The following is a 115,343-nucleotide window of genomic DNA, read 5'->3' as shown; positions in this document are numbered from 1 at the left end:
CCCTTAGAATTCATCCGAATTCTGGCAGATTAATAAATTTACATTAATTTTCAGGTAAATTAGGTAGGGTCTGCTGTATAGCCCTTTCGGGCATCCAAGAAACGCGTAGCGTTAGCTGTAAAAGTCTTCTAGTGGGGGTAGGGGCTTCTCATGATTAAATAATGGTCTGGTTATTTACGCAGTGCTGTACTAGTGAATCTCCCCTTCTACTTTTTTCTAATTCTTGTAGAAGATAATAAAAATAATTTTTTATGGAGAAAATTAGCTGTATTATGACTATTATGTTAAAAGTAAAATAAAATACTCTGATATTTGGCTTTTTTTGTGGAATATCTCTCCCATTTACGATAATTCCAGGGTTATACTTTGTATACTTTGGTTATTTATTATATAGTGTAGGGTAGTTTTTCTGTAGTGTTGCCGATCCAATAACTAGCCCGAACTTACTAAACTACATAAGAGTGAAAAATTTCTGTAACTTCACCTACAGATATCGCCATAGAATCAATGTCTGTGTTCTCAATATTATATCGCCACCGTGTTCCATTACTGATATTGAGTCTGTGGTTAACCACCGTACTATTACTCAATGATTATTCTGCGTATAGTCAGCTAAATGCTGGATATCAAACAAACAATATCCACAATACATTCAACGAACTAGTGAGGGTAAAGACCACGCCATCTACAGTTACAGAAAAAGTCCAAAAGACTATCTTAGCAAATGGTCTGACTGTTCTAACTAAGGAAGTACATACTGCCCCAGTAGTAACAGTGCAGGTTTGGTATAAAATTGGTTCTCGTAATGAAGAAAGAGGACTAAACGGCATTGCTCACCAGTTGGAGCATATGATGTTCAAGGGTACTAGTAGCCGCCCTATTCAGTTTGGACGACTGTTTAGTGCTTTGGGCAGCGACTCTAATGCTTTTACTAGCTTCGATCAAACAGCTTACTATGGAACAGTGGAAAGGGACAAGCTCAAAGCCTTATTGGTTTTGGAAGCTGATAGAATGCAGAATGCTTTGATTGATAGGGAAAAACTAGATAGTGAAAAGCGGGTAGTGATTTCTGAGTTACAAGGCTACGAAAATAGCTCAGAATATCGCCTAAATCGGGCAGTTATGCAAGCTGTATACCCCAATCATCCCTATGGTTTGCCAGTGGGTGGAAACAAAAGAGACGTAGAAAAGTTTACACCTGAGCAGATTCAGAACTATTATCGAAATTTTTATCATCCGAAAAATGCAGTTGTGGTGATTGTTGGAGATTTTCGGACTCAGCCAACAATAGCGGCAGCGAAAGAAATATTTGAAAAAATTCCCTCACTTCAGCTAAATTATCCCAGTAATACACCAAAAATAGCAATTAAGTCTGAAAATATAGAATCTCATCGCCCCATTATCCTCGAAGAACCAGGAGCAGCAGCATTATTAAAGGCTGTATATCCCTTGCCAGGTGTGACTCATCCGGATGTAGTGGTGTTGGATGTGATGGATTACATTTTGTCAGAGGGGAGAAACTCCCGGCTGTATCGAGCATTGATTGAATCAGGTTTAGCCAGCGATATTTCGGCTTCAGTCACAAGTTTACTGGAAGCAGGCTGGTATCAAATTGATGTTACAGCATCTACTAATCAAAAGCTATCACAAATAGATACAGCATTGCAAAATGCGATCGCTAAATTAATCAAAAAGGGAGTGACTGAAGAAGAAGTCACCCGTGCTAAAGCACAGTTAGCAGCAGGAATTGTTCTCGGTAATCGAGATATTACGAATCAAGCGATGCAACTAGGTAACGATGAGATAATTACAGGTGATTATCGCTTCATTGATACTTATTTGAGCGCTATCAACCAAGTAACAGTCCAAGATGTGCAACGAGTTGCCAATATTTATCTTCAGCCCCAAACCTTAAAAGTAGGGTATTTCCAACCAACTCAAGCCCCAATCAATACAAAAAGTATAGGACTTACGCATTGACAGGAAAGCTAGTTTATGTATTCAAGCGGCACAACTAGCATTCAAGTTATCCAAAACATATTCACGAATAACTTTTGTGAATAGATTCCTTTGTACTTCATACCAATTGTCAATGATGTTTTCAGAACGCATTTTCTCTAAACGAACAAATGCTTGAAGTGAGCAGAATATATGTGTTTTGATTGCGTGGCTATCTCTAACCATAAACCTACAAATGCCACATAGCTGTTTTACTGCTCTATGGAAACTTTCAATACCCCAATGTGTGTCATGAATAGTGATAAATTCAGTTCTAGTTATTTGTTGTAAGACTTCTTTCTGATTCTCGTCATCAGGCTGATAAAATATGTAGTGTCTAGAGTCTTCTTTCTTAAACACTTTCCTAAACAACTTTACAAATCCAAATTCTCTTAAATGAGTTATCAAACCTTCATCGTAAATCTCTAAAGTACTTACCTGACAGTACTTTCCAGGCTCATTTGATACTGTTCTATTTTTTTCAACTCCGAATAAAAAACCTAATTTCTGGTTTCTCAAAAATTTCAGATTTTCTACTCCTGAGTACCAACTATCCCCTGTGACTATTCGCGGCTTTAATCCCCAATCAGTCACTTCTATTAGCATCTCTTGGAAATAATCATTTTTGGTTTTTCCCTCCTTCTTATCGTATATCCTGTAATTTATGGGAACACAATTGCCTCGAATATCGCTGTAATAAAGTGTTATTAAATTTAAACCTTTAATCGTTTTATGATATTTACCAGACCAAAAATATCCAATTAATTCTGCGTATTTTGGGTTGCTGTACAGCTTTTCTATTACTGTATCATCAACACTTAAAATCCCTCCTTCTATATTGATTATCTCTTTTACTATGTCAAATAAATCTTTTGGCTCGTATCTTTCTCTCAGCAAAAACCTATTCACACTATCATGTGAAACATCTCCCAAGATTTCTGCCAATCGACTGCACCCTCCATGCTTTGGCTCCGATAGCAAGAACAGGGTGTAATGTTCCAAATTACATTGTGCTGTCGAGGGTTTGCTGATTTCTCTAATTGTCCGATACCTTGAAAGTAGACGACACCGTTTTCCAATGCATTATTTTACCATCCCGTCAATGCGTAAGTCCTAAAGTAGTACAAAAATAAATTCAATCCAAAATATTGAAAACTTTTCCTCCGGGAGCTTGAATCCAGCAGAGGTGAAAAAATACTTACCAGCAATCGATAGTAATTCAGATTCAGCAGTCCGAACCCTACCACAACAAATCACTTTAGCCAATGGGATGCGAGTTTTACTATTAAGCGATCGCAGTACTCCAACAGTAACCCTTAGTGCTCACTTTAAAGCTGGTTCAGAATATGACCCCGAATATAAAGCAGGATTAGCATCGATGGTAGCCGACAGCTTAATGAGCGGCACCAAAACCAAAGATGTTTTAACATTAGCTAAAGCTTTAGAAGACAAAGGTGCCCATTTAGACTTTGAAATTACCCGTGAAGGGGTACGGGCGCAGGGAAGTAGTCTCGCGTCAGATATGCCTATATTATTAAATACTTTATCTGATGCAGTCAGGAATCCAACCTTTCCCCAGAAAGAAATAGAATTGACTCGGCAGCAGACTTTAAGCGGATTACAGCAAGATCTTGACGACCCAGATGAGGTAGCAAGAAGAACCTTCGTGCAATCAGTTTATCCGAAAACTCATCCATTGCATATTCTCCCCACACCCGCAAGTATTAAACGAGTCACCCGTGCTGATATTGTGAGCTTCAAAGCCAAACACTATCGTCCCGATACAACCATCCTCGTCCTAGTGGGAGACTTCAATTCTGCTCAAGTGCGATCGCTAATTGAAACCGAATTCGGTAATTGGCAAGTTTCAGGAGAACCCCCAGCAGTCCATTACCCAGCAGTAGCAATCCCCCAAAGTCTAATCAACATCAACTCAGTTTTGCCAGGAAAAGCCCAGGCAATTACCTACATGGGTAGTGCAGCCATCAATCGCCAAGATCCCCGTTATTATTCTGCATTAGTCCTGAATCAAATTTTGGGTGGTGACACCCTATCAAGTCGTTTAGGAGCAGAAGTTAGAGACCGTCAAGGGTTAACATACGGAATCTACAGTAATTTTTTAGCGGGTAAAAATTCCGGAACATTTTTAATCGAAATGCAAACCAACCCGGAAGACGTAAGCAAGGCGATTGCTAGTACACGTAAACTGCTGGGAGAAATCCACCGAACAGGTGTCACCAGACAAGAACTTGAAACAGCTAAACGTACAGCCATCAGCAACTACATAGTATCTCTAATCAACCCCGAAGAACTAACTCACCGCATCCTGATGAATGAAGTCTACGGACTAGATGACGACGAACTTAGGTCATTCACCGCCAAAATTCAGTCTGTAACTCTAGAACAAGTAAATCAAGCTGCAAAAGAGCTACTTCATCCCGATCAAATTGTCGTTGCGACAGCAGGTCCTGTGGTTGTTGCCGGACAACGCTAATTCCAGATCGATCTGTAAACCAACAAAATAAGTTAACTTAGGTATAGATGATATTCTTGTTCAACTAAAGAACCCGGATTTTGATTAATATCCGACTTGTGACAATAAAAAAGCTACAGAAAAATAATTAATTATTAGCTTCCCATGAACATCCTCAGTAATTTGCTATCTCAACCAGCCCAACCCACAACCTCCAAACGTCAACGTCGGGGAATTGAAATCAAATCCCCCCGTGAAATTGATATCATGCGCCAATCGGCGAAAATTGTTGCAACCGTACTTAAAGAAATTACTGAGTATGTACAGCCAGGAATGACTACAGCAGATTTGGATGCCTATGCAGAGAAACGTATCCGAGAAATGGGTGCAACACCTAGCTTCAAAGGTTATCACGGTTTTAAAGGCTCCATTTGTTCCAGTATCAATAATGAAGTAGTTCACGGTATCCCCAGTAATAAAAAAGTGATTCGTACTGGAGATGTCCTCAAAGTTGATACTGGTGCATTCTTCCAAGGCTTTCATGGTGATTCCTGCATTACCATTGCCGTTGGTGAAGTCACCCCCGAAGCTGCAAAATTGATTCGTGTTGCCGAAGAAGCCCTATATAAGGGAATAGAACAGGTCAAAGCCGGAAATTACCTGCTAGATTTAGCCGGGGCAATTGAAGACCATGTAAAGGCAAATGGCTTTAGTATTGTGGAAGAATTTACCGGACATGGTGTTGGTCGTAACCTCCACGAAGAACCCTCAGTATTCAACTTTCGCACCCGCGAAATGCCCAATGTCAAGCTTAGAGCAGGCATGACCCTAGCGATTGAACCAATATTAAATGAAGGTTCTAAGCATACCCGCACACTTTCCGATCGCTGGACAGCCGTCACCGTAGATAATTCCCTTTCTGCTCAGTTTGAGCATACGGTGCTTGTAACCGAAACCGGATATGAGATCCTAACGGATCGGACAAAAGTGTAGGGGGTCTAATTCCCCTGCAAGTAGCCCTCTGACAAAGTTAAGTGGAAGCAAAGCCTCCACTTACTTTACGCTATTTTGTGTCGGGGTAACACCTTTGGGAAGTCCCATGACCCCGCAAAGGTGCCTTCTGAAATCCCTGTTACAAAATAGACTTATTACCTATTAGCTGTAGGCATTTTTATTAGGACATTTATCTATATTCCTCTTCCCTTTTAGACAAATTTAGATAAATATGTCCTAACCGAGATGTCCACTGCCATATCACTCATTACTTGTTTTTTAGCTGAAACAGCAAGAAGCCTCTCACCTACCCGCCTACGGTGTACACACAAGTCTTTTAGAGTTGCCTCCCAGGCTTTTCGATCCCCCAACCCCCTTAAAAAGGGGGCAGAATACCTCTCAAAGTCCCCCTTAAAAAGGGGGATTTAGGGGGATCTACGACGATTTTGATTTTGTACAGAGATGTGTGTACACCGTAGCCTACCCGCAAGGGAGGTGATGAGATGAATTGCGTAGCGTAGCGTGCCGTAGGCTTGTGAGATGACGACAGTTCTGTGGACAAATTCTTCCGCAGGAAGAACAGGGGACAGAACATGGAGGAAACGAGCAAAGTATTTCATAATTTGGTATAGTAAACTTGGTTCACTTCACCCGTATTGGTGTCTGATAAGCCTCTGCCCAGTAGCATTGCGACTATTGGTAAGCGACTCCGTTGCACAGCATTGAAGTAAGTAGGCACATCTTGATTAATACAAATATCCATTGGGCTGTCCCATAGCGCGAATAAGCCAGCACTCATCCGGGGCAGTAAAATTTGTAGGGTACAAGGTAAGAAATTGTATAGTCTGCGGAGGGGCTTCTCGTGGACTTAAAACAAAGCTCAGTCAATGTCTTCATAGAAGAGTCGCTGAGAAGCCTACACTGTATGCTTGCATCAGTGTAGGAGTATGTCACCCAAAGGGATTGGGAGTTGTAACAGCGATAACTCCAGCGATAGCAGAAGCTGCCAAAGAGACGAAAGCTGTATTAAATAACCACCAAGCGGCACCAGCAACTGTTTTTTGGGTTTCCGCTGCTTGTTCCTTAGCTTGTTTTTTAATTGCTTTTAAGCGTTTTTGGGTTTCTTTCTGGATGCGTTCAGCACGATGGATGACACTATCACGAGCAGCTTCCATACGGTTGACAATTTGCTCTGCTTGCTCATTGGAAATATCAGGACGGGAACTGATGATGGCAACCAGCGTATCACGGTCAAATTCACCTAAGCGATCGCGTAATGCATCAAACCCTGCTTCTGGGTCATCAAATAGTTTACTAAAGTCCTGTTGAATTCCTTCATAGTTAAGTTCAGGACGTTCCAGGGAGTTGAGATAACTACGAACTTGCTCGAAGCTACCATCAATTACAGATTGCATTTTTTGCTGAATCTGTTGGAATTGTTCCACAATCGAGTTGCGAGTTGATTCGATTTGATCGACAATGCGGTTTGCTTCTTCTTCGGAAATATCTTCCCGTTGAGATAACAAAGCGACAATTGTGGAACGATCGAAATTACCCACACGTTCTGTTAAAGAACTAATTCCAGCACGGGGAGAAGACAACAATAGTTGTAAATCTCGCTTGATTCCTTCGGGGTTGAGTTCTTCTTTGTTGGTGTTTTGCAGGTATGATGCAAGATTTTGTTGAAAATCTCGAACTTTCTCGGTTGTGCGTTTTGCTAAACGTCTTGGTGCTTTAACGATTTTGCCAATTGCTGCTTCAACATTGTCGATGTTGCGGTTGATTTGTTCTTCACTCAAATCTCCCCTTTGAGTTAAGAGTTTTACCAAGGTTTCCCTATCGACTTGGGAAAGACGATCTTTAAGTGCTGATGCTCCAGATTGAGGATCATCTAGTAACTTTTGTAGATCCTGTTGAATACCTTCTGGGTTGAGTTCATCCAAATTGGTATCACGGAGGTATTGCGCTATACTGCTTGTGGTTTTTTCGTATTGTTCCTTGGTTTTGTCTACAATTTCTTGTGGTGCTTGTAGGACTTTATCCCGTACAGAAAGCAAATTATCAATGACCTTATTTACCTGTTCTTCGCTCAAGTCTTGACGCTGACTGAGTAGTTTTACTAGGGTCTCTCGGTCAAATTGGGATAGTCTTCCACGTAAAGCTGATAATCCAGCTTCGGGATCTTCTAGTAATTTGCTAAAGTCCCTTTGAATTCCCTCTGGATTCAACTCATCTAGGTTCGTATTCCGCAAATAGTCCTCTACACCTTGACGAACTTCAGCAGCTTTAGCTTTTGCCTTTTCTTGTAATTCCTGCGCTTGATTGAGAATGCGATCGCGGTTCTCCTCAAGTTGACTGACAATATTGTTAGCTTCTTCAGAACTTATATCTTCACGCTGTTCCAGCAACTTCACCAAGGTATCACGGTCGAACCCTTGAAAGCGAGAATTCAACTGTTCTAAAGCAGCTTCTGGATTTTCCAACAATTTACCAAAGTCACGCTTAATTCCTTCAGGGTTAAGTTCATTTTTACCAGTTGAGCGTAAATAATCCTCAATTTTGGTGCGGAAATCTTGAGATTGATTAGTATCAACTTGTTGCTGTACAGTTGCTAAAACCTCCGTTCTGATGGTTTCCATCTGCTGGGAAATTTCAGCGATTCTAGCTTTATCAAAATCACCACGTTGTTGTAGTAACTGGGTAAAATATTCTTGATTTAGTTCTTGCAAATGCTTACTTACAGTTGCTGGATTCGCGTCAATATCAAAAATTAGTTCTTGAAATTCATCAGCGATTGTAATTCTATTTAAATGCCAGGGTAAGCTGTTAGCAATATATTCTTCAATATCTGCTTTAACTGTATTATTTATCGAATCAGATAAGGTTCTATTTACAGAATCACTAACTTTGCCTACTTGATCTTTAGCTTGTTCTTTTAGATGTTGCAGTTGCTGAGAAATGGCATCTGTATCCAGATTTTCAACTTTACCTTTCAATTTTTGCAGTTGATTAGTAACTTTATTAACATCGATATCAGATATATTAATCTTTTTCAAAACGACTGGTAAAGCAGCACCAACGCCAACATCAATAGCTTGTTTTACAAACCCATTTCCTCTACTAGTTCCAGTTCCTGATGCGACTAACTCCTGTAGTTTGTTCGTTAATTTTTCTGAGTTTAACTCTTCAGGACTAGCTTGATTGATCAAACTGATTACTTGCTCAGTTGGATTGCCTTTACCACTAGAAAACTGTTTCCAAGCTGCTTCTAATTGCTCGGCGATTTTATCCACATCTTCCGGAGAGAAATCTGTACGACTACTAACTAAATCAACAAATGTTTGCCGATTGACATTTTTGAGTAAATTACCATCAGCAACAGATGTTAAGTCTACATCCTTGAGCAACTTATCAAATTGATTCCGAATTTCGTTAACATCAAAGGAAGGTAATTTTAAACTAGAAACTGAACTCTGTAGCGAATTTTTAATACTTTCGGGGTCTAAACCAGAAGTTAGTTCTCGACGGACAGTTGCGGTGATTTCTTCAACTGTTGAAACCATCTGTTGTTTCGCTGCATTTGCACCCAAAGCAGTAGTCGCTGTCCCCATTAATCCTTGCACACCACTACTAACAGTGTTGACAAAAGAGCCAATTAATGAACCGACTGCACTTGAACCTAGCCAAACAATTAGAGTGAAGTAACTCGACCAGATGACAACACCAATGATACCCCCTAACAAGGCACTTTCAATTAGGCTTAGTTTGACTGCTAAAAAAGAAGCAGCGAATAAGGCAATTGTGGAAGTTATCAATGCCCAAAAACCGATTTTAGATTCAGCTTGACGGATTGTCTCACCCAAACCCTCGTTAGAGTCATCATCTGAACCTGAACCAATACTTAAAGATGAAATACCTACAGCTAGGGAAAAATTTGTTAACAGAAGTTGAAAAGCAAAAGCCATCAATATCCCAGCTAACAATGCTACTAGGAATTTTGGTCCAGAAAATATCAATGATGCAGTTTCAGGACTAACAATATTATCTGTGACTGGAATTTGCGTTATTCCCAATAGAATGAGTGGATTTTCTAGCATAATTTGTGCCTGAATTTATGAGTATTTGTAAGCAATAGAAAATTATTGCTTTGAGCAAATTAGTTTTATCTACCCTTCAAGGATAAAAAATTAGCCATATGCCACCATCTTTCTTGGGAAAGACTTGCTTGATTCCTTCGATATAGATTTAAGGATAAATTAATGCCTAGAAGATACTTTATAAAGTAAAGCTTAGTTTTGTAGTCTGTTGAAATTACCATAGTTCAATAAAAAAATCCCAACTTTTACAAAAAGCTGGGAATTAAAATAATTCGCAGTCCGCAATACCCGCTATCACGGGAACCTATACCCCTGCGGTATATTTACAACGGAAAACCAGTAGTGATATGTTTTATGCGATCGCGCGAAACAACCTACGCTCAACAATGCACAAGTTACCTGACAACTGATAAATAACTACAAACTACTACTTAAACCAACTCTAAATGTTAATCCTGGACTGTAAGTACGATTTACGCGTTCATATTTCTCACCTAATATATTGTCTAGGTGAAATGTCAGTCCCAAATTTCTACTTACAGGGACACGAGTACTTAAATCTAGGTTAAAGAAAGATGGTGAGAAATCCGTATTCTTATCACCAGGATTCAAAAAGAAAGCCCTACGTCCCCCACTATAGTATGTTGCAAACAAATTAGCTTGCCAACCATTTTTCTCATAACCGATACCTGCTTGAGCCACAGAATAGGGAATCATACCTAATTGCAACCCTTTCTCTACACCTGTTTTGATTTGAGCATCTGTATAGGTATAGTTAAAAAAAGTTTTCCAAGCGGGAGAAATTTTTAACTGTAATGCTGCTTCTAAACCGTTGGTATCAACTAAACCAATATTTTGCCATTTTCCCCTAAGAATTCCTAAACGATTATCTAAACTACTACCAAAATATGTAAACTGCCCGGTAAAGTTTTTGGATAAGTTCAAGTCAATTCCTGCTGTCCAAGAAGAACCTGTTTCTGGTTTCAAGTCCGGATTTTGCAACCAACCATGTACAGTATCATATGTATACAACTGGTCTAATCCGGGGTTGCGTTGTCCACCTGTCCAACTACCTCTAAATGCTACCTTTGGTGTAACTCCATATCGCAAACCAACACTAGGATTAAGATAGCTACTAAACTGACTATCAAAGCTTTGTCTTAATCCTAAATCTATTTGTAATTGTTTGCTAATATCCCAAGTATTAACTGCAAATAATGCAGTGTTGCTGAGATTTCTATTTTCATCTTGATTTAGAGAAATTCTGCTGGGAACTGTACTCTCAACTTCACTACCCAAATTAGTATTTTTAAAATCTAAACCCCAACGTAACTTATTAGTTGGTGCTGTTTTTAATTCATGATCTATTCTCGCTGAAAATATTTGTGTATCTAAGATACCTGTACGATAAAATTCCCTACCTCCTGAGACAGTAGGACCATAGGTACTGAAGTAATCTTGGGTATAACCAATTGTCGTAGTTAAATTAGAATTATCCCCAGTTCCTAATTTTGCTTTCCAAGATAATCCCAAATTCAAACCGTCATGATCAAGTCTATCTTTTTGTAGTGGAAAACCAAAATAAATTAAGCCTCTACGACTGCTGATTTTGCCCACATCCAAATTTAAACTATTTCGAGAATTCAAATCAAAGGCAATATTCCCATAATAACTACTGGCAGCAGTATCAGCATTGAATAAATAACCGTCAGCACCACGGTTAATAGATGCTTGGGGAACTTTATAGCGATTATCGATGAAGTTTCTTTCAAATCCAAAGCTATATTTTACCGAATTAGCTGCACCACTATAGCTAAACTGTTGATTATTAAAGTTGAGAGATCCAAATTCAACAGCACTATTTAATTTGGGCTTTAAACTACCTTCTTTAGTAATGATATTAACGACACCACCAAATCCAGAACCATATAGAATATTCGATGCACCACTGGATAATTCAATTCTTTCAATAGACTCCACCGGGATACCATTTAAATCAGTCCCACCATGGTAGGTATTGACATTGCTACCTAGGGGTCTACCATTAATTAGAAATGTCGATTGATTAATTGATTGCCCTCGATAATATGTTCCAGTGTGAATGTCAGCAGCATACCCAGCATCATTAATGGCAAATCCTGGAGTCCTTTTTAAAACATCAGCGACATTATTTGCACCTTGTTTTTGAATTTCCTCCTTTTCTATGACATAAACTGGTGTTGATTCGGGAACAATATCTTTTTCTCCGATGACATCCAGATCAATATCTGCATCTTTTTCTGATGATTCTTGATTATTGCCACCTTCTGAAGGTGATTGTGTTAATAGTTCAGCTTTGGTTTCTGCAAGATTAATATCACTAATGTTAGGAATTTGAGATTTTTCTTCTCGATTGAGTTGGGCAATCGCAGGTTGATAAATAGATGTCAACAGAAAATTGAGCAAGATAAATTTGAACACAAGTAAGCTTGTTTTCATGCTGTTATTTCAGTATTTATTGGTAGAAATCTGTAAACTGAGGGATAGTTAATGAATGTATTTATTCATCGAACGATTCAGATTTTATGATAAATCTGATACAAATTCATTAATGATATGTAGATAAAAATATGACAAAATGTCCTATTATGATGAAGTTATGATTTGAATGATTAATGCATAAAAACAATAAAGATTCTATTATTTTGTAGGTGAAAATAGCTTTTTTACAGAAAATGTGCAATTTACATAGCAGAATCTGCGGTAAAGTGCTGTAATTTATCAAATACTAAAAACCCCAATCTACTTAAATGAGTTTAAATAAATCGGGGTTTTCTAAAAGGGTAAATTTTGGAAGATATCGGATTAACCCAACCACTGTCCACCGCGAAAACGCCAACGAACAAATAGTATCCGCATTAAACTTTGTGAAGTAATAAAAACCGCTAGCCAAACAGCAGCGTAATGAAATAATACTAAACCAGGACTGATATTTTCTTTAGGTATCGGAATAGGCAGAAAACCAAATATCTTAACACCACAAAGAATAAAAATAAACTCCCAAATTCCGGCTAATAGCTGATAAGCTGCGGGCCAATCTCGATCCCAGCGATATTTTTGGATTTTGTCGTAGAGAACATCCCAAATTAAACCAAAACTTGCCACATAGGCTAATATCCAAAAGAAAATATTGCCTGGAGAACCACCAACTATCCCAAAAACAAAGGGTAAAGAGACAGTAACACCTACAGTAAGAAGTAATAATATACGAGTTTGCCAACGACCGAGTAAAGTTGGGGTCATAGATTCTGAGGTTCGATTGTAAATAAATTATTAGCAAAGAAGGTTTCTATGTTCTTCTTTTAATAATTAATAATGCCTATAGTTTCCGAAAAAAATTGTTATTTCCCGCAAATGTTCACTTTATTTAACTTGATCGACATATTTTTTCAAAGCTTCCCAGCGTAGCACCTCTTCCAACAGAGTTTGGTATCCTAGGGCATTAGGATGTAGCCCGTCAGCGCTAATGCGATCGCATATCCAGTTTAAGTCATGTTCCATCCACCGCTGGAAAACATCTAAATAGGGTATTTGCCTTTCCTGACAAGCGATACGGGTAGCTTCTTTATAGAGATATTGATCACGATGGTTATAATGCAGGCAATCTAAAAACGGCATCTTCGCTTCATTCACGGGTACCATCCCCACAAACAACACCGGACATAATTGCAGCGCTAAATCCAGTAATGAAATAATTTCGGCGTTAAACCGCTCAAATTCAGTGTAATTCTTGCCATCAAGCCGACCAACCCGTGATGAATCATTCACACCCACCGATAAAATAATTAAATCAGGGACACGGTTACGTAATTCACCACGATGACGAAACTCGACTTCTAAACGTTGGGCTACTTGCATCGTGCGATCGCCTCGCACTCCCAAGTTATATAATACGTGTCCTCTGCTATCTGGCAACAACCACTGACGACGTAATCTTTCTACCCAACCACCACCATCAGGATCACCAAACCCATAAATCAAACTATCTCCCAAGGCAACAATCTTCAAAGGTTGAGTTTGTTTAAGCTTTGGTACCTCAGATACCTGCATCGCTGCATGTGTTAAAAATGTTGTCATATTAAACAGAATATCTTTATATTTCGACAAAAATCTATATACTTATATACTATTTTCCTATATTGGGGTGAGAAAATAGATATTTGGATGAAAATATATCAAAGAACAATCAAGGCGAAAAATGGAAACATTAGAAAATTACCAGTTGATTCTTGAGGCTGGTAAAACCACAACCGAAACGGCTTTACAATTGTTTGACACTCTTGAGGCTGTAAGTTTAGACTTTATGATCGGTCGCTGGCAAGGCTCTGGAATTGATACAAATCACCCAATGGATGGTTTATTAGAGACATCTAATTGGTATGGGAAAGAATTTATCGATCCTGAGAATGTACACCCTTTGTTATTTTTGGATTCTCAGGGAAACATTTTTAAGGTTGCACCCAATCCCACGGCAATGAACTGGGTTTTGAAGTTGCCAATACTCAAAAATGACTCTCTCAAACCTTTGCTGATGCTGACTAATTCCTTCCTAAAAACCGAAAAAAGTCAAGCCAGACTGCGAATGATGGAATATCGAGGTAAGGTTAGTGCCACTATGGTATACGATTACCTACCAATTAATGACTCTTTTCGCAAAGTAGATGAAAACACTGTGTTCGGAATTATGGATTTTAAAAACTTACCCCAGCCTTTCTTTTTTGTTCTCAGACGATGCTCTTGAAATTACTAGTCTAAGGGGAAAGGTTGAGGATTCCCAAAATGTTTAATAAATAAGCGGCTCGGTTGTCAATCGAGCCGTTGGTAATGTCATTAAGTAATGTGAGGTGATTGCATTTTCATTATTGCGGGAAGTACTATCAATAGTCATGTACAGTGGAATACATTCGTGAAAAAAGGGAACAGTGAACAGGGAAGCTTGCTGATAACTGATTTAACAAGGTGGTTTATTGAATACCCATTTCCACCACTGTCCAAATGATCTAAGCATTCGCATTTTTTTTACACCAGGTGCCCTAGCCGCCGCCAGTCCATCCACAGCTACTAAACAAGCATATTGCAGCCCTAGGAAACTATCAACGGCAGCGTAAGGACCACCAAAAGTAATAGCCCCAGCAGCATAAGCTTTACCTTTATCATTACGCATTTCTGTCAATTCAAAGTTATTGGCGACTGCCAAACGTCCGATGGAATTGAGGGGCAAACCGTAATGTCTAACTAAATCATCCAACAGCGGATTAGTTGAAACCTTAGCATCTAATCCAGTGGCATCAACGATAAAATCTGCATCCAGGATCATTTGTCCAAAACCCTTTTCTTCAATGTGGGTGATGGTTCTGCCTTGGGAATCTCGTTCCACCTGCTTGACTTCACCAAATTGGATGCTGTACCATCCTTCCTTTAAAGCCTGTTCGGTGATTTTTTGCCAATCTTGGCGATCTGCGGTGGTGGTTCCTCCCCAGTCAGCAAGTAAGCGTTGACGTTCATCGGGGCTAGCTGATTCTAGCATTCCCCGAAGTTCACCGCCCCAACAAGCTTTGGGCCAGTTGAAAGGTTGAAATTCGTAGTGATTTTTGACTACCCGTTGAGCCTTACCAAATTTGTTGCCCTGGGGTTTAGGCGATCGCATTAAATGCAGAACGGTAATATTTGGGTTCTTTTTCCGAGCTTCGTACAATCTCTGCACAATCCGTGAGGCTACAATTCCCCTTCCCCGAATCAATATTTTACCACCCCGTCGTTCCAATTGCTCATACACATGGTCATGCCCTTCATAAGCATTTACAACTGAGGTTTTATCGTTATATTTTTCTCGATATGCTTGCAAATCATCTAAAAACTTAATTGCCGGATAACCAGTAGCTATATGCAAATATCGGGCAACTATAAAAGCATGATCTCCCTGTCCTTTGGAGTAAGCAACGCAATAGCGACCATCATCAGTTTTGCGAATCCCCCTTACTCTCCCATAACGGTAAATTCTATCCCACTCGATCCGCTGCGCTTCCCGATCGATGGAGTCAAATACATTTCCCGCACGGGGGGTATAGGTTTCTGCGAAGGTTGGTTCACTAAATACTTGCCACAAATAGCGAAATGCCTGATTAAAATCACCTTTGCCAAAATCATGCCAAGCTTCACGCAAAGCATAACTTGGATAACCCCAAATATTATCAGGGCAGGAGTCAGAATTGGAGCGCAATCTCTCGTGTAAAGGAATTTGGGAATTTAAACAAAGCCGTTTATACCGAGCATATGGTGCTGCTTCTAAACCTAGTGCGATAATTTTATCAGTTTTTACACCGCTGATTCTCAGTAAATCCACCCAAATAAAACTACCTAAACCCGCTCCCACAGCGAGAAAATCACACTCATTTACAGGTAATCCGGTGGCATGGAGGGAGTTTACTCCAACCTGGACATTATTAAATATTGGTGGGGGAAAGGCATTCCCTAAAGGGGTTGCAGGTTGTGCTGCCCGCCAATTTGGGTCGGGGAGATTGGTATGGGGGTTAAATTGAATTGTTGAATCAGAATTCGATCTAGCAATAGGAGGATTGGCAACTCCAGGAACAGCAACATTAAAAGTTACAGTAATTATATAGGGACCAATTTGAATATTATCCCCACTTGTTAATACTGTTTGTAGTTGTTCTTGACCATTGACAAAAACCCGATTTACACTGTTTTGATCGACTACAACTAATTGCTCACCTTGCCATTCAATTAAGGCATGATAGCGAGAAACTTCGCTACTATTTAATAACATTCTGGCGACACGCTGCCCATTTTTTTCCGCAGGCATCCTGGCAAATTCTCGTCCAAAGGTAATTGGAGGAGCTAATTGTGGTTCTCTTCTTTCGCCTGTTGTTGGGTCTTCCCAACTCAATTTTATTTCGGTATTATTGTTCATTACTGATTAATTAAGAGTCAAAAATTAGAGAATTAAAAGTTAATAAAAAAACAGAAATTATATATGTAAATTTAAAGATGCCGAAAAGCAACTTTGGTTGTTATTTGATATCTCCTGTTATAATTTTCAGTTTTTGGGAGAAACTAAAACGCTAACAGCCGCAGCTAAGGAAGTTCCGCACCAAGGACAACCAACATCTAAATACTTGGGTGGGGATATTCGGTGACAATTAGGACATTCTAGTCCGTAGTTTCCCTGAAGGTTGAGTGGCTGACGAGGTTGCTGTTGAGGAGGTTGCTGTTGATGATGGCGATGAGGTTGCTGTTGAGGAGATGCCAAAACAGTTGCAGCCACATTACTTTCTTCGGGAACAGATATCACCAGAAGTTGCACTTGTCCCAAAAAAATAACACTGCCTGCATGTAGTTGAAGTTCTCCATGAACTAGTCGCTGTCCGTCTATAAGGGGAGGGTTTTGCGATCGCAAGTTCCGCACCATGAAGCTATGCTGTTGCAAGTTAAAAAATATTTCAATATGTAAACCGGATACAGTAGGATGGCTCAGAACAATATCACATCTAACTGGATCCCTACCAATACGAACGGTACCGAGATTTTTAGCTGATTGATTCTCGTAGATTGTCTGAGTATAGTTTTTACCATCATCATGCCACTGTAAAGTTAGTGCATTCATCTTTCTGACTCGCTAACTCCTACGTAAAATAACTTCAATTCGGTTCTATGTGATTCCTAACACGATTACGCAAATGCTTACAACTATTTTCAAGAATTTAGAACAAACTTAAAGAACCAAGCCAGGACTAAGCTAAATAATGCCTACTTTACCTTGAAGAAGCTAATTTGTCTGCAATGCGTGTAGTTTCTGGTAGTCGGTACTTAGTAGTGCAGTTTAAAGTGTATTCAATGGCAGTAGCTAAACTGATTCGATGACCAGGAGAAACATAAACTGGTTTCACACCACTGCGTGTTCGTAAGACTGCACCAATAGTTTCACCTTTATCTGTCAAAGGTTGCCAACTCCCTTTAGTATCAGCCAAAGCATCATGTTGACCAATAAACCAAGATTTAGCTACACCAATAGTCGGTATATCCACGAGTAAACCTAAATGGCAAGCAATGCCAAATCTTCGAGGATGTGCCGTCCCTTGACCATCACACAAAATCATATCTGGTGTAGTTTTAATCTTTTGTAAAGCATCTAACAGCGCTGGAATTTCCCGAAACGACAGAAAACCAGGAATATAGGGAAATTCGGTGGGACGATAAGCAATACTAGTTTCCACCAGTTGTAAATCTGGAAAACTCAGCACAGCTACCGCAGCGCGGCTAACTTTACCATCCTCTGTAAAACCCATATCCACCCCCGCCACATATTGAATCGGTTCGATAAACTGATCTTGGTTAATGACTAGGTTTCTGAGGTTTTGTTGAACTGCTTTTGCTTCTTGGGTAGTTAATGACCAACTGTGAAGTTGATTAATATTCATAATTTATTTAGGTGTGGTTTATATTTCAACGTAACTAGATCAGGAACAATAATGACGAGTGGCGTAAATTATGGGTATGGGGATAGAAACAGGGTGTACCTCCGCATCTGCTTCGCAGTTGGTTTGCTATCGATGACACTATGGGGATGTATGCCGAACTTTTCGAGAGTGGGATGGAAAACCTATAGTAATTCCCGTTATGAGTTTGAATTTCTTTACCCAGAAAATTGGCAATCTCTCTCTGTACCCGAAAATAATGATGGTATCGGTTTTATTTCACCACAACACCCGGAAGTTGAAATTCGAGGATGGGCTGGAAGTTTTTTAGCATCTGAGTTGCAAGGAGGTAAACAAAACTTAAAACAAGCCATTAAGCCGAATTTCCAGACCAAACAGGGAATTAAAGGGACACTACTGGTGGAAGTCACATCACAAAGAATTTTAATGACTCTGACCTTGAGCCAAGGACAAATAAAATATTATTGGCAAGGACGTTGCAATAGCCAAAATTTTGCCAAATATTATCGTTTGTTTTATTACATAGCCCAAGAATATAAAGTTAAAAGTCCTGAGTCGTGATCGATATTTAATTTCACGTAAATCAATATTGAGAAAGCTATTTAGAGGATAAAAACTGTGATTTGAATTTTGCCACTCAGTGTTAGATTTAATGCTTTGTGACTCAAAATTAGGACTCCGGTATTTATAAACATTCCTTAATTTGTGCTTAACTATCTACAAAAGTTCTCCACAATCTGGCTAAATAGTGGTTTAGAGGGGACACAAACCTGGTAGATTTAGCTATCAGCGAGTAAAAACAGGTAAAAATGAAAGTCCTGGTTATTGGTGGCGATGGCTATTGCGGTTGGGCAACCGCTCTATACCTCTCTAATCGAGGTTACGAAGTAGCAATTTTAGACAGTTTGGTGCGTCGGCACTGGGATAATGAATTGGGTGTTGCAACCCTGACTCCCATCGCCTCGATTCAGCAACGCCTCCAGCGCTGGAAAGATTTAACTGGTAAGACTATCGACCTTTTTATTGGCGATATTAACAATTACGAGTTTCTGAAAGCAGCGCTGAACAAGTTTGAACCAACATCAATTATCCATTTCGGTGAACAACGTTCGGCACCGTTTTCGATGATTGACCGCGAACATGCGGTATTGACGCAGGTCAATAATGTTGTGGGGACGCTGAATCTACTTTATGCGATGAAGGAGGATTTCCCGGATTGCCATCTGGTGAAGTTGGGAACAATGGGCGAATATGGTACGCCAAACATTGATATTGAGGAAGGATATATCACCATCGAACACAACGGACGTAAAGATACTTTACCGTATCCGAAACAGCCCGGTTCGATGTATCACCTCAGTAAGGTTCATGACAGCCATAATATTCACTTTGCCTGTAAAATGTGGGGCTTGCGGGCTACAGATTTGAATCAGGGCATTGTTTATGGGGTGTTGACCGAAGAAACCGGAATGGATGAGATGTTAATTAATCGTCTCGACTATGATGGTGTGTTTGGCACGGCATTAAATCGTTTTTGTATTCAAGCAGCGGTGGGACATCCTTTGACTGTTTATGGTAAAGGTGGACAAACAAGAGGTTTCTTGGATATTCGAGATACTGTACGTTGTATTGAAATAGCGATCGCTAACCCAGCCGAAGCCGGGGAATTTCGTGTATTTAACCAATTTACCGAACTCTTTAGCATCGGTGATTTGGCGGGAATGGTGAAAAAAGCTGGTAACGCTATCGGCTTAAATGTAGACATCAACAATTTGGAAAATCCTCGGATTGAAAAAGAAGAACATTATTTCAATGCCAAAAATACCAAGTTGTTAGATTTAGGTTTACAACCTCACTATTTATCTGATTCTTTACTTGATTCGCTGTTGAACTTCGCTGTGAAGTATCAAAGCCGCATCGATGGTAAAGAAATTCTGCCAAAGGTCACTTGGCATCGCTAAAAAAACAAGGAGTTGAGAGTGGGAAAATCCGCGTTTTCCCATTCCTCTCCATCCCAACTTTGATTTTCAGGATATGACGGAAAACCTGAATCTAATTGGCAACTAATAACTGAATACAGCCTCCACTACAACTAGCGATTTTTTTTGAGCATACTTCGGCTAAAACTAATAGCTGATAACTAATAACTGATAACTGATAACTGATTTATGAGAATTGCTCTTTTTACAGAAACCTTTTTGCCCAAGGTAGATGGAATTGTGACCCGTTTAAGCCACACCGTCGATCACCTTCAACGTCAAGGAAACCAGGTATTAGTTGTTTGTCCTGAAGGTGGAATGACCGAGTATAAAGGAGCAAAAATCTATGGTGTGTCAGGTTTTCCACTACCACTGTATCCAGAATTAAAGTTAGCTTTACCCCGTCCTTCCATTGGTGAAGCTTTAGAGCGGTTTCGACCTGATATTATCCATGTAGTTAACCCAGCAGTCTTAGGTGTATCGGGGATAATTCATGCCAAGTTACACCATGTTCCCCTCATCGCTTCATATCACACACATCTACCACAATATCTACAACATTACGGTTTAGCCGCTTTAGAAGGCTTGCTTTGGGAATTACTCAAAACAGCACATAACCAAGCTGCATTGAATTTGTGTACCTCCACAGCAATGTGCAATGAATTAACAGCACATGGAATTGAACGAGTAGATTTGTGGCAACGGGGGGTAGATACCGAAACATTCCATCCCAGTAGGGTTAGTTTGGAAATGCGATCGCGTCTTTCCCAAAACCACCCTGATAACCCATTATTACTTTATGTTGGGCGACTCTCAGCAGAAAAGGAAATTGAACGCATCAAGCCTATTCTCACAGCAATTCCCAACGCCAGATTAGCATTAGTAGGCGATGGACCCCACCGCCAAGCTTTAGAAAAACACTTTGCAGGTACCAACACATTTTTTGTCGGTTATCTCAAAGGGGTGGAATTAGGTTCGGCATTTGCCAGTGTTGATGCATTTATTTTCCCATCCCGCACCGAAACCCTGGGATTGGTACTTTTAGAAGCAATGGCAGCAGGGTGTCCAGTGGTAGCGGCAAATTCCGGAGGAATTCCCGATATTGTCACTGATGGAGTCAATGGTTATTTATTTGACCCGCAAGCTGACGATGCAGGTGCTATAGCTGCCACACTACGACTCTTAGCAGAAACCGAAGAACGAGAAGCCATCCGCCAAAATGCTCGAAATGAAGCGGAACGTTGGGGATGGGCAGCAGCTACCCGTCAATTACACAGTTATTATCAGCAAGTTATCTACTCGCAATCCACAAAAGTTGCAGCGTGAAATCAGTTAATAGTTATTCAAGTTTCACTCGGGGATTTAAGCCGACCTGTACTAGTAGTCTGTCAAAATAAAATTGACAGACTATTAGTACAGCATAGTGAAAATGAAAAAAACGATTCTGAAAATTGTCAACCGTAATCAAAGCTCAAATCGATGTTTACATTACAAAATTAATTCTTGGCTTATTTGCCGACAAAAAAAACAACGTCAAAATAATACTTTCAGACTAGGCAATAATAAAAGTTATACGCCTCCCGTGAGTATCAGAATATAGCATCCTGAAACTACCGTCAATCCGTAGATCAATTTTTCTATATGTTAAAATTTCCTGACATCTTAACATATTAAACTTTAGTTATTTAAATCTTAATTGAGCCAAAACATTTTCTAAACTTATACAAATACCCAAAAGTGCGATATTTCACTAGATTAAGTGACATCTCACCTAAACATGAATCGGAGTGTTTAGATTTTAAGCGATCGCAATTAATATGTAGCAATTGCTGCATATGCTACTAAAATTGGTTAGGGATTTCAGTAGAAAGATTTAGTCGTGCCCATAAATTCAGTATTGGAATGGGACACATTCAACTCTAAATCCCAAATCTTAAACATATATAGAATCCCTAACCCAAAAACACCCATGACACTTCCCAACGCTGGTAGCGTCTTGGCTACATTAACTGAACTCACACAAGTAAACCTGGCTAATCCCCTACTGCACCGAGTTCAAGACATTTCTGTGAATGAATTTGCTTGCTTACTCGATTTTATTACTGCCGAATTTGAGCAATTTCTACGGGCAATTGATTTACTCAATAACGAAGCCCTAGAAACCATGCTAGAAAAGGTACTGGAAGCAATCACATCGAAAATTGGTCAAATACTCCAAGCAGAACACACAACGATTTTTTTGGTTGATAATGATAAGGGACAACTCTGGTCAAAAGTCCCTCAAGATCATGTCCATAAAAATTTAGAAATTCGCACACCCATGACGGTGGGAATACCAGGTCACGTCGCCAGCACAGGGACATGTTTAAACATAGCAGAAATATCAACTCATCCTTTATTTAGCCCAGAATTAGAACGGCAAATGGGCTACAAAATTCATAATATTTTATGTATGCCTGTGATGAGTAGTAAAAATCAGGTTGTTGCCGTTGTTCAGTTGGCAAATAAAACAGGTGATACAGCTTTTAGTAGCGAAGATGAAGATAGATTTCGTGACTTTGCAACAGCAATTGGCATAATTTTAGAAAGCTGTCAATCTTTTTATGTGGCAGCGCGAAATCAGCGAGGTGTTACTGCACTTTTGCGGGCAACCCAAACTCTGGGGCAAAGTTTGGATTTAGAAGTAACTTTGCAAATTGTAATGGAACAAGCCAGAATTTTGATGCAAGCTGATCGTAGTACGCTATTTTTGCATCGTAAAGAGATGAACGAATTATGGACAAAAGTAGCGGCAGCAGATGACGAAACTGTGATGGAAATCAGCATTCCTTCTAATAAGGGAATTGTTGGTTATGTGGCTTCCACTGGAGAAGCTTTGAATATAAATGATGCTTACAAAGATCCACGTTTTGACCCGACAACTGACCAAAAAACCGGATACTTTACACGAAACATTTTGTGTTTACCTGTGTTTAATTCAGCAAATGAATTAATTGGAGTCACACAGTTAATTAATAAGCAAAAGGGAAGTTTTACGGCTTCCGATGAAGAATTTATGCGAGCCTTTAATATCCAAGCTGGAATTGCTTTGGAAAATGCTCGTTTATTTGAAAGTGTTCTACTGGAAAAGCAGTATCAAAAAGATATTTTACAAAGCCTTTCTGATGCAGTAATCTCCACCAACATGGAAGGCAAAATTGTCACAATTAATGATGCTGCTTTAGAACTATTAGGCTGTAACCTATGCGAAGGCATAGGTAAAAGTAATAAACTATTTTGGGAGCATCATATCCTCAACCGTTTTGTTTGGGATATAGTGCCAATCGAAAACTTACAAATGCGCTTACAAGATAGTTTAAAAACCGGAGCTAAACATTATGTTCCTGAACAAAATTTAACTGTAGGAATATACCGAATTCCAGATATTTCTAGCCAGGATAAAGACTCTATAAGTCAGAATTATCACTCGATTTTAGCAGTCCGCAAATCCACTCCGGAAACACTTGGCGATTCTCCTACCCTGCGGGAAGCTAACGCAACGGAGACACTTCGTGAACGCACTACTCCCCAAGTCTTTATTCCTTGGAATCAACCACTCACCCCCCAGTCTCAGCTACTGAGTGCTAACCAGATCCAGCAAATTGAACGTAGCATCAATCTCACTGTCAACCCCCTAACTAACCCAGAAGGAGGTGTACGGGGGGGACTGGTGGTATTGGAAGATATCAGCCGCGAAAAACGCATGAAAACCACCATGTATCGCTATCTCACTCCCCATGTTGCCGAACAGGTGATGGAATTGGGGGAGGATGCATTAATGGTGGGGGAACGAAAAGATGTCACCATTCTATTTTCCGATATTCGCGGATACACGACACTTACGGAAAATCTTGGTGCTGCTGAAGTGGTTTCGCTGCTAAATCAATATTTTGAAACGATGGTGGAAGCAGTTTTCAACCACGAAGGTACCCTAGATAAATTTATTGGTGATGCACTAATGGCTGTATTTGGGGCACCTTTACCGCTTACGGAAAACCACGCTTGGAAATCTGTCCAAGCAGCTTTAGAAATGCGAAAACGTCTCGAAGAATTTAATCAACGCCGTATCATTGAGCAACAACCTTCGATTAATATTGGTATTGGTTTAAGTTCTGGGGAAGTGGTTTCTGGGAATATTGGTTCCCATAAGCGGATGGACTATACAGTTATTGGGGATGGGGTAAATTTGAGTTCTCGCCTAGAAGGTATAACTAAAGAATATGGTTGTGATATTATTTTAAGCGAATTTACTTACAATTTGTGCAGCGATCGCATTTGGGCAAGACAGCTAGATAAAATCCGCGTCAAAGGGAAACACCAAGCTGTGAATATCTATGAATTAATTAGCGATCGCACTACACCACCAGATGCCAATACCCAAGAATTTATTTCACATTATCATGCTGGGAGGGATGCTTACTCATCACGGGATTTTGCCACGGCAATTGATTGTTTTGAAGCCGCAAGGAAAATTCGTCCTCAAGACTACGCTGTAAAAATTCACATCGAACGCGCCGCAAACTACTTACATAAACCCCCATTTGCCTCTTGGGATGGAGTATGGACAACAAGTCAGAAATAATGACAAATGTAGGAAATAGGGAACTGTATCAATACTTACTTATTAAAATTGCAACGCAATGTTCTAACTCGCTGCCGATGGGTTATTCTGGGCTATCCCCCTCACTCTGGAATAAATTCTCGCCAACTTTAAGTTGCTTTCTTGCTTGTTTCAATTGCTTCCACAAGCTTTTGATTTGCTCATAAGCATCTTCGGGAGACAGCTTGCCAGAAGTTTCTAGATTACAAATAAAACTTATTTTCTGAGCAAACTCTTGGAGATTGGCGTTAAAAACCAAATTTTCTGGCTTAACTTGACCGTAGTAACGACTACGAGGATAAAGAAAATCGTCCTTTTCCATTTTTCTTTTGTCCACTGATTAAATTTATCCTCCCATCATTAAAAATCCGGTCTTCTGGTAAGTAACAATTGATAATTATTATCACCTATTATACTGAATATATACATTCTCGCCAAAAAGACAAATATAATTGTATTAGTATATACTTATTTTGCCTCAACGAACTTAACTAACACAACCGCAAAAAAACTGATATTTAAAATAGGGAATTGAATTATCAATTTATCTAATACTGTAACTTCAAATACAGAATTAGATAAGTATCATACCAAGAGTGGGTCAAACCTTATCAGTTAAGATTCAATAGTATAAAGGTTGATAAGTTAAAGATAAAATAATTAAGCTAAAAGCTCAAAAACCAATTCTCCACTATGTCTGTGAATAAAAAGTTATACGAAGGTAAAGCCAAAGTTATCTACTCTACGGAAGATCCTGATATTCTACTGGCTGATTTTAAAGACGATGCAACTGCCTTCAACGCTCAAAAAAAGGGAACCATCACCGGAAAAGGAGTTATTAATTGCATTATTTCTGCCAAATTATTTGCAGAATTAGAAAAAGTTGGTGTAAAAACACACTATATAAACAGTGTATCGCCAAATCAAATGCTAGTGCGAGCAGTAAAAATAGTACCCCTAGAGGTAGTAGTCAGGAATATTGCAGCAGGCAGTCTATGTCAGCAAACAGGATTAGCACTTGGCACAGTTTTAAAAGTTCCCCTAGTAGACTTTTACTATAAAAAGGACGAATTAGGCGACCCGCTCTTAACAAGCGATCGCATTACACTCCTAGAACTAGCCACACCGGAACAAGTGGAAGCAATTACTCATCTAGCATTGCAAATCAACCAATTTCTCATTGGGTTTTTTCGGCAATGTGACATAACTTTGGTGGACTTTAAGCTAGAGTTTGGCATGGACTCGCAACAACAGATACTACTAGCAGATGAGATTAGCCCAGATACCTGCCGTTTGTGGGACATTTCCACTCAAGACGATTCCAATCGCCGCGTATTGGATAAAGATCGCTTTCGTAAAGACTTAGGCAACGTGGAAGATGCCTACCAAGAGGTTTTACAACGGGTGTTAAAAGCGGTGGAAAATCAGCAATAGTCGGAAGATAGTAGTCAACTACTTCAAAGCCAGCAGCAAAGAAAGAAAACTGAATCTGACAGCTTTAAGAGCAAGTTTCCACCATGCTGCGCTATTGTTAATAGTCTAATAGCGAGGACAAACAAATCCAAAAACAGCCTTGACTCTTGACTATTGACCAAAGACTATTAGCTAATGACTAAATAACTACTTTGTGACGGTGTGTGGACGTGAAGAGGAATTTAAATAAAATGCGCTTATCTCCGGTTTTGGCGACAATGGTGGCAATTACAGCCCCCCTAGGCAGTTCGTTGAGTGTAAATGCTCAAACTTCTCAAGAACAGATAAATCCTGAAGTCACCACTTCAGTAATAGATCAGCCACAGGAAAAAGTGACAGCACCTGTCACTGATTCAGGATTGGAAAAAACATCACAGCAAATTATTGTTCCGACAGTAAATCAAGCTGATAGTCTCAAAACACCCGTAGTAGTACCAAGCAATTGGGAAAAAACGGCAAATAAACTAAACCAAGCCGCTTTACTCAAGCCATCTGTATCCATTTCCCCCCTCAACACCACAAACAAACCCAATCAATCCTTATTAAAAAAATTGGGAACCGTGGTTACAGTTACAGGGCAAACACCCACTACAGGGACTCAACAAAAACCCATTATCAGTCAAACTCCTGCCCCTGTTCCTCTCCCAGAACCAGTTCCGGAAAATCCACCAGCAATAGAACAACAACCAAATACTGTACCCGCGCCAAATAGCCCTACAGGGCAACCAACCCAGCCAGATATAAATTTTGGACAACCAAATCAAGCAGCCCCAGAAAATAACGCCGCAGAACCTCGCGTTTTAGTTTCTGAAGTGGTAGTTAAGCCCCAATCAGGACAACTAGCACCAGAATTAGAACAGGAAGTTTACCGAGTTATCCGTACCCAAGCAGGGAGAACCACCACAAAATCCCAACTTCAGGAAGACATCAACGCTATTTTTGCCACAGGCTTCTTTTCCAACGTTCAAGCCACACCCGAAGATACACCTTTAGGAGTACGAGTCAGCTTTGTTGTGGCAGCCAACCCAGTTTTAACCAAAGTTCAAATTCAAGCCAACCCAGGTAGTGATATCCCTTCAGTTCTACCTGCCAAAGAGGTTGATGAAATATTTAAATCTCAATATGGTAGAATCCTCAACCTAAAAGAATTACAAGAAGGCATCAAACAACTAACCAAACGTTATCAAGACCAAGGTTATGTCCTAGCAAACATCATTGGTGCCCCACAAGTTAGCGAAAACGGCGTTGTCAACCTGCAAATTGCCGAAGGTGTAGTGGAAAATATTCGCGTCCGTTTCCGCAATAAAGATGGGCAAGAAACCAACGAGAAAGGCGATCCAATTCGCGGACGCACACGCAATTATATTATTACTCGTGAATTAGAACTCAAACCTGGAAAAACCTTTAATAGGAACATCATCCAACGGGACTTACAGCGAGTATTCGGCTTGGGATTATTTGAAGATGTCAACGTCTCACTTGATCCGGCAAGTGACCCCAGCAAAGTTGACGTTGTGGTTAACGTAGTTGAACGTAACAGCGGTTCCATCGCCGCAGGTGCAGGTATCAGTTCCTCCAGCGGGTTATTTGGTACCATTAGCTACCAAGAGCAAAACCTGGGTGGCAGAAACCAGAAATTAGGTACAGAATTTCAAGTTGGTACTAGGGAACTACTCTTTGATGTCCGGTTTACAGATCCCTGGATTGCTGGAGATCCCTACCGCACTTCTTACACCGTCAATGCCTTCCGCAGAAGATCAATTTCCCTAATTTTTGACGGCAAAGACGACAACATCGAAACATTCGATCCCAGCAGACCAGACGAAGACGGAGATAGACCCCGCGTCACCCGTACAGGTGGTGGAGTCACCTTTACTCGCCCCCTTTCCAAAGACCCCTTCAAAAGCTCAGAATGGGTAGCCTCAGCAGGATTACAGTACCAAAGAGTATCAACCTTAGATTCTGATGGTGATGTTCGCAAAGTAGGTAGAGTCAACAAAGATCCCAACAAAGAAGTTGATTTGAGCGCTTCGGGAGAAGGTAAAGACGATTTATTATTAGTACAACTTGGCGCATCACGCGATCGCCGAAATAATTCTCTCCAACCCACAAAAGGATCTTTCCTCCGTATCGGTGTTGATCAATCTGTTCCCGTCGGCTTAGGAAATATCTTTTTAACCCGTGTCCGTGGTAGCTACAGCCAATATTTCCCCGTCAAATTTACCAACTTTACCAAAGGACCCCAATCCCTAGCCTTTAACGTTCAAGCCGGAACAATTCTCGGAGACTTACCACCATATGAAGCATTTTCCATCGGTGGTAGTAACTCTGTACGCGGCTACGAAGAAGGTGCATTGGGAAGTGGACGCAGTTACGTTCAAGCATCAGTAGAATACCGCTTCCCTGTATTCTCGGTTGTCAGTGGGGCATTATTCTTCGACGTTGGTAGCGACCTAGGAACCAGCACCCGACCTGCCGACGTACTCAATAAAAGTGGCACAGGTTATGGCTACGGTTTAGGTGTACGGGTACAATCTCCCCTCGGACCAATCCGCATCGACTACGGCATTAGCGATGAAGGTGATAGCCGCATCAACTTCGGTATTGGGGAAAGATTCTAAAATATAGCTGTAGCCATTTTATTAGGACATTTACCTGTTCCCTTTTAGATAAATATCTATGTCCTAGCCGAGATGTCCACTGCTATATCAGCCAAGTTTCAAATTTGACAAATCAATAAAAACATGCATCAGCATACCATCGCCGCTGAAGTCATCCAAAGGGGAATTGGACTTCATAGCGGTAATATTACCCAGATTCGCATCTTACCCGCAGCCCCAGGCAGCGGACGCTATTTCGTCCGAGTTGATTTACCAAATGCTCCAATTATCCCCGCCCAAGTGGCTGCGGTGAACCAAACCTTACTTTCTACACAATTGGGAAAAGAAGAGGCTTGCGTCCGCACTGTAGAGCATTTGCTGGCGACTTTAGCAGTGATGGGTGTGGATAATGCCCGCATTGAAATTGATGGGGCAGAAATTCCCCTGCTAGATGGTTCAGCAAAACTCTGGGTAGAAAGTATTCAATCTGTTGGGCTATTAGCACAAACCACAGACAAATTACCCCATATTCCAGTTATTCAGGAACCAATTTGGGTTCGCCAAGATGATGCCTTTGTTTGTGCAATGCCCGCAAACGAAACCCGCTTTAGCTACGGCATCGACTTCGATCTGCCAGCAATTGGTAATCAATGGTACAGTTTCTCGCTAGGTAGCCCATCAGAAAGAACTTGTGAAACATTCATCAGCGAAATTGCCCCAGCCCGAACATTTGGGTTGCAGCATCAAATCGAACACTTACAGCGATCTGGGTTAATTAAAGGTGGTAGTTTAGATAATGCACTCGTTTGTGGATCAGCAGGATGGCTAAACCCACCCCTGAGGTATGCAAATGAGCCAGTACGTCATAAAATTTTGGATCTAGTAGGAGATTTGAGTTTATTGGGAGTTTTTCCCCAAACTCATTTTTTAGCTTACAAAGCTAGTCACAACCTACATGTTCAATTAGCTCAAAAGATTTTAGATTTTGGATTATTTGACTAGTGCAGCCATCTGGAAGTCAAAAAGTCAAAAAACATGACTTTAGTCATTAGTTAATTTGTTGACAATTTGAACTACTAGCATCCTCAAATCAACAATCCCAAATAAAGAATCACAAATAACAAATCCAAATTTCACAGAGTGCCGATGTCAACTGTCACCGAAGTTAATACCGCGAAAGTGTCCGAATCTGAAAGTAACTCTTTGCAGCCAACCGAAGTGAAAAAGACCTTCAACATTGAAGAAATTCAAAAGCTGCTACCACACCGCTATCCCTTTGCCCTGGTGGATAAAATTATTGATTTCGTCCCAGGAAAAAGCGCAACTGGCATTAAGAACGTTACCTTTAATGAACCTCACTTCCAGGGGCATTTTCCCGGAAAACCGATTATGCCCGGTGTACTAATTGTAGAAGCTATGGCACAAGTAGGAGGCGTTGTAATGACGCAAGTTCCACAATTAGAAGGTGGAATGTTTCTATTTGCGGGTATAGATAAAGTTCGTTTTCGCCGCCAAGTTGTTCCAGGTGATCAGTTAATTATGACCGTGGAACTGTTATGGGTGAAACAACGTCGATTCGGTAAGATGCAAGGTCGCGCCGAGGTCGATGGTCAACTCGCTTGTGAAGGCGAATTAATGTTTTCACTAGTAGTCTGAAATATTTACTAATAGGTTTGGGTACTAATACCGGGTACCCTAACTATAACTTGGGAAAATATACCAGTAAAATGGATTCATCTCAAGAATATTGTAAAATCTGTAAAATTTCTCAATTTTCACACTGCCCTCACACGCTGTGTTGTTAACCCGACACTTTTGGCTACTGATTAAATAGACAGATGAAAAAAATCAATTTTGGTTAGGGAAAAGGATTCAGAAGACAAGATCATCTGATTTCTAACTCCTGCTACCCGAATTACTATTTTTTGCCAGATGTTTACCGAATAAAACTTAGCACTAGACTCTTCTGGAGATGCACCCTTGAAGACGCTTATTCATCCAACAGCTGTAATTCATCCCAACGCGGAACTCCATCCAACAGTGCAAGTCGGAGCCTATGCTGTGATAGGAGGGCATGTAAAAGTAGGTTCAGAAACTGTGATTGGTGCCCATGTGGTACTGGATGGTTTAACCGAAATTGGTTCAAGAAACCGAATTTTTCCTGGTGCCGTAATTGGTACTGAACCTCAAGACCTCAAATATGCGGGGGAACTGAGTTGGGTCAAAATCGGTAACGATAATTCAATTCGGGAGTATGTCACCATCAACCGTGCTACCGGGGCAGGTGAAGCTACCGAAATTGGCGACGGGAACTTATTAATGGCATATGTTCACGTCGGTCATAACTGTATATTAGAAGACTCCGTAATTATTGCTAACTCTGTGGCGTTAGCAGGTCATGTGCATATTGAAGCAAAAGCTAGATTGAGTGGGGTTTTGGGAGTTCACCAATTTGTCCACATCGGCAGACATGCCATGGTGGGAGGAATGACCAGAATTGACCGAGATGTGCCTCCATTTATGACAGTGGAAGGCAATCCATCACGGATAAGGGCATTAAATTTAATCGGACTTAAACGGGCTGGTTTTACAAATGCTCAATTACAAACTCTCAAAAAAGCTTTTCGTTTTCTTTATCGTTCAGAATTAACTTTTAAAGACGCTTTAGAAAATTTAGAACTCTTGGGAGATACTGAAGAACTGCTACACCTACGTCGCTTCTTGTTATTATCGCAAATGCCAGGAAGACGGGGATTAATTCCAGGTAGAGGTGGTAAAGCTACCAGCAAAAATGACGAGTCTGTTTAATTTTGAATTGTGGATTTTGGAGCTAATTTAAAATCCACAATTCAGCTAAACTTAGCCTCAATAGTATGAATAATTATAGTTTTGAACCAAGTGAAAGAGTTATTTGTGCTCCAAACAAAATTTGCTTGTGAAAGCCTATTGGGTTTCAATAAAGTTAAAAGTGGTGTAAAGTCTAAAGTTAAAAATCCCAATGCGGATATTTATTAGTACAGGTGAAGTTTCTGGTGATTTACAGGGTTCATTGTTAGTGACGGCGCTGAAACGTCAAGCTGCAATAGCCAACAGGGAGTTAGAGATTGTAGCCTTAGGTGGTGAACAAATGGCAGTAGCAGGGGCAACTCTGTTGGGTAATACTGCGGGAATTGGTTCTTTGGGACTCTTGGAGGTGTTGCCCTATGTGGTGCCAACATACAAGTTGCAACACCAAGCTTTTGCTTTTTTGAAACAAAATCCACCAGATGCAGTGGTACTGATTGATTATATGGGACCTAATTTAGCGATCGCTAAATTCATCCGTCGCCATTTACCTGAAACCCCAATATTTTATTACATTGCCCCCCAAGCTTGGGCAGCTTCACTAAAAATCATCACCAGTCAAACTACAAGAGAAGTTGTCAAAGTTAGTGATAAATTACTGGCAATATTCCCCGAAGAAGCTAGATATTACCGCGAACATGGGGCAAACGTGACTTGGGTGGGGCATCCATTGATTGATAGAATCAGCGAATTCCCAACCAGAGAGGCAGCGCGGGCTAATTTGGGCATTGGAGAAGGTGATATTTGTGTAGCATTGTTACCTGCTTCTCGGCAACAGGAATTAAATTTTTTATTACCAACTATTTTCGCCACAGCCAAAGAAATCCAACTAAAATTACCCCAGGTACATTTTTGGATACCATTATCACTGGACAAATTCCGGGATGCGATCGCGCAATCGATCCAAGCATATAATCTCAATGCCACAATTGTCTCCGGTCAAAATAAAGATGTCCTTGCAGCCGCCGATTTAGCAATTACCAAATGTGGCACAGTCAACTTAGAATTAGCATTACTCAACGTTCCCCAAGTTGTTTTATACAAGCTGAGTAAGTTATCCTACTGGATAGCCCAAAACATTCTGCAATTATCATTGCCCTTTGCTTCCCCACCCAACTTGGTAATGATGCAACCCATCGTCCCAGAATTTATCCAAGAAACAGCCACCCCCGAAAATCTCACCCAAGCAGCGATGGAGTTACTCTTAAATCCTGAACGCAAACAAAAAATTCAGGCAGATTATCGAGAAATGCGCCAAGCATTAGGGGAAAATGGAGTATGCGATCGCGCAGCAAAAGAAATTCTTACCTCTAAATGAAAAGGAACTGTTTCTAAGTCATGTGAAACTGCAAGAAATCCTCATTTTCAAGATAAGTGTGGATACTGTATCACCCACCAGCAATAACTTTTCCCTGTTCCCTGATAACTGTTTACTGATTCCTTTGCTAAATCACACATCTTCAAGCTCAAATCGTCCCGTTGCCATTGATTTATTCGCTGGTGCAGGTGGTTTTTCATTGGGAATGGAACAGGCTGGATTTGATATTTTAGTGGCAGTTGAGTATGATCCAATACATGCTTCAACCCATGCCTTCAACTTTCCCCTCACAGAAACCCTTTGTTCTGATATTGCCGACGTTACAGGGAAGATGATTCTTCAAGCAGCAGATAAAAGTTGGCGAAAATATCATCAACATGACTCGAAAGCTTGCCAAAAATGGAATAAAAAAATAGATTTAGTGTTCGGTGGACCACCTTGCCAGGGGTTTTCACTGATGGGGAAACGTGATTTAGAAGACATCCGCAACAATTTGATATTTCACTTCTGCCGACTAGTATTAGAACTGCGTCCCAAGTACTTCGTCATGGAAAACGTTCCAGGAATTACCACCGGGAAATATAAAAAAACCCTATTGCAGCTAGAGAACGCATTTGAAAATGCTGGTTACAACGTGCGGCAAACAGTTCTTAATGCTGCTGATTTTAGCGTACCTCAAAAACGGCAGCGATTATTTTTAGTTGGCAGCAGCAACCCCCAAGGCTTTGATATTCCCTTCCCCATCAAAGCTTCTCCACTACAAACCACAGTCCGTGATGCAATTTCGGATTTACCCGACATTGACACTATTCCCCAACTTATTAATAGTGACGAAGTACTATTGACAGAAAGTCAACTCCAAATCATCAATCAAAAAACCACACCCTACATTCAATTTCTCCGCTGCAATTTCCCCCTCCCAAACCTCACAACCTTCCAATACCCCCGTTATTGGAACCCCCAAATCTTAACCAGTTCCATGCAAACTCAGCACGAAGAAAGCTCAAAAACTCGCTTTCTCGAAACACCCCAGGGAGAACTAGACCCCATCAGCCGTTTACGTCGTCTTAAACTAGATGGTTTTTCCCACACATTACGTGCAGGTACCGACAAACAACGAGGTAGACACACATCACCCCGTCCCATTCATCCTACATTTCCCAGAGTCATCACAGTTAGAGAAGCTGCCAGATTACACTCCTTCCCCGATTGGTTTCGCTTCCATCAAACCAAATGGCACGGTTTTCGCCAGGTTGGTAATGCTGTACCCCCACTTTTAGCCCGTACCATCGGCGAAAGGATTATTACAGCTTTAAATATTCAGCCATCCCATCCTCAAACAATTTTAGATTTGGGTGATACCCAGTTACTCAGATTTGTTCCCACCACAGCACAGAAATATTGGGATAATCGGAAATAATGGTATTGTGTAATCAAAACTAACAAATTTTCAACTACTATAAATATCAAAATTAAAATGCTGAGTTGCGTTATCTTCCGAGAAGTAAGCTACACTCCATCCAACCTACGTTAAAGTGTCAATGATTATATTTTTATCTGTTCAAAGTTATTAAATAATTATGTGATTTGATGAAAATTGATTTTTAAATATTAGGTTTTTAATAATTTAATAATTACAGGTTTAATGATTGTGCAGAAAGTTTACTTTAGCTGCTCTTTTTCCTTTTTTGCTAGTTTATTATTTTCTCTACCTGTATCTGCCGCTAACCCTGAGCATGTAAAACAGTTATTGAATACAAATAGTTGTCCTAGTTGCGATTTATCGAATGCAGATTTGTATGGAGCTAAACTTTCAAAGGCAAATCTTCAAGGAGCAAATCTTCAAGGAGCTATACTTAATTATGCACTGCTAGGTCGTGCTAATCTCGAAGGAGCAAACTTATCAAATGCTGATTTGTCTGGAACTTTTCTTGGAGAAGCTAATCTTGAGAAAGCAAATCTTCAAGGGGCAAAACTTAGTCAAGCATTTTTATATAAAGCAAATCTCGAAGGAGCAAACTTATCAAATGCATATTTGTCCGGAACTGCACTTACAAGAGCAAATCTTCGGGGAGCTAACTTACGGAAAAGTGTTATTTTCGTGTCTATTTTATCAGAAGCAGACCTTCAAGATGCTAATCTTATGGAAGCAAAACTTTTATCTTCTAATTTGGAAAGAGCAAATTTAGCAAGAGCAAATTTAACCAAAGCACAACTTCACAATGCTATTCTTCAAGATGCCAACTTGACACAAGCTAAATTAGTAAAAGCGGAATTAAATCAAGCTTCATTAGCAAGAGCCAATCTTCTAAATGCTGATTTAACTGGAGCCATTTTACAACAAGCTACCTTATATTTAGCCAATATAAATGGGGCTATTTTTAAGGAAGCTTTTTTATATGGCACGATGATGCCAGATGGTAAATTTAATATGACAGGCAAACAATAATTTATTGTAGTAAATTGTAGATTGGGTGGAGACGCATGATATCCCTCTAGCACATTTTTTCTCATAGGGTGTGTGACACTTAAATCAATTTAAAACGAAAAATAAGGCTTTTGGTGTCACGCACCAACCTTCCCATTGTGACAATCGCGTAAGTAATGTAATCTTAATTCACGTCGTAACCCAACATAACTGACGCTTGAAAACTAATTATTACTCAATCTACCAAATTTTAGCCATTTGCAACGCAAAACCTGGTAGTTCTGGATCGCAAATCACCTGTTCGGGTTGATTTAAAACGGCAACCGAACCATCCGCTCGATAACAATACACCGTCTGACTTTGCCTGTCGATTAATAATCCCAAGCTCGCACCATTTTCGATATATTCCTGCATTTTTGTCTGCAAACTTTTGAGCGTGTCGCTAGTCGATCGCAATTCCACCACAAAATCGGGGCATATCGGTGCAAACGAGGCTTTTTGCTTCTCGGTAAGAGCATTCCAGCGATCGAGTTTAATCCAGGATGCATCGGGAGCGCGCATTGCTCCATTCGGTAGTGTAAACCCTGCACTAGAATCGAAGCCTTCACCAGTACCGTCCCCCTCTGCCCAAATTCCCAGTTGTACAGCAACTTTAAAATTACGATTTCCAGTGTCCGAAAAAGCTGGAGGCATAACAATTACTTCACCATTAGCATTCCGTTCGATCCGCAGATTGGCATTGCGATGACAAAATTCATGAAATTGCTCGTCACTCATCTGCGGTAATGTCATGAGAGAGGAGATATCTACCGTCATCGACATCGGTTCGGTTTGAATCTGTAGATTAGTCATATCGCTCCAATCTCATTATTGCCATGCTATCAATTATATTCTAGGCATCTACTCAAAGTATGTAGGGTTTGCTGATTACTATTGCCTAAGTTCTACAGTCGCACGAAGCTTGCGCGATATAAATCCCTCACCTGTGGCACAAATAATGATATATCTAACCATAATCGTAAGTATTTTACATCTTCAGAGGTTAGCTGATGAAAAGAATAGAATTTTTACTTGCAAACCTTTTTTTATCTAGCTTAGTAACACTTACCAGTACAATAGGTGAAGCACAAATTACTCCGGATAACACGTTAGGAAAAGAATCTTCACAAATTGATTCTAACGTTGTAATCAATGGTTTGAATGCAGATAAAATCAGCGGTGGTGCAACTAGAGAAAGCAATCTTTTCCATAGTTTTAGTCAGTTTAATATCAATGATGGACAAAGAGTCTATTTTACCAATCCTTCTGGAGTTATAAATATACTGACGCGAGTTACAGGTAAAGATCCATCAAATATCTTTGGGACATTAGGCGTTGATGGGGCTGCCAATTTATTTTTAATTAATCCCAATGGCATATTATTTGGCAAAAATGCCAGTTTAGACATTCAAGGTTCCTTTGTTGGAACAACTGCAAACGGACTAAAGTTTGGCAATCAGGGAGTATTTAACGCGACAAATCCCGAAGCCCCACCATTATTGACAATCAACCCTTCTGTATTGTGGTTTAATCAACTCAATCAGAGTGCAGCGATTCAGAATAATTCTACAGCCTCATCAGGAAAAGACCCAACAAATTCATTTGATACTTTCGGCTTACGAGTAGCAGATGGTAAAAGTTTGTTGTTAGTTGGTGGAGATGTCAATATTAGTGGTGGTGGATTAGTTGCTTTTGGCGGCAATATTGATATTGCTGGAGTCAAAGGTAATGGAATTGTAGAACTGAATCGAAATGGCGAGAGTTTGAGCTTTAAAATTCCCAGTGAATTAGAAAGAGCAAATATCTCTTTAACAGATGAAGCAGGATTAATAGTGACTGCTGGAGGTGGTGGAAATATTAATATTGTCGGCAAAGATATTAATATCAACAATAGTTCCATCCAAGCTGGCATTTTAGGTGGTTTGGGGTCTGTGAATACTCAAGCTGGTGATATTAAACTTGATGCTCAAGGTGTTGCAACAATTGACAATAATAGCCGAATTTTTAACTACCTCGATTCTGGGGCGATAGGAAATGCTGGAAATATCACCATAAATGCTCAACGTTTGAATGTTAACGATGGTTCACAGATTGGAACTCTTCATTTTGGTAATGGAAACACAGGCAATATAATAGTTAATGCTTCTGAATCTGTAGAATTAAATGGAGGGAATGGGGGATTTTTTGCTCAATTAAATAGGAACGGAAAAGGAACGGCAGGTAATATATCTATTGATACTGGAACTTTGAATATTCGCAATGGCGCACAAATTAATAGCATTACTTTAGCCAATGGAAATGCTGGAAAAATAGAAATTACAGCCCGTGATACTGTTTCTCTCTCGGGAAAAGGCTTTAGCCGAATTGTTAATAATGTTGGCTCTGGTGCAGTAGGTAATACTGGAGGCATATATATCAAAACTGGTTCGTTATTTGCCAGCGATGAAGCCCGAATTTTATCCAGTGTCGCAGGAACAGGAAATTCTGGAAGGATATTCATTGAAGCCAGTGCCAAAGTTTCTTTAACAGGAGTAGGGGATCTAAATCTTGGTAGAAATAACTTTGATGCTTCGGGAACCATCTTCGCTAGCAGTGTTAATTTTGGTGGTGTCGGTGATAGTGGTGGTGTTGTAATTAAAACTGGCACTTTGACATTAGATAGTTCCCAGATCAATGCCAGTACAGCCGGAACAGGTAATTCAGGTAGCATCGTCATTGAAGCACGAGACACAGTAGAGTTACTCAAAGGCTCTGATATGTTTACTGAAGTCACTTGTGCCTGTGAACCGAATGGTGGGGGTGTTGGTGGAATCGGAAATGGAGGAGATATCCGAATTACAACAGGTTCGTTGCTACTAGATATTGGTGCTAATTTACGTGCTGATACTGAAGCTCGTGGCAATGGAGGCAATATTATTATTGATGCGCGAGATAGTGTTACATTCAAAAGTGATATCAGGGACTATAGTGGTGGGGCTTTTACCCAAGTTGAACCAGAAGCGGTTGGAAAAGGGGGCAATATCACCATTAAAACTGGAAACTTATCTATTTCTGGATATCAAGAAATTAATACCAGAACTCAGGGACAAGGTGATGCGGGCAACATATTTATAGATGCTAATACCATCTCCCTGACAGGATCTAATGTTCGGATTATTAGTAGTGCTAGTAAAAGCGGAAGATTGCCAAATACCTTTGGTAATGGGGGCAATATTGATATCAAGGCTGGATCTTTATCTCTAAACGAGGGTGCAAACATATTAGCTGGTTCAGAATTTAGTCGAGCGGCTGCGGGAAACATTAAAATTGATGCTAATCGAATCACCCTGAAAAATCAAAGTTCAATTAAATCTGAATCCGTTGCTGATGCTGATGGTGGGAATATCAATTTCAAGTTAGATGATTTTTTGCTGTTACGTAACAACAGCAAAATTTCCACCAATGCTGGTACAGAAAAAGCAGGGGGGAATGGTGGAAACATCAATATTGATGCACCATTCATAGTTGCTGTACCCAAGGAAGATAGTGACATCACAGCAAATGCGTTTACAGGTAATGGTGGTAATGTCAATATTCAAGCTGAAAATATCTTTGGTATTGAAGCACGTCCCAAGCCAACAAATCAAAGTGATATAACAGCTAGTTCGGAACTTGGAGTACAGGGACAAGTTTCGATCCGTCAACCCGATGTTGACCCTACCAAAGGTATTATTGAATTACCCAAGGGTTTACAAGATCAAAGTGATCAACTTGGGCAACTATGCGGTCTGGGTAGAAAGCCTTTAGGGAGATTTGTCATTACTGGGAAGCAAGGTACTTTACCAACCAATCCCCTAAATTTAATGCAGGGTGGTAGTGATTTTATGCCTCTGGCGACTTTAGGTGCCAGTAATTTAACTGATAGAGTTAATCCAATTGCAGATAATTTGATGGTTCAAAAGCATGTACCTGATAGAATTGTTGAGGCTCAAGCTCTGGCGAGGGGTGCCGATGGAGAATTATATTTAGTTGCAGATGCATCTAATGTTACACCGCTTTCTCGTCATGGGGTGCCAGCTTGTGCTGATGTTGGTAAGTAGCCTCTAGTCACCAGCGAATATGCACAAAATTAACTGCTTGATTTTTTATGCGATCGCTATCGCCTCACTAATTGTATTATTTAAAATTGTCACCGCCCATGGTGAAAGTCGCTTGAAATATCCCCACTACTTACAGGTAAATTTGAGAATCAACAAATGAATTGTTGACTAACCTTCAGGAAAATATTCCTGCTAAAATTCTCTGTAAAAAAACTATCCCTACTCCCATCCCAGCAAAAATCAGATCCGTAAATAGTTTGAAGGGGAAATGACTATTAACTGGAGTTTAGACTAACAGTGAATAAATTTCCCCGTACCAGCTTTGCATTTTGTGTAACATTACAAAAATAAAACCTATAGTCCACCAAAATTAGGGGAAGGTAACTAAATTACGTGACATTGACTACATGGATGTATACTAAATAACGATTTCCAGTTGAATTTATTCAATGGCTGTTATCTAACTGTCTAAATAGAAACAAATGAACGCAAAATTTAGTCAAAAACAACTTCACCGTTGGTGGAAACTTATTTTCAGTATGAGTTTATTCACCATTACAACTATCTTGGCTCTCCAAAGTGCTAGCATAGCCAATTTAGCCAATATTCAACTAGAAGAATGGCAATTTTTTCCTGAATATAACCAACTAGAATTTACCCTTTCAAGTCCTAGTCAACCAAAATATTTTTACCTTTCCCAACCACCGCGCTTAGTTGTAGATTTGCCCAACACCAAACTAGGTAGACTTTCTACCCAACAAAACTACTCTGGTACAATTCAAAGAGTCCGTCTTTCTCAACTCAATGCAAATGTAACCCGCATTGTCATGGACTTAGCACCAGGAACAAACTTTGATCCAAAATTAGTGCAATTCCAACAAGTTCCCTGGCAAAAACCCAACCATTGGGCATTACGAATCTTTCCTGGTAATTACTCTGCCCCAATAAATCCATACCCTAACAACTTTCCCCAATCCCCAGCTAATTATCCACAACAGTTACCTAACAATAACCCACTACCAATTTCCTCGCCCCAATTTCCAGCTAATAACTTACCGCAACTTCCACCCAATAATCAACCACCCATTTACTCACCTCAACTTCCAACTAACAATCAACCACCCATTTACTCACCTCAACCTCCGACTAATAATCAACCACCCATTTACTCCCCTCAATTTCCAACTAATAACCAACCACCAATTTATCCACCTCAACCAAATAATAACTACCCACAAATCCCTAATTCAAATAACAACCTTCCTCCCTACTCTGTCCCCAATTCTTACGGGAATCAACAACCCACCGTAACTGTTCCCCCACTCACACCCAACAATTCCCCAGGATTACCTGGAAATAACCAACTCCCACCAGCTAATTTTCCTAACCCATCAGGTGGTTTTATCAATGCACCACCCCCAAGTTTTCCAGCTAATAATAACCCTGTAAATAATTCCAACTCTGGAGTCATTGAGTGGGGACAAACTATTCCAAATCAGCGTTAGGTTTGAGATAAATAAACCTCGTCCATCATCAAAGGTGGAGTTTTGTCATTGTATAGCTTGCGTCTTCGTAAGGTAGACGTTGAGTCGCAAAGCGGCTACTTACAGAAATCGCTAACGCGCTTACCCGCAGGGTAGAAATTCCAGGTTCTCAAAATAGACGAGGTTTAGTTGAATTTTAACCGTTTTAAGTAAATAGCGATATCACTGAAAACCTCTATAGCCTCATGCATGACTATAACCTTAACAGTCCAAGAACTGACTAATTGGAACATCCAAACCAATGAGGTATTTTTGGTTTCGGGAATATTATGGCTAGATGCAGACGAAGCGAGACTTTATAATTGGCAAGATGATCAATCGATACCCATACGAGATTCCGAAGCTTGTTCAATATTGCGATCGCATCTTGCGAAAGAGTACCTTGGTGGCGTACTATTGCAAGCTTGGGTGCAAAATGGTGATATTGGTTTAGAACTTCATCATATTTATTGGGTCATTCCCTGTGAACCTGAAAATGATGCTCGATGTCTATACAAATGGGGAGAAAAAATTCCTATTCGCCCTGTTCCAGATAAGTATGATTATTCCCGATAGCTGTGGGCAAACTGCAACTACTATTCAATTTTTTCCAATTGGGAGGTGCAAACAAATAACAACAACCTTCTTGCCAAGAATCAGCACCAATTACATCTTTAATGATTTTGATCCATTCATATAAAGCTATTTTAAATGGATTGTTTGACTTAATTGGATAAGTTAACCCATAAATTACTGGAATCTCTACTTTCTCCTCGGCATAAGTTCCAAACAAACGGTCAAAGATAATTAAAACACCTCCGTAATTGCGATCAATATATTCTGAATTAGCAGCATGATGAACTCGATGATGTGATGGAGTATTAAAAATTAACTCCAAGAAACCCAATTTTGGAATTAACTCTGTATGAATCCAAAATTGATAAGTTAAATTTAGCGCCATTCCCGTGACAATTGCTAATGGTTCAAAACCCAGCCAAGCAAGCGGAACAAAAAATAAAGAACTACCAGATATTCCCCCTGTCCAACCTAATCGGTAAGCTGCGGAAAAATTAAACTTTTCAGGTGAATGATGCACAGAATGACTAGCCCAAAACCAACGAATTCGATGAGATGCGCGATGGTACCAGTAGTAGGCAAACTCTAAGCAAATAAACAATAAAAATACATTCCACCAGGAATCTATAGAAATAGTTGAAATGCGATGATGCCAAGCAAATATCATCAAAGCACTAGTTGGAATCATTTGACTAGCATGGTGTCCAATTGCAACACTCAGGGAAACTAAACTTTCTTGCCAAGGATATTTTTGCTTTTTCCATCCAACAATCAGGAATGCTTCAGTTAAAATCAAAATCAAGAATAAAGGCAAAAATTTTAAAGCTATATTGCTGAAATTCATAACTTAAATATGATGTTGAAACGATGAGTAAATTAGTTGTTTAATTTTCACAAAGCCAGATTTTGCTCGAATATGAAATGGTGCGTTACGCTCCGCTTACACACCCTACTTTTGGACTTTATTTTATCCCTCCCTTAGACGAGCGTGGGGTTATAGAAAATCTAGGAAATTCGATACTTGTGCTGTGCGTACACCGTAGCTTAGTAGGGGAGGGACGATTTTTGCACAGCACAAATCAGGAAGATGTTTCGTCGAATTCACATTAGCGTGGACGAGTAAAAGTGCGTGAACTAGTGGGAGATGTCACTGTAGTTGCACCATTTTGAGTACTAGTACTGTAGGTTTGATCGTTGACAGTTGTGGTATTTTGACCGCTATAACCAGAAGTCTGATTGTAATTAGCACTACCAGTAGTGCTTCCTGTATAGGTGGTACCACTTTGAGTTGTTACTGAACCACTACCGTTGTAATTAGCACTTCCTTGACCATTGGTTTTGAACTTGAATTGTCCGTTAGCGTTACCACCGTTAACACCTGTAGCTGTTCCATTCCCACTTCCGGTATAACCACCTTGGGAATTTGGTAATACAATTACATTTCCACTTGCTGTACTACCCTTGGGACTAACTACTTCCTTTGCAGCAGCAGGGAGGGAAGTTGTAACGAGAACTAATCCGAGTAAAGAAAGACTGAGTAAAGATTTCATAATTTTGACCTTTGTGTGTAGTTAATTTACTTAATTGAGTGAAAAAGAGTCAGTTTATTGAGCTTGTTGTTGCAACGACCAAAAATTTTGCATAATTTGCCGTTGTTGCTGTGCTGTTAGGGTTTTCCGAATTTGGCTTTTGGTTGATTGAAAGATACCTCGTAACTGCTTTTGTTGTTGAGTGGAAAGGTTGAGGGAAGATAAAGTTACTCTCACTGGTTTTCCCTCCTGTAATCCTGCTTGAAATTGAATTTTTTGTTCCTCGGTGAGAACAGCTTGGATTTTAGGAAAAGTATCCTGGGTTAATTGTTGGAGTTGTGTTGTTTGTGTTTGAGTCAGTTCAATTCCTGATAAAACTGGGAATAATTGTGTTAATTGTGAAGTTTCTGCTTGAGCAACTGTACTTGTGAAAGGAGTTGCTAAAACTATTGCCCCTGTCAAGATTGAAACCAGCTTGTTATTCATCTTCTGTTGTTCCTTTCGGCTGTGTTCGATGTTTACAGAATAAGCTGGGATACACTTCTAGGACATGAGGCATTAGTCCTCAATTACCTTGGGACTTTAGTCCCTACTAATAGTGGTGTTGAATAAGCTATCTTGATTTAGTTGTCAGCAAGCTTTGAAATGATTCCTTTAATTCAAAATCGCAAGTATCCTCTGCGCTTTCTACTATATCTAGAGTGCATTTTGGTGAGTATTGTCGTTTCTAGTGAAGTTTTTGCTTCTTTATTCGACTTTGCTTCACGATTACCAAGAATACCGCTGCTGAATATATTCTGTTTGGTGATATTTGCAGTTATGGGTTTGAAGTTACCAATTAATAGGCGATTAAATCAAGTTTTATATACGAGTCTAGAATTTGGCTTATTAATATTGGCTTCAATGCTGGGAGGAGTTCTTTTAGTTCCTCTACTTTATACTGTTATCGTAATTCGTAACTGTTTGATATTTACAGGAGAAATTTGCACAGTTATTAATGGTTTAGCTGTGATTTTATCTTTGTTAACACAAGTATATCGACTTCAAATTGCAGAGATAATTAATCCTTTCGCAATCCGCGAACAATTAGGAGTTTTATTAGTAATTTCTACATTGATTTTAGGTTTAGGCACAATTTTTATTCAGATGGCTGTAAATGCTTTGCTCCAAGAATCTCAAAGTCGCCAAGAGCTTAGTGTTGCCAATGCCCAACTACGAGAATATGCCATGAAAGTTGAAGAATTAGCAACCGTCCAAGAACGTAACCGAATTGCCCGCGAAATTCATGATTCTGTAGGACATGCTTTAACTATTTTAAACTTACATTTAGAAGCAGCTTTAAAACTTTGGCAATCTGATCCTGCGGAAGCTACAGAGTTTCTCAGAGATGCAAAAAAACTAGGTTCCAATGCTCTCCAAGAAGTGCGACAATCGATTACAACTTTGCGAGTGAATCCAATCGCCGAACTATCACTTGCAGATGCTATTTTTTCTTTAGCAGAAGATTTTCGGCGTTCCAATAATATTTCACCAAAATTAGAAATAGAGCTACTACAACCAGTTAAAAATGAGATTCAAGTAGCTATTTACAGAATTGTTCAAGAAGCTCTCACTAATATTTGCAAACATGCAGAAGCAACCGAAGTCACTATCCAAATTACCCAAAATCTAGCTATAAATGAATTGCGGTTGATTGTCAGTGATAATGGTAAAGGTTTTGACTTAGAACAAAATACAACAGGTTTTGGCTTGGAGAGTATGCGCGAAAGACTTACATCTTTAACTCTAAAAGGTAATTTCCAAGTCGTCACTGCACCAAATACAGGATGTCAAGTAATCGCAGATTTCCCTTTTTCCTAGTTGCTTATGATTCGTTTATTACTGGTTGATGATGAAAGTTTAATTCGTCGGGGACTGAAAGCTTTACTCAAGCTGGAAGCTGATTTAGAAGTGGTGGGAGAAGCTGAAAATGGACAAGTTGCTTTGACTTTAATTGCATCTTTGCAGCCGGATGTGGTACTGATGGATGTGAGAATGCCAGTGATGGATGGTATGGCAGCAACCAAGGAGATTGCAGCGCGGTTTCCCACGACAAAAGTCTTGATTTTGACTACCTTTGCCGAACAACATTATATTGCTCAAACTTTACGCTACGGTGCTGTTGGATACCTACTGAAGGATACTCCATCTGAGGAATTAGCCCAATCTATCCGTGCAGCTAATAAAGGCTACATTCAATTGGGACCGGGACTTGTTAACGTCATGGGTCAAATTCCAGATACAGCAGGCTCTCCACCTCCAGGATGGGAGGAATTAACACCGAGAGAAATTGAAATACTAGAATTAATTGTTGCAGGTGCTAGTAACCGCGAAATTGGCGAAGCTTTATTTATTACAGAAAAAACCGTTAAAAACCATGTCACCCGAATTTTAAATCGTTTAGACTTACGCGATCGCACTCAAGCTGCAATCGTTGCAAATCGGTTTTTAGGTGCATTACGAAAACCATAATACACCTAATAAAACATCCTAAAATCTTTCTGTTTCCTGCTGTGGTGCCACTGCACCCGGTTGATTCAAGAACAAATTCTGAGCCGCTTCATTTTGATACACACATCTAATATCCGGCTTCTCATTATCCAAATTGCCAGTAAAACCAAAAGTATTCAAGCGGTTTTTACAATCCCTCACCTGTTCAGAAGTAATCAACTTTTTCTGTTCTAAAATCGCCCAGTTATTTTGTCGCAACACGCAACCAGGACGCATGGAAGGCTGAGAAACATAGACATTGAAAGGGTTAAGAGTCACAAATAACCTAGCATCCATCACCATCGCACTGGCACCATATTGCACACAAATCTCTGGATTTGGCGCTTTCAAGTCAATAAATTCCCGCGAAGCGACGTTTGATGAGGTTAATGTAGTTGTCGAACTAAAAGCAATCCCAATCCCAATTCCCAAAACCAGCACCCCTCCCAAAATGGCGATGGTGGTGAAATTAAACATCGGGGATTGGAAAGCCGAGGGTTTAGAAGGAGTTGTCTGTCTAGAATTAGGTCTGCGTCTCATCTTTGTTTAGTTTAATTCACGCCTTGGTAAAAGTGAGTGGTCTAAATCTACCTTTCTATCAGTATGCCGATTATTTTGACTAATTGCCTGCAATTTAGTTTGTAGTTTGTGAGTTGACAACAAAATTAATACTCAAAAATTTTTCTCCAACACTAGACGAAAGAATTGATGTGTGTATAATAACTTTAATCATATCTTAGGGCATTTACTTAGCTTTCGATGAACCCTAACTCATAAATATCTATGACCTTCTCAGATATAAAAATGTTCGCATCTGTCGCGGCAATCGCCTCTACGAGCCTAGTACTGATGCATATTTCTGCTGTAAATGCCCAAACTTATGAATCCGTCAAGCCCCGTGCCAGCACTAACTATACAACTGAAAATGCAGGAAGTGATCCTTTTTTCAGTTTTGAAGGATTTTTTCCGCTTTTTCAAACACCTGGAAATAACCTGACTTATTTAGAAGGAAAGTTATTATCATCTACAGAAAATGGTGCTTTAGGTGGAAATCTATTATTCGGACACCGTTTTTTGAGCGACAACAAAAAACAGATTATTGGTAGCTATATTTCATATGATACTCGCAATACTGGAGACGCAGTATTTAATCAGTTGGGTGCAGGTTTTGAAAGCTTGGGAGAAAAAATTGATTTTCGCACCAATTTCTATTTTCCCATTGGAAATTCCCGGAATTTATTAACCGAAACCTTAACAGGAACATCTAACTTTCAAGGGAATTTCTTAGCTTTAGATAAAGTTAGCCAAGTTCAACAAGCTTTAACTGGTTTAGATGCAGAATTAGGAACTAAGTTAGCATCTTTAGGAAATGGATCATTACGGGGATATGCAGGAGTATACTACTACACAGGGGAAAATGTACCTGGCTTTGTTGGTGTGAGGGGAAGACTTGTTGTCCGTCCTAATGATACTCTTGTTGCGGGATTAACATTGCAAAGTGATCCACAATTTGATACTAGAGTGATTTTGAATTTGGGAATTAGTTTTCCCGGTACAGCTAGAGGAAAGAAAAAGCGAGAGTCTGATATTTTATCCCGCATCAGTGAATCAAGCGATCGCATTAGCAGTATAACGGTTAAAAATCGGTTAATCAAAGATACGGTCTTGGCAACTAACACTGCTACAGGAGAACCACTACAATTTGTCCATGTGAATTTAGGTTTAGGTAACAGTAATGGCTCTTTTGAATCTCCTTTTAGTACTGTTTCTCAAGCTTTAAATATTGCCAAAAGCAATGATACTATCTACGTTCGTCAAGGTGAAAATCCAGGTATTCCTGGTTTTACAATTCCTGATGGTGTTGCAATAATTTCCAATGCTTCACCTCAATTTATTGACACTTCCTTTGGGAAAATTCAGCTACCTGGTTCAGGCTCTGGAATTAAACCAAGTATTACTGGTACTGTCACTATGGGAAACAATACCAAATTAAATGGATTTGCCATTAGTAATGCCTCTGGTGCCGGAATTCAAGGTAGTAACATCCGAAATATTTCAATTGAAAACAACTTAATTAGTAATTCCCAGCTAGAAGGCATCAAACTTACAGATGTAATAGGAAAAGTTGATATTAGTCAAAATCAGCTTCAAAGTAATGGCTATGAACAAGTCACTATATACTCAACTCCCTATGTAAGGTATTACAGTGGAATTTTAATCACAAATAATGTTGGGGATATTAATTTAAATATTAATAACAATACTATTCAAGATTCTGCCAAAGAAGCTATTGATATAGAATTCGGAGGCAATACAAAATTTACAACTAATATTACCAATAATCAAATCTTAGATAATGGAAAACTGTATCAGGAGTATGTTGTACGTCCGGCAATTTTCCCGTCATACAAATATCCAGACTACCTGGAAGCAGACGCAATATCAACCAGCCTATTTGAAAATACTCAAGGAAGCCTGAATATTTCCAATAATAATGTTTCTGGCAACCGAGGTGGTATTTCTAGTTTTGTTAGTGCTAACAATATCAACATAAATATTACGGAAAATACTATTGCTAATAACACCGCTACTTACACACAGCCAGGAATTTGGGTTGATTTCTCTGAAAGCTCTCAAACAAACTTAGTTATTAGCAATAATAAAATAAGCAACAACTCCGAAGGAATTATTTTCAATGCCGATAGGAATTCTCAAATAAAAGCATTGATTGAATCCAATACAGTTACAAATAATCGAGGAAATGGAATTACGATTACAAATAACGATTCTCAAACATCTATAGTTGTCAAAAATAACATCGTGACTGAGAATAATACTCAACCACAAAAAGATTTAATTGATAAAAAAACAGCCGCAGATTTACTAATTGAAGATCGCAGTATTCCTAGTACCGGGCAAGTATGTTTATCACTTGATAATAATCAAATTGGTAGTTTTGCTTTAGCCGATAAAATCGAGATGGAGACTAATCCCAGACGATTCTTTTTACAACCACCAGGATATGTCCCGGTTACAACTTTTTCCTCTGGAAAAATCGAAGTTGAATTACCAGGAATCCCAGGAAACAACAGAATTAATCAAATAATTCCCCCATCAGAGAGCTTTTCCTGGAAAGGAGGTACTGTTGCCGCTGGAAGTTGTGGTTTTGGGACATCGAGAAACTAAATCAGTCAAAAGTTGACGTATTTGACTTTTTATGTATGTCAAATGGGGACGCGAACTGTAGAAATGTCGCGTCCCCATCTTATGGAAAGAAAAATAACGATAATTCGGTTAGAGTTAACTTACGCGTAGTTTACCACCGTAGGTATCGCTAAAGTCTTTTCTAGTGGCTTCCAACTGAAAACGCGATCGCCTCCTCGCTCAATTACCACTTTTACCCTGGGTTCCATACTGGGTAGTGCCATCAAAAACTCAATTTCCTGATCTGACAACACATACCCCTCAATAATCCACAACACCAAACCCTTCGACTTTGGCGGTAGATTTTCCAAATGATAAGTCAAAATTGGTGGAATGTAATACACATCACCCACCGCAGCACCAGCAGTTGTTCCTTTTTTTCCTAAGTGCGGAGGTCTTACCCCATGAATCCGCGTCAAATAAGCAGCCACATCACCCAAGCCACGGGCAGTCAGATTCACAGCAGTATAGCCATAAGCTCGTAAACGCCGACGGTAGCGTCCTTCCATTCCCCCCTCTAAGGGAACATAAACGCCAAGTGCGCCATGTTTTTCCAAATCACGAATGAAACCTCTACCAGTGGTAATCAATGCCATATGTTTTGTTTTCCTATCCCACTTTGATATCTCTATTATTCACCAGTAATCGGGAAACTCAATTATTTAATCCTGATGATAATTGCAAAAAATAACTGGTATGTATAAATTACCAAATACTGATCAGTGTTAACGGATGATAAATATAGTAGTTTTCTGAATATTTTCAAGGCATGGACGATAAACGCGATCGCACTGTCTGATGATTTTGATGAACCCTCAGAAGAACTCAAAGATTACACCTTACCATTTGCTCGCAGATGCAGCACCACATAGAAAAATATAGATTTACCTATAGACATAACATGTAGACAAAAATTCATCAATGATCTATATTGTTAGATTGTGACCAAAGCTTAAGGAATATGCTAACTGGTATACAGTGCCAGGTAGTTAATAGACCATTAGTGATTTAGTGTTTGGTTTTGTTCGGAATTAACTAGCCGAAGTTAACCAGAGACTGATACACTAAGTAAGCCTGGGAGCAAAACGCAGAGCGTTGGTTTCTGAGCATAGGAAAATTCGGCTAGGTATGAGCTGGATTTATTCACTCGTTTAGCCTTGTAAAGCAGGCAAAGCCCCAAGCAATAGTTAGGGGTATTTGATGAAGTTGAGACAGGATATTAATGTTGGTTGGTTTAGAGCATGACATTAAGTTTCACTCAAGGGATACTGGATGGTTGCCATCTAAGTCCTGCTAGTGCAGAAGTGCCAAAGCGATCGCTTAACAAGTAGAATCGTTGCACAAAGCATAGAGCTTTACAGCCTTGCAAAAATCCAACAGTTTTACTTTCCGGATGGGAAGTAGAATTGGGTGTCATGGTAGCAGAGTGAATCATCGCCAACAGATTCATATACCATTCAGGTTTAACAATCTGAATGGAGATTAAAATGTCTCCATACGCCTGAATTAACTAAAAAGATAAGTAAATAAGGAGAACCAGTAACTGTGTCTGTAGGTATTCTCGGCACCAAACTGGGCATGACCCAAATTTTCGACGAAGCAGGAGTAGCTATTCCTGTCACAGTCGTCCAAGCGGGACCATGCACTGTTACACAAGTCAAAACAAAACAGACCGACGGTTACTCTGCCATTCAAGTAGGCTATCGTGAAGTGAAGCCAAAGGCTCTAAGCAAGCCCAAGTTGGGACATCTGGCAAAATCATCTGCCCCAGCATTGCGTCACTTACTGGAATATCGCATCGACAACGCGGATGAGTATTCTTTAGGTCAACTGATTACGGCAGATATATTTAGTGCAGGTCAAATCGTAGACGTAGCTGGTACCAGCATCGGTAAAGGATTTGCAGGGAACCAAAAGCGGAATAACTTTGGTCGTGGACCAATGTCTCACGGTTCCAAAAACCACAGAGAACCCGGTTCCATCGGTGCAGGTACAACCCCTGGTCGTGTTTATCCTGGTAAGCGGATGGCAGGAAGACTCGGTGGTACCAGCGTCACTATTAAAAAATTAACCGTTATACGCGTCGATACAGAACGTAACTTATTGCTAATAAAGGGAGCCATTCCTGGCAAACCTGGAGCCTTAGTTAATGTTGTCCCTGCAAACCTTGTTGGCAGGCAAAAGTAGGACTGTCAGAAACGACAAAACCTAGAAAAACTGACAGAAGTACAGGCGCATAACTTAGCGTCTCTACCAGACTAAAGGACACAAAAATGTTTGAGTGTGTAGTTAAAAACTGGCAAGGTGAGCAGGTCGGACAAAAAACCTTCGAGCTAAAAGTTGCCAAAGAAGAATCAGCATCGCATATAGTGCACCGGGCGCTAATGCGTCAAATGAGCAATGCTCGTCAAGGAAACGCCAGCACCAAGACCCGCTCTGAGGTACGTGGTGGTGGTCGCAAACCGTGGCGACAAAAAGGAACTGGTCGTGCCCGTGCGGGTTCGATTCGTTCACCCCTATGGCGTGGTGGTGGTGTCATCTTTGGACCCAAACCCCGTGACTTCAGCATCCAAATGAACCGCAAAGAGCGACGTTTGGCATTACGGACAGCATTTGCTAGCCGCATTGATGACATGATCATCGTTGAGGATTTTGGTTCTCAACTGCAACGCCCCAAAACCAAAGAATTGGTGAATGCGATCGCGCGTTGGGGTGCAGAGCCAGATAAGAGAGTCTTGCTAATATATTGCGAGAACAACCAAAACCTATATTTATCAGCACGAAATATCGCAAATGTCAAGGTCTTTTCTGCAAATACCATCAACATTTACGACATACTCCATGCCGAAAAAATAATTGTCACCGCATCAGCCATCGACAAAATTCAGGAGGTCTTTGGTGCATAAACTCGACCCCCGTGACTTAGTAGATTTAGTCCGTCGCCCCATCGTCACCGAGAAAGCGACTGTCCTCATGGAGCAGAACAAATACACATTTGAAGTCTCTCCCAAAGCCAGCAAAACAGAAATCAAAGCAGCTATCCAAGACCTATTTAGCGTCAAGGTAGTAAAAGTCAACACCGCCAACCCCCCACGTAAAAAACGTCGAGTTGGCAAATTCGTCGGTTACAGACCTCAATACAAACGAGCCATTATCACAGTGGCAGCTGGGGACGAAGACAAGATTCGCCAAGCTCTCTTCCCAGATGTTTAAAAAAGTTAGGAGCCAAGAGCGAAGAATTAGGAATTAAGCGACCTAAAGAACCTCAATTCCTAACTCCTAACTGGTACTAAACTCCTAACTCCTGACTTCTAACTCTCAACTTTTAAACTAAGATTATGGGTACTCGTTCTTATCGTCCCTACACCCCCAGCACTCGTCAAGTAACCGTCTCCGACTTTGCGGAAATCACCAAAAGTGAACCAGAAAAGTCTCTGACAATCTCCATCCATCGTCCCAAAGGTCGTAACAACCGTGGGGTAATTACCAGTCGTCGTCGTGGTGGCGGTCACAAGCAGTTGTACCGCATCATCGACTTCAAACGCGACAAACGGAATATCCCGGCAAAAGTTGCGGCAATTGAGTACGACCCCAACCGTAACGCCCGCATTGCCCTCTTATATTACACAGACGGCGAAAAGCGCTACATCATCCATCCCAACACATTGAAAGTTGGCGAAATCATCATTGCTGGACCTGACTCACCAATCGAAATTGGTAACGCTTTACCGTTAGCAAACATTCCTTTAGGTACCACCATCCATAACGTCGAATTGACAGCAGGCAAAGGCGCTCAAATCGTCCGCGCCGCAGGTGCAGCTGCTCAAGTCGTCGCTAAAGAAGGTGATTATGTCACCATCAAACTACCCTCAGGGGAAGTACGGATGATTCGCCGCGAGTGTTACGCCACCATTGGACAAGTCGGTAATACAGATCATCGTAACTTGAGTGCTGGTAAAGCTGGACGCAACCGTTGGAAAGGTCGCCGTCCCAAAGTTAGAGGAAGCGTCATGAACCCAGTGGATCACCCCCATGGTGGTGGTGAAGGTCGGGCACCAATTGGTCGCTCCGGTCCTGTAACACCTTGGGGTAAGCCAACCTTGGGTATGAAGACCCGTAAGAAGAAGAAAGCCAGCAGCAAACTAATTGTTCGCCGCCGTCGGAAATCTTCTAAACGCGGTCGTGGCGGACGTGAATCATAAAAAGTTGCGTTTGAAGTGCTGTATGTTGAGTTAATTTACATTTTGTACAACAACTCAAAATTCAGAACTACCAACTTTAAGCTTCCATAAAACTCAAACCTCAAAGACTAAATTGTTATGGGTCGTTCACTGAAAAAAGGTCCCTTCGTTGCGGATCATCTGCTCAAGAAAATAGAAAGGCTCAACGCTAACAGCAAAAAAGAAGTTATTAAAACTTGGTCGAGAGCATCGACAATTTTGCCTCAGATGGTAGGACATACAATTGCCGTTCACAACGGTCGTCAACATGTTCCCGTCTTTGTTAGTGAGCAAATGGTAGGACACAAGTTAGGAGAATTTGCTCCCACTCGTACCTATCGTGGTCATGCCAAAAGCGATAAAAAAGCAGGTAGATAGAATTTTAGATTTTGGATTCAACTTAAAAATCTGGAATCTAGAATTTTTAGGAGAAAAAAATGGCAACTGATACTGTTGAAGTTAAAGCGATCGCTCGCTACATAAGCATGTCACCCTACAAAGTGAGACGTGTCCTCGACCAAATTCGCGGTCGTACTTACCGCGAAGCCCTGATACTGCTAGAATTTATGCCCTATCGCTCTTGCGACCCCATCCTCAAACTTTTGCGGAGTGCGGCTGCAAATGCTGAACATAATGCAGGCATGGATCGGGCAGAACTAGTCATTACCCAGGCATACGCCGACCAAGGTCCTGTCCTCAAACGCTTCCAGCCGAGAGCACAAGGTCGAGCCTACCAAATTCGTAAACCAACATGTCACATCACCCTTGCTGTGGCTGCTGGGGCAACGGTGAAATAAGTGTAATTAGATAAAAATTACTCCTACAGCAAGAAATTTTTAGAGGAATAATTTGTGGGACAAAAGATACATCCAGTAGGTTTCCGCCTCGGGATTACTCAAGAACACCAATCACGTTGGTTCGCATCTCCTAGCCGTTATCCAGAACTTCTCCAAGAAGACTATAAACTGCGTAAATACATCGATGAAAAACTCGGTAGATACGCTCAGAATAACGCCGGAATTTGTCAAGTCAAAATTGAGCGCAAAGCAGATCAAATTGATCTAGAAGTGCAAACAGCAAGACCTGGGGTTGTCGTGGGGCGTGGTGGTCAAGGAATTGAATCATTACGCACAGGACTACAACAACTTTTAGGTGGCACGCGCCAAATCCGCATCAACGTTGTTGAAGTTCAAAAAGTTGATGCCAATGCTTTCTTGATTGCTGAGTACATTGCTCAACAACTAGAACGTCGGGTTTCCTTCCGTCGAGTTGTGCGTCAAGCCATCCAACGCGCTCAACGCGCTGGAATTCAAGGGATTAAAATTCAAGTCAGCGGTCGCTTAAACGGTGCAGAAATTGCCCGAACAGAGTGGACTCGTGAGGGTAGAGTTCCTCTACACACCTTACGTGCTGACATCGATTACTCCTACTGCACCGCCAAAACCGTTTACGGAATCCTTGGTATCAAAGTATGGGTATTCAAAGGTGAAATTATTCCTGGGCAAGAAATAGAAGCAGCACCAGCAACCCGCGAACGCGAACCTCGTCGTCGCAACCAGCAACGTCGTCGCCAGCAATTTGAAGACCGTTCTAACGAAGGATAGGTAGGGTTTTAGATTTTAGATTTTAGTTCTTCAACCCAAAATCAATCCAAAAATACCTTCGCCAAAACCATTTGGTATTAAAGACATGTTAAGTCCAAGAAGAACTAAATTCCGCAAACAACAGCGGGGACGGATGAAAGGGCTAGCTAGCCGTGGTAGCACCTTAAATTTTGGTGATTTTGCTCTCCAAGCACAAGAACCATCATGGATTACCTCCCGCCAAATCGAAGCTTCCCGTCGAGCAATGACTCGTTATATCCGCCGGGGTGGTAAAATTTGGATTCGGATTTTCCCAGATAAACCCATCACCATGCGCCCAGCCGAAACACGGATGGGTTCCGGTAAAGGTTCCCCAGAGTTTTGGGTAGCTGTGGTTAAACCAGGACGGATTTTATTTGAAATCGCTGGCGTGACTGAAGAAATAGCCCGCGAAGCCATGCGTTTAGCGGCTTTTAAGTTACCCATCAAAACTAAGTTTATTTCCCGCGCCGAAATCGAGCCGCAAGAGCAGGAGTAGTTTATGTCGCTTTCTAAAATTGCAGACGCACGAGAACTAAGCGACGAACAGCTAGCTGAAGAGGTTCTCGCTCTGAAAAAGCAGCTTTTTCAACTCCGGTTACAAAAAGCTACTCGACAGTTAGATAAATCGCACCAATTTCGACACGCTCGTCACCGCTTGGCACAATTGCTGACGGTTGAGGGTGAAAGAAAGCGGAAAGTAGCTACAGAAGGTTAGAAGTAAGAAGCAGGAGTTAGGAATTAAGGGTGAAAAGTGTAAGTTGTAATTCAGCTGGAAACTTCTAACTCGTAACTCATAACTGATAACTCTAATTAAATTAGGAGCTTATGGCAGTTAAAGAACGAATGGGAGTAGTTGTCAGCGACAAAATGCAAAAAACAGTTGTTGTCGCTGTTCAAAACCGCGCTCCTCACCCCAGATATGGGAAGATTGTTGTCAAAACTCAGCGATATAAAGCACACGACGAAGATAACAAATGTAAGATAGGCGATCGCGTCCGCATTCAAGAGACTCGTCCTCTGAGCAAAACCAAACGCTGGCAAGTTTTAGAGATCATCACCAACTAAGTATGTTTACGTAAACGTGTTGTTAGGAAACTAGCAACCATAGGGAGAGTAATTGTGATTCAACCTCAATCCTACCTGAATGTTGCAGACAACAGCGGCGCACGCAAATTAATGTGTATCCGTGTGTTAGGTGCTGGAAATAGCCGTTATGGCTTCATAGGCGATCGCATAATCGCGGTAGTCAAAGATGCTATTCCCAACATGGCAGTAAAAAAATCGGATGTAGTGGAGGCTGTGATTGTTCGCACCCGCCACACCATTCGTCGTGATAGCGGTATGAGCATCCGCTTTGATGATAACGCCGCCGTAATCATCAACAAAGATGGTAATCCCAAAGGAACCAGGGTCTTCGGTCCTGTGGCACGGGAATTACGCGAAAAAAGTTTCACTAAAATTGTGTCGCTGGCACCGGAGGTGCTGTAATGACAGGTAAGAAGGATAAACCCAAGTTTTATAAAATGCATATCAAAACTGGGGATACCGTTCAAATTATCGCAGGCAAAGACAAAGGCAAAATTGGGGAAATTATCAAAGCCCTTCCCCAAGACAGCAAAGTCATTGTCAAAGGCGTAAATTTGAAAACTAAGCACGTTAAACCCCAAGCAGAGGGAGAATCTGGGCAAATTGTTACCCAGGAATATCCCATCCACAGTTCCAACGTCATGCTTTATTCCACCAAGCAAAATGTAGCCAGCCGTGTCTGCTACACTTTTACTGCGGAAGGAAAGAAAGTGAGAATGTTGAAAAAAACTGGGGAAATCTTGGATAAGTAGTTATAGACTACTTATAACTACCAAAATTGGTATTTGTGATTACTAGTATTTAATCTCAGAACCAATCCATCCATACTAAACCTTAAGCTCCAAAAGGTAACTTTTCGGGTAATCTCAAATCTTTATTCCCTGACAAAGACCAGGGACATTAAGGGAAACAACATATGGCGATTAGACTCAAAACGGTATATCAAGAAACAATTGCTCCTAAACTGATCAAACAGTTTGAGTACAGCAATGTTCACCAAGTACCAAAGGTAATCAAGATTACAGTGAACCGGGGGTTGGGCGAAGCAGCATCCAATGCCAAGGCACTCGAAGCTTCGATCAACGAAGTTGCTTTAATCACAGGTCAAAAACCAGTAGTGACCAGAGCAAAGAAGGCGATCGCTGGCTTCAAAATCCGTCAAGGTATGCCCGTAGGAATCATGGTTACTCTACGCGGCGACCGGATGTACAACTTTCTTGACAGACTGATCAATCTTTCGTTACCCAGAATTCGTGACTTCCGTGGTATCAGTCCCAAAAGTTTCGATGGACGCGGCAACTATACGCTGGGCGTTCGAGAACAGCTGATTTTCCCAGAAGTCGAGTACGACAAGATTGACCAAATCCGTGGGATGGATATTTCCATCATTACCACAGCCAAAAACGACGAAGAAGGTCGCGCTTTACTAAAAGAAATGGGAATGCCCTTTCGCGATCAATAAGTTCATCTAAAGAGGGAACGATGGCGGCAAACGACACAATTGCAGATATGCTGACGCGCATCCGCAATGCCAATATGGCGCGGCACCAAACAACAGAAGTGCCTGCAACAAAAATGACTCGCAGTATTGCGAGAGTGCTGCGGGAAGAGGGCTTCATTGGTGAATTCGAGGAAGCAGGTGAGGGCGTTAAGAAAAACTTGGTAATTTCCCTCAAGTACAAAGGCAAAAATCGTCAACCCCTGATTACCGCCCTAAAGCGGGTCAGTAAACCCGGTTTGCGTGTTTACTCAAACCGAAAAGATCTACCAAGAGTTTTAGGTGGAATCGGGATTGCGATTATCTCCACATCTAGCGGCATCATGACCGACCGCGAAGCGCGTCGTCAGAATGTTGGTGGAGAAGTCCTTTGCTACGTTTGGTAAATCCAGTTAAAAGTTCAGAGGAGGAGTGAGAAGTTAATCGACTCACCAACTCATCACAACATAACGGGAAGGCGCTTTGCGTCTAGACACTCGTAACAAGACAAAGGATAGATTAATTTATGTCTCGAATTGGCAAACGTCCAATTACAGTACCAGCCAAGGTACAAGTGACAATTAACGGCAGCAATGTTCAAGTCAAAGGACCTAAAGGAGAACTTTCGCGGGATTTACCAGCGAACATTGTCCTGACCCAAGAAGGTGAGATTCTAACAGTTTCTCCCATTGACGACTCCCGTTCATCACGCCAATTGCACGGTTTATTCCGTACCTTAATATCAAACATGGTGGAAGGTGTTTCCACTGGCTTCCAACGCCGCTTAGAAATTCAAGGGGTTGGTTATCGGGCAGCCGTTCAAGGTCGTAACCTGGTTTTGAATATGGGCTATAGCCATCAAGTGCAAATTCCCCCGCCTGATGGTGTCCAGTTTGCTGTTGAAAATAACACTAATGTTATTGTCAGCGGTTACGACAAAGAAATTGTCGGCAATACTGCTGCTCAAATTCGCGCAGTTCGTCCCCCTGAACCTTACAAAGGTAAAGGTATTCGTTACGCTGGCGAAGTCGTCAGACGTAAAGCTGGTAAGACTGGTAAGAGTGGTAAGAAATAGATATGAAGCTTACTCGCAGAGAATCAAAAGTTCGTCGCCACAAACGTGTTCGTGGCAAAGTCGATGGTTCAGCAGAACGTCCACGTTTAGCTGTATTTCGTTCCAACGAGCATATTTATGCTCAGGTGATTGATGATACACAACATTGCACTTTGGCAGCAGCATCAACCTTAGAGAAAGATTTAAAAACAAAACTTTCCTCCGGGGCAAATTGTGAAGCTTCCACCGAAGTAGGTAAATTGATTGCAGCGCGATCGCTTGCGGCTGGAATCACTAAAGTTGTGTTTGACCGAGGTGGAAACCTATACCACGGTCGTATCAAAGCACTGGCGGATGCAGCCCGTGAAGCTGGTTTGGAATTCTAGAAATTTGTCAAAAGCCGAAATTTTAGAAATAAATATAATATGGCTGCTGACCCTTGAGGAAAAATTCAGGAATTAATTATGGCAACTGGTGGTCGTAAAAAAACTAACCGCACTAAAAAAGAAGAAACCACTTGGCAAGAACGGGTAATCCAAATCCGCCGCGTCAGCAAGGTAGTTAAGGGTGGTAAAAAACTCAGCTTCCGAGCGATCGTAGTAGTTGGTAATGAACGTGGTCAAGTTGGTGTTGGTGTGGGTAAAGCATCTGATGTAATTGGTGCTGTAAAAAAAGGTGTGGCTGATGGCAAAAAACACCTGATTGATGTGCCCATGACCAAAGCTAACTCCATCCCTCACCCCATTAACGGTACAGGTGGCGGCGCGAAAGTCTTGATGCGTCCAGCTTCTCCTGGTACTGGTGTAATCGCTGGGGGTGCTGTTCGCACAGTGCTCGAATTGGCAGGAGTTCGGAATATTCTCGCTAAACAACTTGGCTCGAATAATCCCCTCAACAACGCCAGAGCGGCAGTTAACGCCCTCTCCACACTCCGTACTTTTGCGGAAGTAGCTGAAGACCGAGGCGTTCCCATTGAAAGTCTCTACGCTCAGTAGGACTAAATTGTCTATATAAGCGTTATAAAATGTACCTGTCATGAGACTAAATGATGCCAAGCCCCAAAAAGGCTCAAAGAAACGCGGTCGCAGAGTCGGTCGGGGTATAGCTGCCGGACAAGGCGCTAGTTGCGGTCTGGGTATGCGTGGTCAAAATTCCCGCTCCGGTGGTGGGACAAGACCCGGTTTTGAAGGTGGTCAACAACCTTTATATCGCCGTTTACCGAAGTTAAAAGGCTTTCCCCTCGTTAATCGGGTAAATTACATTACGATTAATGTAGAGAAACTCGCTGGACTCCCTGCAAATTCAGAAGTAACATTAGCATCCTTAGAAGCCGCTGGTATTTTGACTGGTAGTAATCGGGGACTATTAAAGATTTTGGGAAATGGGGAATTGTCTGTTGCCCTCAATGTGAAGGCAGCAGCATTTACAGGTTCAGCTCGTAGCAAAATTGAGGCGGCTGGTGGGAGTTGTGAAGTTGCAGCGTGAGCATCAACTCATAGGGCATGTTAACTCCAGCCATGCGCCTCACTCACAATTTAGGTAGCCTCCTATGATGAATCGAGACAAGCCTCAAAGCGCTCAAGATACTTTTATGCAAATGGCGCAAGCAGCCGGACTTCGGGGTCGGCTGCTTGTTACAGTCGGTATTCTCATGCTGATTCGCATGGGTATTCATATTCCGATTCCTAACATCGATCGCCTAGCATTTGCTGATGCTGTGGCGAAAAATAGCCAAATATTAAGCTTTTTGGATATTTTTTCGGGTGGTGGTTTGTCTGCTCTGGGCATTTTTGCTCTGGGTATTCTACCTTACATCAATGCCTCGATCATTATTCAATTGCTGACTGCGGCAATACCATCTTTAGAAAACTTACAAAAAAATGAAGGTGAAGCCGGAAGGCGAAAACTTTCTCAATATACGCGCTATGTTTCCTTTGGCTGGGCGATTCTGCAAAGTGTCTTCATTGCGGGATTTTGGTTGAAACCATACGCTTACAATTTTGGACCACTATTTGTAGCTCAAACAGCGATCGCACTGGTGGCAGGATCAATGTTTGTCATGTGGGCTTCGGAAGTTATAACCGAACGAGGTATCGGTAATGGTGCATCTTTGTTGATTTTCCTCAACATCGTCGCCTCATTGCCCAAAACTCTAGGAGATACTATATCTTTTGTGGAAACTGGAAACCGAGAAGCTGTTGGTCGAGTAATCGTCTTAGTACTATTATTCTTACTAACTACTGTTGGGATCGTGTTTGTTCAAGAAGGGATGCGCCGAATTCCCATTATCTCCGCTCGTCGCCAAGTGGGTCGCCGCGTATTGGCAGAGCAACGCAGTTTCCTACCTTTGCGCCTTAACCAAGGTGGAGTAATGCCCATCATTTTCGCTCAGGCAATCCTCAGCTTACCTCAATTCGTCTCCCAATTTAGTAAAAATCAAGACGTAGCCAATTTTGTCGCTAACTACCTGTCACCAGGTCGTTCTGGCTCTTGGTTCTACTCCTTGGTTCAATTGGTGGCAATTGTCTTCTTTAGCTATTTTTACTCATCACTGATTGTTAACCCAGTGGATGTATCACAAAACCTAAAGAAAATGGGAGCTAGTATTCCTGGGATTCGTCCTGGTAAAACCACAAGTGAGTATATTGAGCGAGTTTTAAATCGGTTAACTTTATTGGGTGCGGTGTTCTTGGGTTTAATTGCCATCATTCCGACTGGAATTGAGCAAGCATTGGGAATCCCTACTTTTAGAGGATTGGGTGCAACCTCATTACTGATTTTAGTAGGTGTGGCAATTGATACGTCAAAGCAGATCCAAACCTATCTAATATCTCAGCGCTATGAAGGAATGGTGAAACAATAGTGACGCGACTTATCTTCTTGGGACCACCGGGTGCTGGCAAAGGAACACAAGCAAAAACACTGGCTGACCATTGGCAAATCCCACATATTTCAACGGGTGATATTCTCCGTCAAGCCTTACAAGAACAGACACCTTTGGGTATTAAAGCTCAAAGCTATATGGACAAAGGTGAACTTGTTCCTGACCAACTTGTGCAAGATATGGTCAAGGAACGTCTGACTCAAGCCGATTGTAGTGAGGGGTGGATTTTAGACGGTTTTCCCCGCACTGTTAAACAGGCTGAATTTTTGGAAAGCTTGCTAGAAAGTATTCAGCAGCAAGGTGAAAGGGTTGTAAATCTAGATGTCCCGGATGATGTGGTGGTGGGACGTTTACTGGAGCGAGGACGTAAAGACGATGCTGAAGATGTGATTCGGCGCAGACTTGAAGTTTATCGTTCCGAAACCGAGCCTCTGATTAATCATTATGGAGCCAAAAATCGATTGGTGGTAGTCAATGGTAATCAGTCTCAAGAAGAAGTCACTAGCGCGTTGAAGAATGCGATCGCTTAGCGTAATCGTTCCGTAGGAGTGTTGTATGAGCCACTCTTAGCACTCCCTACATAGTAGAGCAAAGCCAAAACCACGAGTATCACACCTGAAAATACTTTGGATTAAAAGCACAAAATGGGAAGTTGAGGAGTTACACCTAATTCGTACTAACTCCTACCCAAAATGCCTTTACTTTTTAATTAAGATATATTAATAAACAGTTGATATATTTCACAAATCATGTTTACTTGCACTCAAGAGCAGTTGGGCAAGTAAACAAGCAAATGTTGAGTTGAGGAAAAAGCAAGTTGTCTAAACAAGACCTAATTGAGATGGAAGGCACAGTCACAGAATCCTTGCCTAACGCGATGTTTCGCGTTGACTTGGATAATGGATTTAACGTGCTGGCACATATTTCGGGAAAGATTCGCCGTAACTATATCAAGATTTTACCCGGCGATCGCGTCAAAGTTGAACTTACTCCCTATGACCTCACCAAAGGTCGAATCACGTACCGTCTGCGGAAAAAGTAAGTAATGTAGAAGATTTTACCACAATAACACCTCTATTGGGTATGATCCAAAAATTAAACTGAATATTTTTTCGTAAAAATGCTATAATTTACTGTTTGGAGTCAGTCAGAAAAGGCATGAAAGTTAGAGCCTCGGTCAAACGAATTTGTGAAAAGTGCAACGTAATCAAGCGTCGCGGTCGTGTGATGGTGATTTGCGTTAACCCCAAACACAAACAACGTCAAGGATAGGAAAAACACCATTTTCCCCATTGACTCAAATCTTGAAGTCGAAAAAGAAATATTTTTCGCCAACTACTAACCAAAGTTTACAGCCGAACAAAACAAAGGGAGATACTGACTGTGGCACGGATTGCCGGAGTAGACCTTCCGCGTGATAAACGCGTAGAAATCGGTCTTACATATATTTACGGAATTGGTCTATCACGCTCACAAGCGATTCTCAAAGCAACAGGTGTCAACCCTGATACCCGCGTCAAAGAATTGAGCGACACCGATGTTACAGCCCTGCGTGCTGAAATCGAAAGCAATTACCAAATTGAAGGTGATTTGCGACGTTGGGAAGCCATGAACATCAAGCGCCTGGTGGACATTGGTTCCTACCGAGGTCGTCGTCACCGCATGGGTTTACCAGTTCGCGGACAACGAACTCGCACCAACGCCAGAACTCGACGCGGTAGAAGACAAACCGTCGCTGGAAAGAAAAAAGCACCAGGTAAATAAATTCTTATTGCCTGTAATCGGCAAATTTTACATTCATTCAAACACAGGAATATGGCGCGACAACCGACAAAAAAATCCGGTAGTAAGAAAGCAAAACGCAACGTCCCCAATGGAATTGCTTATATTCAATCTACCTTCAACAACAGCATCGTCACTATTGCTGACCAAAACGGCGATGTTATTTCTTGGGCAAGTGCAGGATCTAGCGGTTTTAAAGGCGCGAAAAAAGGAACACCCTTCGCCGCCCAAACCGCTGCTGAAAGCGCAGCCCGCAGAGCAATGGATCAAGGAATGCGTCAAATTGAAGTCATGGTTAGTGGACCCGGTGCCGGACGGGAAACCGCAATCAGAGCACTACAAGGCGCAGGATTAGAAATCACCCTGATTCGGGACATTACACCAATTCCCCACAACGGTTGCCGTCCACCAAAGCGCCGCCGAGTTTAGAGAGGCTCTACCGGGGAATGGAATAGAAGTTGGAGTCGAGAAAAAGCCATTTTAAAATTCAAAAAAATGAATGACAATTTCGAGATATTTAAAGCTAATACTTCTGCCATTTTCCGTAGTCAGCGTTAGTGGTAATTGTGATCAATGGGTGAATGTGAAGCTAATTCGTTTTCAGGAGTTGGATTCTAGCACAGAGCTAATTCACAACTGAACCCAACAAACTTAACAGCTTCATTGCCACCCAAAGTTAATCCAAAACTCACCCCAAATTAATTTGCATTGCCCCCACTGTGCTTGCTGGGAATCAAACTCTACCGTCATTGAAATACGCAGTTTGATCGACCTTTAAGCTATTAGGGCATTAGAGAAATTTTAAAAACAATCACCTTTCTGCTAGTAGAACCTAAAAATAAGGGAGGCTACTCCGTGGCGCAATTTCAAATTGAATGTGTAGAGTCAAGTACAGAAGAGAGTCGAAGTCACTACAGTAAGTTTATCTTAGAACCGCTAGAAAGGGGACAAGGAACAACAGTTGGTAATGCCCTCAGACGGGTATTACTTTCCAACTTAGAAGGAACAGCAGTCACAGCATTGCGAATTGCTGGTGTTTCCCACGAATTTGCTACAGTTCCGGGAGTGCGTGAAGACGTACTGGAAATCATGATGCGGATGAAAGAAATCATCCTCAAAAGCTATTCTGCCCAACCCCAAATTGGTAGGTTACTGGTAAATGGACCAGCTAACGTTACATCAGCACACTTTGATTTGCCCAGCGAAGTTGAATTAATTGATCCTACTCAATATGTTGCCACCTTAGCTGAAGGGGCAAAATTTGAGATGGAATTTAGAATTGAGCGAGGAAAAGGCTATCGTACCGTTGAACGGGGACGTGAGGAAGCCACATCCCTAGACTTCCTGCAAATTGACTCCGTATTCATGCCAGTTCGCAAAGTCAACTACAGCGTTGAGGAAACTCGTAGTGAATCTGGTTTACCCAGAGATCGATTATTATTGGAAATTTGGACAAATGGTAGCCTTAGCCCCCAAGAAGCGCTATCTTCGGCTGCGAATATTCTGGTAGATTTGTTTAATCCATTGAAGGATTTCACATATACCGAGCAGGATACAGGTATTGCCGAGGATTTAGATCCTACCGCTCAAATTCCCATCGAGGAATTACAGCTTTCTGTACGTGCTTACAACTGCTTGAAACGGGCACAGGTTAATTCTGTGGCTGACTTGTTGGACTACACCCAAGAAGACTTGTTAGAAATCAAGAACTTTGGACAAAAGTCTGCCGAGGAAGTAGTGGAAGCCCTACAGCGACGCTTGGGTATTACTCTACCGAATGAAAGATCTTCTAAGCACAATTAGTGCTAAAAGTCAAATTTAAAATTGAAATAAACCTATTATGCGTCACCGTTGTCGAGTTGCGAAATTAAGCAAACCTGCTGACCAGCGTCGCGCCCTGTTGCGATCGCTAACCACTGAAATCATCCGTCATGGACAGATCACCACCACCCTAATTCGGGCAAAAGCGGTACGTCCAGAAGTAGAAAAAATGATTACTCTCGCTAAAGACGGTTCCCTTTCCGCCCGTCGTCAAGCAATGGGTTACATATTTGACAAACAACTTGTTCATGCTCTATTTGAACAAGTTCCTTCCCGTTATTCCGACCGTCAAGGCGGTTACACCCGGATTCGGCACACCATGCCCCGCCGTGGTGATAACGCCGAAATGGCAATCATTGAATTAGTTTAGTGAGGTAATTTGGAATTAAATCGAAAAATATCAGTAGATATATCGAGAAGAGATTCCAAATCATAAATTGTATGCTAGATAGTGATGCGTCCACACCAACCCAGCGAATTGCCTTAGTAATCCAATACATAGGAACCAACTTCCATGGGTGGCAGCGACAACCACAACATCGCAGCGTACAAGCCGAAATTGAAAACGCGATCGCACAATTCATCGGATACCCAGTCAACCTACATGGTGCTGGTCGTACCGACAGCGGAGTCCATGCCGCCGCCCAAGTCGCCCACTTTGATGTCACCAGCGTCGTCCCACCCCAGAAATGGGCAACGATTCTCAACAGCCGCCTGCCAAAAGATATATTAATCAAGGCTTCAGCAGCAGTGGATAGCAATTGGCACGCCCGGTTTAGTGCGGCATATCGGCGTTACCGCTACAGCCTATATACAGAGGAAAAACCTAACCTATTTGTTCGTTCCTCCTGTTGGCACTATTATCTGGCACCCCTGGATGAAACACTCATCCAAACCGCCCTCAAGCCACTCATAGGAAAACATCACCTCGCAGCCTTTCGTCGCTCAAACTCCAAACGTGTTCATTCATGGGTCGAGATTCAAGCCGCCGAATGTTACCGCGAAGGAGCGTTTATTCATATTGAAATTCAAGCAGATGGATTTTTGTACGGCATGGTGCGGTTGTTGGTAGGGATGCTGGTAGAAGTAGGTTCCGGCTCAAGAGCGATCGCTAATTTCACCCAACTGTGGAAAGAACAACGTCGAGAAGATGTCAGATACGCTGCACCCGCCCACGGCTTATGTCTTTTGCGAGTCGGCTATCCCGATTTTCCCTTTCCTCCAGAAGTTTGGTTTGATACACAACCAAAACCAGTTATCAGTTAACAGTAACCAGTTAACGATTACAGCTAATAGCTAATAGCTATCCAAAATCAAGGACACATTCAGAAAATGTCAGCCCAAAAAACCTATCTTCCACCCGCCCAAAATCCAAATCAGGATTGGTATGTTATCGATGCCGCCGACCAACGTCTCGGTCGCCTCGCTACCGAAATCGCCATGATTTTACGAGGAAAAAATAAACCCGAATATACACCCCACCTCGATACAGGCGACTTTGTAATCATCGTCAACGCTGAGAAAATCACAGTTACAGGTAAAAAACGTACCCAAAAACTGTACCGCCGTCACTCAGGTCGTCCCGGCGGGATGAAAACCGAAACCTTTGCTAAACTCCAAGCCCGTTTACCAGAGCGCATCATCGAACAAGCAGTCAAAGGGATGTTACCCAAAAACAGCCTCGGCAGACAGTTATTTACCAAACTCAAAGTCTACGCTGGACCAACCCATCCCCACGCGGCACAACAGCCCAAAGAACTTGTAGTTAACACAATTCCTGGAGCATAAGATTCATGCAAGCAACTGAAAATGCCGGACGCGCTATGTACTTTGGTACGGGTCGCCGCAAAAGAGCGATCGCTCGTGTCCGTTTAGTCCCTGGAAGCGGGAAACTCCTCGTCAACAAAAAAGACGGAGAACTCTATTTCCAATTCAATACAGGTTATCTCGGAGCTATTAAAGCACCTTTAGAAACCTTGGGAATGGAAAATGACTATGACATCCTTGTCATCGCCGAAGGTGGCGGTTTAACTGGACAATCTGACGCTATTCGCCTTGGAGTTGCCCGCGCCCTTTGCCAACTCGATCCTGGCAACCGTCCCCCACTCAAAACCGAAGGCTATCTAACTCGTGACCCACGAGCAAAAGAGCGGAAGAAATACGGTTTACATAAAGCTCGTAAAGCTCCTCAGTACTCCAAACGGTAAATTGGGCTTTGGGGAAACAATATTATCCCTATTCCCTGTTTTCCACACTCAAGCAGCAGTTATAATTAAAATCTCAGTAACCACAATAGGAACCATGGCAAAACCAGATATTCATCCTAAGTGGTATCCAGAAGCAAAAGTCATCTGCAACGGACAAGTTGTGATGACAGTCGGCTCCACCAAACCCGAATTACATGTAGATGTTTGGTCTGGAAACCACCCCTTTTATACCGGAACCCAGAAGATGATTGATACCGAAGGTCGTGTCGAGCGCTTCATGCGGAAATACGGCATGTTTGACCAATCAGCTGCTAGCGACGAGCAAAAGTAGCGACTTGGCTCTGCTTTGAACGACCCCGCACTTGCTGCCGGGTCGCTTTTGTGTACTTTGCCGAGCCGAGTTATTATTTTTTAAGGAGCATTGCACTGTCATGGCTGAACAATACCTGCTGGAGAAACTCAAATCTGCCGAACAAACTTTTCATGAGTTAACCCGTCGTCTAGGCGATCCTGATACTGCTAAAGATCCAGATGAGTATCAAAAAATCGCTAAATCGCGCTCATCATTAGAAGAAGTTGTCGATACCTACGAAAATTGGAAAATTGCCCAAGAAGAAATAATTGGCGCTCGTGAGGTATTAAAAGAAGCTCAAGGCGACCAAGAAATGTATGAAATTGCGTCGTCGGAAGTTCAAGAACTTGAGCAGAAAATTACTGAGTTAGAAAATCGTTTAACAATTTTATTATTACCCCGCGACCCCAACGATGATAAAAACATCATGCTGGAAATCCGCGCCGGAACTGGTGGAGATGAAGCCAGTATTTGGGCGGGTGATTTGGTGCGGATGTATTCTCGCTACGCTGATACCCAAAATTGGCGGGTCAAATTAGTCAGTGAATCACTGGCGGAAATGGGTGGTTTTAAAGAAGCAATTTTAGAAATTCAAGGCGACAGCGTATATAGTAAGCTCAAATTTGAAGCCGGAGTACATCGGGTTCAACGGGTACCTGTAACTGAAGCTGGGGGAAGAGTACATACATCTACTGCCACCGTGGCAATCATGCCGGAAGTTGATGAGGTGGAAATTCATATTGACCCCAAAGACATCGAAATGAAAACCGCCCGTTCTGGTGGTGCAGGTGGACAAAACGTCAACAAAGTGGAAACAGCCGCCGACTTAATTCACAAACCGACCGGAATCAGAATTTTTTGTACTGAAGAACGCAGCCAGTTACAAAACAAAGAGCGGGCTATGCAAATCCTCCGCGCTAAGTTGTATGAAATGAAACTCAGAGAACAGCAAGAGGCGATTACTTCAGCACGCCGTTTGCAGGTGGGTACAGGTTCGCGCTCGGAGAAAATACGGACATACAACTACAAAGATAACCGCGTTACAGACCATCGGATCAATATCAACTTTTCCCTCAATCCAGCATTAGAAGGGGATATTGAAAATATTATCCAATCTTGTATTTCTCAAGATCAGCAGGATCGTTTGGCGGAACTGGCGACGAGTAATTAAGTAAAATAGGGCTTTGGGGATGAATGCGATATTCCCACGAACCCTAAAAGCGATCGCTCTGCCAGCACATCCCTGATAAATTTAATTCTTGACTGAGGCTGAAAATATATAATTCTCAGAAATCAGCCTCAAATGGATTAAAAAGTTTAAGCTCGGCAATCCAACGAAAATCATCTGTATTCCTGGTTATCAATGTCAACTTATACACCAGTGCAGTTCCGGCAATAATCGCATCACCTAGAGTCATCCGTTTCTGCTGTCTCAGAGCTACTGCTTGAGCTAACACGTCTTGCGATATTGGTAAAACTTGAGCAATTTGGAAAAATTCCTCAAAATACTGACGCGACTGTTCAGTCAGTAGATGATATCCCAATACTTCAAGATAACTGAGAGATGATACCGCAGGTGAATGGTCTGCGACCAGTTTTCTCAACTTAGAGTGTTCTGCTTGGGCAGAGTAAATAAGTAATCGCGCAGAATTATTTACACACAAGGATCTAGTTTTGACAAGGGTTTCATGCCTTAATACTGTGTAATTAATTGTGTTTAACTACTTAATAATGTTGCTGTCAAGAAGCACGTTTTACCGTCCTGGCAGTGAGCGTTCTTGGCGGGTTTCTTCCTGCCAAGAAACCGGATCGACATAATTCAGGGTTTTAGTCGCAGCAAGATTTTCCAATATCTCAGCCATCCTCTGTCCCCGTGTTTTGACTTCTGAGAATGCTTGCTCATCAATAAACGTCACCTCAATCTGGAGCATTTGCTCTCCAGATTGAGGTGCTTCATCAATCCACTCTAAACGGCTTCCTCTCAACCAAGCTTTGAAAGTCTTTGACATCGTTGTATCAACTAGTTCTCATTTTATCTTAATAATAGCTTGGGACTGAGGTTGAAAAATCAACTTGTAGTCATATTCATACCCAATTTATTGATATTACAAGCTATCTAGGCAGAAAGCGATCGCTTGCAGGATAGAACGACTAGTATATGTTCTTAAATAATACAAAAGATAAAAGAAAATAATAGGAAAGATTAATTTTGTTCGACAAGAGTTGTACTTACAAAGTATCTATTTTGGCAGAGTCAATAGCAGTACAGTCTCCCACCAAATTTGCTGAAACTAAACGCGCTGTACCAGGACTACCCCAGTAAGAAGTATGACCATCAACAACACTTACAGCCATTGCTGTATGAGCTTGTCCCATAGTGAGCGCTCCTCTTTCTAGCCAATTTGCATCAGCACAAATATACTTATCTCTGAAGAATAAATTTGATAACGATTTTGTTTCTAAACTTGCTTGTAATGGGTATGCGATAATATCTGATGAATGAATAATATTGATCCATCTAATAGAATTTTTTTGATATTTTTCTGTAAATTCTTTGATTTTACAGGGTTTAATATCAAGCATTAAGTTAAAAAATAGAATTGGTGAACCCATTGTTGTAATACTTTTCAAGTCTTTCCCCTGATAGCTACTAGAACCTTCTTTGAGATTGAGAAGTTTACGTATCTCAAAAGCTGGATCGTCAGGAGTGAATCTATCAGAAAACAAAATATCCCATAGCATAACGCTACCTAATGAGTGAGTCACAAGATGAATTCCATCATCTTCTGGATGAAAACTAATAAACTTTTTTAATTGACCGCAAATACTCTCTCGAATATCCTTTCCACGCTCAGTATTAAAGTATGTTAGTACATCGCCAAAAAATTCTGAAATAAAATCTTCCCTAAATTCTTGATAACGAAAAACATCTGGAACCTTAACTGCGGGATGACTTTTCTTTAGATCCTTCAAATCTTCATGAATGCAATTCCACAATTGACCTGTCCGTTTGAAAGTATTACCCCAAAAGCTGGCATAAAAAATTGGAAAAGGCACATTGCGACGGTTCAAATCTTCTTTGATGAGAGTTTCTAACCGTCTTGAGTAGCCTGCATCTTTTGTAGCAACACCGTGAATAAAAAAAACAAGCACTTCAAGGAACCTCAATTTTATTGACTATGCTTCTATTCGCGCAAAACCTAACTACATTATTGTAGTTAGCGAATACATAGAAGCATTCCGTATAAATACTGCATATACTTGATTGAGAAAAATTTTAGTAATCGATCGCATGGCGATTAGAATCTGCTAATATTCAGGCTGTAACGACATTTAATTAGTTCTGCTAACTCAAGTTTTAGAGTCACTGACTAAACTTACAGAAACGATACTGCAATGAATAAGTAAGCTAATGTACCTTTCGCTCAATAAAGCGATCGCAAACTCAACCCAATACCTATTCTGCCGTATATGGTAAAGGTTAGTTAATTTACTAGATGCAATCTAAATCAATAATTAATAACTATGAGCTTAAATCAAATTAGGCGAGTTGCGATCGCAGGTGGAACCCATGGAAATGAATTAACGGGTATTTACTTAATTAAGAAGTTTGAAAATTTACCCAGCTTAATTCAACGTTCAAGTTTTGAAACAGTGACATTTATGGCTAATCCTAAAGCTTTTGAGATTGGAAAGCGATATTTCGATACTGATTTAAATCGGTGTTTTCTCAAACAAGATTTAGCAAATCCAGCTTTATCGACTTACGAAGCAAAGCGTGCTTTGGAAATATCTCAAATTTTCGGTAGTGGAGGTAGTTTAGAAGCGGACTTTATAGTGGATTTGCATACTACCACTTCTAATATGGGTTTGACGGTTATTTTAAGAGGCTTAGAGTCTCACTATATAGACTTTGCTGCTTACTTACAATCAATGATGCCGGAGATTAAAATACTTTGCTCTTTAATTGGTGATACAGAGAATTCCCATCTAGATTCTATTAGTGAATTTGGCTGCACCGTAGAAGTTGGTGCGATTGCCCAAAACATATTAGATGCTAGATTGTTTCAAGAAACTGAAAAACTTATTTATTTAATTCTAGATTATTTAGAAGCTTGTAATCAAGAAAAAGAGCCAAAAGTCGAAAATATTCCAGTTATTTATCAAGTTACCCATAGTATTGATTATCCGAGAAATCCATCTGGCGAAATTCAAGCAATGGTTCACCCGAATTTACAATTTAGAGATTATGAACCTCTATATCCTGGTAAACCAATTTTTGTCACCTTAGAAGGTGAAGAAATTTTACATGAAGAGAAATCAATTGTTTATCCAGTCTTTATTAATGAAGCCGCATATTATGAAAAAGGTATTGCTATGTGTATTTGTGAAAAATTAGAGATTAGCCAAGAATTGAGAATTATAAATAGAGAAACAAAAATACATTTTAATATCCCAGAAAATGCAAATTAAGTCTCATACTTTACTCAAAATAATTTTTTGGGGAGAATAAATACTATGAAGTCCCCGTTCTTTGAACTTACAGAGTAGTTAGTTATTCGGCTGAAGCTAGTTTGAAACCTTTCCGGGATAGTATTTTTACTTATTGGATTTTCTATATCCACACCCTACAACTCACCACTGTAGCAGCAGTCAAGATCCCCAAAAATATAACTTCCAATTAATTTTCCTACTTGATGTATGTTGAGCACATATTTGTGGTTAAATTTTGTTAAGATTAACTCGGCATCAATCTAGATCCCTTTAACCAACTTCCTACCCCGGAGATAACCAATGCTGCGACTCGAACATATTAGTAAGATTTACCCAACAGGAGAAGTTCTCAAGGATGTAAACTGGGAAGTTAAGTCAGGCGATCGCATTGGCTTGGTAGGGGTTAATGGTGCGGGAAAATCCACCCAATTAAAAATTATTGCCGGGGAGATTGAACCGACTGCGGGGGAGATTATTCGTCCTTCTAGCTTAAATATTGCCTATCTTAACCAAGAATTTGAAGTTGATCCCACACGTACAGTCAGCGAAGAGTTTTGGACTGTATTTAAGGAAGCAAACGAAGTACAGATGGGTTTGTTGCAGGTGCAGCGCGACATGGAAACCGCAACACCCGATGAGTTGGACAAATTAATTAATAAGCTAGATAAGTTACAACGGCAGTTTGAAGGCTTGGATGGTTATGGCTTAGATGCACGGATTGGGAAAATTTTACCCGAAATGGGGTTTGTTCTGGAAGATAGCGATCGCTTGGTGAGTGCATTTAGCGGTGGTTGGCAAATGCGGATGGGTTTAGGGAAAATTTTGCTCCAGAATCCCGACTTATTGCTACTGGATGAACCGACAAACCACTTGGATTTGGAAACCATTGAGTGGCTGGAAGGATATCTCAAGAAACTCACTACCCCAATGATCATAGTTTCCCATGACCGGGAATTCTTAGATCGTCTTTGTACCCAAATTGTGGAAACTGAACGCGGTGTTTCCAGTACTTATTTAGGGAATTATTCCGCATATTTACAACAAAAAGCGGAAAATCAATCTGCACAGATGAGTGCTTTTGAACGTCAGCAAAAAGAAATCGAAAAACAACAAACATTTGTCGATAGATTCCGCGCTAGTGCAACTCGCAGTACCCAAGCAAAAAGCCGTGAGAAACAGTTAGATAAAATTGAGCGCATCGAAGCACCTACAAGTAGTGTTAGAACATTACATTTCCAATTTCCTCCTGCACCTCGTAGTGGTAGGGAAGTAGTGGAAATAAAAAATCTAACCCACATTTATGATGATAAAGTCCTATTTTTAGGTGCAGACTTATTAATTGAAAGGGGTGATAGAATTGCCTTTCTTGGTCCTAATGGTGCTGGCAAATCAACACTTCTACGCCTAATTACTGGCATGGAACAGCCTACAGAAGGAATTGTTAAATTAGGCGATCATAATGTGATTCCTGGATACTTTGAACAGAACCAAGCTGAAGCCTTAGATTTGAATAAGTCAGTTATGGATACCATCCATGATGAGATGCCAGACTGGAGTAATGAAGAAGTTCGTACACTATTAGGTAAATTTTTATTTAGCGGTGACACTGTTTTTAAAAATGTTGCTCCCCTTAGTGGTGGAGAAAAAGCTCGTTTAGCATTAGCAAAAATGCTCTTACGTCCAGCTAATTTACTGATTCTAGATGAGCCAACAAACCACTTAGATATTCCCGCTAAGGAAATGTTAGAAAGCGCCCTTCAAAACTATGATGGTAGTGTGATAGTTGTTTCCCACGACCGTTATTTTATCTCACAAGTAGCCAACAAAATTGTGGAAATTCGGGATGGTGAATTCCGCGTTTATTTAGGCGATTACCATTACTATCTCAGCAAAATTGAAGAAGAAAAAGAAGCCGCAAAATTAGCAGCTATTGAAGCTGAAAAAGCTGCGAAAAAAGCTGCGAAAACAACAAAAGCAAGTGGGAAGAAAAAGTAATTTCCCCTTCAATTCATAAGTTTATATCTCCGACTTCTTAAATGAAGTCGGAGATATTGTCGTTTAAGTTATTACCCACAAAGTTTATAATTTACAATTGCGAGAAAACTTGCATCTGTAACCCAATTGGTGAAAAAATATTGGATTGCATGGGAAATGGAGCAAGGGTAGTGAAAATTTTACTTGTTGGGAATGGTGGGCGAGAACATGCCATAGCTTGGAAGTTATTGCAATCCAAGGATGTAGAAAAAATCTTTTGTACCCCTGGAAATGGGGGAACAGCAACTTTACCAGCTTGTGAAAATGTCCCTTTGGCAGTTGATGATTTTGCTGGAATAAGTCAGCTAGCGGCAAAGGAAGGAATTTCTTTGGTAGTCGTGGGACCAGAAGTTCCCTTAGCTCATGGTATCACTGACTACCTCCAAGCGAAAGGATTGATGGTTTTTGGTCCCAATCGCATGGGCGCACAAATTGAAGCTAGTAAGGCTTGGGCAAAGGCTTTTATGCAGGAAGCGGGGATTCCCACAGCTAAATCTGCGGTATTTACTGAGGGATTAGCCGCTAAATCATACGTAAAAGCAGAGGGAATCCCAATTGTGCTTAAGGCTGATGGTTTAGCCGCAGGCAAAGGTGTAATTATCGCGGAAACCTTGGAACAAGCTGAGGCAGCAATTGAGGCAATTTTTGGCGGACAGTTTGGGAGTGCTGGGAACTTTATCGTCATTGAAGAGTATTTACCAGGACAGGAAGTATCTGTTTTAGCTTTAACCGACGGGGTGACAATTCGTCCTTTATTACCAGCCCAAGATCATAAACGCATTGGCGAAGGTGATACAGGAGATAATACTGGAGGGATGGGGGCTTATGCACCTGCACCAATTGCCACAGAAGAGATGATGTCAAGGGTACAAAAGGAAGTTTTAGAAAGTGCGATCGCTACTTTCAACAAACGGGGTATAGACTATCGTGGGGTGCTATATGCCGGGTTAATGGTATTACCAGATGGAAATTTCAGCGTCTTGGAATTTAATTGTCGTTTTGGTGATCCCGAAACTCAGGTAATTTTACCTTTACTGGATACCCCTTTGGTAGATTTATTAATTGCTTGCGCGCAGCAAAAACTCTCAGAAATGCCACCGATAAAATGGAAAGATGGGGCAGCAGCTACAGTAGTCGCCGCTTCAGGGGGGTACCCGGGGGATTACGTCAAAGGAAAAGTAATTACAGGTATTTCCGAGGCACAAACCAAAGACGGGAATGACTCACATCCCGCAAGCTATATATTCCATGCCGGAACCAAGTTAGAATCCTCTCAACTTCTCACCGATGGTGGACGGGTTTTAAATATCACTGGAATAGGTAAAGACTTTAAACAAGCCCTAGCCCAAGCTTATAAGAGTATTGCTCAAATTCAATTTGAAGGGATGTACTACCGTCGAGATATTGGACATAGGCTAGAAAAGCAAACAGAGGTATGATTTAATACTGTCCATGCGATCCCCGATCTGATTAAGACAGTTTCATCTTATAGTCCTTTCTCAAATCTAATCGCCTAAAAATAGCTTAAATTAGAGGTATTTTCAGTTCTATAGAGAGATACGGGTACGATATCTCTCTATTATTTTTGGCTATGCTTACTAGTAATAAATAGTATAATTTTAGCAAATATCTAAGTATAAATATTTAATAAGCATTTATACGTCAGAATTCTTTAACAATTCACACTATTCTCAACCCTCAGAACCTTAGAATGTCATGATTCCTTAACAATGAAGATCCCAGATAGCCTGTAAATTCGTAGAAAGATTGAAAATAGCACCCTGAACCCCTTGATCCCAGTGGGGGGTCTCTGGTTAATATTCAGTTACAAAGAACTCCTTCCTTACCGATCCCAAACAAAACATTTATTGACCGAAGCAAAATTGAAGAAATCTTCAATAGTGCTTAGATCAGAAAAATATTTAATTAAGAAGCTGAAAATTTAAACAGCAAATTGGGAAAAACTCATCTGGGGGGTTAATCAAATTAATTTTTAGTTATTAATCAGGGGAAATTAAGAGAAAATTACATACAAAATAACCGGAGTTCAAAAATCATGGCAAAAGAACGCCCACCATTAGATGAAATGACATTGCGACAACTGCGTAAAGTTGCAAGTGCCTATGGTGTCTCACGTTACAGTCGGATGCGTAAATCGCAGTTATTAGCTTCAATTTTAGAAGTTGAACGTAACAAACCCTCTCTCACTCAATCTCGTGTACTGGAGGCTCAAGAAGTCGTGGAAGCAGCAAAATTCGAGTTAGGACAAGTAGATCGCAATGGCGGTAATCTTTCAGATGTAGATGAATTTCTGGCAGATTTACCAGGTGGATATGGCGAAAGCCGCATTGTATTAATGCCTCGTGATCCTCAATGGGCTTACACCTATTGGGACATTCCTAACGAGCATAAAGAAGAGCTACGACGCAACGGTGGACAACAATTAGCCCTCAGAATTTATGATGTCACTGACATCAATTTAGATCACCAAAGCCCCCACAGCATTCAAGAATACCCCAGCGACGAATTGGCAAGAGAGTGGTATTTACCAATTCCTGTCAGTGACAGAGACTACGTGATTGATATTGGCTATCGCTGTGCTGATGGACGCTGGTTAGTTCTGGCACGCTCTGCCCGCGTTCATGTTCCTCCTGTCTATCCTTCCGATTGGATTGAAGATGTATTTATCACCGTAGACTTTGAAGATGATTTACGGGGTAAAACTTTATACGAACTTGTACCTCCAGCGAAGAAGTTTGCTACATCCACATCCGATAGCGCTGCGGGCAACACTGGCAATGCAATCTACGATCAAATCTTCGGGATGACTGAATCAGCCGAAGCAATGCGTGTTGCTGGTTCCTTGTTTGGTTCTATGCACCAAGTACCTGGTGTGACATCACCGGAACAAGCAATCAGTTCTTACATATTCCCCAGTGGTGTTGGTATGTGGGCAGTTCCCACTACATCTGGCTTAAACATGTCGGGTGTTGGGATGTCGGGTGCTGGTTTCTCTGGTGATGTACCAATGCGTCCTCGCAAATTCTGGTTAATTGCTGATGCAGAATTGATTGTATATGGTGCTACTGAACCAGATGCAAACGTAACTATTGGAGGTCGTCCCATCAAACTCAATCCAGATGGTACTTTCCGCTTCCAGATGTCATTCCAAGACGGCTTGATTGATTACCCAATTATGGCAGTTGCAGCAGATGGTGAACAAACTCGTTCAATTCACATGAAGTTTGAACGCGAAACCCCATCACGCAATACCAATACTAAGGAAGAAGCTGTTTTAGAATGGCTTTCCTAGAATTGGGTTTAAGTCACTAACTTAAGTCAACTAAAAATGAATTGAAAAGGATGGGTAGTTATACACTGCCCATTTTTTTGCGATTAATTAGACTTAAACCTCAAAGCCAGTATTTACGCTTCCCATCAGGAATAAGTAACCAATCAAAATTAATTACACAATGTCATTGCGTAGTTTACTTCTACGTTCTTGCATTAGTAGCAGGCAGGATGCCTGCACCACAATAAATTTTAGGATATGTTTTTATTTGGAAGTCTCTTACACTACTTTATCCACACAGATTATACGTGGGTATCAAGGAATTTCCGTAGCACACTAGAGGTAAAAATAATAAAAAGTTATCTATTGTGCAGATTAAGATGATTCCGGCTTTGAAATCTCAAATCTTTATCTTATTTAATCACTAATTAAATCGAAGATCTTCCTAGTACAAGTTATAACGGTATCAGCAGAAGATTTTGTTTGGGCTAAACAAAATAAATGTTTTGTATCAGTGTTAATACTGTCCACCTAGTTTCATTTGTTGCTTTCATGTATCCGGATATATAGAATAAAACTAGAAATATAAGTTACTGAGATTGATGCAAAATATTGACAACTGCTCAAAATTGAAGTGTTTCAAGATTAAGACTTGAGTAGGAGTTATGGCAAAGCAGGATTTTGAGTACCTAATATTAGCTTTCACGCTGAGACTTAGGACTCAAACAAAAGCCTTAACATGCTGAGGGGTGACTTCTATAAGTCATCTTTGCAGGAGTCCTGCAAGAGTATTTATCGCACCAGGGAGAATTATGAATTTATTAGATGATATTGAGTTAGTCAGGCAATTTATACAAGGCGAGATCAAATTATATTACAATCACAATCTCCGTGTTGAGCCGCTTTCAGATACGATTCAACTACTTTCAAAGAAAGGAATTTTATTAGCAAAGGTTAAAAATACAGATAACTCAAAGGTTTTCTTTATACGTAAAGAATCTGACTACTGGGAATTGCTTAATAGACTGTTGATTGAAAATTCTGTGATTCCACTAGGGAAAGAAGAGGGAGGATTGATGCGTTATGAGTATCAACCAGTTCCCGATGGCTTTAAAGTCAACTATGGTGAAGTCGTAAATTTATGGAGAATTTGGCGATTCCAAACCCACAAAAAGCGTAGCGATGTGGTGATCGAAAAAGGTTTACAAATATTTATAAATAATAAGTGGCAAGCTGTCAGAAGCATGGTATTCAATCAGGAAGATGTCTACATTACGACCTCCTCTGATGAATTAGTTTTCACAGTTAACCAGCGCATAATTTGGGCAAGTAAGAAAGTCGGAGAACCACCAGCGCAAAGTCTGAGTCAGGATTTGGATTTAGGAGAAACTTTTATTGCTAAAGACAATACTAGTAATTCCAGTAATTCCTACTCAACAGTTGGAGGTAATGACACCAGACAAGCACCACAATCAAAAAACAATAATATTTTGAGTGTTTATCAAGGTAAACTCTATATTCAAACTATTGAGGGTGAAATAGTTGTTGAAGGTTCTAATCTAAAATTCTGGTTTACTCCACCTGATGGAGAAGAAGCTATTCCCATGGCAGTTGAAGTTCAAAGTAATAGAAAAACAGCTTGGGAATTACTGATGTCGTAAAATACTTCTGTCATCTTAGCTCAACTAATCCCCCTAATTCATCCACTTTTTTGTGGTTTCCTGCTAGTAATAGTGAAGAAACTCAAAATTATCAGGTGATGCAAAAATGTAGCTAGTTACTAGATGGGGATTATTCCAAATAGATAAAAAAAATTAGAATTTAAAATTTAGATACCAAACTCATGATATATTGCATAAGCTTATGATTGGGAAACTCCGGTGAAACTCCGGGACTGTGCCGCAACTGTAAACCATTTTAGATTCTAAATTTAGTGTGGCTTTTCGCTGCTTTGCCGAAGCCTATGAACACTGAAATAATAGCCATAAAGATGAATAGCGATCGCTTGTTGAGTTCGTTGTCAACTTATGGTTAAAATCAACTTAGAATCTGGTAAGTCAGAATGCCAACATCAGCAGCATCCTATCAATTTCCTACGTTGCATAGGGAAGGAGTTGTCTATTGTCGGCTTCGATTAAAACCTCATCGGTTAATTTCCCTCCAGAAATTTCAGTTAATCAATCACTTTTTGACACACCAAAATGCCCGGGTATTTTTTACCAAACACCTGCCCGTGATGGAAATATCATCAGGGTTAGAATTCCTGGAGGCATAATTAACACTTTACAGTTAAGTGCAATTATTGACTTAGCTAAAAATTTTGGTGATGCAAATGTATATTTAACGAATCGTGCTAACTTGCAAATTCGTGGAGTCAGAGAAATTCCCTCTACAGCTGTAACTAGTTTACAGCAAGTTGGGTTAGCAGCAGTAATTCCCGAAATCGATCATATCCGCAACATTATGGCAAGTCCAACTGCGGGAATTGATGTGGAGGAGTTAATTAATACTCTTCCTTTAGTGCGGGAACTAGATAATTATATTTGTTCTCATCCGGAATTACAAAGATTATCGGCAAAATTTAGTGTGGGATTTGATGGTAGTGGCACAGTAGCAATTTACCAGCAACCCAATGATATTAAATTTGTCGCAGTACGGGACTTAGATGGTGAAATCTATTTACGGTTATTGTTAGGGAATTCTACAAATATTGTTATTCACCAGCAACAATGCTTACCTGTGATTGTAGCTTTGATTAAGGTTTACTTAATGCAGGTGAATATTCATACATCGTCTAAGCCAAGATTTTTAGAAGTTGTCAAAAATCTGGGGACAGAAAAGTATTTAGAATTAGTGAAATCTGAATTACCTTTTGTTTTAAAAAGAACAAATATTCAGTTTGATGAACGGGAAAATAAGCATCATCATTTGGATATTCATCAACAGAAACAGCTAAATTTATCTTACATAGGAATTGCGATAAATTTAGGTAAAATTTCCACTTCTAATCTACAAAAGCTTGGAGAGATTGCAGATGTATATGGAAATAAAACATTACGCTTGACTCCTTGGCAAAATATTTTAATTCCTGATATTGAAAATCAAAATATTTTCAAAGTTAAATCTGAGATAGCAAACATAGGTTTACAGATATCTGCCAGCAGTCCCCAATCGGGAATAGTTGCCTGCACTGGGAATCAAGGTTGTAAAGCTGGAATTACAGATACAAAAGCGATGGCAACTATCTTAGCTGAATATTTGACTAGCCGTATTTCCTTAGATCTTCCTTGTAAAATTCATTTAACTAGTTGTTCCAAATCTTGTGCTTATCATGGTAAAAGTGATATCACACTTTTAGGAGCAACTATTGAGAAAAATGGATTAAGAACTGAAGGTTATAATCTCTACATTGGGGATTTAGAAACAAACTTTGGCAGAGAAATATATCGTAATTTACCATCTACAGAAATATCAGCAGTGGTTTTGAAAATATTGCAAATATATCAAGAAAAACGCCAAGATTTGCAAGAAACATTTGTAAATTTCGTCAATCACTACGAAATCCCTACATTACAAAAGTTATTTAATATTGATCATCTCTTAACATCTATTTTTAAAGAAGTGAAAGATTAATGTTAGAATATATCCATGATGGTAATGAAATTTACCGTCGCTCCTTTGCAACTATTCGCGCCGAAGCTAACTTAACAAAATTTTCCAGTGATTTAGCAACTGTGGTTGTGCGACTAATTCACACATGTGGGATGATTGATATTGTTGATGATATTGAAGCTTCAAGTAATGCTGTGAAAGTCGCTAGGGAAGCATTAAAAGCTGGAAAACCAGTATTATGTGATGCCCAAATGGTAGCCGCAGGTATCACCCGCAAACGTTTACCCACAACCAACCCGATAATTTGTACCCTAAATGATTTAGAAGTTCCAGATTTAGCAAAACGTATCGGGAATACCCGTTCTGCCGCAGCCTTAGAATTGTGGCATCCTCATTTAGAAGGGGCAATAGTCACAATTGGGAATGCACCCACAGCCTTATTTTACTTGTTAGAAATGCTCGATGCTGGTGCTGTAAAACCAGCAGTAATTTTAGGATTTCCAGTAGGGTTTGTGGGTGCAGCAGAATCAAAAACAGCCCTAGCCGCAAATAGTAGAGGTATACCCTTTATTACTTTACATGGGCGACGGGGAGGAAGTGCGATCGCAGCTGCCGCTGTGAATGCTTTGGCAAAGGAAGAGGAGATATAATGTCTAATTCACCCGGTAATCTCTATGGTATTGGCATTGGTCCTGGCGATCCAGAATTGTTAACCATTAAAGGTTTACGATTGTTACAGGCTGCACCAGTGGTAGCTTACCCAATGTCAGAAAATAAACCACCTTTAGCAAGATCGATTATTGCCCAGTATCTCACAGGGAATCAGATAGAAATACCGATGTTGTTGCCCTTCAAATTGGAACAATCTTCCCAACCTTATTATGATGCAGCAGCCGAAAAAATCGCCGAATATTTAGTATCAGGGAAAGATGTGGTGGTGTTATGCGAAGGAGATCCATTTTTCTTCGGCACTTTCATGTATATTTACAATCGCCTATCTCCGCGATTCCACACTGAAGTTGTACCAGGCGTATCTTCTGTAATGGCTAGTGCATCAGCATTAGGAGTGCCATTAACCTATCGCAACGATGTTTTTATGGTGTTATCTTCCATACTTAGTGCGGAAGTATTGGCAGAAAAACTAGCAGTTGCCGATGCCGCAGTTATTATTAAATTAGGAAAGCACTTTCCGAAGGTTTACGAAGTTTTACAGCAATTGGGATTAGCTGAACGTGCCAAGTATATAGAAAGGGCAACAACGAGTAAACAGCGCATTGTGCCTATAAATGAAGTTAACCCTGATGATGTCCCTTATTTTGCGTTGATAGTGGTACCCAGTCAGTGGAAACCAGATATTTAAATCAGCCTAATTATACCAATTTGAAAAAAGAATCCGACAGGCGGGTTGGTAGGGATACTGATTCATAAATCTCAGGTATTTGAACTTTGAGTCGAATTTTATGCAGCTTTTGCTGACTTCCGTATAGTTTGAGGTTCTGGTAAAGGTTCACCGTTTTCTAAGGATGACTCAATCAACATTTCTAGAACCTCTTGAGCATTTTTTATCGCTTCTTCATAAGTGTCACCATGAGTACATGGTTGATAAACATTAATGAATTCGGGTAGAGAAGCGACATAGCAATTATCTTCATCTGACCATTGAATCACGATTGTATATTTCATTCCTCAACTTCTCCTTCTTCTGATTCAAGTCTACTTAATTCTTGTAGTGCTTCATTGACTTGCTTTTCCAAATATGTTTTCGCATCGTCTCCATCTTTCCCAGAAATAATAATAGATTTAGCTAATTTTGGGTGTATCCATTTGCTATGACTACCTTTTGCTGGTGTATAACCAAATCCTGCTTGTAGCAGTAAGCTTTTTAATTCTCTAATTTTCTTGGGCATAAATTTCGTTTATCTTCTTAATTTTAATCGCCGATTAATTCCACTGCATCACGTCCATCAAAATCCTGTAAAAAAACCTTGACAATTTCCTCTTTTGCTGTTGGTAGTTGTTTGCCGATAAAATCAGGGTGAATGGGAACTTCACGATGTCCTCGATCAACTAATACAGCTAAACGTATGACTTCTGGTCTACCATAATCATGGACTGCATTAAGTGCAGCACGGATTGTTCGACCTTTAAAAATTACATCATCGACTAATACAACTATTTTCCCGGTTAAGTCGAAGGGGATTTCCGTTTTCGCGGGTGTACGGATACCAATTTTATCCAAATCATCACGATAAAAGGTGATATCAATTGCCCCAAGTGGTACCGATATCCCTTCCAATATTTCGATTTGACGCGCTAAAAGTTCCGCTAGGGGAACTCCTCTAGTATGAATACCGAGGAGAACAAGTTGTGATAAATCTCTTGTCCGTTCAATAATTTGCGAGGCAAGACGGGTGACTGTACGTCGGATTTCTTCTGAAGAGAGAATTGTAACAACTTTAGTTGAGCCGTTCATATACTGATAAGCCTAAGTTAATAGTTATACTATATATTTATCTAGTTCCGGGTTATAAATTAGAGGTTATTTTTATTTCCTACTATTTTATTTATCATCTTTTGTTGAATAGGTTAGCTTGCATGAGATAGTGCGATCGCTATCACAATAGAAACCCCTAACCACAACAAAAAGCTATTACGGGTAAGTTGTAATGCTTTGTAAATGGTTTGTGCTTTGATGGGATAGATACTATCTCCTAATAATGGCTTATATTTGGTAATTCCCTGATATGAGTTGACACCCCCCATTTGCACACCTAATACCGCTGCATAGGCAGATTCACTCCAACCAGAATTTGGGCTAGGATCTTGGGGTGCATCACGCCGACAAATTCGCCAAACTTCCCCAGGTTTAGCAGAAATCAAAGCTAGGGTAATAATTGCAAAGCGGCAGGGAATCCAAGTAAAATAATCTTCAAATCGAGCGCTAAACCAACCAATATGGATGTATGGTTCGGTTTTGTAGCCAATCATTGAATCTAGGGTACTACTAGCTTTGTAAGCAAATGCGAAGGGAAGAGCACCAATAAAAGGAATAAATCCACCGACGATGGCATAAAATAAAGGAGCCATCACCCCATCGGTAGCATTTTCGGCAACTGTTTCTAAAACAGCACGTAATATTTCTGCTTCAGTTAGGTTTGCTGTATCTCGACCCACATATCCACTTAAAATAGAGCGGGTTTGTTCAATATCACCTGTTGCCAAAGAATTTAATACAGATTTTGCCGCATTTGTCAAACTTCCTAAAGCGAAACAGCTAGATAGCATAATGATTTGAAATATCATCCCTACTAACGGATGAATAGCTGTAACAAAGTGAATAATTAAACCAGCAACAACACCACTACCCAAGATGAGGGTGACACCAATTACAACTCCAGCAAATCTTTGACTAAAACGATTGTGGCAGAATTTGAGAGCTAACTGACTCAACTTAGAAATAAACCATCCCATCACCTGTACAGGATGCAACCATGATACAGGATCGCCAATTAAAAAATCTAAGGTTGCTGCAAAGATGAAAATGTAAATCGGGAAGTTCAAAATTGGCTGTTGCTAAAGAATGGGATAATTGAACAGGTTTGTTCTGGTGTACGAAGTTAATGTCGGCTACTCAGATTTTACCAGTATGAATGACCTACAGGCTTGGTTCAATCGATAAGGTTTTTATGGTGTAATCTACTTTTGTGATGCTAGAGGGTACAATTTCTCACCTGTGGCAGTATCAAAGATGCAGATATGAGCTAAATCTAACTGTAATGGCAATAGTTCACCAGGTTGGGGACGGATATCCGCGTTTGCTTGGATGTTGATGATTGTGCTGAAATTGGGTATACCTGCACGAATTAGGGTTTCCCTTCCTAGGGGTTCAACTACTTTGACTTCAACAGTGAGTGAAGGGGAATCGCTACTAATTTTGGTGTGTTCGGGACGAATTCCTAAATCTAGTTGTTTCCCGGTTGCTAGATTTAGCTGGCTTTTAATCGGGTTGGGTATGGGTAAAGTCTGCCCCAAAATGTCAAAATTATCACCAACTATTTTAACTGGTAATATATTCATCGGAGGATTACCAATAAATGTCGCCACCATCCGATTAATCGGTTGATTGTAGATAGTTTGTGGATCTCCAATTTGCTGGATTCTTCCCCGATCTAAAACCACTATTTGGTCAGCTAGGGTCATCGCTTCTACTTGATCATGGGTGACGTACACCGTAGTATTACGCAAGTTATGATGTAATTGCTTCAACTCTGCCCTTGTGTCATCACGAAGTTGAGCATCAAGATTAGATAACGGTTCATCCAAAAGAAACACTTGTGCTTGTCGTGCGATCGCTCTTCCTAATGCTACCCTTTGCTGCTGTCCTCCCGATAGTTGTTTTGGCTTGCGATCAAGTAAATGGTCTAATGATAATGAGCGAGCAACCTCCATCACCCGTTGTTTGATGGTAGCAGCATCAGTTTTCCGCATTTTCAAGCCAAAAGCAATATTTTCGGCAACCGACATGTGGGGATATAGGGCATAATTTTGGAACACCATTGCCACATCCCTTTGTCTTGCAGGGATTTCATTCATTAAGCGATCGCCTATGTACAAGTTGCCTGATGTAGCATTGTCTAATCCGGCAATCGTCCGCAAAATAGTCGATTTTCCACATCCTGATGGTCCCACCAACACCCAAAATTCCCCATCAGGGATTTCAAAGCTGATATCTTCTACCGCTGTGACGTTGTTAAATCGACGTTGGATCTTTTCTAAACGAACATTTGCCATAGGATTAATTAATAAGGTTTTAGATATTAGGTTAGATATAGTTAGATTACAGTGCCTCCTAGACAAAGGGGAATATACCAGACGGAGACAAAAATTAATACAGGAGATTTCAAGTATTATAAAGCATACAAATAAAGCCCAAAACCTTGTAGAGACGCGATATATCGCGTCTCTCTTTGTATATATTCTAATAAAACATTACCCTAAACCCAAACAACCCGAAATCAACGGTAAAAGATTATTAACATCCTCAACCAACTTTGCTGCACCAGGTAAACCAGTGACTAAACCTTTGAGCATCGTAATCGCATCACCTGCTAAATCTTGCTTTTCTTCCTGTTGAGGATTTTGTGAGGCTTCCGCTAAAGCTTTAACTTGCTTGAGTGCCTTCTCTTTATTTTTCGCGGTTAAGTTATCATCCTCCTCAATTGCTGTTTGTAGCTGTTTTAATAACTCTTTAATTCCCGGTTTATCAGCTTGGGTTGCAGGTGGTAACTCATTAATAGCATTAGTCACGGTGCCACTAATATCAATCTCACCTAAATTCAAAGCTTGCCCACTGGCATTAAAATCTCTGCCGACGCTACCAATTTCAACTTTACGGCTGGAATCATTACTATTAGTCATATTTTTATTCTCCAATTTGCTTTCAACTTGAACATTTATAGATTTACTCGCCAACAAGCTGGTAATCTCTTTCATATCTGTATATTTTTGCCGATGTTCTTCTATTTGCTCATCTTTAGCTTGTAATAATGCTTTGTATTTTGCTTCTACTGCTTGCAGCGCTAGGGAATAATTTTGATTAAAATCGCTATGAATCTTTTCCTTATTGGCATCTGGGGGTACACTCACCTTGACAACAACCACCCCATCACCTTTATTTTCAATACTTTGAATAGCTAATTCACTATCTTCATTTTCCACTTGCACCTTTTGGAAAGCAGCTAAAAAAGCTTTCCAGTCAACACCATCACGGAAAATTAAATCAACAGTATTTAAAACCTCTTCAAATAGTTTGGTAAATTCTCCCGCTTTAAATTCTCCACTACTGGGACGGCGTTCGCGGTCATCAGTTTTCGGTTTGGGATATTCTAAAAGATAAACATATCGACAATCGACATCATCAAGCTTAGTTGTGCTTTCAATATTCCAAGCTTCCACACAAGCACCAGTCATTTGAGCGCTAGTGAAATCGGTGTCAATTGCCTGAGTTAAAGTTAGATTTGCTGACTCTAAACAGGCTCCTTGAAAAGTGGCGGCAATGATATCTGCTTGTTTTAGGTTAGCGTCTTTGAGGTTTGCGCCCATCAGATTTGCACCTCTGAGATTAGCACCAACGTATGATTGACCTCTACCATTACCGCTGACAAGTAAAGTCACAACATTGGTATCAACCAATATTGTGTCGTCCACTCTGGCAAAGTCAAGTTTTTTTGACTCATAAAACCGAGTGCGCGTCAGATTTGCTTTGCTCAAATCAGTGTTTTTCAGGGTGGCTTGAGTGAAATCAGCATCAGTTAAATCAGCACTATGAAAATTGGTGCCGCCTGTGCTAGCGAAAGCGATAGCAAAGGAGCGTATCCAAGCGTGTTTTGGATCTCCCTCTAAAGCACGCCACCCAACATAAGCACTAAGTAGTGAGAAGGCTTCGGCTAAGGCGATGGCGACGACGGCGGCAGACGTAGAGGCTGATGTGGCAGCGACAGCAGTAGCGACGGCAGAGGCTAATGCGATAGTGACAGCAACAGCGATGGCAGAGGCACAGGCTAAGGCTAAGGCGACCGCGACGGCAGAGGCTAAGACTCCGGTGATGGCGATGGCTCCGGTTGAGGTGATGGCGATGACGATGTTTCCGGTTGAGGCGATGGCGATGGCGATGCTTCCGGTTGAGGCGATGGCGATGGCGATGGCGATGGCTCCGGTTGAGGCTAAGGCGATGGCTCCCAAACCTGCTAATAAACCTTGACGGATAGTGATAATCCAAAAGATTGTTAGCACAATTAGCCAGGTAAGACCTGTGTAGAAATTGTAGAAACCGATTTCAGAAACAAATGATACAAAATAACCAGCATATCCTGAAAATATCCCTGACATTGCTGACATTAGCCATGAAACTAATACTAACCCAATCACCGAACGGCGTTGTAGTCCAGCTTTGGCGTGGCTAAAGTTTGCCCCTCGCAAAATGGCGTTAGTAAAATTCGCACCTCGTAAATTGACGTTAGTAAAATTCGCATCTCGAATATATGCATAGCTAAAGTTTGCCCCCGTCAGATCTTGACCTTTAAAGGAGCGACCTTGAAGATTTTTTCCAGAGAAGTCCTGGGGCATAACAGAGCAAGTAAAGGTTACTGTTCACACTGGATACAGATTTAATTTGCTATTTTCCGTATTTTTAAGCAAATTTACCCAATATTACACTATTTATGAGTATTAAAGCTATCTACAGAATAACCCCACCCTAACCCTCCCCGCTAGCGAGGCTACGGTGTACACACATCTCTGTACAAAATCAAAATCGTCGTAGATCCGCCTAAATCCCCCTTTTTAAGGGGGACTTTGAAAGACATTTGCCCCCTTTTTAAGGGGGTTGGGGGATCGAAAAGCTTGGGAGGCAACCCGAAAAGACTTGTGTGTACACCGTAGGCTAGCGGGGAGGGTTAGGGGGTGGGGTTCCTAAAGCTGTTGATAAACCTCACTCGCAGCCCGATGCAACAGAGAATGACGATACACCAAAGATTTCATGTCATCCGCATACCCCCCACCAATCACACAAGCAACAGGATAACCTTGACTCACACAGGTACTCAAAACTTGCATTTCCCGGCGAAATATACCACTATCAGTTAAAGCCAGTTTACCGAGTTTATCGCCAATATGGGGATCTACACCAGCATCATAAAGCACAATATCCGGCTTAACTTGAGATAGTAAATCTGGGAGATAACTAGCTAAAGTTTGCAAATAAGCATCATCTTCCATCCCCACAGGTAAAGGTACATCTAAATCGCTTTTTTGCTTAGTTCCGGGAAAATTAACTTCACAGTGCATCGAAAAGGTGAAAACACTGTCATCATCTTGGAAAATAAAGGCTGTACCATCACCTTGATGGACATCCAAATCTACAATCAAAATCCTTTTTGCTAGATGCTGTCTTTGTAAAACTCGACATGCGATCGCTAAATCGTTGAAAATACAAAAACCCGATCCATAATCTGGGAATGCATGATGTGTACCACCAGCAGTATTACAAGCTAAACCACATTCTAAAGCCTTTTGAGCAGTCAAAATTGTCCCACCAACCGCAGTGCAAGTCCGGTTCACAAGTCCCCGACTCCAAGGTAAACCAATTCTCCGCTGTGCTTTCTCATCTAGGGTTCCTTGACAATAAGCATTCACATATTCTGGTGTGTGAATCAACTCAATTAAATCTTGTTGCGGAATCGTCGGTTGATAAAATTGCTCAGACTTGGCAACACCATCTGCTAATAACAAATCATAGAGTAAGCTAAATTTTGCCATCGGGAAACGATGACCTTCTGGCAGTTCTGTCACATAATCAGGATGATAAATAATTGGTAAATCCATTTTCTGGTAAATTTATATCCCTAGGTTATGTGATATCTTATTACCCGTAGGGTGTGTGACACTTTGATAAATCATGTTGCGTAAATTAGGGTTTGTAGTGTCACGCACCAACCATCGATTTTGACAATATAGTAAGCTCTGCTGCTAGCAAATCCTATTTTTTATAAAAAATACCCTGAATTTAGGACTCGTATCAAAAAGATTATCTTCTGTTTAAATATGCCATCTCACTGATTTGTAACCCACATTCCGCATTTCAAGATGTAGTATTTTATGCTATATGATAACTCTCTGGTACGAGTAAATAAAAATACTCGCAAAATATCATATCAGAGCATTACCGAGAATTGTTGAGGAAATGCGGAAATTGTTCCGTTTCTGTAGCAATCAGGGGGGTAAAAAGCTGTACCCCAGGATAGCGATTGTGTTGAAAGGGGATTTCAACCCCGTCCAACACATACCCTGTTTGCTTTAAAAACAGTTTAAAGTCAGACTAACCTTGTTTTTCACCTGGTAAACTTACCGACTGATTGCGTCTACTCACTTCTTTTTTAGTGGCTTTCATTGTTTTATCTAAAGAGTTTTTAAAGACATCATAGAATATGCCTTTGGGGGTTCCAGATTTTGGTTTTACTTCCACAACTTGAGTAATTAAAACCTGATTACTTTTGGCTCCAGAATAGGGTGCAACTGGTTCAATTTTCCAATATCCCACCATACTTTCTATACCTTGTGAGTCTCCGCCAATTGTCTGAAAATCAATACGGCTTTTTGCCGTCTCAGTAATTGCTAAACGTACACGAGATTTAATTGTGGTGACAAATACTTGGCGTTTATCTATTTGTTCAACTATTTTTTTATTTCCGTTTGTAGATATTATCTGACTAGAAATCATGTTGGGCACAAACTTAGATAAATTTACATAATCAGTGAGAACATCCCAAGCTGTATTTGGTGAGGCTGTCACTAAAACTCTGGCAGTGTATTTCCCCTGTCCACCTGTGACGAGTGAATTACCATTTTTGAGGCTGACACGCTCAGATACTGGTAATTGATCTATGGGACTGTTAAATAGTTTGGCAGATGTCAAAGGAGAAAATGCGATCGCGTGAATTATGCAAATACTTCCTGCTACCAAACAAGCTCGTAAAACATGCAACATCAGAATAATTCTCTCCGCTGGTTATATAACACACTGGCTTTAACCAGATTATAGAATAGCTGGCTGTTAGCTGTTGGCTACTAGCTCAAACCTACATCTGAACTTGGAGTGTTCACCCACTCCCCTACTTCCCTTACTTCCCCTGCCTCCCTTACTTCCCCTGCTCCCCCTACTTCCCCTACTTCCCCTGCCTCCTCTGCCTCCCCTGCTCCCCCTACTTCCCCTACTTCCCCTGCCTCCTCTGCCTCCCCTGCTTCCCCTGCCTCCCCTGCCTCCCTTACTTCCCCTGCCTCCCCTGCCTCCCTTACTTCCCCTGCTCCCCCTACTTCCCCTACTTTCCCTGCCTCCTCTGCCTCCCTTACTTCCCCTGCCTCCCCTGCCTCCCCTGCCTCCCCTGCCTCCCCTGCCTCCACTGCTCCCCTACTCCCCTACTCCCCTACTCCCTGTCACCTCTGCCCACTAGGAGGAATTTGTTCAGTTGTAATTAATGCTTCCATCACCGATTTAGCGATTGGTGCAGCAACTGTCCCACCATAGGAGTTTTCACCTTTGGGTTCATCGACGATAGCTAAAACCACGTAGCGGGGGGATTCCACAGGAAGTATACCGACAAAGCTGGTGATACGAGCGCCTTTGATATAGACTCCACCGCTGGCTTTTTGAGCGGTACCTGTTTTCCCCGCAATGCGATATCCGGGAATTTGTGCGGCTTTCCCAGTACCATCTGCTGCAACTACAGTTTCCATCATCTCCACAACCCTTTGGGTAGTTAAGGGGGAAAAAATCTGTCTAGCTTGGGAACGATTGGGAGAGTAGTGCATTTGTCCATTGCTATCTACCAAACCTTTGACTACATGAGGTGTCACTAGTTTGCCTCCATTTGCTAAGGATCCCATCATCTGTACTAGTTGCAGAGGTGTAAGGGAAAAACCCTGTCCAAAGGAAGTTGTTGCAGGTTCCACTGGTGTGGAGATAAATTCGTCTTGGGATTTAAGTTGACTAGCAACAGCAAAAGGTAAATCGGTTTCTAATTTTTGTCCCAATCCCAAACGTTCTAACCAACCATAATAAACATTGGGTCGCATCCTTTGACTAATTTGCACCATGCCAATATTGCTAGAATATTGTAAGATTTGGGCAATATTAATCCTTCCGTAACGCTTATTTTCCGAGTTATTGATTGTGCGATCGCTAATCTTGATCACACCTGAATCATTAAAGACATCATCGGGTTTAATGGCTCCTGTTTCCAATGCGATCGCTACATTCAACGGTTTGAATGTTGAACCTGGTTCGTATAAATCAGCCACAGTCCAATTTTTAAACAGTGAAATATCAGATTTTGAATAACTATTAGAGTTGTAAGTCGGTTGGGAAACCACAGCTAGCAAAGAGCCATCATAGGCATCCATCACAATTACTGCACCACGTTTGGCACCATAACGACGGATTTGCCGTTTTAACTCATATCTTGCCGCTCTTTGCAAGCGATTATCAATAGTTAATAATAATTGAAAATCATCATGATTAATAAATCCATCTGGAGCATGGTTAGACATCATTGCCCCTTTGCCAGTGCGACTCATTCGCATCCCTTGCATGACCCGTTCCAATAGCTTCTCCTGGCTATATTCCACCCCTGCTTGACCTCGACGGTCAACATTTACATAACCTACCACTTCCGAGGCTAAATCTTGTTGTGGATAAAACCGAGAATATTTTTTTGTTGCTTCTATACCATTCAAACCCAATCCGAGAATTCTATCCGCAGTTTCTTCCGCTAAATTTTTGCTCAGGACAATTCCACTTTTCTTGGCATTGAATTTCTCTTCCAATTCCCCAGCATCTTGATCCAAAATTGTCCCCAACAACTGAGCCATCTCTGAGTTAGACTTATCAAACTGTTTTGGATGCACAGACAAAGTATAAGCCGGACGATCAACAGCCAACACCTCCCGATTACGATCAACAACCAAACGGCGAGGAGTCTGAGGACGTAAATTCACCATCTGCTGATTACGCGCTCTTTGTGTTAACTTTTGTCCATCCAGGATTTGTAATCTATAAAGATTAACACCCAAACCGATTCCAGCAAAAATTAACAAAACCCAAACAGTCAACAGACGCGACTTCAGCTTTGGTGATTCCTTTAAAGCAGTATTTGAAGATTTTAGCGCCACGTCTTTAGATTCCCGCGTCGCTATTTTGGCAGAAGAATTTAGCGAACTCTTTGAAGTAGCTCCATCATTAGATTGTCGCATCTTCCCCCAAGAATTACCACGGGAACGTCGTTTTGGTTTCAATAAGTTTGTCAGACTAAACTTGCGTAAGAATTTTTGCATTGCGCTGAGTGCTAAATCGTGGGTGCTGTTTTATTTTGTTGAAAGTTTATTTAAGAGGGTGTTTATTAATAAAATATTAAGTAGGGTGTGTTACGGCTTAATAACTACTTCGGGTTGTCCATCGAATTTTTTGAGCCGTAACGCACCGATTATTTGGTGCATTACGCTTGAAGCTTTTCTTGGATGCCGCAAGGAACCCTACGCACCCTACGCTTTAATAATTATTTTATAAACAGGCTCTAAGCAGAACAAGTGTTAGTGAACATTAAACTATATACTACCTGGTTGGAACCTGACCAATTATTCCTTGATGCTGGAAACCCCCTGCCCATCTGCATTTTCAGTTAATATCCAGGTGAGGTCGAATTTGGAGACTGGACTTGTGGATCAGGTGGCAAATTTTGGGGTAACTGATTTTGATTCCCCGGTGTGGGAGTAAGAAAAATTGTTCTTTGGGGAGTTATTGAGGTTAGCCCGTTATTATTTTTTTCAGCATCAGCAGCCATTTTACTTTTAAGAACACCATTAGTAACTGTCAATTGCCGTTCTTGACGCTGGAGATTTTGCAATTTCTGATAAGACTGACTCCACAACTGTTGAGAGTAGACAGACCAACCATAAACTAAGAGTGTGGCAGCAACGCAAATAAATGTCACAATTGAAGTATTACGTTGACAAACAGACAAACGAAGCAGCCACAATGGCATAGCTTCAGAACCAGGCATCACAGAAATATCAGTTGCCGAATCTTTTTTTGAGCCAGTTGGAATCGCTGAGTTACGTTTCTTTCGAGGTTGGCTGAGTTCTGCCTTATTCTGAGAAGCTGTTTCAGACCTTGTTAGTGAAGTTGATGCTAGGGTTTTTTTGCCTACAGATGTAGAAGAAGTTGCTAAAGCGTTCTGAACCAGTTCACGACGTTGACGGCGTTTGCGAGGGAACCAACCACCAGTTGTCGAAGCATCGGATTTACGAATATTAGTCATAGCTGAGTAATTGCGATCGCATTTTCTAATGGATGTATAAGATATCTGATATCTGCCACAGTTTTTGGTATGATAACCTAGTTAAATACTTGTATCCACTGTAATAGTTATAATTAGGCTGCCACACAAAATAGCTATGTCATCCATCTACATGGGAACATAAAAGTAGCTATAGCAAACAATGCATTCCATAAGTCGAAATAATATATCAACGTCATTACGATCTAAAATTGAAAAAAAATTTAAAAAAATCAACAAATAGGGTATCTTATTGAACAGGCTAAAATTTGTATTTGCCGCAATTGGTGAAAGAGGAGTTATGAAAATTAAAGTTCTTGGTACTGTACTATTATTAGGCTTGGCTACCACCTTGGGAGCATGTGAAAACGCTAGTGAGACCCCCTCTGGCACCTCAACCTCAACCTCAACCACAACATCAGCCCCAGAGCCCACTGAAACAAGCACTTCTGGAGCTACACCTACTTCGGTTTCAACAACTAAATCGAGTACAACTACGACTACAACTAAAGCCACACCTACCAAATCACCTTAATTTACTCTCTGAGAAATCAGTATCTGAGTGAATAGATAGTGCAGATTAGTCAAAATCCCTATTAGTGTGCTGACTGAACTAACGTTCAAATTTGCCTACAGTAGCCCGATTTAGTCTTGAATAGCACTATAAAGCTAAGGTAAATGACTAACAATTAGTCATTGCTCTGTGTAGTTTGTTCTTGAGTACAAGTTAAAGCCTGGTAGTGATTACGCAACTTACCAGGTTTTTAACTTTCTGGGGAAAGGAACGAAATAAGAAATGAGATTCCATAAGTACCTATTTTTAGGCTTGGTCAATGTCATCACAGTAATTTCACTAGAATTGCTGATTCATGCTAGTAAACCAGTATTATCACTTCCACCACCTGAAGATATACCCGAAGAGATCCTCAGAACAGAGATGATCACAGCAGCGCGATCGCCTATCGACGGCAAGCCCCTAACCGCTGCCAAATATGCCGAACTTCAAGCTAATCTCCAAATTGCCCCCCCTCCCAAACTGGATCCCAAAATTCGGGAAAATATATTTTTACTACGTTTACGAAAAGGGTTAATTCAAATTTTCCCCTTCTTCAATTTTTAGGCTTTTCATTCAGGTGTCCGGCAGGATATCCCCTAAACAGCGAGCTTGAGACTAACGATACTGCATGAATAAAGTCAATGCCAGAGCCAGGGGAGCTTTCTAGCAAGGGGTAGAGGATTGGACGGACGAGGCTTGATACCCATGTTCCGCTCCCTGCCCCCTGCTCCCTGCTCCCCCTGCTCCCTGCTCCCTGCTCCCTGCTCCCTGCCCCTTAGAAAGGTTTTCCCAATCCCTTTGTGCTCTTAGTAACTTAGATAGCGACAAAATTGCAAATAAGTGTAAAGAATATATATAGATATAACAAAGTAGATTAACCGAACAAATTTACCCTACGTAGGTAGCTGCATGTCTATGACCACAATTGCACCAGAACAGGTTAACCGCATCATCTGGAACCAACATCACGACCCTTTTGAAATTCTAGGTTCTCACTTAGTAGAGCAAAATGGCAAAAATGTCTGGGCTGTGCGAGCTTATCTACCAAATGCCACCGAAGTTTGGGTCGTTTTGCCCGAAGAACGAAAAGAATACCCCATGCAGACGGTTCATGACCCTCACTTTTTTGAATGCATCATTGAAAACCCAAAATTAACAAACTATCAACTACGGATCAAAGAAGGCGATCACGAGCTTGTTGTCTATGATCCATATTCCTTCCGTTCGCCCAACTTAACAGAATTCGATTTACACTTATTTTCTGAAGGTAATCACCATCGGATCTATGAAAAGCTGGGGGCACACCTCAGCGAAGTCGATGGTGTTAAAGGCGTGTATTTTGCCGTGTGGGCACCCAGCGCTCGGAATATCTCAGTTCTAGGGGATTTCAACCTTTGGGACGGACGCAAGCATCAAATGCGCCGAGGTTCTACAGGTGTTTGGGAACTCTTCATCCCCGAACTTACCGTTGGAACACACTACAAATACGAAATTAAGAATAACGAAGGACATATTTACGAAAAAACCGATCCCCACGGCTTTCAACAAGAACCTCGCCCCAAAACCGCATCAATCGTCACGGATCTCAACACCTACAAGTGGAATGATGCCAACTGGATGGAAAAACGCCGTCACACCGAACCTCTCAACCAACCAATTTCGGTGTATGAGGTACATATCGGTTCTTGGTTACATGCTGCCAGTAGTGAGCCTGCTAAACTCCCCAACGGCGAATTATCCCCAGTGGTTACAGTGTCAGAACTTAACCCCGGTGCGCGCTTTCTTACGTACCGCGAACTAGCTGAAAGATTAATTCCCTACGTCAAAGAGTTAGGATACACCCACATAGAACTTCTACCCATCTCCGAACACCCATTTGATGGTTCCTGGGGTTATCAAGTCAGCGGGTATTATGCCCCCACTTCCCGATTCGGTACCCCTGAAGATTTTATGTATTTTGTGGATCAATGTCATTCCAATGATATTGGTGTAATTATCGATTGGGTTCCCGGTCATTTTCCCAAGGATGGGCATGGTTTAGCATTTTTTGATGGAACACACCTTTATGAACATGCAGACCCCCGCAAAGGTGAACACAAAGAATGGGGTACATTAGTATTTAACTATTCTCGCAACGAAGTTAGGAATTTCCTCGTTGCTAATGCTTTATTTTGGCTAGATAAGTACCACATTGATGGGATTCGTGTTGATGCTGTGGCATCGATGCTATACCTTGATTACTGCCGTAAAGATGGCGAATGGGTAACTAATCAGTATGGTGGTAGAGAAAATATTGAAGCTGCCGATTTCCTCCGTCAAACAAACCACCTGATTTTTAGTTACTTTCCTGGTGCAATTTCCGTTGCCGAAGAATCTACATCTTGGCCCATGGTATCTTGGCCCACATACGTTGGTGGTTTAGGTTTCAATTTAAAATGGAACATGGGTTGGATGCACGATATGTTGGATTATTTCAGCATGGATCCCTGGTTCCGTCAGTTCCACCAAAATAATATTACCTTTAGCATGTGGTATCACCACAGCGAGAACTTCATGCTGGCGCTTTCCCACGATGAGGTGGTACATGGAAAGAGTAATATCATCGGTAAAATGCCGGGGGATAGGTGGCAAAAGTTCGCCAATACTCGCTGCTTATTTAGCTACATGTTTGCTCACCCTGGCAAAAAAACCATGTTTATGAGTATGGAATTTGGGCAGTGGAGTGAGTGGAATGTTTGGAGTGATTTAGATTGGAAGCTATTGCAGTATGAAGCTCATCAGCAATTAAAGCAGTTTTTCCAAGATTTAAATCATCTCTATCGCTCTGAACCAGCCTTATATTCCCAGGATTTTGCTGAGGAAGGGTTTGAGTGGATTGATTGTACTGACAATCGCCATAGTGTTGCTTCTTTTATTCGTCGTGACAAAGATAGTAATGATTTTGTGATTACCGTTTGCAATTTCACCCCTCAACCCCACTCCCATTACCGGATTGGTGTTCCGGAAATGGGTTTTTACACAGAGTTATTTAATAGTGATGCTCGCAAATATGGCGGCAGTAACATGGGTAACTTAGGCGGGAAGTGGACTGATAACTGGTCGATGCATAATCGTGAGTATTCTATAGATCTGTGCTTGCCGCCTCTAGGTGTACTGATTTTGAAATTGGATAAAAAGAAGACAACAGCAGCGCTGAAGCAAGAGTCATAAGTAATAGGCTACAGGCGGAAATGGTTTACTTTTTCCTGTAGCCTATTCTTAATCTTTATTGGAAAGTATTTCTTAGTAATTTTTTACGACAAGCGATCGCAACAGTCAACAGAAGTCGAAAAAGCGGCAGATACTTAGCAATTCCCTTACTACTAGCCGTCAGAATTCAAACATTTGACCAGCTTCGACGGCAAATTTTATTGTGTGAAACCCTGTACTAGGTGTAACTTATAACCACGACAAGTGGTAAATTTATCTAGTCTAATTACAGCACATCAAATCATTATGTTTAGAGAAGAAGCTATGTGGTTGGCAGAGGTTATTTATTCTCTCCAGCCAAACAGTGTATTCCCCATGCTTAATATTGGTAGTTCAAACTACAAGTTTAGAAAATCAGAACAGCCCTGGATTGATGAGCTATTATTCAAACCAGCCAGACAAAAAGGATACTCTGTAATTCATGTTGATATGAAGCCGGATATAGGAGTTGATTTAGTTGGGGATTTATGCGATACATTTTTTTTACAGGAACTTGCAGAACTCAATATTAGATCTGTGTTGTGTTCTAACCTGTTGGAACACGTTACAAACAGAGAGGAAATATGCAAAATTCTTAGTTCGATTATTCCTGACAATGGTTATATTTTCGTCACGGTTCCTTATCAATATCCCTATCACCGCGATCCTATAGATACAATGTTCCGACCTAATGTCAAGGAATTAAGTAATCTTTTTCCAAGTTTAAAAATCGTCAATGGAGAAATTGTTGCAGGAGGTTATTTACTTGAGTCAACTAATATTGCACCTAAAATATACTTATTGATCATGTTAATGAGAATTCTTTTACCGATGTATCAACCTTTTAAATGGTTTGATTCTCTTCGATATACATTATGGCTTTTTCGGGATATTTCTGTTAGTTGTGTTTTGCTAGAAAAAGTTGGCGAATAAGTGATTAGTTAAATAATTTACTGTTTATCTAATAAGTTAAGTTGCTAGTTCCTAAAGGTAATAATAGACGACTTACAATGCGACCATCTGGTAGTTGGTAAAAATTGAGTTCTCCTGCTTGTTGTTTGATTAGGTTTTGACAAACTGAGAGATTTATACCTGGGGGTTGATCTAGGCTAGAAACAGCCAGTAAGTCCTTGGGTATATGCTCGTAGAGTTCTGTTAGCAATTTTAAATCTATATTGCCATTATCAGTAATTGATAATTCAAGCGAAGCTTGGGCGACGGAAGTCGTTCGCTCATCTAAACGACGACACCAAATATCTACTCTTCCATGTCTAACTGAACGCTGACAAGCTGAAATTAATAGTTCATTGATTACTAGTTCAATTTTACTAAAATCTCCGGCAACAGTTAAAGCAGTTTGAGATAATAGGGAATCAGCTTGATCAATATTGTAATCTTCGGAGGTTTGCCCCAAACCATGTATTCCCACCCATAGTTTATGTTGTTTAATTAGAGCATCAACTCGTTCAAGCGATCGCTTCAGAATACCAGCAATTGGAGTTTGCTCATGATTTATTTGTAACTGCCATTGCTCTTGGGTAAATACTTCTGCAACTGACTGATTATTTTGTACCAGTTGGCGAATTAATTGCTGGTAGCGCATTTGCGATAAATCGTTACTGGGAATCCCAATATCAGTAATTTGGTTCAGCAAAGCTGTGTTGATACGTTGGTTTTCTTCCCAGCGTCTATGTTTATACCAGTTTAATTGGCGTAGTTGTTGACGGTTGGCTAATAGTAATTGAGTGACTTGTTTTTGACGACGTGACCAGGCTAACTGACAAATCAGGGTTTCTGCGGCAATTAGGCTTTGTTCTGACCAGTTGCGCTGTAAATGGTCGGCGATTATTACTAATCCTGTAGGTTCGTAATTAGGGTCGGTGCGTAGTACCATCACCAAAATTTGACCAAATTCAACTCCGTGTAACCATTTTTTAGTTTCTTCCGGGATATCACTGAATTCAAATTTGGAAATCCTGGTTGTATCTAATGTCCACTGAATTAAAGCTTCGGTTTTAATTGCTATTTTTGCCTCAAGATCAAAGGCGAATTTATTGTTATCAATAACACCGGGAATGATTTTGGCATATTCTTCACCAGGCATCCAAGACAACAAAACAACAAAGGGACTGTCTAAAAGTGAGGCAATTTGTTTTAATGAAATAACTTCTAACTGCTGATTTTTGGCTAAGTCAGATGAAGTGTCCAGAAAATCAGTTTCCGCAATCTGTGCTTGTTCTAAAATCCTTAAAGAATTTTGGAAAGTTTGCATAATTTCTTGCTGTTGCGCGTTGTCAGCGTGGAGTTCCCACTGACGGGTAATTACTCCAACTTGTTGAGCGACAATTTGTGTAAGTTTTTTCTCTTCTGTAGTCCAGGCGCGATCGCTGTCTGAGATAATCACTACTAATGAGTTTGGTGCTACACCAGGAACACAGTTACAAACCATGAGCGATCGCACTTTGGCTGTAGACAAGGATAATCGCCAGTTAAAGAAGCGTAAATCTTCATTAATATTTTCGATGGCAACGGCTTCTTTGGTATGTTGCATTAATAGTAAATCAACTTCCCGTAGCTCTTCTAACTCCATGGAAAGGGAACGACGGTTAGGAATTTGGTATTGACGTAAAAGTTGATACTTGTTTTCCTCTGGACTTCGATGCAGTAGAAGAAAACGTGTTGCCCGCAATCTTGATAGCATTTTTGTGCCACAATCGCGCAAAACTTCCTCAAAATTGCTATTACCATAAATGCCTTGTGCCACTTGGCTAGTTAATTCCGAATCAGCGCGGATTTGTTGTACTGTCGCATCCATTTCGGCTGTTGGTGCCACCAACGAAATCAAACCTGCTACAGCTTGAATAAATCTTTTATCTGTATCTTGCCAAATCCTGGCTTCACTGGCTTCCACAGCGATAAAACCAAGGAGATCCTTTTGCCAGATAATGGGGGCAGCCATGAGCGAAGCTTGCGCGACGCTAGTGGTTTGCACTTTCAATTTTTCCAACAATTGGGCAGTAAATTGACTTTTGAGAGAACTTTGTCCATTGCCAATGGCAACCACCTCATTCACCGACAAGGAGTAATAAAAATCGCTCAAATCCTCAACAGAAAGCTGATTTGGACTATTTTCATGATTTTTGCCCTTTCTTTGACTACTAAATCTTCGCCAAAAGTATCTTCCTTCCCGCTCAAACCAGTAAATATGTGTATGGGAAGGCTTAATAAAATCATGTGCCACCTTCACAACTGACTCTAAGCGTTGTTCTAGACTATTTGCCGACTGCAATTGTCCCAATAATTGCAATATTGGCTCCTCCATCCTTTTAGTCTGCTTTTGTTGATTACACAACTCATACTGGTGGAGGGTTCCTGCCATCTCGCCCAAAATCATCGTCAGTCTGGCTTTAGCATCGCTTGGCAGCAAATAACCCCAACGGGTAGAACCCAACATCAACAAGCCGAGACAGCGGTCTTTGTAGCGAATTGGTAAAATAATTGTTCCCTGAATTTGCAGCTTTTTGGCTACTTCCTGCCATCCCTCTATTCGAGTTTCGATCTGTAAATCTGCAACACCAACGGGAATCTGTTCAATCACAACTTGTTCTAACAAGTCTCCAGGACTCAAAACCAGTTTTTGCCGGAGATAAGAGCTATCTCTTCCAGAAGGTAAACCCCCCTTACCAGTTAAAATATGGCTGAGGGGATCATAGAGTGCTACCCAAATTAACTTATAGTCAAATTGGTCTTTAATATAAGTAATAATCGTCTCAATCAGAGCGTCAACATTATCCTCTTCCCGAAGACTCTGAAGCACCCGTCCTAAGGAAACAATATTTTGCTCGGTGGCTATCGGTTTCTGTTGCTGCCCCATTTGGCGATCGCCTAATTTATTGATTAAATATAATTTGCTTCTATAATCTAAGATGCCCAAATTATTCGTCTAAGTTAAATAGCAAAGATTGTAATTCAACTCACTACTCAACACTCACTACCCTTGGATATTTATCAAACCGCTATCCGCCCCCTTCTATTTGATTTAATTAAAGCTGATCCGGAATCTTTACATACCTCAACAATTCGGAGTTTGAGTTGGTTGGGAGATACGATTCACCATCCAGGAAACCACTGGATTAATCAAAGTCTCCAAAAATCGCTGTGTTTTAAAGATCAACGTTTGCAGCAAAATTTATTTAATTCACATTTTCCTAACCCTGTGGGTTTAGCTGCGGGATTCGATAAAGATGGTATTGCCGCGCCCGTTTGGGGCAGTTTGGGTTTTGGCTTTGCCGAACTGGGAACCGTCACATTTCATCCCCAACCGGGCAACCCATCACCACGATTATTCCGCTTACCCTTAGATTCGGCTGCTTTGAATAGAATGGGGTTTAATAATTTAGGTGCCGAAACCATGGCAGCGAGGCTAACAGAATTACGGCAAAATTTGGATTTACCCATACCTATTGGTATCAACCTGGGAAAATCTAAAATTACACCCCTGGAAGCCGCTGCTGAAGACTACTGGAACAGCTTCCGACTACTGAAAGATTGTGGAGAATACTTTGTTGTGAACGTATCTTCGCCCAATACACCCGGACTGCGATCGCTTCAAGATTCCGCGTCCCTTGGTTTAATCTTGGCAGCATTACAACAGGAAAACACATCACAAAAACCAATATTTGTCAAGATAGCCCCCGATTTAGAATGGGAGGCAATATCCGAAATTATCAACTTAGCCACTAATTACAACTTAGCGGGAATAATCGCCACAAACACGACGATTCGCCGCGACAACCTAATCACTCAAACCATTGCCAAAACTGGAAAACCACCCCAAGAAGAAGCCGGAGGAATCAGCGGAGCGCCAGTACGCGATCGCTCCACCGAAATCATCCGCTATATTCATCAACAAACACAACGAAAAATCCCCATCATTGGGGTTGGTGGCATCTTCACCCCAGAACATGCCTGGGAAAAAATTACCGCCGGAGCTAGCTTAGTCCAAATTTATACAGGATGGCTCTATGAAGGACCTTGGATGATTCGTCACATCCTCCAAGGCTTGGTAACTAAGCTAGAAACTCAAGGATTAACATCTATTTCCCAAGCCATTGGAATTGGAAATAGTTGAGGGCTGTTAGCATTTAGCTCTTAGCTTTTAGCTAATAACTAACCGCCCAAAGTCTATTAAAACTAGATCAATCTAAAAATAGTTAACAGTGACCAGTTAACTGTTTACTGATTCCGACTCCTCAACCGGGAAAAATTCCCTCGTTTTGCGATCATACCTCCAAGAAACACCATCCGGGTCGCGGTTTTTACTCCACTCCGGAAAATCCGCATCATCCCGTCGCTTAAACACGGTACTGGAATATACATTCAATCGCTTTGCTAACTCCGATTGAATCAACGAACCAAACACCAACTGCTCTGCTAATGTCGATTCTGAATGATGCATCGGTAGTAATGTTTCACCCTCTTCGGTGGTATCAACAACTTCTACAGAATCATCTTCAACATCCGTCACCAACTCTGGTTTTGCCTCTACAACCTTAGTTGTTTTTGCGGGTGGAGTTAGTAACGGCATCCTACTTTTAACACTCGCAGCAGGCAATTCCAACTGTGGTTCACTACTATCCAAAATCCCACCCAAAATAGTGGCATTCATAAAATAGTAGGTTTGATTACCATCATTCGTAGTCCGAATATTGGCACCAAATTCATTCGCTTTCGTATTGAGATAGTACTTTGCCCTATCTCCGGAGAAATTACCGACAGCCGCCAAATCCATTGGCGTTATACTACCCTGGTTTTTCTGAATTAGCTGATGGAAAGTTGGGTTAACTCCTAAACACCACTGCCGCCATTGGTAGCGTTGCCAAAAATTAAACCCTAGTATCAGCAAAAACACACCTAGCCAAACGCGCCAGGTAGAAGCCAGGAAAATAGCCAGAAACGAAACAGGCAAAATCAGCAGCAGGAATGCTTTGCCGTTGCCTTCGATAGTTTTTTCACTCATGCCGACTATTACCCAGTGATTGTGGTGGGAAATATTGGGAAATCATATCATCTTGGCAAAAAGTCAGGCAAAAATTTGTATCGTTTGTAAATTTGCCGAAACATTTCTTGGCAAAAGTCATTTTTGCCAAGCTTCCCATGAAGACTATCTTTTTCCTGACCGGAATTGTAGAATTTTAATGTGTATATTATAACTGCGTATATTACGGAACGTTGGAGTGGACGATGACAGGCGAACCCACGATTAAATTTACCTTTGCCATTGATGATCCAGAGTTGGATGATGAGAGACGGCAAAAAATGGCAACTAAGCTGCTGCGGGAAATTCGGGAACTGGATGAGGTGGAAAAAGCCGATCGTGCCGAAGATTTGAACCCAGAAGCAGGAAGCAAGCCAGGATTTGCGACTTTAATCGGAGTGCTGACGGCTGAGGTAAGTATAAAAAATATCAAAGGGTTTTTAAGCTTTTTGGGCGATCGCTTGGGTGACAAACCGATGAAAATTAGTGTCAAACTTGGCGATAAAGAAGTCAACATCGAAGCTAAAAGCCGACAAGAACTACTAGAAGCTGAAAGAATAGCCAAAGACCTATTAGCAGCAATGGGTGGCGGTAATGGCTAAGATAGCGCTGCTGATTGGAGTCAGTGAGTACGGTGAAGGTATTCCTCCCCTGTCATCTGCACTCAATGATGTGGAAGCTATGGAACGAGTTTTGCAAAACCCCAACCTGGGAGGTTTTGAGCAGGTTAAACGACTGCTGAATCCCGATGCGATCGCTATGCGACAGGCAATTCAAAAGCTGTTTAAAGGAGCTTCTAAAGATGATTTAGTATTATTCTTTTTCTCTGGTCATGGTATTACTAATGATCAAGAGCATCTATATTTAGCTACTAAAAATACAGCTAAAGACGATTTTGAAGCTACTGCTGTAGACGCAAGTTTTATTCAAGGACAATCAAATAATTGCTATGCTAAACGGCAAGTTTTGATTTTGGATACTTGCTACAGTGGTTCGTTCCGTCAAGGTTGGCGGACAAAAAGTGTCGGTGTCGATATCAAAAAGCAGCTAGGCGCGGAGGGGCGAGTTGTTCTCACATCTTCAAGTGCAACTCAAACGTCATTTGAACAAGAAGGTTCAACACTTTCCCTCTACACTCAGTATTTAGTTGAGGGAATTGAGACAGGTGCAGCAGACACAGACAACGATGGTAATATTCATACACAGGAACTACACGCTTACGCTAAGGCAAAAGTTCAAGCTGTAAAGCCTAAGATGATGCCAGAGATTATTCTGGATAAAGAAGGGTTTAATATTTTACTAGCCAATGCGCCAAAGAATCCAGAGGCAGAGTATCGCAAGCTGGTTGAACAATATGCCCAAAATGGTGAACTTAGTAAACTTTCCTACTTAATTTTAAAACCCAAACGGAAAATGCTTGGAATTCCAGATGAAAAAGCTGGACAAATCGAAAGTGAAGTCTTAGAACCTTTACGCAGACGGTTTTTAAACTTGGAAACCTACAAACAAACTTTTTTGGAGATAGTTGAGCAAAAATATCCACTCGATGAACATACTCTTAAGATGCTAAAAGATTATCAACAGGATGTTTTAGGTCTTACGGATGAAGATGTCGCATCAATTGAGTTAGAAGTTACATCTGGTAAACAAGCAGAATATCGAAAACAGCTTCAGATACAAAAACAACAAGAAAAAGAAGAATATGAAAATAGCCTGCGGTATTATGAGCAGGAATTGACAAAAGCAATTAAAGCAAAGTATCCATTGGATGAATATGTCCGCAATGGGGTAAAACATTTTCAACAATCATTAGGACTGAAGGATGAAGATGTAGAGAGAATTGAAGCATTAATTTTAACAGCAAAACAAGCAGAGTACCAGAAACAACAAGAAGAACGACAATATACTCAAACAACCACGACAAAAGCAAATCAGGAGAATGATGATGTCAGTTATGAGAAGGGTATAAACTATGCACAGTTGTGTGATTTACTCAAAGCTGGAGAGTGGAAAAAAGCAGATCGAGAAACTCTAGTCGTGATGCTCAAAGTCGTTGGAAGAGAAAAAGAAGACTGGCTTGATTTTGGGTCTATCAACAACTTTCCTATCGCTGAATTACGCACTATTGACGGACTATGGGTGAAATACAGTCATGGACGCTTTGGTTTTAGTGTGCAAAAGCGCATTTGGGAAAGTGTAGATCAAGACTACACTAAGTTTGGCGATCGGGTTGGTTGGCGGACGTATAAATCACCTATAGGGAAGAGTATAGTAGAATTTTCAGAAGACATTAATAAAAAGTTCGGATTAAAAGAACAAAACCTAAACAATGTATTTGCAAAATGGCTCAACTACACAGACCTGACTTTTGAAATTAATGCCCCCGAAGGACACCTTCCTGGAACAGTAGGTTTAGGGGAGGGAAAGTACCATGACTTTGGTGGAGGTTGGGCGTGTGTACCAGCTATTTTTGATCGTCTAGACTTGTAAAGCTGAATTGTTAGGATCGCATTGATTAGTGCGATCACATCGATTCGTAGATATGGGTGAAGACGCATAAGCATCTGTAAATTTAATGAATAATCTTCAATGCGTCGTAACCCAACATTTTCCCTACGATTACTTAAATGCTCGTATTTTGCTCAAGCCAAGCAACTAAATCAGATAAAGCTGAAAAATCTAGTAACGCTTCTGCCAAAGTATCTAGTTTTTCAATAGGTAACAGTTTAATCTGATCAATTAATGACAAATCTATTTCACCAAAACGTCGATTAAGCTGACGTATGATTGTACGTTCCTCACCTTTCTGCAAAATATCCTGATAAATAACCGATTCTTGCATAATATCCTCACTTAATAACTGACGAATCAAACCCTTCTCAAACCGCAAACCTGCTAAAATCTCAATATATGCTGCCGTATTTTGCCTTGTCTCCCTATCTGAAATTTTAGCGACTTCCTGAGCAACCTGCGATAATAAATCTCGTGGAGAATCAGTTCGACACAAAGGTGCTAACGGTAACAATGCCGAATTACTCAAAAATAAGCTGGAATCTTGCTCCCACATTCTTACTGCACGATAGCGATGTCTAGTTGTATCATCCACATATTCTTCAGTAAAAGCAATTTCATCATCCGTCTGCTGCAAAAATATTACAACCTGTACAACTGGACACTTGTATTGACGTTTTAACCTCACAGAATAATCCAGCATTCGGAAAGGAATCGCTGGATTTGACTGTGTTAAAGTCTGAAATTCAATATGCAAAATCTGATTAGCGGTTTGTAGAAAAGTCACAGAATCTGCACGAATTGGTTCTAAACTTAACTCAGTTTTTAATACCTTAACATTGGTAGATTCTTCAGCAATTAACCACCTAACAAAATCTGCTGGATATTTTTCTGCCAGCACTTTACAGACATTATCAAAACTCACAATAATAACCCAATTAATATGATGATTATATTATTAAGTGGGGATAAATCGATTTGTAGGTATGGGTGGAGATGCACAAGCTGTCTGCGAAATATGTCGTAAATACGTTTGGGAAATTAACGCCATTTCCACAAAGTAACTAACGCGATCGCAGCCAAAACTAACATAAATCCTCCTGCAGATGCGTAGGTGGTGGCTAAACCCAATCTGCTACTTATAGGTTGACTCAATAACGGTGAGAGAAACTGTCCTAAAAATAGTGATGTTGTCACCCCGCTTAAAATTTTCCCTCGCATTGCATCAGGTGTAACGGAAGTCAAGCAAAAATTCATATTTGGCATTAATAAGCCTAAACCAGAACCTGCCACAGCTAACCCTAACAATACTACTGGATAGGCTGTTCCCAAACTAATGAAGCAGTAACCAATCCCCATATTTAGGAAAGCAATGCCGTAAATAGCGGTAAAGCTGAGTTTTGCCTTGATTTGTCTGTATAACAAAGAAGCCATAGCAGAGAACAAAGTTGCGAGTGCGATCGCAAGTCCACTTTGAGACGCACCAGCACTGAATAGTTGTTTCAGATAAAAAGGTAGTTGGACGGGAATTAAATAAAATACAATCTGGGTTAATATACCAATTCCATAAGTGATAATTACTAAGTTCACGGGCAAACTCTGGGGAGTCTCTGAAACTATTCCTTGATTTGGGTTTATTGCTTGGTTGCGTTCTGGTTCTGTCAGGAAAAATACCGCACAGGGAACCAGCAGCAACGAAAATGAGTAAATACCGAAGGGATAACGCCAATTGATATCAGCAATAAAACCACCAAAGGAGAGGAAAAACACACCTCCCAAACCCATAAATGCGGCTTGTAATCCTAAAAATTGCGCCCTTACTGCCCCAATGTAGTAATCTGCAATTAGGGTTGTAGCGGTGGTCATAATTCCAGCTACACTAATTCCCAGTAATGCCCTACCAACTAAAATGAAGTTCAAACTATTGAGAACTAAACCGGAACTTCCGGCAATTCCGTAGATAATTAAAGCGATAATTAATAAGGGTTTACGTCCAAGTTTATCAATAATAATCCCAACTAATGGCGCACCTAATGCAATAAATAATGCAGGTAAAGTTAGGGCTAATCTGACTAAATAATCTGCATTAGGAACGTTACTAAAATGTTCCCGCATCGCGGGTAAGGATGGGGCGATGGTCGCACCTGACATGACTGTGAGGGTGCTAATTACTAATAGGGTGACTTTAGTAAAAATTGAGTTGGGATTGGATTTAAGCATTAATTTTAGATGGTAGAAATATCCCGTGGTTCGATTACTGTAATCTCTGTAAAGCGTTTGAAATCATCGGTGTTAAAAGTCAGTAGATGGGTAATTTGATGAGCAATCATCGCCGCCACTAATCGCGTATCATGTACTTGTTTACCTTTTACTTGATATTTGACAACAAGTTGCTCCCAGATCATCAAGATTTCTCGGTATCAAGTTGGAGCCGAAATAGCTGTTTCATCTGGGATAATTCTTGAGATGCTAGTTCAATCGACAAACCTAATCCATTAACATTTATGGGTCTTGTTGCAACTGCCCAAAATTCAACCAGATTTTGTGGCACAATCATTAAGACTTCACCTTGCGCTCGCAAGCTTGAGTAAGCATTACGAGTGTATTGCTGGAAAGGGCTAGTGTTTTGAGCTAAACGCAGCAGAAAATTGGTATCTACCAAATAGTTCATAGCTGGCTATCTTCCCGTTCCTGATAAATACTTTCGCGGCTAATTGCTTCATCTGACAAAGGTGGTACATTTGCCAAAGCTGGATTGTTGCAAAATTGTTCTAGCAAATTCACCCAATCCTCAGTAGTTTCCGTTTTGGGAATACGATGTTGTCCATCAATTTGCAAAAAATTATTTTCGATTAATGATTGTAGGTATTGCTCTACTGATATTCCTTGTGCCGAAGCTTGAGCAATTAATCTAGCTTCTGTTTCTGGTTTGAGGTCAAGTCTAATGGTCATGTAATTTTCCTTTGCGAATACATTTTGATTTTAAATGAATCACTGGTCAACCTAATTTAAAATGAAAATACTGTCCGCAATGTCCCACTAATAATCCTGCCGTTATCAGCTTGATTGCTGGGATTTGTGACAATTTGGAGTAATGGAGTGACGCGAATATTGTCATTCACGGGTAAGTTATAAAAAATTTCATAATTAGTTTGCGTGCTATTTCCCACCGCACTTTCTATAAATGGTTGACCAATTGCAACTCCCAAAATACTTCCTTTAACAAACAAATCTTGTAAGCTAAATCCTGTCATCCAATAATGAGGATGAATGTCACCTAAACTAGTATTTGGATAACTGGCATAACCGTAGCGACCAAATACACCAATTTGTAAATTCAAAGCATAGTCAAAATTGACACCAACTCCTTGAAAGGTGCTTCCAAATATTTTTCCGCCACTATATTGCAAACGCATATTCACAGCTTTGCTAGGGGAATATTCTAACTCTGCAAAACCTTGATAAGGATCTCCAAATAAATCCCCATCTGCACCACCTCCAGCATTCGGAAATAGTCGAATATCTTGAGAACCTCCACCACCAATTAAGCGTTGATTATCGGGTAGTTGATTGGTTGCATCTCCAGCTATATATGCGGCTCGTAGTTTAATTGAACTGCCTTTGGGATGCCAGTCTATTACAGCACCTCCACCTCCGGCTCTCGGTAATAAAATAAAGTTGTTCGCAAAAGCTTGGGTAGAAAAATCCCTAAAACTAACATTAGCATAGCGATTTTTGTCAACAAAATCTGGCGCAACTAATGCAGGTCCAATCGTGACTTTTAAATCTGGATTTGGGGCAAAGGTGTAATATAAACGAGCTAGACTAATTTGATTATTTCGTCCTTGAACTGAATAATCTAAAACACTACCAAAATTTGGTTCGAGAAAGCCTGTAGCACTATCATTTGCCCCATCACTTCCAGTAACTAAGCGAATTTTGAGTAAGTCTGAACCTTTAAAGCTACTATTAAAATCCAAACTTGTGCGGTAAATAAAAGTTGAATTGGGGTGATTTTGACTAATTACTGCACCTCTAGGAGCAATGATTTTGTCTCCAGCAAATTCACCCGAATTTACAGCCATTATCACCTGTCCCGTTAATTTGGTAGTGGTGGAAAACTGATTTGCTGCAATTTCTGCGTTGCGGGTTTCTAATACATCAATTCTGGTGCGTAATGTGGCTAATTAATCGGCAAATTCGGTTTGCAAACGTTGTAATGTAGTTAAATCTTCCTGTGAAACTAAATTTTCTTGACCTGTACTAATTAATTCATTAATCCTACTTAAAGCAGCATTTAAACCTGCTGCAAACTCATAGCGAGTAATAGGATTTTTTCCTCGAAAAGTTCCATCAGAATATCCAGCAATTACACCGTATCTTTCCACCAAAGATTGTAATGCTTGAAATGCCCAGTCGGTGGGTTGAATATCTTTTAACTGACTGACGGAAGTAACTGGATTAAATTCATTGTTGGTATCTGCAAGTGATGGATTAACTGTGAAACCCATCACTATACTGGTTAGGAAAAATATTGCGAAAACAGATGGAAATTTAACTTGCTGCATTTAATGCCAATCTGTAATTAATTGTGCTAATTTTTCCTTAGCTTGTTGCAAAGACTGCTCCCGCACTTCACCTTTCATTGCTAAATTTTCGGCATTAACAAAAGCAATATCAGTTACACCCATTAAGCCAAAAACTGTGCGAATATAAGGTTCTTGAAAATCATAATTTGCCGCAGGTGTTCCCGCAGGAAAACTACCACCTCTGGCAGTAATTACTAACATTTTTTTACCAGTTAATAATCCCTCATAAGCACCTTGTTGATTAACCACGAAAGTGCGTCCAACCCGACAAACCTGGTCAATATATGCTTTAAAATTTGCGGGAATGCCAAAATTGTACATCGGCACGCTAAAAATATAGCGATCGCATTCAACCAACTCGTCAATTAATTCGTTGGAAAGTTGCAATGCTGTGGTTAATTCTGGTGTGTGGGTGTCTGGGGAAGAAAATGCTGCTGCTATCCAGGTTTCGCTGACAGGGGGGATAATTTGGTGTCCGATATCTCGGTAGGTAATTGTGGAGTCTAGATAAGAATTTTTCCAATTTGCTACAAATTCACTGGCTAAATTGCGTGAGTGAGAACGTTCCCCTCTGGGACTAGTATCAATATGTAGAACTTTTACCATCTTTTTGACCTTGTACCCTAAAAACTATATTCAGCATTTACCACATTCTTTAATACTCTAGAATAATGCCTGTTTTCTAGTCCAATACTTTCTTTGCTAGTAATCGATAGTTTTTAAGCATGAATCAAAATCATCAAAATATTGAATTGCGTCACTTGAGATATTTTTTAGCGGTAGCAGAGGAATTAAATTTTGGTCGTGCAGCAGAAAGATTAAATATTACCCAACCGTCCCTCAGTCGTCAGATCCAAAATCTCGAAAAAGAGCTTTGCATTATACTATTTGAACGTAACCACCGTCAAATAAAATTAACTGCACTCGGTCAAGTTTTTGTTATAGAAGTTGAGCAAATTTTAGCTCGTTTTGATCAAGGGATACGTGTACTGCAAAGAGCTAGTCGTGGAGAAATTGGTCAGTTAACCGTGGGATTTCAAGGATCATCGGTATACGATGTGATACCACTTGCTATTAAAGCATTCCGCGATCGCTTTCCGGGTGTAGAGGTGATTATGCAACCAATGGAAACAAGTCAACAAGTCATTGCCATCGCTGAAAATAATCTGGATGTGGGTTTTGTGATTCCACCTATCACCGACGCAAGCTTAGAGGTGGAAATCTTGCTGCAAGAACCCCTAGTATTAGCTTTACCAGAAAACCACCCTTTAGCTGCACAATCAGAAATAGCGATCGCATCACTTGCGAATGAGCCGTTAATCTTAGCATCCCGTGATCGAGGTTGCGGATTACACGAACAGATTTTTGATATTTATCAAGGTGCTGGTTTACGTCCCAATGTAGTCTGTGCAGCGAGGGAAATGCAGGTGATGTTGGGGTTTGTGGCTGCGGGAATGGGGATTTCGTTGTTACCATCCCATGTCAGAAACTTCCAACGAACCGGGGTTATTTATCGTCAATTGATTCCGGAAGCACCGATTGCAGGATTAGGCATTGCTTGGAAATCAAATAACCCTCCACCCGTATTATCAGTATTTCTCGAAATTGTTAGAAGTCTGGCAAAATAAAAACCTTCAAGGTGACAAATAAAATATTCTCTACAACCCCTTGACACTTCAAAATACATATACTACATTTGTAATACAAGCAGCGAATGGTTCAAAAGCTAGAACGCCCACCTTTCCTGTAAGGGACGACCTATCAAGGGTTATCGTTAATTTACAAACAAGCCATGTCCTTGATTAAACCACCTGGAAATGCAGGTTCAAATCCTGCTTTGCTGTTTGCTCAAACTTCAGTAAAAATACTTTAGGAAAATGTCAAATTAGTTAGCATAATTGAGTGCGTGGAGGTAGCTAAGTGGTAAAGCGGCGGGTGGGCGAAAGCCCAATTTCCCTTGTTCACAAACTTGTCTGCAAAGACCGCCGAATTGAGGGTTATCGGAAGTTCCGTTATTCGTAGGTTCAACTCCTACCCTTCACACCAATTATCATCTGGGCTATTAGCAAATACTAATTTTGAAGCATTTTGAGTACAGTTTGAGATTTTAATTTCATACTTTATGTGGCAAGTAGCTCAGTTGGTAGAGCAACGTAAACATCCTTTTTCGTCCCTTGTCTGCAAAGACCGAAGAATGAGGGTTATCGCCTTTTTAAGCCGTGGGTCGCAGGTTCGAGTCCTGCCTTGCCACCCAATTAATTTGAGATTTGAATTTTATCCTATACGTGGCAGGTAGCTCAGTAGTAGAGCGCTAAACCCCTTGGTTAAATCCTTGTCTGCAAAGACCGAAAAATTGAGGGTTATCGAAATTCCAACTCGAGAGGTCGCGGGTGCAAATCCCGTCCTGCCACCTGTTCTTGGAAACGTTGACGGAGGCGTAACGAAGTGTGTCGTAGACTTAGCCCCCGCCAAGTTTCCGCTTTTTGCCCGTGAGGGCTGGGAATGTAATACATGAATTACAACTTTTTCACTAAAAATCCCAAAAATACACCCCAAAGCCAACCGATTCCTGGACGTGAATCAGAGATGGTTCAGGGACGTAGTGGTGGATATATGTTTGCTGGGGATATTTGGCAAATGGTGCGTCGCTGTTTGCTGATTGGCACAGCGCAAAGCACTTACTATGCAGGCAAACGCGAATTAACCACGGATTTTGTGGATACTATTAAGAATGCGATCGCACAAAATCCCCGGCGGGTTGCTGATGAGATTCTCTATGCTAGCGATGGACGGGCAATTAATAATAGTGCGCCGATTTTAGCTTTGGTGTTGTTGTCGATGGGTGAAGCACCAGAAGCGAAAGCGGCATTTATGGAGATATTTCCCCAAGTTGTCCGCACTGGCAGCCATTTCTATGAGTGGTTAAGCTACACCAAATCCATGCGGGGTTTTGGTAAAGTCATCCGCGAAGTGGGTAGAAACTGGTTAGCGCGGGAAGATGTCAAAGGTTTGGCATACCAACTTTTGAAGTATCAACAACGTCAAGGTTTTTCCCACCGGGATGCATTGCGGTTGTTTCACGCCAAACCATCTAGCGAAGATCACCAATTACTCTATCACTGGGTAGTTAAAGGTTGGAATGAACTACCAAGCCAGATTCCTAGTGAGGCAATGGCTCAAATTTGGTGGTATGAATGGTTAAAGCGGAATCCTGAGCAAACTCACGAAGCGATTCGCCAAGGACGCTTAACCCATGAAATGGCGGCACCTGTGGGCAAAATGGACAATGCTGCTTGGCAGTTATTGTTTGAAGAGATGCCAATTGGGGCAATGTTGCGGAATTTGGGATCTTTGACAGAATTGGGTGTTTTGCGTGGTGACGAACCAGCAAATTTGGATCGGTTAGAAGCAGTTCTCCACAACCGGGAATATTTGCGAAAAGCCAGGATTCATCCCATTGATGTCCTCAAAGCCTTAAAAACCTATCAATCTGGTGGTAGTTTGGGACGGAGTAAAAAGACTTGGAAACCTGTACCCAGAATTGTGGATATTCTCGACAAAACAGTAGAATTGTCCTTTGATGCTGTGGCACCAACCAACAAAGTCTTTATGCACGCGGTTGATATCTCCGGTTCGATGGGCAGCTTAGTTAGTGATATGGGTTTAACTTGCTGTGAAATTGCCGCAGCGATGGCATTAGCCACAGCCAAAGCTGAGAAAAACTACGAAATTCGCGGTTTTTCCACCAAGTTCATCGACTTAGGAATCACAGCTAAAGATAGTTTCCGTTCAGCTACAGAAAAAACTCAAAAACACAACTTTGGCGGTACAGATGCATCAGTTGCCTACGATTGGATGCTGGAAAACAAATTTAAAGCTGATGTTGTTTGCTTTTGGACAGATTCCGAAAGTTGGGCAGGTTCTAAACATCCTTCCCAAGCATTGGCAGAATATCGCCGCAAGGTAAATCCAAATGTGAAAGCTGTATATGTCACTTTGACACCTTACAACCACACATTAGTCGATCCAAAAGACGAGATGTCCTGGGATTTTGGCGGATTTGACCCCAGTATGCCACGTCTCATTCAGATGTTAGCATCAGGTGATTTTTGACATACTCCCTGACCTTTACCTGGCTTTTTTTGGTTTTTTCCAGTAGTAGACTGATGCTGGGCTGTTGACTTTAGTGCAATTTTCTTGATGTTTATTAATGCAATTTTTTTGTCACAGATACAATTGCGCCAAATTTTAGTCGAGAAAAATTACACAGTCAATAGCCGAGCCCTATTCTACCTAGTCTTCATGGTCTTCAAACGGATCATCCAATACCTTGCTTGGAGGACCAAACGAAGTGTAGATGGACACTACAGTCACGACGACGACGACTGATGCGACGGAAATGCTAAGAACTGTTGCGGGTTCCATGGTGAAGTATAGATTATGAGTGCTATTCTTATAGAATATTACAGAAGATTAAAAAAAGCTTTGGCAACTAATCTTAAGCAATCTTAGGTGAACTATGGCACAACGGACACGGTTGGGAGATATTCTCAGACCTTTAAATTCTGAATACGGTAAAGTTGCTCCCGGCTGGGGTACAACACCCTTAATGGGAGTTTTTATGGGGTTATTCTTCGTTTTCCTCCTAATTATCTTGCAAATCTACAACAAATCTATCGTCATCGAAGATGTGTTGGTTGACTGGCGTAGCCTAGGTGGTTAATGTCGATAACGTTTTTGGGCTTGCATTACAAGCTACTAAGAACCCGGTAATTCCGG

At 40.8% G+C, this 115,343-nt stretch carries 111 protein-coding genes, 3 tRNA genes, 3 pseudogenes and 1 riboswitch (1 of these 118 running past the window's edge); of the genes and pseudogenes, 76 read left to right on the top strand and 41 right to left on the bottom strand.

From position 1 onward, the window contains the following. Together CAL6303_RS26500 and CAL6303_RS26495 are read left to right on the top strand one after the other, a co-directional pair. On the top strand, positions 1–33 hold the 3' end of the coding sequence (locus CAL6303_RS26500) for a VOC family protein (RefSeq protein WP_015200921.1). 405 nt of this gene lie to the left of the window's left edge; 33 of the gene's 438 nt are visible here — the last part of the coding sequence; its start codon lies off the left edge, out of view; its stop codon occupies positions 31–33. A gap of 474 nt (positions 34–507) precedes the next feature. Next, a pseudogene (locus CAL6303_RS26495) lies at positions 508–1,962 on the top strand (M16 family metallopeptidase); the annotation flags it as partial. Between the two features lie 39 nt (positions 1,963–2,001). Here CAL6303_RS26495 and CAL6303_RS26490 read toward each other — a convergent pair. Continuing rightward, entirely contained in the window at positions 2,002–2,979 is a 978-nt protein-coding gene (locus CAL6303_RS26490; RefSeq protein ID WP_083866358.1) for a transposase, read from the bottom strand. 136 nt (positions 2,980–3,115) lie between these two features. Between CAL6303_RS26490 and CAL6303_RS26485 the strand changes: the two are divergent. Both CAL6303_RS26485 and map read left to right on the top strand, forming a co-directional pair. Beyond that, positions 3,116–4,492 (top strand): annotated as a pseudogene (locus CAL6303_RS26485) (M16 family metallopeptidase); the annotation flags it as partial. Positions 4,493–4,636: 144 nt separating this feature from the next. Continuing rightward, positions 4,637–5,464, top strand: a complete 828-nt coding sequence (gene map, locus CAL6303_RS26480; protein WP_015200918.1) for a type I methionyl aminopeptidase — start codon at positions 4,637–4,639, stop codon at positions 5,462–5,464. Positions 5,465–6,414: 950 nt separating this feature from the next. Here the strand turns inward: map and CAL6303_RS26475 are convergent. The 4 genes from CAL6303_RS26475 to CAL6303_RS26460 form a co-directional block, all read right to left on the bottom strand. Further along, entirely contained in the window at positions 6,415–9,561 is a 3,147-nt protein-coding gene (locus CAL6303_RS26475) for a hypothetical protein (protein WP_015200915.1), read from the bottom strand. Positions 9,562–9,978: 417 nt separating this feature from the next. Further along, positions 9,979–12,039: a TonB-dependent receptor plug domain-containing protein gene (locus tag CAL6303_RS26470; protein WP_015200914.1), complete on the bottom strand. Its 2,061-nt coding sequence runs from the start codon at positions 12,037–12,039 to the stop codon at positions 9,979–9,981. A gap of 366 nt (positions 12,040–12,405) precedes the next feature. Continuing rightward, positions 12,406–12,843, bottom strand: coding sequence for a hypothetical protein (locus CAL6303_RS26465; RefSeq protein WP_015200913.1), 438 nt, complete (start codon positions 12,841–12,843; stop codon positions 12,406–12,408). A 120-nt stretch (positions 12,844–12,963) separates the two neighbouring features. Further along, complete coding sequence (locus CAL6303_RS26460; RefSeq protein ID WP_015200912.1) at positions 12,964–13,677, bottom strand: GDSL-type esterase/lipase family protein; 714 nt, start codon at positions 13,675–13,677, stop codon at positions 12,964–12,966. A 121-nt stretch (positions 13,678–13,798) separates the two neighbouring features. Between CAL6303_RS26460 and CAL6303_RS26455 the strand changes: the two genes are divergently transcribed. Beyond that, positions 13,799–14,341, top strand: coding sequence for a DUF4334 domain-containing protein (locus CAL6303_RS26455; protein ID WP_015200911.1), 543 nt, complete (start codon positions 13,799–13,801; stop codon positions 14,339–14,341). Positions 14,342–14,551: 210 nt separating this feature from the next. On the opposite strand, the gene CAL6303_RS26450 is transcribed toward CAL6303_RS26455, so the two are convergent. The 3 genes from CAL6303_RS26450 to nfi form a co-directional block, all read right to left on the bottom strand. Continuing rightward, on the bottom strand, positions 14,552–16,531 hold the full coding sequence (locus CAL6303_RS26450; protein ID WP_015200910.1) for an FHA domain-containing protein: 1,980 nt from the start codon (positions 16,529–16,531) through the stop codon (positions 14,552–14,554). 126 nt (positions 16,532–16,657) lie between these two features. Continuing rightward, entirely contained in the window at positions 16,658–17,224 is a 567-nt protein-coding gene (locus tag CAL6303_RS26445) for an FHA domain-containing protein (RefSeq protein WP_015200909.1), read from the bottom strand. A 148-nt stretch (positions 17,225–17,372) separates the two neighbouring features. After that, complete coding sequence (nfi, locus tag CAL6303_RS26440) at positions 17,373–18,038, bottom strand: deoxyribonuclease V (protein WP_015200908.1); 666 nt, start codon at positions 18,036–18,038, stop codon at positions 17,373–17,375. 51 nt (positions 18,039–18,089) lie between these two features. Here nfi and CAL6303_RS26435 point away from each other — a divergent pair, with 51 nt between their 5' ends. The 4 genes from CAL6303_RS26435 (at position 18,090) to CAL6303_RS26420 (ending at position 24,656) form a co-directional block, all read left to right on the top strand. Next, positions 18,090–18,617: a hypothetical protein gene (locus tag CAL6303_RS26435; RefSeq protein WP_015200907.1), complete on the top strand. Its 528-nt coding sequence runs from the start codon at positions 18,090–18,092 to the stop codon at positions 18,615–18,617. 248 nt (positions 18,618–18,865) lie between these two features. Further along, positions 18,866–20,017 carry an NAD-dependent epimerase/dehydratase family protein gene (locus CAL6303_RS26430; RefSeq protein ID WP_015200906.1) on the top strand — a complete coding sequence of 384 codons (1,152 nt, stop codon included), beginning with the start codon at positions 18,866–18,868 and terminating at the stop codon, positions 20,015–20,017. Between the two features lie 207 nt (positions 20,018–20,224). Next, complete coding sequence (locus tag CAL6303_RS26425; RefSeq protein ID WP_015200905.1) at positions 20,225–21,361, top strand: glycosyltransferase family 4 protein; 1,137 nt, start codon at positions 20,225–20,227, stop codon at positions 21,359–21,361. 643 nt (positions 21,362–22,004) lie between these two features. Next, on the top strand, positions 22,005–24,656 hold the full coding sequence (locus CAL6303_RS26420) for a GAF domain-containing protein (protein ID WP_015200904.1): 2,652 nt from the start codon (positions 22,005–22,007) through the stop codon (positions 24,654–24,656). 82 nt (positions 24,657–24,738) lie between these two features. Here CAL6303_RS26420 and CAL6303_RS26415 read toward each other — a convergent pair whose 3' ends face one another. Continuing rightward, complete coding sequence (locus CAL6303_RS26415) at positions 24,739–24,996, bottom strand: hypothetical protein (protein ID WP_015200903.1); 258 nt, start codon at positions 24,994–24,996, stop codon at positions 24,739–24,741. Between the two features lie 371 nt (positions 24,997–25,367). Here CAL6303_RS26415 and purC point away from each other — a divergent pair, with 371 nt between their 5' ends. The 8 genes from purC to CAL6303_RS26375 all read left to right on the top strand — a co-directional run bounded on the left by purC (position 25,368) and on the right by CAL6303_RS26375 (position 35,358). Then, positions 25,368–26,108, top strand: coding sequence for a phosphoribosylaminoimidazolesuccinocarboxamide synthase (gene purC, locus CAL6303_RS26410; RefSeq protein WP_015200902.1), 741 nt, complete (start codon positions 25,368–25,370; stop codon positions 26,106–26,108). Between the two features lie 230 nt (positions 26,109–26,338). Next, complete coding sequence (locus tag CAL6303_RS26405; RefSeq protein WP_015200901.1) at positions 26,339–28,768, top strand: BamA/TamA family outer membrane protein; 2,430 nt, start codon at positions 26,339–26,341, stop codon at positions 28,766–28,768. Between the two features lie 123 nt (positions 28,769–28,891). Further along, positions 28,892–29,749 carry a UDP-3-O-acyl-N-acetylglucosamine deacetylase gene (gene lpxC / locus CAL6303_RS26400; RefSeq protein ID WP_015200900.1) on the top strand — a complete coding sequence of 286 codons (858 nt, stop codon included), beginning with the start codon at positions 28,892–28,894 and terminating at the stop codon, positions 29,747–29,749. 144 nt (positions 29,750–29,893) lie between these two features. Beyond that, complete coding sequence (gene fabZ / locus CAL6303_RS26395; RefSeq protein ID WP_015200899.1) at positions 29,894–30,403, top strand: 3-hydroxyacyl-ACP dehydratase FabZ; 510 nt, start codon at positions 29,894–29,896, stop codon at positions 30,401–30,403. Between the two features lie 324 nt (positions 30,404–30,727). Further along, a complete protein-coding gene (gene lpxA, locus CAL6303_RS26390) occupies positions 30,728–31,555 on the top strand; it encodes an acyl-ACP--UDP-N-acetylglucosamine O-acyltransferase (protein WP_015200898.1) in 828 nt (275 codons plus the stop codon). Positions 31,556–31,745: 190 nt separating this feature from the next. Then, positions 31,746–32,909 carry a lipid-A-disaccharide synthase gene (gene lpxB / locus CAL6303_RS26385; protein ID WP_015200897.1) on the top strand — a complete coding sequence of 388 codons (1,164 nt, stop codon included), beginning with the start codon at positions 31,746–31,748 and terminating at the stop codon, positions 32,907–32,909. Beyond that, entirely contained in the window at positions 32,863–34,329 is a 1,467-nt protein-coding gene (locus CAL6303_RS26380) for a DNA cytosine methyltransferase (protein ID WP_015200896.1), read from the top strand. Before lpxB ends, CAL6303_RS26380 begins: the two co-directional genes overlap by 47 nt. 231 nt (positions 34,330–34,560) lie before the next feature. Next, a complete protein-coding gene (locus CAL6303_RS26375; protein ID WP_158333191.1) occupies positions 34,561–35,358 on the top strand; it encodes a pentapeptide repeat-containing protein in 798 nt (265 codons plus the stop codon). A 219-nt stretch (positions 35,359–35,577) separates the two neighbouring features. Here CAL6303_RS26375 and CAL6303_RS26370 read toward each other — a convergent pair whose 3' ends face one another. Beyond that, on the bottom strand, positions 35,578–36,189 hold the full coding sequence (locus CAL6303_RS26370) for a Uma2 family endonuclease (protein ID WP_015200894.1): 612 nt from the start codon (positions 36,187–36,189) through the stop codon (positions 35,578–35,580). Between the two features lie 197 nt (positions 36,190–36,386). On the opposite strand from CAL6303_RS26370, the gene CAL6303_RS26365 reads away from it, so the two are divergent. From CAL6303_RS26365 to CAL6303_RS26355, 4 genes are all read left to right on the top strand, one after another. Then, positions 36,387–39,455 carry a filamentous hemagglutinin N-terminal domain-containing protein gene (locus CAL6303_RS26365; RefSeq protein ID WP_015200893.1) on the top strand — a complete coding sequence of 1,023 codons (3,069 nt, stop codon included), beginning with the start codon at positions 36,387–36,389 and terminating at the stop codon, positions 39,453–39,455. Between the two features lie 19 nt (positions 39,456–39,474). Next, on the top strand, positions 39,475–39,615 hold the full coding sequence (locus CAL6303_RS30560; RefSeq protein ID WP_158333190.1) for a hypothetical protein: 141 nt from the start codon (positions 39,475–39,477) through the stop codon (positions 39,613–39,615). A gap of 322 nt (positions 39,616–39,937) precedes the next feature. Next, positions 39,938–40,960 (top strand): AMIN domain-containing protein, encoded by a 1,023-nt coding sequence (locus CAL6303_RS26360; protein ID WP_015200892.1) that lies wholly within the window; start codon positions 39,938–39,940, stop codon positions 40,958–40,960. Positions 40,961–41,188: 228 nt separating this feature from the next. Beyond that, the gene (locus tag CAL6303_RS26355) at positions 41,189–41,554 is read left to right on the top strand and encodes a hypothetical protein (protein ID WP_015200891.1); all 366 of its coding nucleotides are present in this window, start codon (positions 41,189–41,191) and stop codon (positions 41,552–41,554) included. Here the strand turns inward: CAL6303_RS26355 and CAL6303_RS26350 are convergent. The 3 genes from CAL6303_RS26350 to CAL6303_RS26340 form a co-directional block, all read right to left on the bottom strand. Then, entirely contained in the window at positions 41,514–42,398 is an 885-nt protein-coding gene (locus CAL6303_RS26350) for a sterol desaturase family protein (RefSeq protein WP_015200890.1), read from the bottom strand. The two genes, CAL6303_RS26355 and CAL6303_RS26350, sit on opposite strands and share 41 nt — an antisense overlap. Before the next feature lie 262 nt (positions 42,399–42,660). Continuing rightward, entirely contained in the window at positions 42,661–43,104 is a 444-nt protein-coding gene (locus tag CAL6303_RS26345) for a hypothetical protein (protein WP_015200889.1), read from the bottom strand. Between the two features lie 54 nt (positions 43,105–43,158). Next, positions 43,159–43,569 carry a hypothetical protein gene (locus tag CAL6303_RS26340; RefSeq protein ID WP_015200888.1) on the bottom strand — a complete coding sequence of 137 codons (411 nt, stop codon included), beginning with the start codon at positions 43,567–43,569 and terminating at the stop codon, positions 43,159–43,161. A 159-nt stretch (positions 43,570–43,728) separates the two neighbouring features. On the opposite strand from CAL6303_RS26340, the gene CAL6303_RS26335 reads away from it, so the two are divergent. Both CAL6303_RS26335 and CAL6303_RS26330 read left to right on the top strand, forming a co-directional pair. Further along, a complete protein-coding gene (locus tag CAL6303_RS26335; protein ID WP_015200887.1) occupies positions 43,729–44,943 on the top strand; it encodes a sensor histidine kinase in 1,215 nt (404 codons plus the stop codon). A 6-nt stretch (positions 44,944–44,949) separates the two neighbouring features. Next, the gene (locus CAL6303_RS26330; protein WP_015200886.1) at positions 44,950–45,594 is read left to right on the top strand and encodes a response regulator; all 645 of its coding nucleotides are present in this window, start codon (positions 44,950–44,952) and stop codon (positions 45,592–45,594) included. An 18-nt stretch (positions 45,595–45,612) separates the two neighbouring features. On the opposite strand, the gene CAL6303_RS26325 is transcribed toward CAL6303_RS26330, so the two are convergent. Beyond that, positions 45,613–46,152, bottom strand: coding sequence for a DUF3172 domain-containing protein (locus tag CAL6303_RS26325; protein ID WP_015200885.1), 540 nt, complete (start codon positions 46,150–46,152; stop codon positions 45,613–45,615). A 243-nt stretch (positions 46,153–46,395) separates the two neighbouring features. Here CAL6303_RS26325 and CAL6303_RS26320 point away from each other — a divergent pair, with 243 nt between their 5' ends. After that, positions 46,396–48,798 (top strand): NosD domain-containing protein, encoded by a 2,403-nt coding sequence (locus tag CAL6303_RS26320; RefSeq protein WP_083866346.1) that lies wholly within the window; start codon positions 46,396–46,398, stop codon positions 48,796–48,798. A gap of 119 nt (positions 48,799–48,917) precedes the next feature. Here CAL6303_RS26320 and CAL6303_RS26315 read toward each other — a convergent pair whose 3' ends face one another. Beyond that, positions 48,918–49,412, bottom strand: a complete 495-nt coding sequence (locus tag CAL6303_RS26315; RefSeq protein WP_015200883.1) for an NAD(P)H-quinone oxidoreductase subunit N — start codon at positions 49,410–49,412, stop codon at positions 48,918–48,920. A 126-nt stretch (positions 49,413–49,538) separates the two neighbouring features. Between CAL6303_RS26315 and CAL6303_RS30555 the strand changes: the two genes are divergently transcribed. After that, positions 49,539–49,688, top strand: a complete 150-nt coding sequence (locus CAL6303_RS30555) for a hypothetical protein (protein WP_158333189.1) — start codon at positions 49,539–49,541, stop codon at positions 49,686–49,688. 386 nt (positions 49,689–50,074) lie between these two features. On the opposite strand, the gene CAL6303_RS26310 is transcribed toward CAL6303_RS30555, so the two are convergent. Continuing rightward, the gene (locus CAL6303_RS26310) at positions 50,075–50,251 is read right to left on the bottom strand and encodes a hypothetical protein (protein ID WP_158333188.1); all 177 of its coding nucleotides are present in this window, start codon (positions 50,249–50,251) and stop codon (positions 50,075–50,077) included. Between the two features lie 110 nt (positions 50,252–50,361). Here CAL6303_RS26310 and rplC point away from each other — a divergent pair, with 110 nt between their 5' ends. The 31 genes from rplC to prfA all read left to right on the top strand — a co-directional run bounded on the left by rplC (position 50,362) and on the right by prfA (position 68,495). Continuing rightward, on the top strand, positions 50,362–51,003 hold the full coding sequence (gene rplC / locus CAL6303_RS26305) for a 50S ribosomal protein L3 (protein WP_015200882.1): 642 nt from the start codon (positions 50,362–50,364) through the stop codon (positions 51,001–51,003). Between the two features lie 86 nt (positions 51,004–51,089). Continuing rightward, a complete protein-coding gene (gene rplD / locus CAL6303_RS26300; protein ID WP_015200881.1) occupies positions 51,090–51,722 on the top strand; it encodes a 50S ribosomal protein L4 in 633 nt (210 codons plus the stop codon). Further along, a complete protein-coding gene (locus CAL6303_RS26295) occupies positions 51,715–52,029 on the top strand; it encodes a 50S ribosomal protein L23 (RefSeq protein WP_015200880.1) in 315 nt (104 codons plus the stop codon). The genes rplD and CAL6303_RS26295 overlap by 8 nt, the downstream gene beginning before the upstream one ends. A gap of 125 nt (positions 52,030–52,154) precedes the next feature. Continuing rightward, a complete protein-coding gene (gene rplB / locus CAL6303_RS26290) occupies positions 52,155–53,018 on the top strand; it encodes a 50S ribosomal protein L2 (protein WP_015200879.1) in 864 nt (287 codons plus the stop codon). 117 nt (positions 53,019–53,135) lie between these two features. Further along, on the top strand, positions 53,136–53,414 hold the full coding sequence (rpsS, locus tag CAL6303_RS26285; RefSeq protein WP_015200878.1) for a 30S ribosomal protein S19: 279 nt from the start codon (positions 53,136–53,138) through the stop codon (positions 53,412–53,414). A 59-nt stretch (positions 53,415–53,473) separates the two neighbouring features. Continuing rightward, positions 53,474–53,833: a 50S ribosomal protein L22 gene (gene rplV, locus CAL6303_RS26280; RefSeq protein ID WP_015200877.1), complete on the top strand. Its 360-nt coding sequence runs from the start codon at positions 53,474–53,476 to the stop codon at positions 53,831–53,833. A gap of 54 nt (positions 53,834–53,887) precedes the next feature. Beyond that, positions 53,888–54,640, top strand: a complete 753-nt coding sequence (gene rpsC / locus CAL6303_RS26275) for a 30S ribosomal protein S3 (protein WP_015200876.1) — start codon at positions 53,888–53,890, stop codon at positions 54,638–54,640. An 85-nt stretch (positions 54,641–54,725) separates the two neighbouring features. Further along, positions 54,726–55,157, top strand: a complete 432-nt coding sequence (gene rplP / locus CAL6303_RS26270; protein ID WP_015200875.1) for a 50S ribosomal protein L16 — start codon at positions 54,726–54,728, stop codon at positions 55,155–55,157. A 3-nt stretch (positions 55,158–55,160) separates the two neighbouring features. Continuing rightward, positions 55,161–55,376, top strand: a complete 216-nt coding sequence (rpmC, locus tag CAL6303_RS26265; RefSeq protein ID WP_015200874.1) for a 50S ribosomal protein L29 — start codon at positions 55,161–55,163, stop codon at positions 55,374–55,376. Between the two features lie 110 nt (positions 55,377–55,486). Beyond that, on the top strand, positions 55,487–55,726 hold the full coding sequence (gene rpsQ / locus CAL6303_RS26260; protein ID WP_015200873.1) for a 30S ribosomal protein S17: 240 nt from the start codon (positions 55,487–55,489) through the stop codon (positions 55,724–55,726). Positions 55,727–55,780: 54 nt separating this feature from the next. Next, complete coding sequence (gene rplN, locus CAL6303_RS26255) at positions 55,781–56,149, top strand: 50S ribosomal protein L14 (RefSeq protein WP_015200872.1); 369 nt, start codon at positions 55,781–55,783, stop codon at positions 56,147–56,149. Further along, complete coding sequence (gene rplX, locus CAL6303_RS26250; protein WP_015200871.1) at positions 56,149–56,499, top strand: 50S ribosomal protein L24; 351 nt, start codon at positions 56,149–56,151, stop codon at positions 56,497–56,499. Before rplN ends, rplX begins: the two co-directional genes overlap by 1 nt. 164 nt (positions 56,500–56,663) lie before the next feature. Then, a complete protein-coding gene (gene rplE, locus CAL6303_RS26245) occupies positions 56,664–57,209 on the top strand; it encodes a 50S ribosomal protein L5 (RefSeq protein WP_015200870.1) in 546 nt (181 codons plus the stop codon). Between the two features lie 20 nt (positions 57,210–57,229). After that, complete coding sequence (rpsH, locus tag CAL6303_RS26240; protein ID WP_015200869.1) at positions 57,230–57,631, top strand: 30S ribosomal protein S8; 402 nt, start codon at positions 57,230–57,232, stop codon at positions 57,629–57,631. Positions 57,632–57,750: 119 nt separating this feature from the next. Then, positions 57,751–58,299 carry a 50S ribosomal protein L6 gene (gene rplF / locus CAL6303_RS26235; protein ID WP_015200868.1) on the top strand — a complete coding sequence of 183 codons (549 nt, stop codon included), beginning with the start codon at positions 57,751–57,753 and terminating at the stop codon, positions 58,297–58,299. A gap of 2 nt (positions 58,300–58,301) precedes the next feature. Continuing rightward, the gene (gene rplR, locus CAL6303_RS26230; RefSeq protein WP_015200867.1) at positions 58,302–58,664 is read left to right on the top strand and encodes a 50S ribosomal protein L18; all 363 of its coding nucleotides are present in this window, start codon (positions 58,302–58,304) and stop codon (positions 58,662–58,664) included. A gap of 78 nt (positions 58,665–58,742) precedes the next feature. Beyond that, entirely contained in the window at positions 58,743–59,273 is a 531-nt protein-coding gene (rpsE, locus tag CAL6303_RS26225) for a 30S ribosomal protein S5 (RefSeq protein WP_015200866.1), read from the top strand. A gap of 40 nt (positions 59,274–59,313) precedes the next feature. After that, complete coding sequence (gene rplO / locus CAL6303_RS26220; RefSeq protein WP_015200865.1) at positions 59,314–59,763, top strand: 50S ribosomal protein L15; 450 nt, start codon at positions 59,314–59,316, stop codon at positions 59,761–59,763. Between the two features lie 64 nt (positions 59,764–59,827). Further along, the gene (gene secY, locus CAL6303_RS26215) at positions 59,828–61,141 is read left to right on the top strand and encodes a preprotein translocase subunit SecY (RefSeq protein ID WP_015200864.1); all 1,314 of its coding nucleotides are present in this window, start codon (positions 59,828–59,830) and stop codon (positions 61,139–61,141) included. Next, positions 61,141–61,692 carry an adenylate kinase gene (locus CAL6303_RS26210; RefSeq protein ID WP_015200863.1) on the top strand — a complete coding sequence of 184 codons (552 nt, stop codon included), beginning with the start codon at positions 61,141–61,143 and terminating at the stop codon, positions 61,690–61,692. Before secY ends, CAL6303_RS26210 begins: the two co-directional genes overlap by 1 nt. Positions 61,693–61,979: 287 nt before the next feature. After that, positions 61,980–62,204 (top strand): translation initiation factor IF-1, encoded by a 225-nt coding sequence (gene infA / locus CAL6303_RS26205; RefSeq protein WP_006276978.1) that lies wholly within the window; start codon positions 61,980–61,982, stop codon positions 62,202–62,204. A 116-nt stretch (positions 62,205–62,320) separates the two neighbouring features. Further along, positions 62,321–62,434 (top strand): 50S ribosomal protein L36, encoded by a 114-nt coding sequence (rpmJ, locus tag CAL6303_RS29560; RefSeq protein WP_015200862.1) that lies wholly within the window; start codon positions 62,321–62,323, stop codon positions 62,432–62,434. A 111-nt stretch (positions 62,435–62,545) separates the two neighbouring features. Further along, positions 62,546–62,926 (top strand): 30S ribosomal protein S13, encoded by a 381-nt coding sequence (gene rpsM / locus CAL6303_RS26200; protein ID WP_015200861.1) that lies wholly within the window; start codon positions 62,546–62,548, stop codon positions 62,924–62,926. A 51-nt stretch (positions 62,927–62,977) separates the two neighbouring features. After that, positions 62,978–63,373: a 30S ribosomal protein S11 gene (gene rpsK, locus CAL6303_RS26195; protein WP_015200860.1), complete on the top strand. Its 396-nt coding sequence runs from the start codon at positions 62,978–62,980 to the stop codon at positions 63,371–63,373. Between the two features lie 426 nt (positions 63,374–63,799). Continuing rightward, positions 63,800–64,747: a DNA-directed RNA polymerase subunit alpha gene (locus CAL6303_RS26190; RefSeq protein WP_015200859.1), complete on the top strand. Its 948-nt coding sequence runs from the start codon at positions 63,800–63,802 to the stop codon at positions 64,745–64,747. A gap of 37 nt (positions 64,748–64,784) precedes the next feature. Beyond that, positions 64,785–65,135 carry a 50S ribosomal protein L17 gene (rplQ, locus tag CAL6303_RS26185; protein WP_015200858.1) on the top strand — a complete coding sequence of 117 codons (351 nt, stop codon included), beginning with the start codon at positions 64,785–64,787 and terminating at the stop codon, positions 65,133–65,135. A gap of 71 nt (positions 65,136–65,206) precedes the next feature. Then, positions 65,207–66,031, top strand: coding sequence for a tRNA pseudouridine(38-40) synthase TruA (truA, locus tag CAL6303_RS26180; RefSeq protein ID WP_015200857.1), 825 nt, complete (start codon positions 65,207–65,209; stop codon positions 66,029–66,031). 66 nt (positions 66,032–66,097) lie between these two features. Then, entirely contained in the window at positions 66,098–66,553 is a 456-nt protein-coding gene (rplM, locus tag CAL6303_RS26175) for a 50S ribosomal protein L13 (protein ID WP_015200856.1), read from the top strand. Positions 66,554–66,558: 5 nt separating this feature from the next. Next, positions 66,559–66,972, top strand: a complete 414-nt coding sequence (gene rpsI, locus CAL6303_RS26170; RefSeq protein ID WP_015200855.1) for a 30S ribosomal protein S9 — start codon at positions 66,559–66,561, stop codon at positions 66,970–66,972. A 94-nt stretch (positions 66,973–67,066) separates the two neighbouring features. Beyond that, positions 67,067–67,303 carry a 50S ribosomal protein L31 gene (rpmE, locus tag CAL6303_RS26165; protein WP_015200854.1) on the top strand — a complete coding sequence of 79 codons (237 nt, stop codon included), beginning with the start codon at positions 67,067–67,069 and terminating at the stop codon, positions 67,301–67,303. Between the two features lie 100 nt (positions 67,304–67,403). Continuing rightward, complete coding sequence (gene prfA / locus CAL6303_RS26160; RefSeq protein ID WP_015200853.1) at positions 67,404–68,495, top strand: peptide chain release factor 1; 1,092 nt, start codon at positions 67,404–67,406, stop codon at positions 68,493–68,495. A gap of 115 nt (positions 68,496–68,610) precedes the next feature. Here prfA and CAL6303_RS26155 read toward each other — a convergent pair whose 3' ends face one another. From CAL6303_RS26155 to CAL6303_RS26145, 3 genes are all read right to left on the bottom strand, one after another. After that, the gene (locus CAL6303_RS26155) at positions 68,611–68,988 is read right to left on the bottom strand and encodes a type II toxin-antitoxin system VapC family toxin (protein WP_015200852.1); all 378 of its coding nucleotides are present in this window, start codon (positions 68,986–68,988) and stop codon (positions 68,611–68,613) included. A gap of 90 nt (positions 68,989–69,078) precedes the next feature. Next, positions 69,079–69,333, bottom strand: coding sequence for a hypothetical protein (locus CAL6303_RS26150; protein WP_015200851.1), 255 nt, complete (start codon positions 69,331–69,333; stop codon positions 69,079–69,081). A gap of 220 nt (positions 69,334–69,553) precedes the next feature. Next, a complete protein-coding gene (locus CAL6303_RS26145) occupies positions 69,554–70,477 on the bottom strand; it encodes a hypothetical protein (RefSeq protein WP_015200850.1) in 924 nt (307 codons plus the stop codon). Positions 70,478–70,849: 372 nt separating this feature from the next. Between CAL6303_RS26145 and CAL6303_RS26140 the strand changes: the two genes are divergently transcribed. The 8 genes from CAL6303_RS26140 (at position 70,850) to CAL6303_RS26105 (ending at position 82,116) form a co-directional block, all read left to right on the top strand. Continuing rightward, on the top strand, positions 70,850–71,797 hold the full coding sequence (locus CAL6303_RS26140) for an aspartoacylase (protein ID WP_015200849.1): 948 nt from the start codon (positions 70,850–70,852) through the stop codon (positions 71,795–71,797). Between the two features lie 321 nt (positions 71,798–72,118). After that, a complete protein-coding gene (locus CAL6303_RS26135) occupies positions 72,119–73,813 on the top strand; it encodes an ABC-F family ATP-binding cassette domain-containing protein (protein WP_015200848.1) in 1,695 nt (564 codons plus the stop codon). Positions 73,814–73,983: 170 nt separating this feature from the next. Next, complete coding sequence (purD, locus tag CAL6303_RS26130) at positions 73,984–75,291, top strand: phosphoribosylamine--glycine ligase (protein ID WP_041740943.1); 1,308 nt, start codon at positions 73,984–73,986, stop codon at positions 75,289–75,291. Positions 75,292–75,908: 617 nt separating this feature from the next. Further along, positions 75,909–77,165 (top strand): DUF4912 domain-containing protein, encoded by a 1,257-nt coding sequence (locus CAL6303_RS26125; protein WP_015200846.1) that lies wholly within the window; start codon positions 75,909–75,911, stop codon positions 77,163–77,165. Positions 77,166–77,956: 791 nt separating this feature from the next. Next, a complete protein-coding gene (locus tag CAL6303_RS26120; RefSeq protein ID WP_015200845.1) occupies positions 77,957–78,805 on the top strand; it encodes a hypothetical protein in 849 nt (282 codons plus the stop codon). A gap of 165 nt (positions 78,806–78,970) precedes the next feature. Further along, a riboswitch (cobalamin riboswitch) is annotated at positions 78,971–79,233 on the top strand. Positions 79,234–79,265: 32 nt separating this feature from the next. Beyond that, positions 79,266–80,777: a precorrin-3B synthase gene (gene cobG / locus CAL6303_RS26115; protein ID WP_015200844.1), complete on the top strand. Its 1,512-nt coding sequence runs from the start codon at positions 79,266–79,268 to the stop codon at positions 80,775–80,777. Further along, on the top strand, positions 80,777–81,406 hold the full coding sequence (locus CAL6303_RS26110; protein WP_015200843.1) for a precorrin-8X methylmutase: 630 nt from the start codon (positions 80,777–80,779) through the stop codon (positions 81,404–81,406). Before cobG ends, CAL6303_RS26110 begins: the two co-directional genes overlap by 1 nt. Beyond that, entirely contained in the window at positions 81,406–82,116 is a 711-nt protein-coding gene (locus tag CAL6303_RS26105; protein ID WP_015200842.1) for a precorrin-2 C(20)-methyltransferase, read from the top strand. The genes CAL6303_RS26110 and CAL6303_RS26105 overlap by 1 nt, the downstream gene beginning before the upstream one ends. A gap of 98 nt (positions 82,117–82,214) precedes the next feature. Here CAL6303_RS26105 and CAL6303_RS26100 read toward each other — a convergent pair whose 3' ends face one another. The 12 genes from CAL6303_RS26100 to CAL6303_RS30550 all read right to left on the bottom strand — a co-directional run bounded on the left by CAL6303_RS26100 (position 82,215) and on the right by CAL6303_RS30550 (position 94,159). After that, a complete protein-coding gene (locus tag CAL6303_RS26100) occupies positions 82,215–82,439 on the bottom strand; it encodes a type II toxin-antitoxin system HicB family antitoxin (RefSeq protein ID WP_015200841.1) in 225 nt (74 codons plus the stop codon). Continuing rightward, on the bottom strand, positions 82,436–82,663 hold the full coding sequence (locus CAL6303_RS26095; RefSeq protein ID WP_015200840.1) for a type II toxin-antitoxin system HicA family toxin: 228 nt from the start codon (positions 82,661–82,663) through the stop codon (positions 82,436–82,438). The genes CAL6303_RS26100 and CAL6303_RS26095 overlap by 4 nt, the downstream gene beginning before the upstream one ends. 23 nt (positions 82,664–82,686) lie before the next feature. After that, entirely contained in the window at positions 82,687–83,229 is a 543-nt protein-coding gene (pyrR, locus tag CAL6303_RS26090; protein WP_015200839.1) for a bifunctional pyr operon transcriptional regulator/uracil phosphoribosyltransferase PyrR, read from the bottom strand. Positions 83,230–83,342: 113 nt separating this feature from the next. Then, a complete protein-coding gene (gene cbiB / locus CAL6303_RS26085) occupies positions 83,343–84,317 on the bottom strand; it encodes an adenosylcobinamide-phosphate synthase CbiB (protein ID WP_015200838.1) in 975 nt (324 codons plus the stop codon). Positions 84,318–84,452: 135 nt separating this feature from the next. Continuing rightward, the gene (locus CAL6303_RS26080) at positions 84,453–85,547 is read right to left on the bottom strand and encodes an ABC transporter ATP-binding protein (RefSeq protein WP_015200837.1); all 1,095 of its coding nucleotides are present in this window, start codon (positions 85,545–85,547) and stop codon (positions 84,453–84,455) included. Positions 85,548–85,745: 198 nt separating this feature from the next. After that, positions 85,746–87,881: a pentapeptide repeat-containing protein gene (locus CAL6303_RS26075; protein ID WP_015200836.1), complete on the bottom strand. Its 2,136-nt coding sequence runs from the start codon at positions 87,879–87,881 to the stop codon at positions 85,746–85,748. Between the two features lie 345 nt (positions 87,882–88,226). Continuing rightward, on the bottom strand, positions 88,227–89,138 hold the full coding sequence (locus CAL6303_RS26070) for a histone deacetylase (RefSeq protein WP_015200835.1): 912 nt from the start codon (positions 89,136–89,138) through the stop codon (positions 88,227–88,229). Positions 89,139–89,631: 493 nt separating this feature from the next. After that, entirely contained in the window at positions 89,632–90,300 is a 669-nt protein-coding gene (locus CAL6303_RS26065; RefSeq protein ID WP_015200834.1) for an SRPBCC family protein, read from the bottom strand. Positions 90,301–90,380: 80 nt separating this feature from the next. Beyond that, the gene (locus CAL6303_RS30935; protein WP_015200833.1) at positions 90,381–90,713 is read right to left on the bottom strand and encodes a hypothetical protein; all 333 of its coding nucleotides are present in this window, start codon (positions 90,711–90,713) and stop codon (positions 90,381–90,383) included. A gap of 33 nt (positions 90,714–90,746) precedes the next feature. Then, complete coding sequence (locus CAL6303_RS26055; protein WP_015200832.1) at positions 90,747–92,642, bottom strand: peptidoglycan D,D-transpeptidase FtsI family protein; 1,896 nt, start codon at positions 92,640–92,642, stop codon at positions 90,747–90,749. Positions 92,643–92,986: 344 nt separating this feature from the next. Beyond that, a complete protein-coding gene (locus CAL6303_RS26050; RefSeq protein WP_015200831.1) occupies positions 92,987–93,625 on the bottom strand; it encodes a hypothetical protein in 639 nt (212 codons plus the stop codon). Between the two features lie 147 nt (positions 93,626–93,772). After that, the gene (locus tag CAL6303_RS30550) at positions 93,773–94,159 is read right to left on the bottom strand and encodes a hypothetical protein (protein ID WP_015200830.1); all 387 of its coding nucleotides are present in this window, start codon (positions 94,157–94,159) and stop codon (positions 93,773–93,775) included. A gap of 280 nt (positions 94,160–94,439) precedes the next feature. Between CAL6303_RS30550 and CAL6303_RS26040 the strand changes: the two genes are divergently transcribed. The 3 genes from CAL6303_RS26040 to CAL6303_RS26030 all read left to right on the top strand — a co-directional run bounded on the left by CAL6303_RS26040 (position 94,440) and on the right by CAL6303_RS26030 (position 98,360). Beyond that, positions 94,440–94,763 (top strand): hypothetical protein, encoded by a 324-nt coding sequence (locus CAL6303_RS26040; protein ID WP_015200829.1) that lies wholly within the window; start codon positions 94,440–94,442, stop codon positions 94,761–94,763. Positions 94,764–95,114: 351 nt separating this feature from the next. Further along, positions 95,115–97,409 carry a 1,4-alpha-glucan branching enzyme gene (glgB, locus tag CAL6303_RS26035; RefSeq protein WP_041739990.1) on the top strand — a complete coding sequence of 765 codons (2,295 nt, stop codon included), beginning with the start codon at positions 95,115–95,117 and terminating at the stop codon, positions 97,407–97,409. Positions 97,410–97,694: 285 nt separating this feature from the next. Continuing rightward, complete coding sequence (locus tag CAL6303_RS26030) at positions 97,695–98,360, top strand: hypothetical protein (RefSeq protein ID WP_015200827.1); 666 nt, start codon at positions 97,695–97,697, stop codon at positions 98,358–98,360. A gap of 28 nt (positions 98,361–98,388) precedes the next feature. Here CAL6303_RS26030 and CAL6303_RS26025 read toward each other — a convergent pair whose 3' ends face one another. Then, positions 98,389–101,301 (bottom strand): GAF domain-containing protein, encoded by a 2,913-nt coding sequence (locus CAL6303_RS26025; RefSeq protein ID WP_015200826.1) that lies wholly within the window; start codon positions 101,299–101,301, stop codon positions 98,389–98,391. 123 nt (positions 101,302–101,424) lie between these two features. Between CAL6303_RS26025 and CAL6303_RS26020 the strand changes: the two genes are divergently transcribed. Continuing rightward, on the top strand, positions 101,425–102,558 hold the full coding sequence (locus CAL6303_RS26020) for a quinone-dependent dihydroorotate dehydrogenase (protein WP_015200825.1): 1,134 nt from the start codon (positions 101,425–101,427) through the stop codon (positions 102,556–102,558). 96 nt (positions 102,559–102,654) lie between these two features. On the opposite strand, the gene CAL6303_RS26015 is transcribed toward CAL6303_RS26020, so the two are convergent. After that, positions 102,655–103,446: a hypothetical protein gene (locus CAL6303_RS26015; protein WP_015200824.1), complete on the bottom strand. Its 792-nt coding sequence runs from the start codon at positions 103,444–103,446 to the stop codon at positions 102,655–102,657. A 224-nt stretch (positions 103,447–103,670) separates the two neighbouring features. Between CAL6303_RS26015 and CAL6303_RS26010 the strand changes: the two genes are divergently transcribed. After that, complete coding sequence (locus CAL6303_RS26010) at positions 103,671–104,066, top strand: hypothetical protein (RefSeq protein ID WP_015200823.1); 396 nt, start codon at positions 103,671–103,673, stop codon at positions 104,064–104,066. Further along, positions 104,059–105,954, top strand: coding sequence for a caspase, EACC1-associated type (locus CAL6303_RS26005; protein ID WP_015200822.1), 1,896 nt, complete (start codon positions 104,059–104,061; stop codon positions 105,952–105,954). The genes CAL6303_RS26010 and CAL6303_RS26005 overlap by 8 nt, the downstream gene beginning before the upstream one ends. A 133-nt stretch (positions 105,955–106,087) precedes the next feature. Here the strand turns inward: CAL6303_RS26005 and CAL6303_RS26000 are convergent, their stop codons facing one another. The 7 genes and pseudogenes from CAL6303_RS26000 to CAL6303_RS25975 form a co-directional block, all read right to left on the bottom strand. Further along, a complete protein-coding gene (locus CAL6303_RS26000; protein WP_015200821.1) occupies positions 106,088–106,900 on the bottom strand; it encodes a DUF4351 domain-containing protein in 813 nt (270 codons plus the stop codon). A 116-nt stretch (positions 106,901–107,016) separates the two neighbouring features. Next, positions 107,017–108,195 (bottom strand): MFS transporter, encoded by a 1,179-nt coding sequence (locus CAL6303_RS25995; RefSeq protein ID WP_015200820.1) that lies wholly within the window; start codon positions 108,193–108,195, stop codon positions 107,017–107,019. 5 nt (positions 108,196–108,200) lie between these two features. Then, positions 108,201–108,380, bottom strand: a complete 180-nt coding sequence (locus CAL6303_RS31305; protein ID WP_238993744.1) for a hypothetical protein — start codon at positions 108,378–108,380, stop codon at positions 108,201–108,203. Next, the gene (locus CAL6303_RS31300; RefSeq protein ID WP_238993743.1) at positions 108,380–108,646 is read right to left on the bottom strand and encodes a hypothetical protein; all 267 of its coding nucleotides are present in this window, start codon (positions 108,644–108,646) and stop codon (positions 108,380–108,382) included. The genes CAL6303_RS31305 and CAL6303_RS31300 overlap by 1 nt, the downstream gene beginning before the upstream one ends. Then, positions 108,643–108,927 carry a hypothetical protein gene (locus CAL6303_RS25985; RefSeq protein ID WP_015200819.1) on the bottom strand — a complete coding sequence of 95 codons (285 nt, stop codon included), beginning with the start codon at positions 108,925–108,927 and terminating at the stop codon, positions 108,643–108,645. Before CAL6303_RS25985 ends, CAL6303_RS31300 begins: the two co-directional genes overlap by 4 nt. A 56-nt stretch (positions 108,928–108,983) precedes the next feature. Continuing rightward, a pseudogene (locus tag CAL6303_RS25980) lies at positions 108,984–110,486 on the bottom strand (iron uptake porin). 57 nt (positions 110,487–110,543) lie between these two features. Further along, positions 110,544–111,170 carry an FMN-dependent NADH-azoreductase gene (locus tag CAL6303_RS25975; protein WP_015200818.1) on the bottom strand — a complete coding sequence of 209 codons (627 nt, stop codon included), beginning with the start codon at positions 111,168–111,170 and terminating at the stop codon, positions 110,544–110,546. A gap of 119 nt (positions 111,171–111,289) precedes the next feature. Here CAL6303_RS25975 and CAL6303_RS25970 point away from each other — a divergent pair, with 119 nt between their 5' ends. The 5 genes from CAL6303_RS25970 (at position 111,290) to CAL6303_RS25960 (ending at position 114,677) form a co-directional block, all read left to right on the top strand. Beyond that, positions 111,290–112,192: a LysR family transcriptional regulator gene (locus tag CAL6303_RS25970; RefSeq protein WP_015200817.1), complete on the top strand. Its 903-nt coding sequence runs from the start codon at positions 111,290–111,292 to the stop codon at positions 112,190–112,192. Between the two features lie 278 nt (positions 112,193–112,470). Beyond that, positions 112,471–112,610 (top strand) — tRNA-OTHER (locus tag CAL6303_RS30545). A gap of 79 nt (positions 112,611–112,689) precedes the next feature. After that, positions 112,690–112,818, top strand: a tRNA-OTHER gene (locus CAL6303_RS30540). 32 nt (positions 112,819–112,850) lie between these two features. After that, positions 112,851–112,975 (top strand) — tRNA-OTHER (locus tag CAL6303_RS30535). 100 nt (positions 112,976–113,075) lie between these two features. Continuing rightward, complete coding sequence (locus CAL6303_RS25960; protein ID WP_015200816.1) at positions 113,076–114,677, top strand: TROVE domain-containing protein; 1,602 nt, start codon at positions 113,076–113,078, stop codon at positions 114,675–114,677. 180 nt (positions 114,678–114,857) lie between these two features. Here CAL6303_RS25960 and psbN read toward each other — a convergent pair whose 3' ends face one another. Further along, a complete protein-coding gene (gene psbN, locus CAL6303_RS29550) occupies positions 114,858–114,989 on the bottom strand; it encodes a photosystem II reaction center protein PsbN (RefSeq protein WP_083866344.1) in 132 nt (43 codons plus the stop codon). 94 nt (positions 114,990–115,083) lie between these two features. On the opposite strand from psbN, the gene psbH reads away from it, so the two are divergent. Beyond that, the gene (psbH, locus tag CAL6303_RS25955) at positions 115,084–115,287 is read left to right on the top strand and encodes a photosystem II reaction center phosphoprotein PsbH (protein WP_015200815.1); all 204 of its coding nucleotides are present in this window, start codon (positions 115,084–115,086) and stop codon (positions 115,285–115,287) included. Positions 115,288–115,343 lie beyond the last annotated feature (56 nt).

The organism is Calothrix sp. PCC 6303, assembly GCF_000317435.1.
In the GTDB taxonomy this organism is placed as follows: domain Bacteria; phylum Cyanobacteriota; class Cyanobacteriia; order Cyanobacteriales; family Nostocaceae; genus PCC-6303.
Note: the sequence above shows the minus strand (reverse complement) of the source record. Positions and strands in the feature narration are given on the sequence as shown.

Coding starts and splice junctions, on each gene's coding strand:
- CAL6303_RS26120 (WP_015200845.1), top strand. CDS start 77,957: ATGAATTTATTAGATGATATTGAGTTAGTCAGGCAATTTATACAAGGC.
- CAL6303_RS26040 (WP_015200829.1), top strand. CDS start 94,440: ATGAGATTCCATAAGTACCTATTTTTAGGCTTGGTCAATGTCATCACA.
- secY (WP_015200864.1), top strand. CDS start 59,828: ATGATGAATCGAGACAAGCCTCAAAGCGCTCAAGATACTTTTATGCAA.
- CAL6303_RS26055 (WP_015200832.1), bottom strand. CDS start 92,642: ATGCAAAAATTCTTACGCAAGTTTAGTCTGACAAACTTATTGAAACCA.
- rplO (WP_015200865.1), top strand. CDS start 59,314: ATGAGACTAAATGATGCCAAGCCCCAAAAAGGCTCAAAGAAACGCGGT.
- nfi (WP_015200908.1), bottom strand. CDS start 18,038: ATGAATATTAATCAACTTCACAGTTGGTCATTAACTACCCAAGAAGCA.
- rplV (WP_015200877.1), top strand. CDS start 53,474: ATGGCAACTGATACTGTTGAAGTTAAAGCGATCGCTCGCTACATAAGC.
- CAL6303_RS25970 (WP_015200817.1), top strand. CDS start 111,290: ATGAATCAAAATCATCAAAATATTGAATTGCGTCACTTGAGATATTTT.
- CAL6303_RS26140 (WP_015200849.1), top strand. CDS start 70,850: ATGAGCTTAAATCAAATTAGGCGAGTTGCGATCGCAGGTGGAACCCAT.
- rplD (WP_015200881.1), top strand. CDS start 51,090: ATGTTTGAGTGTGTAGTTAAAAACTGGCAAGGTGAGCAGGTCGGACAA.
- CAL6303_RS26315 (WP_015200883.1), bottom strand. CDS start 49,412: ATGGCATTGATTACCACTGGTAGAGGTTTCATTCGTGATTTGGAAAAA.
- CAL6303_RS26330 (WP_015200886.1), top strand. CDS start 44,950: ATGATTCGTTTATTACTGGTTGATGATGAAAGTTTAATTCGTCGGGGA.
- CAL6303_RS26420 (WP_015200904.1), top strand. CDS start 22,005: ATGACACTTCCCAACGCTGGTAGCGTCTTGGCTACATTAACTGAACTC.
- prfA (WP_015200853.1), top strand. CDS start 67,404: ATGGCTGAACAATACCTGCTGGAGAAACTCAAATCTGCCGAACAAACT.
- truA (WP_015200857.1), top strand. CDS start 65,207: ATGCTAGATAGTGATGCGTCCACACCAACCCAGCGAATTGCCTTAGTA.
- CAL6303_RS26135 (WP_015200848.1), top strand. CDS start 72,119: ATGCTGCGACTCGAACATATTAGTAAGATTTACCCAACAGGAGAAGTT.
- CAL6303_RS26460 (WP_015200912.1), bottom strand. CDS start 13,677: ATGACAACATTTTTAACACATGCAGCGATGCAGGTATCTGAGGTACCA.
- rplM (WP_015200856.1), top strand. CDS start 66,098: ATGTCAGCCCAAAAAACCTATCTTCCACCCGCCCAAAATCCAAATCAG.
- CAL6303_RS30560 (WP_158333190.1), top strand. CDS start 39,475: ATGCACAAAATTAACTGCTTGATTTTTTATGCGATCGCTATCGCCTCA.
- CAL6303_RS26365 (WP_015200893.1), top strand. CDS start 36,387: ATGAAAAGAATAGAATTTTTACTTGCAAACCTTTTTTTATCTAGCTTA.
- CAL6303_RS25995 (WP_015200820.1), bottom strand. CDS start 108,195: ATGCTTAAATCCAATCCCAACTCAATTTTTACTAAAGTCACCCTATTA.
- CAL6303_RS26080 (WP_015200837.1), bottom strand. CDS start 85,547: ATGGCAAATGTTCGTTTAGAAAAGATCCAACGTCGATTTAACAACGTC.
- CAL6303_RS26415 (WP_015200903.1), bottom strand. CDS start 24,996: ATGGAAAAGGACGATTTTCTTTATCCTCGTAGTCGTTACTACGGTCAA.
- CAL6303_RS26105 (WP_015200842.1), top strand. CDS start 81,406: ATGTCTAATTCACCCGGTAATCTCTATGGTATTGGCATTGGTCCTGGC.
- CAL6303_RS26070 (WP_015200835.1), bottom strand. CDS start 89,138: ATGGATTTACCAATTATTTATCATCCTGATTATGTGACAGAACTGCCA.
- rpsK (WP_015200860.1), top strand. CDS start 62,978: ATGGCGCGACAACCGACAAAAAAATCCGGTAGTAAGAAAGCAAAACGC.
- CAL6303_RS26355 (WP_015200891.1), top strand. CDS start 41,189: ATGACTATAACCTTAACAGTCCAAGAACTGACTAATTGGAACATCCAA.
- rplP (WP_015200875.1), top strand. CDS start 54,726: ATGTTAAGTCCAAGAAGAACTAAATTCCGCAAACAACAGCGGGGACGG.
- rpsI (WP_015200855.1), top strand. CDS start 66,559: ATGCAAGCAACTGAAAATGCCGGACGCGCTATGTACTTTGGTACGGGT.
- rplB (WP_015200879.1), top strand. CDS start 52,155: ATGGGTACTCGTTCTTATCGTCCCTACACCCCCAGCACTCGTCAAGTA.
- rpsS (WP_015200878.1), top strand. CDS start 53,136: ATGGGTCGTTCACTGAAAAAAGGTCCCTTCGTTGCGGATCATCTGCTC.
- CAL6303_RS26435 (WP_015200907.1), top strand. CDS start 18,090: ATGACGAGTGGCGTAAATTATGGGTATGGGGATAGAAACAGGGTGTAC.
- CAL6303_RS26005 (WP_015200822.1), top strand. CDS start 104,059: ATGGCTAAGATAGCGCTGCTGATTGGAGTCAGTGAGTACGGTGAAGGT.
- CAL6303_RS25960 (WP_015200816.1), top strand. CDS start 113,076: ATGAATTACAACTTTTTCACTAAAAATCCCAAAAATACACCCCAAAGC.
- CAL6303_RS26025 (WP_015200826.1), bottom strand. CDS start 101,301: ATGGGGCAGCAACAGAAACCGATAGCCACCGAGCAAAATATTGTTTCC.
- CAL6303_RS25975 (WP_015200818.1), bottom strand. CDS start 111,170: ATGGTAAAAGTTCTACATATTGATACTAGTCCCAGAGGGGAACGTTCT.
- CAL6303_RS26345 (WP_015200889.1), bottom strand. CDS start 43,104: ATGAAATCTTTACTCAGTCTTTCTTTACTCGGATTAGTTCTCGTTACA.
- CAL6303_RS26445 (WP_015200909.1), bottom strand. CDS start 17,224: ATGAATGCACTAACTTTACAGTGGCATGATGATGGTAAAAACTATACT.
- rpmE (WP_015200854.1), top strand. CDS start 67,067: ATGGCAAAACCAGATATTCATCCTAAGTGGTATCCAGAAGCAAAAGTC.
- CAL6303_RS26405 (WP_015200901.1), top strand. CDS start 26,339: ATGCGCTTATCTCCGGTTTTGGCGACAATGGTGGCAATTACAGCCCCC.
- CAL6303_RS26050 (WP_015200831.1), bottom strand. CDS start 93,625: ATGACTAATATTCGTAAATCCGATGCTTCGACAACTGGTGGTTGGTTC.
- psbN (WP_083866344.1), bottom strand. CDS start 114,989: ATGGAACCCGCAACAGTTCTTAGCATTTCCGTCGCATCAGTCGTCGTC.
- CAL6303_RS26360 (WP_015200892.1), top strand. CDS start 39,938: ATGAACGCAAAATTTAGTCAAAAACAACTTCACCGTTGGTGGAAACTT.
- rpmC (WP_015200874.1), top strand. CDS start 55,161: ATGTCGCTTTCTAAAATTGCAGACGCACGAGAACTAAGCGACGAACAG.
- CAL6303_RS26350 (WP_015200890.1), bottom strand. CDS start 42,398: ATGAATTTCAGCAATATAGCTTTAAAATTTTTGCCTTTATTCTTGATT.
- glgB (WP_041739990.1), top strand. CDS start 95,115: ATGACCACAATTGCACCAGAACAGGTTAACCGCATCATCTGGAACCAA.
- CAL6303_RS26325 (WP_015200885.1), bottom strand. CDS start 46,152: ATGAGACGCAGACCTAATTCTAGACAGACAACTCCTTCTAAACCCTCG.
- rpsQ (WP_015200873.1), top strand. CDS start 55,487: ATGGCAGTTAAAGAACGAATGGGAGTAGTTGTCAGCGACAAAATGCAA.
- CAL6303_RS26370 (WP_015200894.1), bottom strand. CDS start 36,189: ATGACTAATCTACAGATTCAAACCGAACCGATGTCGATGACGGTAGAT.
- rplF (WP_015200868.1), top strand. CDS start 57,751: ATGTCTCGAATTGGCAAACGTCCAATTACAGTACCAGCCAAGGTACAA.
- lpxC (WP_015200900.1), top strand. CDS start 28,892: ATGCATCAGCATACCATCGCCGCTGAAGTCATCCAAAGGGGAATTGGA.
- CAL6303_RS26150 (WP_015200851.1), bottom strand. CDS start 69,333: ATGTCAAAGACTTTCAAAGCTTGGTTGAGAGGAAGCCGTTTAGAGTGG.
- CAL6303_RS26125 (WP_015200846.1), top strand. CDS start 75,909: ATGGCAAAAGAACGCCCACCATTAGATGAAATGACATTGCGACAACTG.
- CAL6303_RS31300 (WP_238993743.1), bottom strand. CDS start 108,646: ATGAACTATTTGGTAGATACCAATTTTCTGCTGCGTTTAGCTCAAAAC.
- CAL6303_RS26100 (WP_015200841.1), bottom strand. CDS start 82,439: ATGAAATATACAATCGTGATTCAATGGTCAGATGAAGATAATTGCTAT.
- CAL6303_RS26430 (WP_015200906.1), top strand. CDS start 18,866: ATGAAAGTCCTGGTTATTGGTGGCGATGGCTATTGCGGTTGGGCAACC.
- CAL6303_RS26015 (WP_015200824.1), bottom strand. CDS start 103,446: ATGAGTGAAAAAACTATCGAAGGCAACGGCAAAGCATTCCTGCTGCTG.
- rpsH (WP_015200869.1), top strand. CDS start 57,230: ATGGCGGCAAACGACACAATTGCAGATATGCTGACGCGCATCCGCAAT.
- CAL6303_RS26075 (WP_015200836.1), bottom strand. CDS start 87,881: ATGCCCCAGGACTTCTCTGGAAAAAATCTTCAAGGTCGCTCCTTTAAA.
- CAL6303_RS26310 (WP_158333188.1), bottom strand. CDS start 50,251: ATGATTCACTCTGCTACCATGACACCCAATTCTACTTCCCATCCGGAA.
- rpsE (WP_015200866.1), top strand. CDS start 58,743: ATGGCAACTGGTGGTCGTAAAAAAACTAACCGCACTAAAAAAGAAGAA.
- CAL6303_RS31305 (WP_238993744.1), bottom strand. CDS start 108,380: ATGATCTGGGAGCAACTTGTTGTCAAATATCAAGTAAAAGGTAAACAA.
- CAL6303_RS26095 (WP_015200840.1), bottom strand. CDS start 82,663: ATGCCCAAGAAAATTAGAGAATTAAAAAGCTTACTGCTACAAGCAGGA.
- CAL6303_RS26380 (WP_015200896.1), top strand. CDS start 32,863: ATGGAGTATGCGATCGCGCAGCAAAAGAAATTCTTACCTCTAAATGAA.
- lpxB (WP_015200897.1), top strand. CDS start 31,746: ATGCGGATATTTATTAGTACAGGTGAAGTTTCTGGTGATTTACAGGGT.
- psbH (WP_015200815.1), top strand. CDS start 115,084: ATGGCACAACGGACACGGTTGGGAGATATTCTCAGACCTTTAAATTCT.
- CAL6303_RS26450 (WP_015200910.1), bottom strand. CDS start 16,531: ATGAACAATAATACCGAAATAAAATTGAGTTGGGAAGACCCAACAACA.
- CAL6303_RS26010 (WP_015200823.1), top strand. CDS start 103,671: ATGACAGGCGAACCCACGATTAAATTTACCTTTGCCATTGATGATCCA.
- CAL6303_RS26470 (WP_015200914.1), bottom strand. CDS start 12,039: ATGAAAACAAGCTTACTTGTGTTCAAATTTATCTTGCTCAATTTTCTG.
- CAL6303_RS26425 (WP_015200905.1), top strand. CDS start 20,225: ATGAGAATTGCTCTTTTTACAGAAACCTTTTTGCCCAAGGTAGATGGA.
- CAL6303_RS26320 (WP_083866346.1), top strand. CDS start 46,396: ATGACCTTCTCAGATATAAAAATGTTCGCATCTGTCGCGGCAATCGCC.
- CAL6303_RS26475 (WP_015200915.1), bottom strand. CDS start 9,561: ATGCTAGAAAATCCACTCATTCTATTGGGAATAACGCAAATTCCAGTC.
- rplE (WP_015200870.1), top strand. CDS start 56,664: ATGGCGATTAGACTCAAAACGGTATATCAAGAAACAATTGCTCCTAAA.
- CAL6303_RS26335 (WP_015200887.1), top strand. CDS start 43,729: ATGATTCCTTTAATTCAAAATCGCAAGTATCCTCTGCGCTTTCTACTA.
- CAL6303_RS26110 (WP_015200843.1), top strand. CDS start 80,777: ATGTTAGAATATATCCATGATGGTAATGAAATTTACCGTCGCTCCTTT.
- rplQ (WP_015200858.1), top strand. CDS start 64,785: ATGCGTCACCGTTGTCGAGTTGCGAAATTAAGCAAACCTGCTGACCAG.
- CAL6303_RS26340 (WP_015200888.1), bottom strand. CDS start 43,569: ATGAATAACAAGCTGGTTTCAATCTTGACAGGGGCAATAGTTTTAGCA.
- map (WP_015200918.1), top strand. CDS start 4,637: ATGAACATCCTCAGTAATTTGCTATCTCAACCAGCCCAACCCACAACC.
- CAL6303_RS26465 (WP_015200913.1), bottom strand. CDS start 12,843: ATGACCCCAACTTTACTCGGTCGTTGGCAAACTCGTATATTATTACTT.
- rpmJ (WP_015200862.1), top strand. CDS start 62,321: ATGAAAGTTAGAGCCTCGGTCAAACGAATTTGTGAAAAGTGCAACGTA.
- CAL6303_RS25985 (WP_015200819.1), bottom strand. CDS start 108,927: ATGACCATTAGACTTGACCTCAAACCAGAAACAGAAGCTAGATTAATT.
- fabZ (WP_015200899.1), top strand. CDS start 29,894: ATGTCAACTGTCACCGAAGTTAATACCGCGAAAGTGTCCGAATCTGAA.
- CAL6303_RS26065 (WP_015200834.1), bottom strand. CDS start 90,300: ATGTTGCATGTTTTACGAGCTTGTTTGGTAGCAGGAAGTATTTGCATA.
- rplR (WP_015200867.1), top strand. CDS start 58,302: ATGAAGCTTACTCGCAGAGAATCAAAAGTTCGTCGCCACAAACGTGTT.
- CAL6303_RS26455 (WP_015200911.1), top strand. CDS start 13,799: ATGGAAACATTAGAAAATTACCAGTTGATTCTTGAGGCTGGTAAAACC.
- CAL6303_RS26030 (WP_015200827.1), top strand. CDS start 97,695: ATGTTTAGAGAAGAAGCTATGTGGTTGGCAGAGGTTATTTATTCTCTC.
- purC (WP_015200902.1), top strand. CDS start 25,368: ATGTCTGTGAATAAAAAGTTATACGAAGGTAAAGCCAAAGTTATCTAC.
- rplX (WP_015200871.1), top strand. CDS start 56,149: ATGACAGGTAAGAAGGATAAACCCAAGTTTTATAAAATGCATATCAAA.
- pyrR (WP_015200839.1), bottom strand. CDS start 83,229: ATGAACGGCTCAACTAAAGTTGTTACAATTCTCTCTTCAGAAGAAATC.